This is a genomic window from Citrobacter sp. ANG330 (genome assembly GCF_047467925.1).
In the GTDB taxonomy this organism is placed as follows: Bacteria; Pseudomonadota; Gammaproteobacteria; order Enterobacterales; family Enterobacteriaceae; genus Citrobacter_A; species Citrobacter_A amalonaticus_G.
In genome coordinates, this window is record NZ_JASJUI010000003.1 from 344,512 (window position 1) to 459,854 (window position 115,343).

Below are 115,343 nucleotides of genomic sequence, written 5' to 3' on the forward strand. Positions count from 1 at the left end.
ATGTTGTTCACCATCCCCATCAACCCCGTAAACACGGAGGTTAATAACATCCCCATCGCAAAAGCATTACGCATGCCGAATTTCTTAATTAAATACCCGGCAGGGATCTGAAAAAACGCATAGCCGGCAAAGAACAGGCTGATTAACAATCCTGCCATGGTATTCGAGATTTGAAACTCTTCCTGAATAAACGGAATAGCAAAGCCGATATTTGCGCGGTCGGCGTTAGCTACAGTGTAGGTTACAAAAATAAAACTCATGACCCACCATCTGTAATGGGTCATCTTCGGTTTCCCGATATTATTATTCATCATGTTTGTTTCCGTATCAGAGGTCAGATTTTTTCGCTGCAAAAATCAAATTCACTGTAGGTTCTGGCACGCGAAAGACTGCTCAACAACGTCGGCTCGATCGTGCTGCGGATAAGGTTGGCGATATCCAGCAGATCAGGCAGAGAAATACCGGTATCGAGCCCCATTCGGTTAAACATATTCACCGCATCCTCGGTGGCAGCATTCCCGGCGGCCCCTGGCGCGAACGGGCACCCGCCCAGTCCGCCGACAGCGGTCTCAAATCGCGTGACGCCCGACTGGACGCCGGCAAACATGCAGGCCAGCGCCATGCCGTGCGTGTTATGCAGATGCAAACCGATGTCCATTTTGGGGAATGTCTGCTGGATCCCGCGCAGTACAGATAATGTCTGGGTCGGGTTAGCAACACCGATGGTATCGCACAGAGTTACCGCTGAAATCCCGAGATCATCGGCAAACTTAATCATATCCATCAGCGTTTCACGGCTGGTCTCGCCAATAAACGGGCAGCCAAATACCGTCGCCAGCGACAGCGTAATGGTCATATCCGGGAACGTGTGGCGAATGTTATAAAGATCCTCCAGCGATTCGGCATGCGTCCGGTTAATGTTCGCCTTGTTATGCGCCGGACTGACCGAAACCACATAGTTGATATTTTTAATGCCTGCCTCACTGGCGAGACTGGCCCCCTTCTGGTTCGGTACTAACACCGACGGAATAATATGCGGATGCGTGTTCAGAACATGCTGAATAACCTCACGGGCATCGCTCATTTGTGGAATCGCTTTCGGACTGACCATCGAGGTGATTTCCATCGCGCCAATCCCTGCCTCGACCAGACGATCGATAATTTTTATTTTTAAATCGGTGGGGATAAACGTTTTAATGTTCTGGAAACCGTCTCGTGGCCCCACTTCAGTCATCTGAATAAATGTCGACATGGTAGAATCCCTTACAGAATGCCGGAACGAATAAGTTGCTCAATTTTTTCATCTGAATAGCCCAGACGTTCTTTAAGCACTTCGTAATTGTGTTGACCAAGCGTGGGCGCTGGCATTCTGATGGTCGCCTTGTTATGCGTGAATTTAACCTGGTTGCCGGTCATGGTAATTTTCCCGGCGACGGGATGTTCAATATCGACAAACATTTCACGGGCGCCGGCAATATGCGGATCCTGCGTCACACGATCGATGGTATTGATCGGCGCAGAAGGTATACCGGCATCCAGTAGCATCGACACGATAGTGTCGATATCTAAATCGCGGGTCCAGCATTCGATAATTTCTTTCAGCTCGACGTGATGGGCGACCCGGTCAAGGTTGGATTTAAATTTCTCATCGTCCAGCGCGCTGATTTGCAGAACGTTTTTCAGCAGGCCGTATAATTTGTCGTTGCCGCAGGCAATAATCACGTAGCCGTCGCGTGCCTGGAAAGAGTCATACGGATAAATCGCTTCATAGCGGTTACCAATACGCGTCGGAATACGTCCGGTATTAAGGTAAATAATGTTGATAATTTCCAGCGACGACACCATCGAGTCGACCAGCGCAATATCCACTTTTTCGCCGACACCGGTTTTCAGGCGGTTGACGTAAGCGGCAAGTACGCCAATGGCGCAACTCATTCCCCCGACCACATCCGCAATGGCCGTCCCGGTACGCGTAGGCGGCGTATCAGGCCAACCGGTGGTGCTCATCAGTCCGCTCATGGCCTGGCCGATGATGTCGTAACCCGCGCGTTTCGAATACGGGCCGGTATGACCAAAGCCGGAAACTGCGCCGTAAATAATCGCCGGATTCACCTTACGCAAATCCTCATAGCCAAGTCCCAGTTTTTCCATCACCCCCGGACGGTAGTTTTCCAGAACCACATCGCTGTCGCGGACTAAATCGAGGAATATTTGCCGACCTTCTTCTGATTTAAGATTCAGCGTCATTCCGCGCTTATTGCGGTTTAAATTCATAAAATAGGCGCTTTCGCCATTAATTTGCGGCGCGTTGGCCCGTGAATCATCCCCTTTCCCCGGCAATTCGATTTTAATGACATCTGCGCCAAAATCCGCCAGCATCATTCCGCAATAAGGACCAGCCAGCACCCGGGTTAAATCCAGCACACGAACGCCACTTAATACACCAGACTGTTGTTTCATTCCTTCCCTCACTTTTTATTAGACAGAACACAAGGCCGCTTGCCTTATAGATTGTCTAATCCAATATGTGTGCCAGGAATGAATAAAACGGAAATAATCAACCTAACAAGATGATATAAATAGATTTATTTCATTTTGCTATTTATCTGAGAGAAAGAAAAATAGCTTTCAATTTTGAAATTCATAACAGTTGTGATATTGGTTTGTGATAGCCACAAATTTTTCATGGTGATTTATGTCACATAAAACGTTACCGAATCTGGCCTTAATAACCCCCTATCCGGCGCTGGCTGCCGTGGTAACTGAGCAGTGCGCCGGTATTTTTAACTGCCATGTTTTTCACGGAAGTCTGGAAAAAGCCGCGGGGATTGCCCGAAATCTCGACCCTGATTTTTATGACATCATTATCAGCCGTGGCGGTACGGCGGACTATATCGATCGGGTGACCAAAATTCCGGTAGTCCGTATTCTCACGTCCGCGCTGGATTTGCTTAAGTCGCTCACGCCACTGAAAAAACATCCGCATAAAATTGCCTTTTTTAATTATCAGAACTATTTATCTGACGTAAATCTGGTGGCAACCGCGCTGGAAGTGGAAATTGAAGAATTTATCTTTTTGTCGCATGCCGACATGGTGGATAAACTCAAAAAATGCCGTGCACGCAATTTCCAGACGGTGGCAGGAGGATTACCGGTTTCAGACACGGCGGAACACTATGAGATGCACGGGATTCTGATCGAAAATGGTCTGGAATCGGTGAACAGCGCACTGCGCGAAGCGATGGCTATCGTTGAGACGACCCACCGCAAACAACAGGATATGGCACGACTGGAAATCATCCTCTCCTCAATTACGGAAGGGATCATCGTCACCAATGAAAATAACGAGATCCAGATCTTCAATAAATCCGCCGAGAACATATTTGGCCTGATGGCCTCACAGGTGATTGGCAAACCGGTGGATACCGTTATTAAAAACACGCGGATTAATCAGGTTTTACTGACAAAATCCCCTGAGATCCGGGAGATTATGGATCTGGACAATACCTCCATCATTACCAGCCGGGTGCCGATATTTCGAGGTACGCAGTGTATTGGGGTGGTGTGCTCATTTACCGATACGCCGCAAATTCAAAAAGTGGAACGGATTATTCGCGGCAAGTTGATGAAAAAAGGCTTCACCGCCCGTTACCGGTTTGAGCATATCCTCACGCAAAATAAACACATGGAGTCAGTGATTCATCTGGCAAAAATTTATGCCAATACCCACTCCCCGGTGATGATTTATGGGGAATCCGGCACCGGTAAAGAGCTATTCGCGCAGAGTATTCACAACCAGAGTAAACGCCACCGCGGCCCTTTTGTCGCCATTAACTGCGCGGCGATCCCGGAAACGCTGCTGGAAAGCGAACTGTTCGGCTATGAAGGAGGCTCCTTCACCGGTGCACGGCGCGAAGGTAAAGAAGGCCTGATTGAACTGGCGCACCAGGGCACATTATTTCTTGATGAAATTGGCGAACTGCCGCTGCCCATTCAGAGCCGTTTATTACGCGTCTTACAGGAATACGAAATTATGCGTGTGGGGGGAAAGGATATTATCCCTGTCGATGTGCGGATTATCGGCGCCACTAACCGATCGCTGGAGAAAATGTCGGAGGAAGGATCGTTTCGCGGCGATCTCTACTACCGGTTGAACGTCTTACCGCTAATGGTGCCTCCGCTACGGGAAAGAGAGGGCGACGTCCGTTTTCTGGCTGAGCACTTCCTCGAAAAATCGGGTTGCGGGCATAAACTGGCGCAGTTCATCGCCCTGTTTTCCACCTACAACTGGCCGGGAAACGTGCGTGAACTGAATTTTATCATTGAACGGCTGGCGCTGTTATCCGCCGGATTTCCGGACGCTTCGCTGTTTGAGATATTAAATCTGACCGGCTTCAACGCGCTTAAATCCTTCAACTCGTCGCAGGCAAACGGAACGATCGTCGCAGATCTGAGTAAGGGGCAACTGAAAGCCGTCATTAGAGATCTTGAGCGGCAGATTATCGGGTTCTACATGGATCTTTTTGAACAGGATCAAGAGAAAGTCGCCGCTCATCTGGGGATCAGTAAAATGAGTTTATGGCGGAAATATAATCAGAACGTTATTGATGTGGGAGAGCAATGATATATTCCAGGATCATTTCAGAAACGCCAGGGAATTCTGCACTTATCCGGCCTGAAACCTGCATCATGCTAGCGTGTCCGGCATTGCTTTTCACCCACGAAAATAGTACGGTCACACAAGAAGAACTCTTCGTGAACGGTGGAAAATTATGCCAATAATTCAGTCGGTTGAACGTGCTTTGCAGATCCTCGACTTGTTTAATGAACAGGCTACGGAACTCAAAATCACCGAGATAAGCAAACTGATGGGATTGAGCAAAAGTACCCTCCACTCTCTCCTCAAAACGCTTCAGTTGCATGGCTATATCGATCAGAACCCGGAAAACGGGAAATACCGTCTGGGGATGAAACTGGTTGAGCGTGGTCATTTTGTCGTTGGCACAATGGATATTCGCCAGAAGGCAAAAAGCTGGTTGATCCGGCTCTCGCAGGAAACGGGACAGACCACCCATTTGGGCATTCTGGACGGTAAGGAAGGCGTCTACATTGAGAAAATTGAAGGTAAACAGGCTGCCATCGCTTATTCGCGAATTGGTCGCCGCTTGCCTGTTCACGCCACGGCTATCGGTAAGGTATTGCTCGCCTGGCTTGATGATGAAGAACTTGCTGCGGTGCTGGAGGGGTATCAGTTCAATGGCTTTACCCCCGCCACCCTTACCGATCGCGCCTCACTGCTTGCCGCGCTGAAAGAAACCCGCCATAACCGGTATGCGCTGGATAACGAAGAGAATGAGCCAGGCGTACGTTGCATCGCGGTACCGGTCTGGAATCATGAATCACGGGTTATCGCAGCCCTTAGCCTCTCCACTCTCACTTCTCGTGTTAACGACGCCGAGCTGGCCGCCTGGCGTCAGAAACTGATGGATGCCGGGTTGGGGCTGTCGATAACGCTGGGCTATCGTCAACCCTGACCCAGTGTCTCGCTAGACTTTCGGTTGATATGAGAATGTGGCGAAATCTGCAAAGCAGCCGTCGCCGCTGATATCTTCACAGTGCAAACCAACAAAGGCCCCGGTAAAGAAGCCTCTGCCGCCAATATAATCATCCGACAGTTTCCACGCCTCAAACGTAAGCGGAATGGTCTGCCAGCGATCACCATCGAATGAATAGCTATAGCGGTATTCCAGATTGTCCACATCCACCCGCAGCCAGACGTTTTCCACATTCTCCGGCACCAGAATTGGATTATCGTATAGATGCCAGTGCGCCACGTTGTGATCGAGCTGAATAATCTTCAGCGTCCGTCCGCGCCCCTCTTCCCAGTCCATAAAGCAGTACGTCCAGTTTTTGCTGTTGTAGTAACAGGTTAGCCCCGCGCTTTGTTGGAAGTAGCGCGGGGAAAAGGCCATCTGCGTTTCAGCGCGGAAACGGAAATGCTGCCAGCGGCGAGCGACCGTTGACTGGGTAAAGGTGGAGTTCAGCGAATCATTTCCGTACAGACGTAAAAATCCAGGACGGGCGGTCAGCGATCCAAGCTGCTCGTCAAACGGAATACGTAGGGTCTGCAGTTCCGGATCGAGCCTTTCACTGTCAAAATCCGTTCGCCATTCCCCCGTTCCGGTGGCACCCTGCTCCTTCATACGCGGTCCCGGCACCGTCAGCCCCGCGTGTTTTCCTCCTTCAACATAGGGCCAGCCGTCACGCCATTCGATACGCGCAATCCCTGTCTCACGCCCGAGCGGACAGTATCCCCGCCCGCCGGCCGCTAATCGCGGAATCCCCGGAAGATGTAACGGACGGCTGGTCAGGTATGCCAGATACCATTCGCCGGTATGGGTCTCCAGCAGTGAACCGTGCCCACTCTTCTGTAGGGGATTTTCCGGCAGATGCCAGCTGGTCATCATCGTCACATCAGGATGCAGTTCGTACGGCCCATCAATATTTTTTGCCCGCAAGACCACCACGGCATGTTCGTAGCTGGTTCCCCCTTCCGCCACCACCAGATAGTAGTAGCCTTCACGGCGATAAAGATGCGCCCCTTCGGTATAGCCCAATGGGGTACCCGTAAAGAGCGTTGAGCGTTGCGGCGAAAGGGTTTGTGTGTCAGCAAAAAACTCCTGCATCACGATGGTATTGTGAGGATTACTGTGATGACGCGGCCCCCACGGGCGATAGATGTAGTACTTTCGCCCATCCGTGTCGTGAAAGAGTGAAGGGTCAAACCCGCCGTTGCCCATTGGGACAGGAGCGCTCCACGGCCCTTCAATAGATGGCGCGGTAACCAGGAAGTTACGGCCATTTTTCCATGGCGAATCAACGATTTTTACGTCGGTATACAGCAACCAGAATTTGCCATCGGCATAGCTCAGGCAAGGCGCCCAGATACCGCCAGAGTCCGGATTGCCTTTCATATCCAGCAGCGCCACGCTATCGAGCGGAGTACTGACCAGAGACCAGTGTTTCAGGTCGCGAGAATGATAAATTCGCACACCGGGAAACCATTCAAAGGTTGAAGTGGCAATATAGTAATCCTCGCCCACACGACACAGAGACGGGTCCGGGTTGAAGCCGGTCAGGATCGGGTTTTCAATCTGATACATGGTTCTCTCCTCAGTTCACTGCCACAGCGGCATCGGCAGGTTTTTTCTCAGGCTGCGCGGTGCGCTGACGTTGCAGTTGCTGGCTGATCTCTTCAACACGCTTGCTGCTCAGTTTGTAGAACGAAAGCAGCGTGAACATACCGACGTAAAGCACGACCGGTACGATGCAGAAGAGGATTTTGATGGTCATCAGGACGTTATCTGGCTGCACGGCGTTGCTTGCCGAGTAGCTGGAGAAGGCGAGGATCCACCCCACCAGCGCACCGCCAATGGCCAGACCGATTTTCAGGCTGAAGAGATAGGTAGAAAACACCAGGCCATCAAGGCGACGCCCACTACGGCTCTCTTCGTAATCCACTACATCGGAGGCCATCAACCATTGCAACGGCGTGGTGGTATTAAAGACAAACAGGAACACAATGTTCAGCGCAAATATCAGCGCGATATTGTCCGATGGAATAAAGAAAATACTCAGGCTGATCAGTGAATAAATGCCGATAATCCACTTAAACGACGTCACGCGGTCAAAGCGACCGAGCAGACGAGACGAACAGAGAGAACCAAACATCGTCGCGAGGCTGCCATAAAGAAGGAACTGCGTTGCCAGCTCAGGGTGGTCCATCACGTATTTGACAAAATAGAGCGTCGCACCGCCGCGAACGACGTTCGAACCGGTTGCCATCATTTTAAAGGCGCACATAATTCGCCACTGGCTATTCCCCATCAGCAATTTAAGGTCTTTCTTGACCGATGATTCAGGTTGAATCTCGAACGTATAACGCTCTTTGGTTGTAAAGAAACACACAAACAGCAGTATTACACCGCAAATACCCAGCACACACATCGCGCCAAAATAGCCGACTTGTTCATCACCCTTGCCAATAATTTTTACTAACGGCAGGGCAATGCCGCTAATGGCTAGTGAACCGGCAGCGGCCAGGAAAAAACGCCACGATTGTAACGCATGGCGCTCTTTTGGGTCAGCGGTAATGGCGCCGGGCATGGCGCAATACGGAACATTCACAAAGGTATAAACCAGCGTCAGTAAAATATAGGTGACGCTGGCATAAATAATTTTACCCTGAGCGGAGAAATCAGGCGTATAAAACGTTAATACGCAGACAATGCCAAACGGGATCGCCCCCCACAGCAAATAAGGCCGAAACTGGCCGTAGCGGGTACGCGTTCGGTCAACCATTAACCCCATTAATGGATCAGTTATCGCATCCAGCACGCGTGAAATCAGGAATAATGTCCCCATGACGCCTGCTGACAGACCAAAAACATCGGTATAAAAGTAGGCCAGTAAAAACATCGTGGCCTGCCAGACGAAACCGCAGGCGGTGTCCCCCAGTCCATAACCAATTTTATCTTTCATTGTTAACTGCATTTCTACCTCCAGAGAATATGAAAGAAATACGTTCGAATGACCGGGACCTACAAAATTAAATATCTGAACGTGAACTTTGTGAGGAATACACCCTTTATCCGTGTGCTTATCAGATGATGCTTACAAGGAGGATTGTAGAGAGGGAGTCGATGAGGCAACAATTGTCATATTTGCTTTAGCGGTTATGTATTTTAACTTCTGTGATAACGATGCACTTTTCCAGAAAATAAAAAAAAGCCATCCTCCCGTGAAGGATGACATATTTCAGAGCGATATTATTCGTCGCCGAAAAATAGTGTTCCGGCGACGGATAAATTAATTTTAATTATTCAAAGCCCAAGCGCTTTTTTTCCGGCGTTAATCACCTCAATAATTTTATCCGTATCGTAGATGCACCCTTTCCAGGTTCCACCGCTTACCGCCTGCAGTGCAGCCCACAGTCGGGTGTCATCAGGCAGATAGTCATGGGGCTTCAGGTCGGGATGTAACTCGCGCTCCGCCAGAACTGTCGCGCCCTCTTCCGGCGTCAGTCGTGCTTGCGCACTGCCGATAAAATTCACACTGCCTTTCAATGACAAGCGATCAACCACAATTTCAATCACATCCCCCGAACGCAGTTTGCCGATCGGCCCTCCCGCCAGCGCTTCCGGTGCAACGTGCCCCAGGCAAGCGCCGGTGGATACGCCGGAGAAACGGGCATCGGTAATAAGCGATACCGTTTTCCCCCATGAGATATGCTTCAGCGCCGAGGTGAGCTGATAAGTCTCTTCCATGCCGGTGCCGGATGGCCCACCGCCGATAATCACCATGATATCGCCCTGCTGGATCTGACCCTGTTTGATGGCTTTGATCGCCGCCTCTTCCGAGACAAAGACGCGCGCCTCGCCCGTATGGCGATAAACACCGTCATCATCGACTACTGACGGGTCGATCGCCGTCGCTTTGATCACTGATCCTTCTGGCGCGATATTACCCACCGGGAACGCCACCGTGGAGGTCATCCCTTTGGCTTTTGCCCCTTCCGGCGACAGGATCACGTCATCCGGATCCACACCGTCCTGATCGCGCAGGCACTGACGGAATTTCGCCCGACGTTCGGCGTGCTCCCACCAGTCGAGGTTTTCACCGAGCGTCTGTCCGGTGACCGTCATCACATCTTCATGCAGTAGCCCCAGTCGACGCAGGTGCAGCATCACCTCCGGCACGCCGCCCGCCAGGAATGCGCGCACCGTCGGGTGATAATCCGGGCCGTTGGGCAACACGCTGACCAGACGCGGCACTTTGCGGTTGATCGCGCTCCACTGCGCCACATCCGGCAGGCGACATCTGGCGGCATGGGCGATCGCCGGTATATGCAGCAACAGATTTGTCGAGCCCCCGAAGGCCGCATGCACCACCATCGCATTCTCTATCGCTTTGTCGGTGAGGATGTCACGGGCGGTAATCCCTTTTTCATCCAGCGCCATCACTGCCCGCGCCGATTGACGTGCAATCTCCAGCCACACGTCCTGGCCCGACGGCGCCAGCGCTGAGTGTGGCAGCGCCAGTCCTAACGCTTCCGCCACGACTTGTGATGTCCCGGCGGTCCCCAGGAACTGACATCCGCCGCCGGGCGACGCGCAAGCGCGACACCCCAGTTCGGATGCCTCTTTCAAACTCAACTCATTATTCGCGTAACGTGCCCCGATGGTTTGTACCTTTCCGGCATCTTCACCGAAGGTGGGCGGTAACGTCGCCCCACCCGGTACAAGGATCACCGGCAGATCGTGCATTGACGCCAGCGCAATCATCGTTGCGGGCAACCCTTTATCGCAGGTCGCGACACCAATGACCGCCCGCCGTGTTGGCAGCGAACGAATCAAACGGCGAAAGACAATCGCCGCATCGTTACGATAAGGCAGCGAATCAAACATGCCGTGCGTCCCTTGCGAACGGCCGTCACACGGATCGCTGACAAACGCCGCAAAAGGAATGCCACTCAGGCGGGTAATTTCCTTCGCCGCCGCCGACATTTGCAGGCCAATCTCCCAGTGCCCGGTGTGATAACCGAGGGCAATGGGGCGCCCATCCGAATGGCGAATCCCCCCCTGTGTGCCAATCAATAACACTTCTCTGCCCGTGAGCTTGTTAGCATCCCAGCCCATTCCGGCGTTTTGCGTCATGCCGAAAAGGTTGCCGCTGGGAGATTCCAGTAACATCTGCGGCGTCAAGGGTAACGCCCCCTGGGGGCCGGCCGCGTGGGTTTTCACCGCATAGAACTGTTCATCCTGCGGCGTAAAAATGGTGTTGATAGACATCGTCTCACTCTCCCGAGCGTCGGGGTTCAGGTCGCTCCATTGTTGTTCTACATTATAGAACAACGTTCTTATTTATAGATTCACTGTAATGCAGGCCGTGCATAGAGGTAAATCAGAGAGAGGAGCAGGCTGTGTATTTTTTAGCCTTGATCACAAAACGGTGAGCAACGAAATGTAACGAGAAGGTTATTCCAGTGAAATGGTCGGACAGCCACTGACTATCCGACCGTTGATGATCCCGAAAGCTAATACCCGGCAGGTTCAACCGGATGACTGTCGCCCGGTATATGAGGCGATTTCACAAAAACGCCTTTCCACGGCACTTCCCCTTTGTTCACCAGGAAATGCGCTTCACCGGGATCGCAGTGCATCACATCCCCCGAACCTAGCGTGTAAGGCTCACCGTTCAGGTAAAGCGTTACTTCGCCTGCCAGGGTATAAAAAATTTCGCAGGCTTCGATGTGGCGATGGTTGGGAAAAGACTGACCAGGCTGGAGCATGACGACGCCCATGTCACACACCGGGCCGCGAATGAGGTATTTCGGGCCACTGTCGCCAAAACGGTATTCATGCTGCGCTTCATTCGATTTAATCATGACGATCTCCTGTTATAAACCCGGCGCTTTCCACAAAGAGGTCGTCAACCCGTGATCGACCAGACCTAACTGTTCCTGATATACCGCCTGCCATTTCTCGCGTGATTCCTGGTAAAGCGCATGTTTCTCTCTGTCCGGAACATGCTCCCGCTCCCAGCGCACCAGTCGTTCACCCGTTTCAGCCATGGATGACCAGATCCCAGCCCCCACGCCAGCGGCAATCGCGCAGCCCAGCGCCGTCGCCTCTTTGACAACCGGAACGTTGACCGTCAGCCCTGAGACATCCGCCAGAATCTGGCTCCAGAGTTTGCCCTTCGAGCCTCCCCCGGCAAATACCAGCGACGTGGGGTGGATCCCGGTGAAATCGGCGATCTGCTGCAAATTGCAGGTCGAAACAATGGCTGCATTCTCTTCCAGTGCGCGAAACAGCGTGGCCTTATTGCATTTTTCCGGGTCGATGGACAGATTGATGAATGAGGGGGCCGCGTGATACCAGCTCTTGAAACGCATCCGGTCGGAGAAAATCGGCATCACGCCCCATGCCCCTGCCGGTACCCTGGAAGCCATCTCCTCCAGCAGTGTGTAAGTGTCGACGCCCAGGCGCTCGGCGATCAGCTTTTCTTCGGCACAAAAGGCATCACGAAACCAGCGCATCGTCAGGCCGGTAAAAAAGCTGATCGATTCGGTTTGTACCATTCCCGGAATGACGTGCGGATTAACGCGCACGTTCATCTCAGGATCAACAATCGGCGCGGGTAAATTCACCACCTGCTGCCAGAATGTTCCCCCCAGTACGGCGGTTTGCGCCGGACGAACAACCCCAAGGCCGAGACAGCCCAACTGCACATCCCCACCGCCTACTACCACCGGCGTACCCGCTTTCAGCCCGCACTGTGCGGCGGCCTGAGCCGTCACGCTTCCCAGCAGCGTGCCGGTCTCTTTTACCGGTGAGAGAATATCCGAGCGCAGTCCGGCCATTTGCAGTAATGAGGGTTTCCAGTCGCGCGTTTTGAGATCCAGCAGGCCCGTGGTTCCGGCATTGGAAGGATCTACCGCCAGTTCGCCGCTGAGCATATACGCCATCCAGTCGCTGATCATCGTGACCGTTGAGGCGCGACGATAGATGTCCGGGCGATGGTGCGCCAGCCAGAGCAGACGCGGAATGGCGCTCAACGCCAGCGTCTGACCGGTGCTGCGATAGACTTCGCTTTCAAAGGTGTAGTCGTGGATCTCCTTAAGCTCGCTGACTTCTCGTGCCGCTCTGGCATCCACGTTGGCACAGGCCCAGACAGGCGTTCCCTCTGCGTCATAGACCACAATGCCTTCGCGCATCGAACAGGCGGAAACGGCAGCAATCGCTTCCGGCGCAATACCGGCGTTATGCAGTGCCTGGCGAATGCAATCACAGGCCAGTTGCCAGTTTTTTCCCAGATCAAATTCCATCGAGCCGGGCACATCCGGTACGGCAAGGTGCCGCCATTCCGCTTGTCCCACCGCGATTTGTTTGCCTTCCAGGTCGAAAATCACGGCGCGGACGCTGCCAGTTCCGGCGTCCAGCGCCATCAGGTAATGTTCTGAGTCAGAGAGGGTACAGAGTCGGGCCATCGTTTTAGTCCTCGGCTTATTATATCTGTCAGGTCGTCAATGCTTTCTCCACGGTACAAACGGAAATTCTGTTACTCCCCTGCTGTGCGCCTGCACGGCAGATACGCATTACTGCCCGCTGACAATGGCGGCGGCAGTTTCCTGGTCGGTGACCAGTGCGTTGATATAACCCCCTTTCATCGCGGCGGCGATCGCTTCCGCTTTATTCACCCCCCCGGCGACGCCAATAACGGTCGGGATCGTCTTCAGGGTATTGAGGGTTAACCCAATCAGTTCATCGTGGATCTTCATCTCCGGGATCACCTGCCCTTCACCATCGAAGAAGTAACCCAGAATGTCGCCCACCGCGCCTTTGCGGCCAATCATCAGTTGTTCACCCTTCGTGATATAGCCTGAGCGAATAATGGTGGCCTCATCTTTCTGGTTGATGGCGCCGATACCGACAATCGCCGCATCGGCAGCCTGGGCAGCCAGCAGGACATCCTGGACGCTATTTTCATTTTTTAACGTCCGGGCAATCTCCGCAGAAGAGGCGCGAAGCGGCGCCGGAATAATACTGACCGGACAGGCCGCGTTGAGTTGTCCAATCCCGGTCATGTATGGCCCCACGCCACCCGACAGCGTTACCAGGCGAATTTGCTGAGCAGAAATAAACCCGCTGAGCCGTTTTAAGGTATTCATAGTCGCTTCGCCGAAGCCCGCCGCCAGAATCTGCTGCGGCTGGAGTGACTCCATCAGCATATGCGCGGCGCCGATCCCCAGACGAACGCAGGCATCCGCGCCGGGAAGTCCCGGAATGACCCGCACATTATTCAGGTCAAAGCGACGACGTAATTCGGTTTCATATTCCAGACAGCCTTCAAAGCGAGAATTAATCTGTACGCGAATAATCCCGGACTGATGCCCCTTCTCCAGCAGGCGCGACACCTTAAGCCGCGTCAACCCCAGCCTGTTGCTGATGTCGCTTTGCGTCATACCGTCGTGGTAATAGAACCACGCAATGCGCGCCACCAGCTCTTCTTCACACATCCCTTGCTCGGAAATCATCGGGTCATTAATAGTCATCATTCTGTCTTCACTTTGAACATATCGAATTTCTGAACACAATTGTTCATTCATTGGTCGTTAATAACTGTGATTAAACCCACATTTCAGTGGCTTTCGTTTGAACAAATTTAATATTGACGATCATTTTAGCATGAAACGTGATCTATTCGTCGGTTTTATGAGCAGTTAGGTCATAAGGTTATGAACAATTCGAATCGCACAATACATTTGTTCAACCTGATTCTACCCAGGCCGAACGGAGGTGGCATGCAAATGAGTCAAGAAAAGATCGCCCCACTACTCAGCGCGCAGTCTGTCTGCAAGCAGTATTCCGGCGTCAACGTCCTGAAAGGGATTGATTTTGTCTTACGCAAAGGCGAAGTCCATGCGCTCCTGGGCGGGAATGGCGCCGGGAAATCCACGCTGATGAAAATCATTGCCGGCATTACCCCTGCGGACAGCGGAATCATTGAGATTGAAGGTTCCCGCTGTACAAAACTGACGCCCATCCTGGCGCATCAGTTAGGGATCTATCTTGTCCCGCAAGAGCCGCTGCTGTTCCCCAGCCTGACGGTAAAAGAGAACATTCTCTTTGGTCTGCCCAAACACCAGAGCTCGGCGCAAAAAATGGCGGCGATGCTGACCGCGCTGGGCTGCCAGTTTGATATCAACAGCCCGGCGGGTTCGTTGGATGTGGCCGACCGCCAAATGGTCGAAATCATGCGCGGGCTGATGCGCGATTCACGAATTTTGATCCTCGATGAACCCACCGCCTCACTGACGCCTGCGGAAACCGATCGTTTATTCAGCCGCCTGCGTGAATTGTTGAGCACCGGCGTGGGGATCGTCTTTATCTCCCACAAGCTGCCAGAGATACGCCAGATAGCGGATTACATTAGCGTGATGCGGGACGGCATTATTGCGCTTTCCGGAAAAACGGCGGATCTGACTACAGACGACATCATCCAGGCCATCACGCCTGCCTCACGCACCAACGCGCTGAGCGCGACGCAAAAACTGTGGCTGGAATTGCCCGGCAACCGTCCGCAGCACGAGGCGGGCACACCGGTGTTGAGCCTGGAGAATGTGACCGGTGAAGGATTCATGAACGTCAGTTTCGAGGTCCGCGCCGGGGAAATTTTAGGTCTGGCCGGTCTGGTCGGCGCCGGGCGTACCGAACTTGCCGAAACGCTTTACGGACTACGACCACTACGGGCCGGAAGCATCGTACTCGGCGGCAAGGATATCTCCACACTTTCCACCCGCGAACGTTTACAGCACGGTCTGGTGTATTTGCCGGAGGACCGCCAATCGTCAGGGCTGAATCTGGATGCCTCGCTGGCGTGGAATGTTTGTGCATTAACCCACAACCACAGCGGTTTCTGGGCTAATCCGGCCAAAGACAGCGCTACGCTCGAACGCTATCGCCGGGCGCTCAATATCAAGCTCAACGATCCCGAACAGCCTGCCCGTACGCTCTCTGGCGGTAATCAGCAAAAAATCCTGATCGCCAAATGCCTTGAAGCCTCGCCGCAGGTGCTGATTGTGGATGAGCCGACGCGCGGTGTGGACGTCTCGGCGCGTAACGACATCTATCAGTTGCTCCGCAGTATTGCGGCCCAGAACGTCGCGGTGCTGTTCATCTCTTCTGATCTGGAGGAGATAGAACAGATGGCCGATCGCGTTTACGTCATGCACCAGGGGGAAACGGGCAACGATGCTCTGCAAGGCGACGAGATTAATGTCGACACCATCATGCACGTGGCGTTCGGCGACCGCACGTCAGGGGCTACACCACATTCCGGGGAGGCGCCATGCTGAAATTTATCCAGAATAACCGCGAGGCCACCGCCCTGTTGGCCGTGCTGCTGCTGTTCGTGCTGCCGGGGATGCTGGACAGCCAGTACCTCAGCGTTCAGACGCTGACGATGATTTTCAGCAGCGCCCAAATCCTCATGCTGCTGGCGATGGGCGCAACGCTGGTGATGCTGACCCGCAATATCGACGTGTCGGTCGGATCGATCACCGGGATGTGCGCCGTACTGCTGGGGCTGTTGCTGAACGCGGGATATCCCTTGCCAGTGGCCTGCGTGGCGACGCTGCTGCTGGGACTGCTGGCAGGTTTTATCAACGGCGTACTGGTTGCCTGGCTGAAGATCCCGGCGATTGTCGCCACACTGGGCACGCTCGGTCTGTATCGCGGCATCATGCTGCTGTGGACGGGCGGTAAATGGATTGAAGGATTACCAGCGCAACTTAAGCAACTCTCCGCCCCGGTTTTCCTCGGTATCTCCGCCATTGGCTGGCTGACCCTGCTGTTAATGCTGCTGATGGCCTGGCTGCTGGCAAAAACCGCCTTTGGTCGCTGTTTTTATGCCACCGGCGATAATTTGCAGGGCGCGCGGCAACTGGGCGTACGTACCGAAGCCATCCGTATTCTGGCCTTTTCGCTCAATGGCTGCATGGCTGCGCTGGCCGGGATCGTCTTTGCCTCGCAGATTGGCTTTATCCCTAATCAGACGGGAACCGGGTTAGAAATGAAGGCCATTGCCGCCTGTGTGCTGGGGGGCATCAGCTTGCTGGGCGGTTCCGGGACGATCATTGGTGCCGTACTCGGTGCCTATTTCCTGACACAAATCGATAGCGTACTCGTCCTGCTGCGTATTCCGGCATGGTGGAATGACTTTATTGCCGGTCTGGTTCTGCTGGCGGTACTGGTATTTGACGGTCGGTTGCGCTGCGCGCTGGAACGCAATATCCGTCGGCAAAAATATGCCCGCTTCACTCCGCCGCCCCAGCCGCATCCGTCGGCAAAAAGCGCAGCGGATACTGTGCGCACCGCCAAAAAACGTGAGGTAGCCTGATGACTCGTTTACATCGTTACGGCTGGGAACTGGCGCTCGCCGCGCTACTGGTGATTGAAATTCTGGGATTCGGCGCCCTGAACCCGCGCCTGCTGGATCTGAACGTCCTGCTGTTCAGCACCAGCGACTTTATCTGCATTGGTATTGTCGCCCTGCCCTTAACCATGGTGATCGTCAGCGGCGGGATCGATATCTCCTTCGGCTCCACGATGGGGCTGTGCGCCATCGCGCTGGGCGTGATGTTCCAGGGCGGCGTACCGCTGCCGCTGGCCATTATTCTGACGCTCGCGCTGGGCGCGCTGTGCGGACTGATCAACGCCGGGTTGATTATCTACACCGGTGTGAACCCGTTGGTCATCACCCTGGGAACGTTGTACCTGTTCGGCGGCAGCGCGCTGCTGCTGTCAGGGATGGCGGGAGCAACCGGTTATGAAGGTATCGGCGGCTTCCCGCAGGGCTTCACTGATTTTGCCAATCTCGATGTGCTGGGCCTGCCAGTCCCCCTGATTTTCTTTCTCGTCAGCGTGATCTTTTTCTGGTTGTTGATGCACCGGACCCACGCCGGACGCAATGTCTTCCTGATTGGGCAAAGCCCTCGCGTCGCGCTGTACAGCGCGATTCCAGTGAACCGGACGCTGTACGCGCTGTACGCGATGACCGGCTTTGCTTCGGCGATCGCGGCGGTGCTGCTGGTCTCTTACTTTGGCTCTGCGCGTTCCGATCTGGGAGCCTCCTTCCTGATGCCAGCCATTACAGCGGTCGTCCTGGGTGGTGCCAATATCTACGGCGGGTCCGGGTCCATTCTCGGCACCGCCATCGCCGCGCTGTTGGTGGGCTATCTGCAGCAAGGGTTGCAGATGGCTGGCGTACCCAATCAGGTATCCAGCGCCCTCTCCGGCGCATTGCTAATTGTCGTTGTCGTAGGTCGTTCTGTCAGCCTGCATCGTCAGCAAATTAAAGACTGGCTGGCGCGTCGTCGCGCTATCCGGCAGGCCTGAAACCCATTGCCATAAAGGAAAAGTACATGACTATTCAGAGCATTAAAAAAATTGCCGTAATCAGTACCCTTAGCCTGGCGGCGTTCACTCTCAACGCTTATGCCGCAGAGCGAATCGCGTTTATCCCGAAACTGGTTGGCGTGGGATTCTTTACCAGTGGCGGTAACGGTGCCCTGGAAGCGGGTAAAGAGCTGGGCGTCGATGTCACTTATGACGGCCCGACGGAGCCCAGCGTGTCCGGCCAGGTTCAGCTCATCAATAACTTCGTCAACCAGGGGTATAACGCCATTGTGGTTTCCGCCGTGTCGCCTGATGGCTTATGCCCGGCGTTAAAGCGTGCCATGCAGCGCGGCGTGAAGGTGCTGACCTGGGATTCTGACACCAAGCCGGAATGCCGGTCGTACTACATCAACCAGGGGACGCCTGCCCAGTTAGGCGGCATGCTGGTCGATATGGCCGCAAATCAGGTCAAAAAAGAGAAAGCCAAAGTGGCCTTCTTCTACTCCAGCCCAACCGTGACCGATCAGAATCAGTGGGTGAAAGAGGCCAAAGACAAGATCGCCAAAGATCATCCGGGCTGGGAAGTTGTCACCACGCAGTTTGGCTATAACGACGCCACCAAGTCGCTGCAAACCGCAGAAGGCATCATTAAGGCTTATGCCGATCTCGACGCCATTATCGCGCCGGATGCCAACGCCCTCCCCGCCGCCGCTCAGGCCGCAGAGAACCTGAAAAACACCAGCGTGGCGATTGTCGGCTTCAGCACGCCGAACGTGATGCGCCCTTATGTTGAGCGCGGCACGGTGAAAGAGTTTGGCCTCTGGGACGTGGTCCAGCAGGGCAAGATCTCCGTGTACGTAGCTGACGCGCTGCTGAAAAAAGGCGACATGAATACCGGCGATAAGCTGGACATTCCGGGCGTGGGCCAGGTCGAAGTCTCGCCGAACAGCGTACAGGGCTACAGCTATGAGGCGAAGGGCAACGGCATTGTACTGCTGCCTGAGCGCGTGGTGTTCACTAAAGAGAATATCGATAAGTACGATTTCTGAGTTTCATTCCTTAACCGTGGAGTAAAAAATGGCTGATTTAGATGACATCAAAGATGGTAAGGATTTCCATACCGATACGCCGCAACGCAATACCCCATTCACATTAAAGGGGTGCGGCGCACTTGACTGGGGGATGCAGTCCCGACTGTCGCGCATTTTTAATCCTGAGACGGGAAGAACGGTCATGCTCGCGTTTGACCACGGCTACTTTCAGGGGCCGACGACGGGACTGGAACGTATCGATATCAATATCGCCCCCCTGTTCCCGCTCGCCGATGTGCTGATGTGCACACGCGGGATCCTGCGCAGTGTGGTCCCCCCTGCCACCAATAAGCCGGTGGTCCTGCGCGCCTCGGGCGCTAACTCGATTCTCACCGAGTTAAGCAATGAGGCGGTTGCGCTCTCCATCGATGATGCGGTTCGTCTCAACAGCTGCGCCGTGGCGGCACAGGTGTATATCGGCAGTGAATATGAGCATCAGTCGATCAAAAATATCATTCAGTTGATTGATGCCGGTATCAAGGTCGGCATGCCAACGATGGCGGTAACTGGCGTGGGGAAAGACATGGTGCGCGATCAGCGCTACTTCTCGCTCGCCACCCGTATCGCCGCAGAGATGGGTGCGCAGATCATCAAAACCTATTATGTCGATAAAGGTTTTGAGCGCATCGCCGCAGGTTGCCCGGTTCCGATTGTTATCGCCGGTGGTAAAAAATTACCGGAACGCGAAGCGCTTGAGATGTGCTGGCAGGCCATCGACCAGGGCGCATCCGGTGTCGATATGGGGCGTAACATCTTCCAGTCCGATCACCCTGTCGCCATGATGAAGGCCGTTCACGCGGTGGTACATCGTAATGAAACCGCTGACCGCGCGTATGAACTCTATCTGAGCGAGAAAAACTAAAAGGTCATGGGCCTGCCCAGGCGGGCCCATGCGTTTCAAGGAGAACAGTATGCATGTCACTCTGGTGGAAATTAACGTCCACGACGATAAAGTCGATGAATTTATCGACGTCTTTCGCCTTAATCATCTGGGATCGGTGCGTGAAGAGGGGAATCTCCGCTTCGATGTATTGCAGGATCCGGAGGTTGCGAGCCGCTTTTATATTTATGAAGCCTATAAGGATGAGGCCGCCGTTGCGTTCCATAAAACAACGCCCCACTACCTTGCCTGCGTGGAAAAACTGGAATCGCTGATGAGCTGCCCACGAAAAAAACGCGTCTTCAATGGATTGATGCCATAAGGATCTCAAAAATGAACCGTCCCTTTTCCGGGTTAAATCGCGCAGAGTGCGTCTCGTTAATGAAGCGTTACCCGCTAAGCATCGGCATTCTTGCCGGCCAGTGGCTCAAACTTGGTGAGTACCTGCAAACGCTTGGCGCGCTTGAACACCCCGTTCTTCACCTGGATCTGATGGACGGGCATTTTTGCCCACAGTTCACCGTCGGTCCCTGGGCTATCGCGCAATTGCCAGCGCAGATGATTAAGGATGTTCACCTGATGGTGGATAACCCGTGGCCCGTCGTGCAGGCAAGCGTAAAGGTGGGAGCACACTGCGTCACGTTACAGGTGGAAAACTCGCCGCATCTGCACCATATGCTCCACTGGCTGGGGGAGCAAAATGCGGAAGTCTCCGGCGGCACAATGCCGGTGTTGCGAGGGATTAGCCTGTGCCCGGCGACACCGTTGGAACATATTCTGCCGGTGATTGAAGACGTTGAAATCGTGCAAATTCTGGCGGTCAATCCGGGCTACGGTAGCAAACTCAGCAAGCCCGCCTTACTGAGGCGTATCGCCCAGGTTGTCGCATTACTCAATGCATCCGGGAAACGGGATTCCATTCTACTGGCCGTTGACGGTTCGCTAACACTGGAAGAACTGCCGGAGATCATCGCCAGCGGCGTTGATCGTGTGGTATCCGGCAGCGCGCTCTTCAAAAACGATGCGTTGGCGGAAAACACCCGTCGCTGGTTAGCGATGATATCTTCTGTAAAGGGGGGCTGAGGGGGCCAGGTTCGATATGATGTTCAAAATAAAATTATCATGTCCAGAAGCCCTCCTCCAGGTGGAGCAGTGTTGCCAGATTGAGCAGGGAACTGGAATTTGCAGAAGAGAACGTGTGAGAGGGAGGAGTTATTACGGCTTTAATCGTTACCGTTAACCGGGTACTACCAGGAGACTAATGAAAAAGCAAGCAAACGGAAAACGGATAGAGAGGCTATTTATTCCCCGAAAACTTGCTCAGCAAGTAATCACTAAATTTATTAATCAAACGAACCGCTACTGCGGCTGTGAGTGCAGCAGTAAAGACTTTATTGAATGTTGGAGCGGGTGTCATAAATTTTTCAAACTCGCTATTTAAAAAATCAGTAACGCTCCCTGCACAACTACTTCCGAGAAACAGTGAAATGAGAAAGTAACATAGTCGATGGAAACTGCTGGTCTGCTGCATATCTAAAATAAAAATAGCGGCGCCACACGCTGCGCCCATCAGGACTAAAACATCACTCTGATTACCCATTATTTCCAGCCTGGCACTGACAGTAGAAATTACATATTCAATAAAAAGAAACATATTCAAATTATCTCTCCTTAAAAAACAATAACTCCTCGTGATTAATGTAGTTCAAATGGATAACGGGAGAAATATCCCGGCCGAAGCCGGGACAATAACATGACATTACGGTGCGACAGTATCGACCAGACAGGTACGGGTATCTGAAAGTTCCAGAATATTGTCTTCCGCAGTCGTTACGGTGTAATACACCTCTGCATGACCTTCATAGCCTTTGCCATTTGGATAAAAACTCTCCATCGGCACAGTGAAGGAAACCGTGGTATCACCATCCACTACGGTATAAGCCTCTGTTGCTTCAGTCCCGGTAATCTGGCGAGAAGCGCTATCAAAACCAGTCCAGAAATACGTCACTACATCTCCTGCAACCATTGACGGGTAGCTAATATTCACGATGACGCCGTCACTGGCATCTGAAATATTGATGTAAGGATCGGCTTCCGGAACATCCGCTGCAGATAAGGTTGGAACCGCGCTACCGCTATCGGAAACAGTCAGATTAATCGTTGACGATTTCGTTTCATTACCCGCATGGTCGACAGCAACATAATATACAGCATAGCTACCATCCTTCAGGCAATCCGGTGACATTTCACTCGATACATCAATGACGAAAGGAGGATGCTCAGCCTCAGTGACGATGAACGATGTTTTATCCGCTTCACCCCAATAGAAGGTGACCGTCTGGCCGACCATCATATCTGCATAAATTGGAATCAGAGCCTGTACACCAAAATTAAGGTCATAGTGATCCAGTGTATAGCCATCATCGACGGTCGCATTAATCACTACAGGCGCAGCCAAAGGTTGATAAGTGGAAATGGTGGCCAACTGAGAATCATCAGCTGTTGACGCCGTGACATCAACCGTTGCGGAATTATCCTTAACCGTTACGCTGATGCTGGCGACACCATTTTCGTCAGTCAACGAAGTGACGCCTGAAAGTTCGCCCCCTACCGCAGTCCAGTTAACGGTCACACCGGCGACTGCGGGCGCATCATCGGTTAACACGGTTGCGGAAACAATGGAAACTTCAGAACCATCATTTGCAATCAGGTTCGGAACCGCGCTCATTTTAGAAATTGTATCAGTCATGATTATTACCTTTAATTTAAATGTCGATACCCTTTGTATCGCCAGACCAATATATAGAGAAAGACATTTTATTATGGCGCCAATAATAGCCCCATCGGCGCAAATAATGACGCAACACGCACAAATGAACCCATAAGAAATATTCGCACAACGTTACACCACATGTGACAGAAGATACGAAATTAATACTCTGAGTAATACAGAGGAAATACAAAGCAAAAGGGGAATAGCGAAGAAAAGAAGAAGAGATAATTTCAGAGTAGATAATTCCGACCCCCATAAAAAAGGGAGCCGGGACGTAATAAAATTAATTCGAATAGACACTCCATCCGGTAGAGGGGAAATAACCGCCGTTGGTATAACTGTAAATCTCCAGGACGCTGTAATCTCCATTAAGATTGTCAGGTGTCACGGTTAACAGTGTTGATGGCGAGCGAGAGGTCGTTGATAACCCATAAATGATTTGGTCTGGCCCACATTTCAGTGCGGTATAGACACCAACCGTCGGATAGGATACCGACGTTCCGGTCATTCTGTGCTGAAAATTGATATAGTGCGTGCCGGCCACCGTGGTTGGCCAGAACAACGTTTGCCCGTCCCCTGAAAATGCACATTGCACACATCCCGATGTAAGACCGGTAATATGGTTATCCAGAGTGGCATTCATGATATTGCCATCCACAGAAAGCGTCCCGTAAACCAGTGTGGCATTGCTGCAGACCAGCGCAATTTGATTGCGGCTCACCTCAATACTTACCGGTGCTGCGGTAATGGAAAGCGGGATGACACTGTAAGCAGTAATGGACGTGGTATGGCACTCGACAATCACCAGCCGATAAACGTCATTTTGCTGGTTAATATAAAACAACCAGTTTTCGTCTCCCGTTGAACTCCCCAGAATGCACAACGGCGAGTTTGCCATCGGCAGAATAGACAGTGGTACAAGCCTGTGTGAATTAAGAGAAGACCGCAGAGCAGTTTCCCGGACGATATGCCCGTAATGAAGCCCGTCATTATCCATAAAGTAAAGATGAGCAGCCTCATCACCATCAGGAGCAAAGACAAAATTGGCCGTTTTTTCGGGCACTGAGTCAAACAATCCCTCCGAACCGGCTACCACGGTAAACTCTGCATCAACCAGGCTTTTTCCAATAATATAATAGCCAGCACCTCCAGGTAGTGTAATGACATTACTAAAGTTATTTGCTTCCTCAGGTGTTAATTGAAAACCGGGAATTTCAATTTTCATTACATCATGGGTGAAATCAAAAATAGAACGCGTCGCCGCGTATCCGGGAAACCAATATAGTTGCATACTGTCAGTATTTGAACGCATAGAACCCTCACGTAAAGGGATATTTACCCTTGATAATATCGGCTTAAATTGTGATTTAAAAATCGTTTATCTGATACTGGATATTCCCGAAGGTATTTGAGCTATTAATCGCATTACTCAGTATTTCACTTACCGCGATATCTCCAGTGCCAGCAACTTCTGTAATACTCAGGATTGGGTCAATATTAGTAAACAGATTAGTGCCGTAAATTGTACCGTTAGGTGCTAATTTGAGTGATTTATATTGATTGTTGTAGACATAGCTGGATTCAGCGGAATAAGATGAGCCGCTTTCCAGTTCATAAACCCAGACCTGATTTTTTCTGGCGCTGTCATAGCTTTTCAAAAAATAAAGACGGGATTGTTCCGCATTAAAATCGGGAGCGACCGTCGCTGTGGCTGTCGCAACCAACGATTGGCTCAGTCTGGGAATAGCGAAACCTGACGTAAAGTTAAAAGTCCCTACCATAATATTATTATTAACCGTAACGGCAATCTTATCACCGAAGGTGACGATAGAACTTTTCGTGCAGTCAACGGCGCCCGTTAAGGAACTAAAAGGCTGAAGCATGATATGGACAGGGGCTGTTGTATTTACCCCGGTAATATCGCACTTGTACGCAACCAGCGTATTCACATTTGCCAGCGTTAATACCCAGTACTCTTCTTCATTACGACATGCCAGACCAAAAGGGGTGGCAACACCATTGTCATTATCCAGCGACTGCGTCCCCACCCAGCTTGCTGCCCCAGTTAAGCCATACGGGAAATTCACTATCCCATAGTTAAGGTGTTTGGTCGTCCGATCGAGATAAAAAACGTAATAGGTCGGAAGCGTTTCAGACAAACCAGGTGCAATAATACTGGTGAGAGACGTATGGTCCAGAGTATCTAATTTCTTGTCTGGATTCACCAGGTTATGCATACCATCGTAGATATAGTTACCATCAAAAAAGAGCACCCATTTCCCGGTTTGTGGATCGCAGATCGTGGCCTCCTGTTGTGCAGTATTGGCCTCAATAATTCCCGATAAAAAGCCGGTCTCACAATCCAGCGTATTATTATCATTATTGAAATTATAAAGCAGGCGGGAAGTTGACGTAGAAGACGTTTGCGGCGTACCTGCCACCCACTGCATTTGCGCCTGTAACGAAGGAATTTTAGCATTTGCATTTAACATGAGATAACCCTCTTAATGATTAGAAATAAAATGTCGAGAAGACTTTTGAGTCTGGAGCACTTTCAGCAATAGAAACTGCGGTGTTGTTTAAATTATTTAAGGTCACTTCGAACATAACAGGACGACCGGCATAAACAGATATCGGGTCAACAATACTTCCTTTATTCACATTATTGATATAAATATCTGCATTATTGCTGGTCGTTAGCCGGAACGTACCGGCCCCTTGACTGACAGAAAGGAAAAATGTCCTCCGTCCACTTCCTGGAGTATAAGGCTCACTGGTAATATAAGGCACATTAATTTCACTCGTACGTTCTGTTTCCAGACTGATTGTCGATACAGGATACGTACTGCCCATAATTTCAGCCGTAATAGTATTGGTTTCAGTATCACTCCCGGAAATATTCGTCTGTACATATCCCTGGCGATCGGTGGTGAGTACAATAGTGTTTCGTTTATTATTCGTGAAATAGTTATTCCCATAAAGGGTAAGCGTGACTTCAACATCATGGAGAGGGATACCATTATCGATGGCCTGATATTTAACAAAACAGTCCTGGATGATGTTATTATCCCACGGCATATAGCCTGTGGATCCGCCCAGATAACTGGACCCTGTAATTTCGCCACCCGCCGTATTAATCACCGCGGTGGCATCGTCAGACCAGGCAATCCCCCCAACTATAAACTGCACGGTATAATTTGCGACCGCATACCCATTACCAATGGGCGTTATATATTTAGATGGCACATTAAATGTGATGGAAGCCGCCGTCGCTTCAGATGGAGAAACACTACGGGTAACAGAGTAAACAGTCCCTGCCACAGGAAGGACTTCCGCAGCCTGATAGCCGGACCAGTAAACAGTCACGCTGTCTCCCTCGGTCATATTCTCGTATGTGATAACGACAGGAGTTCCCCCTTCACTCATCGCATCATCATCGGAGATAACGCCATCGTCGAGCGCTTCCGGAAGCTCAGGCGCAGGAAGGATATCGCTATGAATAACATCAATTCCTACCTGCGCAGCAAGGGAAGTACCGGCTGTATTGTTCGCAAAAGTCACATCGTAATAACAGACACCATATCCAATTCCTACGGAGGTGATACAGGCAGTCGGGATAGTCACTTCAAATCCCGCGATAAGATCGGCCTCAATGACTTGCGTTAGCGCATCGTAGGTTGCGCCGGTGACAGGAGTACCGTTGCGACTATAGCCTTGCCAGTGCGTTGTAACGATATCTCCCACGCCAATTCCTTCGTAAGCCGGAACAATTGCCAGCGTTCCTCCTTCACTGTTCGCCTCTTCTGCATCAATCCAGCCATCAGCACCCTCAGAAAACGTTGGAGCAGGAAGTGTGACGCCAGCAGAAGCATCAATCGAAACATTACCGTTAGCTGATCGCTGGTTGATCGACTCTTCATGCTGCACGACATACCACGCCCTGCCGCTATCGGGGTCGCCTGAGATAACAAACGCAGAAGGGATAAGCACATTAAAACCGTCAAGATCGCTGTCCTGCACATCATGTGTTACCTGGGTAACGCTTTGCTGTATAACAGCGCCGCCTTTAAGAGCAGTCCAGTAAACGGTAACATTATCCCCCGCAGCGATACCCGGATAGCCCGGTACCGTCACCTCTGTTCCGCCGTCACTCATTGCATCATCATAATCAAGGGTATTATCCGCGCCCGCTTCCGGAAACAGCGGCGGCGGCAATGTTCCCACAGAGTCTCGATCAATGATCGCATTGCCAATGTCTGACCATGAGCTATTTTGCGCAGCGTCAATGACGTTGTACTGGACTTTATAGAAACCATCAGGAATTTGACTGGCTACATCAGGAGCGATATTGCATTGCCATGGAAAATACTGGCTCACCGGTTCTTCTGCCAGCCCAAGAGAACCAATGGTGTAACTTTCAAACCACAGCTCCACTAAATCACCCTGCTTTGCGGTGGTATATTCTCCCACATTGATTACAATTCCTGACGAATTCAGCTCGGCCTGATTAATAGCATTATCATTTTCCATTTGCGGAAATTGCGGTGAAAACATTGTTGTTGAAAGCATAAATCTTCCTTGTCGGAACACATTAGACGAAAAGTAAAATGACAGCGCTACAATAGCGCGGCAAAACGGAAACCGAGCGGCAAAAGAAATATGAGAAAGCGGCATTTTTTGCCCAACATTTATTGAACATGGTAAATAATTAAATTTCGAAATAAAATAACACCTATACATTCCAAAAATGCACTTATCGTTTGTGAAGCCTTTTAATTTGTTATCGTTCTAATGTAAGATCCACTCAAGAAAGTGACTTCAGGATAAACCCAATATGGAAAAGCCCCATCAACAGATCAACACCGTGATGACGACTTTAATCACTTCCACAGCTTTCCCTTCTGATATTTATTCTTTTTCAGCACATGCAGTGCGCGAAGGGCAACATATCGGTGATAATGTTTTTATTATCATTGAGGGAAAAATGAGCCTCCGGAATCAGCATAACCAACTGCTTTTAGTGGATGTTTATGGCCCCTATATTCTTAACCTCATTCCAGACATTCTCAGTCGCACATACATAATTGGTGAAGAGAGCCAGTTCTCATATATATCATACCCACGCAATGTCTTTTATTCGCACATTGATCATCACAACCTTTGGCCCGAAATATTTGATATCCTTAGTTACTCAAGCATACATTTAGGCGAGCAACTTGAGATAATGAAATTGCGTAGCCTTTATGAGGTCGTCAAATACTATCTTATAAAAATTAACGACTCGGATGTTTTGCGTGACCGGGAAAATATTTGCAACTATATAACCTCAAGAACAGGATATTCAAAAAGTGGCGTCATGACCATTCTGAAAGAACTTAAGAAAGGTGGCTATCTGGGAATTGCCAATGGCAAATTAAGATGGTTAAAAACATTACCCTTAAAATTTTAATCAAGAAATGAGCGCTCAGAGATTATTGATTAAAACAGGGTGTTAATGTAATTAATAATTTTTGTTATTTCTTTTTTATTTTTCGATGACTTACGGTAAAAATAATTTACCTTTAACTTTAAGTCCTCAAGCAAAAACGTATGTTCGCGGCTAATATTCAATAGCTCGCAGGTCTTTAAGGGGAGTAAAATGCCTCCTTTGCCATTTCCCGCCATCAACAGACAGTCAAAGACATTGTCATTTACATACCTTATCTTTGGTATGAAGCCGAGAACGCGCTGCAAAATAGCGGTTAACCGGCCAGTCGCACTGTCAGACATATTGCTCCGCATAAGCAGTGGGATCTTCTCCAGGCCTCCGGGGTCCTGTTTCAGCTTTTTATTGGTAACCAGAAGGAGCGTGCTACTGTAGTAGCTGCTGCAATCCAGTTTAGTATCGGCGACAAGATCATGATGGCTAATTATCAAGACATCCGGTCCATGCGTAAAATTATCGAGTTCTTCCTGATATATTTTCTGTCTGGTGACATGCAACAAAAAATCGCTTTTGTTTAAACTACTCAACAGCACATCGGCGATATTATCAGGAAAAGAACTATCCAGAATCACATTCACATGACTGCTTGTTTCGGACTTAATAAAATACTCTTCAAGATGAACAATTTTTTTATACACTGGCTGAGCCTGCTCATATAATTCCAGCGCAAACTGTGTGGGTTTATACATGCCATGTTCACGATAAAAAAGCTTTTCCCCCAACATTTTCTCCAGTTCATTGATTGTTTTCCCTAGCGGCGAGCGAGTAATAAATAAATCTTCACTGGCTTTGGTTAAACACCTCGTTTCCATTAGAGCCATAAAATATTTAAGTTTTTTTGTTAAAAGAAAATGCATATCCGACTCCTTGTTTTGACCAATATCAAAAAAATCCCATAATAACCCATTATCTATGAATTTCACCAGGCCTTATTTTTCCGTTTCACACATTAAAATCTATCATATTCTTTTCCCGCGCCTGCGCATATTTTGCGCCTGTAACCGCGATCTCTGCACTATACCAATAATAGTTAGCCGTTCAAAAATAGATAATTCATAGAATAACACCCCTTGAAATATTCAAAGGCCAAAAGTGCACTAATTATAACAGCACCTTGTTTTAGAAAATTCTGTATGCTATCAAAAACGGCGAGGAAAATTCCCGAAACCACTTATGGATTAAATATCATAAAGTGACTCTTTAACTTGCTCAAAGCACAACGTATATAATCGATAAAAAAATGAAAGCTTCTTATCCTGGTCACTCTACAGTGCGAAAAAGTTACCGAAGATATAGCATGTGGAAAACAGTCTCCTGGCTATTACTCTTCATTACACTCCTGCCAGCGTTAACATCTAAAGTAATAATATCTGCATCCGCTGATGATCTCCCCCCCTCTGCTTTACCCAATACGAGAGTATTAACAACAGCCGCAACAGCGCTCTCAGGCAACGATTCTCAACAGCTATCCCGGCAAATACAAAGCGGCTTGATAAATGGCGCGACGTCACAAGCATCTGCTTCAGTAGAACAATGGTTACGTCATTTTGGTACCGCAAGAGTTCAGTTAAATGTCGATCAGAACGGTAACTGGGACCAGAGTGCGATAGACGTCCTCACACCTCTTTATGACAATACCAAATCGTTGCTTTTTACGCAGTTTGGCCTGCGAGCTCCCAACGACCGGTTTACGGGGAATATGGGATTCGGCGTTCGAACGTTTAATACTGAAAACTGGATGTTCGGCTCTAACTTTTTCCTTGACGATGATTTTAGTGAAAATAATATGCGCATCGGTTTTGGTGCCGAAGCCTGGAGCAACTTCCTGAAGCTCTCCGCAAATATCTATGCCGCAAGCAGCGGCTGGCATAGTTCGAAGGATTTTGCCGACTATGAGGAAAAACCTGCTGATGGGTTTGATATTCGTGTCGAGAGTTATCTACCTGCATGGCCACAGCTCGGTGTTAAAACGCTCTACGAGCAATATTATGGGGATAAAGTCGCTTTATTTGATACAGACCATCTACAGAGTAACCCTTCAGCGGTGACGCTGGGCATCAACTATACCCCTGTACCACTCCTTTCTCTGGCCACAAATTACCGCCGTGGTCAGGATGCGCTGGATGATCTTCAGCTCCAGCTCGATGTGCATTATGATCTGGCACAGGGATGGGAATATCAGATTTCGCCAGAAAATGTTGCGCTGCAAAGAACCCTGGCAGGAAGCCGTCACGATCTTGTAGAAAGAAATAACCAGATCATTATGCAGTATCGACAAAAACAGAGCGCTGGCGTTGGCAAACTGGTATTACTGACGCTTAAGGACAATAGCGCGGCCGATGGTATTTCCCGCAATACACTGCAGGCTCAGGTATTCAATACTGAAAATCAGGTTATGCCTTCCACCTCGGTGTACTGGGCATCGACAGGACACGCTGTTTTTGATGCCACAACCTCGATGACGGACGCAAATGGCTTTACACATGTAAGCTTCAGCGACCAGACCAGTGAGATTCTGAATGTTACTGCAACCAGTGGCGGCGTTTCGAGCCAGGTACAATCTCGTTTTGCCGCTGTCATTCCGGCGATACTTCAGTTAACGATCGATAAAACCGGCAGCCCCGCGGATGGAACCACCCCGGATGACGCTTCAGTCAAAGTACTGGATGCGAATCACAATCCGGTTCCTCATACTGCCGTCAACTGGGCCGTCAGTTCTTCGGCGTCGTTACAGAGCAGTGACGCGCAAACGGATATGAACGGTATCGCCCATGCGCACATCACTTCGAAGACCGCAGGTCCTGCTGTACTGACGGCCTCTTCCGGCGGCCTGACGGCGCAAAAAGACGTGAACTTTATCGCCGATAGCCAGGCTGCCGCCATTACGCGATTTGATGTGATCGTCAATCAACGCCCCGCAGATGGAAAAACCGCCGATGTCGCCATTATTGAAGTTCACGATTCGGCAGGCAATCCGGTGGCAAACGAACCTGTGATGATTCGTTCGGACAGTAGCACGGTGATCTGGCCCTATAGCAAGGGCCGAGCTTCATTCACGCAGAAAACCGACGTAAAAGGTCAGCTAACCCTCCGTTTTGCCGATACACGAGCGGAAACCGTAAGCATCAGCGCCACACTGAATAATGGCGACAGCAAAAGTATAAGCGCGGAATTTAAAGCCGATGACACCTCCGCCACGTTACAGCATCTTAAGGTGATGAAGGACGGTAGCCCGGCGAACGGTAAGTCAGAGAATACCGCCGAAGTGTATGTGCTGGACAGTAATGGGAATGCACTGCCCAATCAAAGCGTCAACTGGCAGGCAGATAAAACCGGTATTACCTTCACCTCTTCAGGGAACACCGATCAAACCGGCAAGGCAATGGTGAGTTATACCAGCACGACGGCGCAGCGCTTTACATTAACCGCCAGCCTGAAAACGGGGGGGCAGCTCAGCACCAGCTCATTTTTCGTGGCGGATGATGCCAGTCTACAAATAACCAACTATGCCCTGACCAGCGGCGCGGTGGCCAATGGCCTCGCAGCAAATACGGCGACCATCACGGTCATGGATGCCCTGCATAATCCCGCCGCCAACGCAGAGGTCCTGTGGAGCGTCTCTGGAGAGGCTCTGTTATCCAGCCCGAATGGCCATACCGACGCGCAGGGCCAGTTATCCGTTACGCTGAGCGATACAAAAGCGGAAACCGTACAGGTGACTGCCACGCTTTCTGCAAACCATGTCAATGAGACAAAATCCACGTCTTTTATCGCCGATAAAACAACGGAGGTCATTCAGTCACTTGACGTCACAAATACGGCGATTGCCAACAATATCGATACCAATACAGGCATCGTGAAGGTGGTAGATGCAAACAACAATCCTCTGGAAAACGCCTCCGTCACCTGGCAGCTCACCGGCAGTGCTAAACCAGACAGTGAAAGCAATAAAACTGACAGCAACGGCCAGGCCAGCATTCACTATACAGACGCTCTGGCGGAAGTTACGACAGTGACGGCCTCACTGGATAATGGTCAGCATAAAAGCGCCAGAAGTCTTTTTCGGCCCGACAAAGATTCAGAAAAAATTTCGCTAAGCGTCAAGACAAATGACAGCCTCGCCGATGGTTTAGCGGCGGATAAAGTGACCGCGCTGGTCACGGATAGTAATGGAACGCCTCTCGCCTTGCAGACTATTAACTGGAGTACCAACAGTACGACGGCAAAGGTCACCGCCAACAGTAAAACTGACAGGCAAGGGCAGTCGACCGTGAACATCACGGATACCAAAGGTGAAAAAGTCACCGTAACCGCCTCTCTGCCCAACCATACGAGTGCACCCATTGAACTTCGCTTTACGTCGTACCAGGTACAACAGCTGCTTTCAAATACGCTTGATCAAAAAGCCGATGGGCAATCGGCGATTACCTTTGTGGCAACATTGACGGACAACACAGGGCAACCCGCGCCAGAACAAGTGGTGAGCTTTGCCGCTACCGGACACGCCGTGTTAAGCCAGGCTGAAGCCACCACAAATGCAAGCGGTAAAGCGTTCATTACCGTGACCGACAGTTATGATGAAAAAGTGACCGTCAGCGCTAAATCGAAAGCCTATCCATCAGACCCTGGCATCAGCCATACAGTTTCCTTTACGAAAGAGCAGTTTACTGGCATCTCGGTAAACGGCCATACTTTTACGATTGCCGATCATTTCCCGACGATCGGGATGCTATATGCTGAGTTCACCATGGAAATTAACGGGACGACGGCAAACAACGGTGATTACACATGGAGCTCAGATGCGAGTTGGATCCGCATTAATACACCAGGCGTAATCAGTTTTACGGGCTCTGCAACCACAAAAACCGCCACCATTACGGCCACCCCCATTTCCGGGGCGGGAGCGCCTCTCATTTACCGTTTTACCCTGAAGCACTGGCTGCTCAATATTGCCCGTTCAACCGACAATCCTGCGGACGCTGACGCCGATTGCGCGGGTTATAACGGGACTGTTCCAGGCTACACGATTTTGTCTACGGGTAAACCGGGAGAGTATGGTAAACGCGGAACAGGGACATTCTACGGGGAATGGGGAGATCCGACGGGCGTCACGTCCAAATGGTCAACCGCCAGTCCGGCAGAGTCGATGTGGGCTGCTGAAACCGGGAGCAACAATACGCGCATATTTGTTCACTGGCGCGACGGGTATGTCAATGAGCGAATCCCGACGCAAATTATGGATGAGGTTTGCTTACTTTATTGATCGCTAACCAGAACAGGGCCGGATTCTCCGGCCCTGTCGGTAAATAACACCTCCGAATACTTATTTTTTTTCACCGAATATGTGTCGACATGTAAAAATAATTTTTTGATGAACCTAAAAAACCACTTTCATCATTCACTTCACAACGCCAGTTGCATTGATGGCACGGGCTGACATTCCGTCGGCGTCATAGCCAACCTTTTACTTTCACGCTCCATTTGTGATAACAACTCACAGTTTTATGTGAGAGACATCGCAATCATTTTGCCTGAGATCAAAAATGCCATTTTCCCATCCACTCCATAATCAACAGAAATGTGACTGAACGCAAAATATAGCGAAAAATGAATGGCGTCAGCCAGTAAATTATTGACATCGCCGGGCAAAAAGCAGGTCTCCCATCCGCCACTAACAGAAATATAAGAAAGAAAAATAAACATATCTTTATAAAAATCTAATTTTATTTTCACGCCTTCATGATTAATATACTCCACAATAACAATCACCGGGAGGCACCTCGAAAAGATAAAAATGATTATTTACAAAGAGATATAATGCAATTCAGATAACCCCTGTTTTAATTAACTCTCAAAAAATTATCGTAATCTGGCCTTTTCATTGTTATCGGGAACGGGTACAGATTCATGGCCTCACTAAACCCCATAGACAAACCAGGGTTAACAAGAAACACATTCCAGACCGTGTGTGTTGGCAATTACTCATGCCCATACAACATTCAGGCATTGTTCCAGGTCCGGTCTAATAATGGGCTTCACGCCTCATAACAACTGATGTATAAAGGTCCAGACTATAGTTATCGCTAATAAAGGCCTTTAGCATAAAAATGGAGATTTGAACGTGTCTAAAAATCAAAGTGATATTGGTCGTAAGAGAATTGCGGCTTATAATTCAGAAATTATTAATTTGCAGTATAAAATTGATGAAATATCCAGACTTATTAAAGAGCTTAATCGTTCGACCCGTGATGATCTGGATGAAACAGATAATATCCAGGCCGAGAAGAAATCTTCAACAAATCGAATCTCTACAAAAGTCGGTTCAGGGATTGCCAATCTTCTTAACCTTAGCTATGAGGATTGTGTTAAAACCCCAATAAATGTGTTACTGAAAAAGCTGGATGAAGAACAACAGATCAGCAAGTCTGACGCAGAAGAAAAACTGGTTTTTATCGCCAGGTTAAGCAACTCTTTACTTCAGTTAGCCGCTATCAGAAGCAAAAAGTAACCAGTATTGAAATTATATACATACAAAATAAATTGAAAGCTAATTATTTTACAGTCATGTAATCTGCAATTTTTTATGCACTTGATTTACTATGCTATACTACCGCTCACCGGCCCGTTAGCTTTACATGCACTTTGTGTAATAATGGACTCAGGGTAAAGATTCCAATGGATTGCTTCTGATAATATCATCTTACTCAGGATAACCTTCTTATCTCACAGCAGACGTTATTACACAGGTAGACGAATGAACCTCCATGACATAGAAAAACCACTCGATTCGGTAAACAAAATCCTTTCTTTTTTTCCCGTTTCTAAACCCTTTTTACTTGAATCTAATGCGGTTCTGAAGCTTAGAAGTAGCGACGGTGCAACTCAGAAGAAGATCTATTTCTTACTGGATGGTGCACTGATTGGCTATGTCGGTGAAGGAGACAAAAAGCAAAATCTCGGAATCCTCACCAGCCCAGCCATCATCGGAATTGGACATCTAGGTAAGCTTGGCGCGATATGTGATTTTGAGTCAATTTCTCCCTGCCTGATCGACGCCATTGATGTTGAACAGTTTGAATCCGTTATTAATGAAAATGGCTTATGGAAAGATCTTTTTCAGATGACGCTGCCCTCATTAACTGCGGTTGCGCTACGTGCATCATCTTCTGGGCTGCAATCAGCTTATGACATCGTACGCGACTCATTACTCTATATGGAACAAGAAAAAGCCTATTCGTTAAAAGAAAGATACACGGTTGTAAAATATCTTCAGACATTTTCAAGACTCTCCCGTAGCATGATTTTAAAGATATTATCTGAACTGAAAATAGGCGGTTTTATTGACATGGAAAATGGAAAACTTATTAAGATCAACAAAAAACTACCTGAAAAGTTTTAGAGCTACTTGACATTGTGCGTCCCCCGTTGCTGCAATGGGTATAATTAAGCTGAGATTTAATCCGGTTAAGTTCTTTCGTTAAAGACAAGTCAACCCTTAATCGACGCACAGAACGCTCCAAAATGAGACCCTGACGTTATTTATTAAGCCTGCCACTACGCATTATTGCTCTTGCGACACCCCCCTTAAAACCACTATAGTCGTCGCAGATTCTACAGTTTCTGTACCACGACCATACGTTAATCTATTTTAAATTCAGCTTCATGAAAAACTGAAAAGAGGGCTATTACATGTCACAACGGGCGAATATTATTGTAAGAGAATTTGGTATCTCTCAAGGCGTGCCAGATATGGAGCTGAATGAGGATGGAATTTGTTCATTTTTAATTGATGAGCAGTACGACATTTCTCTTATTGCCGATAGTAACGAGCAAATCGTCATGTATGGCGTGTTATCTAATGCGACCATTGAAGAAGCCAACAATCAAGCGCTGATTCTTATTTCGGCAAATACTTACCTTTTTAGTACTGAAAAGATCTCCTGCTGCTATGAGTCTCAGGCTCAGGCGTTCATTCTTATGAAAGCCATTAGTATCGATAACCTTACCACCAGTACAATTGAGGATAGTATCGATAAGATTATTGAAGCGATAAAAAGCATTCGGTCAACGCTTGAAGATATGGACTTATAATACCCTATTTCATCGAAAGACTCATTGAACATATTTAAGATGTTCGTGAAGAATTCATTCTTTGCTCCTTATAAAACAACTTCATATATAAACAATCATCATGCTCGCAAAAAAAAAATTAATACTATTTTTGTCTTTTCTGTCGCCAATATTATATGCGCAGGCTGCGGAACCCGGTAGCGTAACGACCAGTCATATGCTTCCCACACTGGGGTCTGCGGCGGACTTAAAAGTCCAGCCAGAAAATACCAATAAAGACATTGAAAAAAACATTGCCTCCGTCGCAAAGTCAGTCCAACCACTCGACAATTTTGCATATGGAAAAGTATCTCAGTTAGCATCCAGCGCTGTTGAGAACTGGTTAAAACAATATGGTAATGCCCGAATTACGCTGAACAGCCAGCACGATAACAGCAATGCTCTGGCAGGCAGCAGCGCCGATCTGTTATTTGGTCTTCATAACCAGGAAGACCGTCTGGACTACGTTCAGTTTGATACTCATTATCAAGATTCAAACGATATGATCTTTAATGCGGGTATTGGTCAGCGTTACTTCCTGAACAATAAAAGCATGCTCGGTTACAACGTTTTCTACGATCGTAATATGAATACCGATGTCACACGGGCAGGCGTAGGGATTGAGCTGTGGCGTGATTATTTCAAATTTTCCAGTAACGGTTATTTTGCCCTCAGCGACTGGCAGGATTCCGACGAATTGCAGGATTACGATGAAAAAGCCGCTAACGGGTACGACCTGCAGGTTGAAGGCTTCCTGCCCTCGTACGCCCAGTTGGGTGGCCATGTAAAATTTGAGCAATATTTTGGCGATGACGTGGCGCTGTTTGGTACCGATCATCTGCAAACCGATCCCTCAGCCGTTACTCTTGGTGTGAGCTATACCCCGATTCCTTTAATCACTTTTGGGCTGGATTATAAAAAGGGTAATGATTCGCTCGACGATACCGCCATCTCCGCGGCCTTTAACTATGCCTTTGGCGTTCCGTGGTCACAGCAAATTTCACCGGATTATGTACAGACACGCCGTTCACTGATGGGCTCACGTTTCGATTTTGTGGAACGTAACAATGACATCGTAATGCAGTACCGCAAACAGGATGTAATTAAGCTTTCATTGCCAGCACAGTTGTCCGGTCAGGCCACGCAGCAGGTCTCACTGGCCGCTTCCGTGAATGCCAAAAACGGGCTTGACCATATTCAGTGGGATTCATCATCGACCCTGTTACGCGCTGGGGGCTCGGTTTCTGCCGGAAGCGATGCGACCCATTTTACCGTCACGTTGCCTGCCGTGGCCGGACAGTATGTCCTCCAGGGTAAGGCGTATGACACGCACAATAACGCATCGAATATGGCCCAGACCCGCTTTACGGTCTCTTCACAAAGTGCGGGCAGTTCTCGCGTCACCTTCGCTACGCCTGACACCGCGTGGACCGATAAAACCGAGAAGATTTCGGTTAGCGTGACGGACGAACAGGGCGTTGCCGCGCCGGGTACGTCAATTACCTTTTCAGCGAAAGATTGTAGCGGCACCAGCTGCACATTCAGCAAAACGACCGTCACCGCAGAAAACCAGTCTGGTCAGGCGATCGCGTCCACGACGCTTTCCAATACCCATGAGGGTCGGGTTACCGTACAGGCCTGCATTACCGGCACCAACAGCTGTTCAGATGAACCGATCACCTTCTACGCGCCGCCGTCTCTGAGCGGGCAACTTGAGTTGGGTGGTCAATCCGGCATGGTGACGTCACTGCCCGCAACCTGGATCAGTAAGACACAGTTCAAACTCGGGACCACAGCGAAAGGCGGTGATGGTAACTACACCTGGCATTCTTCTAATGAAAGTGCTGCTACCGTTGATGCCAATGGTGTTGTCACCTTACAAAACCAACTTGCCAGTTTTGTGATCAGTGTGACCAGCGTAGGGAGGGAATCAGACAGCAGCCATTCGTTAAGTATTCGTAAAGGGAATGGAATGTTGCATATTACCTCTGACTTAAAAAATTATACTGATACCGTCGCAAGCTGTTCCACTGCCGGGCAAGCAATGCCTACTGTGGATGACTTTCAACAGATCACTGCGCCATGGGGGGATATGAATGCCTATCCAACCTATTCAGCCATGACCAAATATGTCTGGGCAAAAAGCGATCAAGCCGAAGATGTGGGGACCGTCTATCGCATGGCGGATGGTTCATCGCACGACAATATCGCAAAAACGGATTTGCAATACCCCGGCTGTATTGAGTAATACCTAAATATTCAGGAGCAACGTTATGTCACTGGTCACTGGTAGCGTTGCTCATTTTAATCTTCGGTTTATTTCATAGCTCAAAAATACCACTACCACCTTATTCAAAATATGCTTTCACAGGAGCTGAGCATGCCATTAAAGTTCAATACCAGGGCTTCTTTTTTTTCACGGCGTACCGCAGACAGTAACACACAAAACGATAAACGCATGAGTAAACATGCTGAGACGATAAATAAGAATGTTAAATTACACAAAAAAGAACTTAGTGAACTGATGAAAAGGGATAAGCATCTTTTTCTCCAGGAAGAGTGTTTTGCGATTAACCTTTATGGCAATCGCCCTCATCCTAAAGGGGAAGTCGCGCTCAGTTCCATTCGCGAAATGGCGAAAGAAAAAATTAAGTTCTTTAACGTCACACCGAATAATAAATACAAATTCAACCACCACAAGGAAATTAAATTCCTTGAGCATGAGCAAAGCAAAAACATTACGTCACTTTCCTTCAGCAAAATAGATGCGCTGAACAACATTAAAAAGAGAATCGATGATGCAGCGTCGCAAGTCGAAGAAGCACGCGAGAAAGATGACAAAATAGTGGCTGCCATTAACACGCTGGCAAAAGAAGTATCCGATCAGGAAAATATTGCCACCAAACCTTACACCTTATTAGTTGAGGAATTTGTGAACAATCTCGCCGGCGCCACTTGTTCTGAGGCCTGAAGCTCGTATTCAGGCATTCATAACAAAATGAGCAAAATAAATAAGGATTTTTATGAGTACATTTGAAATTAAAAGACGCGTATCGGATAAGATTTTTGTCGGGAATGTTGCCGTTGGCGGTGATGCCCCCATTACCGTACAGTCGATGACCAACACGAATACCTGTGACGTCCTCGCTACACTGGCGCAGATACAGGCGCTTGAATCTGCAGGAGCCGATATTATTCGCGTCTCCGTACCGACCATGGATGCTGCTAAAGCCTTCAAAGAACTAAAACAACACACCACGGTCCCGCTGATCGCCGATATCCATTTTGACTATCGTATTGCGCTGAAAGTCGCCGAATATGGTGCTGACTGTCTGCGCATTAACCCCGGAAATATCGGCAACGAGAAACGTATTCGCTCGGTCGTAGACTGCGCCCGCGACCGCAACATTCCTATTCGCATTGGTGTCAATGCGGGCTCTCTGGAACGCGATCTTCAGGAAAAATATGGTGAACCGACGCCGGAAGCGCTGCTCGAGTCCGCACTACGGCATATCGGCATTCTTGAAAAATATGACTTTGCGAATTTTAAGATCAGCGTTAAAGCCTCAGATGTCGCCCTTGCGGTGAGTGCCTATCGGCTGCTGGCCGAACGTATCAGCCAGCCTCTACACCTGGGTATTACGGAAGCAGGCGGGTTTCGGGCAGGCGCGGTGAAATCCGCCATCGGGATTGGATTACTGTTGTCTGAAGGCATAGGCGACACGTTGCGCGTGTCGCTCGCGGCTGACCCGGTGCAGGAAATCAAGGTCGGGTTTGATATTTTGAAATCTCTGCGCTTACGTTCCCGGGGCATTAATTTTATCGCCTGCCCGACTTGCTCAAGACAAGAGTTCGACGTCATCAGTACGGTTAATCAGCTGGAACAGCGGCTGGAAGATATTGTCACCCCACTGGATGTGTCGATCATTGGTTGTGTCGTTAACGGTCCGGGGGAAGCCCTGGTATCAACAATTGGCGTAGCGGGCAGTAAAACCAAAAGCGCCTTTTATTTACATGGCATTCGCCAACAGAAACGGTTCAACAATGAATCAATCATTGATGAACTTGAAGCGGAAATCCGCAATGTAGTCAGTACCACCCTTAAACAATAGTCTATACGGAGTAATACATGTTTAATTCTCTTATATCCCGATTTGCCACTCACACCTATTACTGTGAACCAAAGGTAAAAACGGAGAGCAAGCCAAAAACGCATCAAGAAAATGTTATTCATAAAATGATGCAGCATTTAAAAACAGCGGTAAGTGGTGGCAAGGAGAAACTCAGCCATCTTTTAAAAGATATCAAAGCCAAAAAAGAGGAATTTTTCAACAAAGACCTCAAGACAAACAACAACGTTAACGCAAAGAAAGAAATTAAAATCACAGGTCCGGTTACCACTGGCGTAGCACCGGGACAAGAGGAAGTCAGCGCTGAATCGATGCGTTTACTTTATGCTAACTTCTCCCTGACAGATATAAAAGATAATCACTTTATTTTGTTTTCCGAACAAATGAAAACCGGAGAATTTACTAATGGTGTATGTCGTGGTCTGACAACAAGCCTCGAATCAGTGGCAACAAAAGGCATGAAACATGACAAAACGCTGACTGAGGCATTAGATAAACTCAATCATCTCAGATTTGAAAAGAATATCATCATCAACGATAAGTTAACCAATTTTAACGATTTAGGAGACAGGATCACGGCTGGCACAGCTAATGGTAAGGCTGCTGGTACAGAGGTCACTGACCCGCAATCCCGACAAAATATCCAAAATACCATGACTCAAATCATGGATATTATTGGCTCGATAAAAGAATTCGCATAAGATTAATTTCGGAGTTTATTTTATGGATTTAGGATTACTTGTGCAGCAGGCATTAACCACGTTTGGTGCTGATGCGGCGGCAACCAGCGGCCTGGCAGAGAGCCCGGTTACCACGCTCACTTTTGATAACTGCCCGGAAATTAATATCGGAATCGACGATGACCAAGCCCTTATATGGGCCGCCATTACCGATGAAAATAATCCCCGCGCAGCCGAAGAGATGCCGGAGCCGCTGCAACAGCATATTGCAGAAATGGTCAGCGAAATTAGCACTCCGGATGGAGTACACCTTATGTCCCGGGAAGGCGAACTACAGCTGATTTGCACGTTGAATAACGCGTGTCTGGAAAGCCAAGAGGAACTGGCTCTCGCCCTTGGTCTGTTTTATAACTGCATGGAAGAATTACATCAATACTACAATATGTAAGGATGAAATCCAGGCAGGCTGAGTGCTAACCACGCATACAGCCTGCCTTTTTTTATGCTTTGCGGAGCACAACCTTTTCGGATGATGAGAAATCAAACAGTAACGTCACCGGCTCCCCCACTTTAAAAGAGGCGTCAAAAAGGGCACGTTCCGCAGAGGTCTCAACAGGCCGCAATGTATCGAGCAGCGGAGAATGCTCTTCTAAGGTTTCAACGAACGTCGCCATCGTTTCCTCTGCGACATTTCCTTCTCTGAAGGCCTGAATAGTGCTGTCAGACACGACGTCTTTGTCATTCACAATGCTTTGCAACTTTCGTAGCGCCAGTTTCCCCGTGGCTTCCACCATCAGATCGGCGATGTTTGCTTGTTGACCAGCGTGGGCCTTAACCTGTTTCAATATTTCCTCTCGCGACTTTTCCGTATGGCTTGTAACAGGTGCAAAAGCCGCTGTCGCTCTGATCACCGGTTTAAAATCAGCAAGTCCGCCGATCGGGGGCGGCGGCGGCACAACTCCTTTAGGGAAGACCGGGACCGGGGCTACCTCTTTACTTTCTGTATCTTGTTGGGGCATCACCGACGGTTGTTCAGCGACCAATGCTGGCCGCTTCACGGGTGGATGTTTGTCAACTTTAACCTTACCGCTTAAGTCGCTAAGGTATTCCTCGACGCTGGAGAATCCTTCAATTCCCCGGTCCTTTTGTTTTTGTTCCATAAAAGCCTGAAGCAATTTGCTCATTCCTCTTTTTGGCGCTTCAGTTTTGGGAGAGGGATTATTATTGACGGCGCAGTCTTCATTGGCCATGTGGCCAGAATGACTTACGGGACTAATGCTATTCATAGTAAATGTTTATCCTGGTAAAAATAACGTGGTGATACGTAACAGATAACGACCACAAAAATGAACTGCCAGCGGAGAAATCGCTGGCAGATGTACCCGGATAAACGATAGCGTAGATAAAATTACGAGGGAAGAGTAATACGCAACGGTAACTCTTCCAGGATTACACAGTTAAACTATTAATCATCAGGAGAATTTCAGATATCGCAGGAAAGAAAGGAGGAGTAATAAAATTCCCGGCTGCTATCTCTTTATTCAAACTGCGTGCCAGCGGTATATTTTCAATGACCGGGACCCCCTCTTTTTCTGCCATTGCAATCATACGCAAAGCCAGATGATCGGCACCTTTCGCGATGACTTGCGGTAAAGGCGTAACGCCTTCCTGGTAATAAATACAAATGGCCAGATGCGTTGGGTTTTTAATGACCGCAGTCGACTTCTTAACCGTATTCGCCAGGCTGCCACTCTGAATTTCCTGGTGTAACGAGCGGCGGTGCTGTTTAATTTCGGCGTTACCTTCCATGTCTTTATTTTCTTGCTTCACTTCCTCATGCGACATTTTGAGATTTTTCATTAACTCATGGCGCTGGTAAGCATAGTCGGCAAGAAAAAAAATAATATAACAAAGTACTAATGTTCCCCACAGCCAAAAGATGATTTTGAGTGTAACCTGGAGCGAGTCTATCGGAGCGAGATAGACCATATTACGTAACGAGGGCATATAGTGGCAAAACAGATAATAAAAAGCGCTGCCGATAACGCCCATCTTGATAAGATTTTTTATAAGCTCGACCAGCGATTTTACTGAAAAAATATTTTTCAGGTTCTTGACCACATCCAGTTTATCCAGCTTCGGTTGCATAGCTTTGCCGGAAAATAAAAAACCAACCTGTCCAACGTAAGAAATAATAGAGGCAAAGAAAAGCAAAACAAATAAGAAAGCAATATCTTTTATTATAAAAGTCTCAAATCCGGAGAGAAACGAAGAAAACGCTAAAGGAAGCGATTTATCGGTTAAATCGATGGTCAACAGAATCAGCTGGCTGAGATCTCGCCAGATGTTTTCTCCCCAGACATAAAGATAGAGCAGAATGACGCCCAACTGTACACCTGCGGCCAGTTCAGTACTTTTGGCGACCTGTCCTTCTTCCCGCGCATCGCGGATTTTTTTACTGGTTGGGGGGAGTGTCTTTTCACTGCTCACGATACTCTTCCCCACAGTTGATTAATGGTCGGTAAATTGTGCAACAGCACCCCATGAAAATGCCCCAGTAAAACAAAAAGGGTAAGCATCAGAATAATCAACGCCAGTATGCTTTTAACCGACATCGCCAGGAAAAAAACGTTAAGCTGTTGTGCAGAACGGTTGAGTAACCCCATACCCACATCTGTTAGTAACATGACCGCCGCGGCTGGTAATGAAAAACGTAAAAAGAGCGTAAACAACAAATTCCACTGCTGAATAATAAAGTCGAGCAGATGACGATTAATAACAATATGTTTACCGGGCGGGAAAAGCACAAACGACTGATACAGTGTAGTGATAAGAACATTCATCCCACCACCGGCAAAAAACAGGACGGTAAGCAGCTGAGAGAAGAAAACTCCCAGCAAGGTGGAAGACTCCGCGAGTGTTGGGTTATAGATACTCCCCATAGAAGACCCTCGCATGGTGTCGATGAGAAAACCTGCGGCATCAATGGCCCAGAAGGGGATTGCCGCGACAAAACCGATCAAAACGCCGATGACTACTTCCGTGATAAGTGACAGAAGAAAATCGAAATTAAAAACATGAGCCTGAGAAAACAGCCCATATTCACGAATCGCAGGAAATACAGGAATGATGATTAAAATAGCGATCGTATTTCTAATCATCGACCCGCCAATATTTTTACTGGTCAATAATGGCATGATGAAAAACACGCCTAAAGGACGCAGGCATGCAATCATTAACAGCGGACCTGTTTTTTCTATATTCCACAGGAGTTCGTTCACGTCATTACCGACCAATTTGTTGAAAGATAAGATTGGTATAACTGATTAATGCGTTGCCCATCCAGCTATATGTCATAACCAGAACAACAGAAACCACAACCAGTTTAATCAAAAATTGTACCGTTTGATCCTGAATCTGCGTCACCGCCTGGATCAAACTAATTAATACCCCAACCACCGATGCAGCAACAACCGTTGGCAGCGAAAGCAGAACGACAATCCATAAAAGCTCTTCACCTAAATGGACAATAATTGCATTGCTCATAAGAGTGTCCTGTCAGAATGAAAGCACAAGCTTTTCAATCAAAAATTGCCATCCGCCCGCAATAATAAACAACATGATTTTGAAGGGTAATGATATCGTCGTTGGCGAGACCATCATCATCCCCATCGCCAATAAGATATTCGAAACAATCAGGTCAATCGCGACGAACGGGAGATAAAGCAGTAAACCAATCTTGAAAGATTCATCCAGCTGCGTGACACCAAACGCCGGGAGCATGACAAATAGCGAATTTTTATTTAAACGCTGCTGGTATTTCTTCGGCCATGTTTTATGACCGATTTGGCTGAAATAGCGCACCTGTTTTTCATTGGTATTTTTACGTAAAAAGACCATGTACGGTTCGAGCACAGACTGATTCATATTTTCAAAGAAATTAGGATCAGAGAACGATATAGGCGTTTTCTGTAAGTTATCGTTTATCTGCATGCCCACAGGCGCCATGATGAACAGGCTCAGAATCAGCGCCAGCCCGTAAATTGCCATGTTGGGCGGGATCTGTTGGATCCCTAACGCATTACGAAGCAAAGAAAACACGACGGCGATTTTCAAAAATGAAGTACAGCTGATCACTAAAAATGGCAGGATCGACAAAGCAACCAGCAGTGTAATCAACGCATACGGTTGATTGATAAAGTCACTCACGTCAATCACCCCTGAAACAATTTATCGATGCGCACTCCCGGCGTATTACCCAGCATGACAAAATTCCCTGTCGCAAACACACAGCCATTTGCCCTCAACTTGACTGATTTTTCCGCTGACGCCACCGCAGTAAGGGTACTACCGGGTTTTAACGCCGCGATTTCTGCAAATGAGAGCGATAAGCCACCAATATCAAAACTGATATCAATAGTAATATCATCAAGAGATGACAATGACGAAAAAGGTTCAATTGTCTCGTTGTTACGATTAATAATTTCAGTCACGGTATATCCGTCCTCTAAAATTGATAATTTAGCAATAATGTCAGCGATCATGAGCCAACAGCTTTTGCCGCTTAAATCGATATCGTCCGGCAGAATCACCACAGTGTCTGGCGTACATTCATTCAGTTGCCGGCGCGTCATTTTTATTGAGCCAAGAATCAAAGGGCAATTGAGCTTCGGCTGTATGCTGGCGCTTTTAATGGCTGTCCAGCCCTGGGTAAATTGTCGTAGCGCGTCTGCTGGCCAGTCCACCAGAGACATTTCCAGCTTTTTTCCTTCCTGGTTTAGCGTCAAAGAAGGATACCAGGAGGGCGTTATTTCTCCTTGTACCGGCGAGTCAGCAAAGATAACCTCCGCCTGCGCCATCTCGTCACTCACCGCAAGCAAGGTCCAGAGCCCGGCTAACCGGAGGAGATGTTCATCACCGTCTTGTACAGAATCATGCGGATACTTTTCTTCGACCCAGCGTAACCATGATGATTCTTCACACCAGGCGCTGAGTATTTGTTGATGCCAGTTAAATTGCCAAAGAATGCCGCTCCCGCCGCCCTGACGAAAAGTGAGCATCGATTTATTTGCTGGTTTATAAAAACCACCACCAATAAACGTGGATTGTTCAACAAATAATTCACTGTAGCCGTTTATTTTCAAATATCACCTCAATCTTGCAACGCTGCATTTCTAACGACATTTTTCCTTCCAGTTTTGGCGCCTGATGGCGAAGCACAGAAGCCTGTTCAGGCCTGGCCACTGAAAACGAAATAGTCATGACGTCCTGGCGCAATGAAATATGAATACGCATATCACAAAAAAAACCATTCTTGACCTGATAACAAGCGTATTGGCAGTTTTCATTTTTTTCTGATATAGATAATCCCAATGACAGATAATGATTTAGCTGCTGTACTTTCGCATTAATTAAAAATATCCCACCAGGCTCCAGGCCGGTTCGAAAAGCCAGAGCCGGTTGCTGTCCAATATAATTGTTTATGCAAAGACTGGTATTTTTTGTCGGTATAATCTTACTGATAATTACCTCTGCATCTTATTTTCTGCAATAATATAATTCAGTTTCTCTTGTGAGATCATTGCCACCCGTAGCTGCTGGCGCAAATCAATCTCTTCCTCTTGCAAGTGGGAATAGTGCGTCCTGTGCTTTTCCAGTTGCAGACCGAGATCATTATCTTCTGTCTGATAATTTCGTAGGGTCTCCTGCCATTCCGTCAAATGCCGGCGATCAACCGTACCGGTGAACTCATGACAAGCCTGATACCATTCAATCCACAGCGCCGATCTTTTTTGCTCGGCCGCCTCTATTTCTCTTTGCGTAAGCTGCATTAGTTGAGCATTTTTTGCCAGGGCATTACGAATGGCCTGCTCCCTGCGCTCTTTGATACCGAGTAACTGGAATAACATACCGTTTAGGCCAACGCAGATTTCATCAGGGCCAGGGTTTCAGGCAATGACTGAGGAGCCCCGGAAGTCTGCTGCAGGAATGCCTGAATGGCTGGCCAACAGCGTAATGCTTTGTCAGAATTTGCATCCTGGCCCGGCTTATATTCTCCCACACGAACCAGCAGCTCAATTTCCCGGTACAGCGCCAGCAGCGTTCGAAGTTGTCCAGCCAGCTGTACATGCTCATTCGTGGCAATCTGGCGCATTACCCGGCTCACGCTGGCGCTGACATCAATGGCCGGATAATGGTTGGCTTCGGCAAGCTTTCTGGATAACACAATATGCCCGTCCAGAATGGATCTGACCTCATCGGCCACGGGTTCGTTCATGTTGTCGCCTTCGACCAGAACCGTATAGAACCCCGTTATGCTGCCAACTCTGCCATTCCCGGCACGTTCAAGTAGACGAGGTAAGGTGGCAAAAACGGAAGGCGGGAAACCGGATGCAACCGGTGGTTCGCCGCAGGACAATCCGACTTCGCGCGCCGCACGAGCATAGCGTGTGAGCGAATCAATCATCAGCACCACGTTCTTCCCCTGATCGCGAAAATATTCGGCGATCGTCGTTGCAACAAAGGACGCTTTCAATCGCTCCAGGGCCGGACGTTCAGAAGTCGCCACCACCGTCACACAGCGCGCTCTTGCGCTTGCGCTCAGCGTATATTCCAAAAATTCCCGGACTTCACGTCCACGTTCTCCCACCAGCGCCAGCACAATCACATCCGCCTGCACGCCATCGCAAAGCATACTGAGAAGCGTACTTTTCCCACCGCCGGCGGCAGCGAAAATACCCAGTCGCTGACCTTGTCCACAGGTAAGCGTGCCGTCAATCGCCCTGACGCCAACCGGCAGTATCGTCTCAATCAGAGCCCTTTCCATCGGCTCAGGCGGCAGCGCGTTTAATGAGCGATACTCCGCGTCATGAGGGATTTCGCTGCTATTCGATAAACGACCCAGGCCATCTAATGATTTACCTAACAAAAAGTCACCAACCGCAATTTTATACTCACTGCCTGACGCCACGACAGGCGATCCGCAACGCAATCCTTTTGCGATATCAAATAAGGATAAATACGCATAGCCATCCTGTAACGACACCACTTCCGCCAGCTGTCGCTCCTCGCCGATATAGCAAAGCTCACCTAAATGCGCCCACGGTAAATACGCCTTGAGCATAGTGGTATTCACTTCCGTCAGTTGACCTGCCGGCACCGCTGTCGGCATAGTCACTCGCACAGGGAGGACTGCTGCGTCCAGGCGAGGCATCAGTTTTGTGATATCAGGCTGACGCATCATCGCGCGTCACCGATCAAATCGATGCCTCCCATCACTTCAAATTCGCTGACATCGCTGACTTCCATAAAGGACAGAACGTTGAACAAATAATGCTCGGATTCAACCATTTTGCGTAAATAACGGCGTACATCAATTGCGGTAAGCAAAATACCCTGCGAATGCAACCCGACGGCCTGACGAATTTGCTCAAGAATACGCATGCTGACGTCTGGCTCCATCGCCGAATACGCGCCTGCTACCGACTGACGGATGGATTCACGAATAAGCCCTTCAATACCGGAACCGATAATCCAGGTTTTGCGCAATCCGTTCTGATGCTGACGGTTCACAATTTGTCGTTTCAGGGCCACTCGCACATATTCAGTTAAGGTGACGATATCTTTCTCTTTCGGCGCCCAGACAATTAACGTTTCGAAAATAGTTCGTAAATCGCGAATAGAAACCCCTTCTTCAACCAGGCGTTGTAAGACATCAGCCACACGATTCAGTTGAACCTGACGCTGAAGCTCTTTAACCAGCTCACCATAATTAGATTCCATGGAATCCATTAAAAAGCGGGTTTCCTGGACGCCAATAAACTCTTTTGCGTGACGATCCAGCAAATTCTCAAGACACCAGGTGACGCCACGACCCCATTCATAAACGCTCTCCCCTTCCGCCAGGACTCGATCTTTGCCCTCTTCATTCAGCCAGTACAGATCGATATTTGACGTGAGTTTCTGGTGACAGACATCTTCGCTGTCCTGCTCCGGGACATATCCTGGTTTTGCCAGATAGGGATGCGCCAGTGAAATATTTATTTCAGCGACCGGTTCATGATAAATACAGAAAACAATGGTCGGCTGTTCTTTCGCATCCGCTTTCGCAATCCGCTCTGTCTTAATATTCCCTAACGCGATCCCCAGTTTTTCAAAGAAACGCCAGCGTAAAGCCTCCAGCGCGGTCGTTAATGCAGCGCCATCGAGATCAGGATGATAGCGGACCAGCAGGGGCTCAACGCCTGGCGTTAATTTAAGGTTATCGCTCGTCTCATTATCGCCGCCGTGTCCGTCGAGCGCATGCTCTCCACGGCGATGAACCCAATAACTCAGCCCACCAATGGCTATCGCCATCGGTAAGAAGACCGCGGCAGGAAATCCCGGAATAAGGGAAAAAATAACCAGCACGCTACTGGCAATCATCAAAGGCATGCTCCGGTTACCGAGCTGCTTAAACAATTCTGATGCCAGATTGGTCTTGCCCGTAACACCCGGCACACGGGTTACCAGAACCCCAGCCGTAATCGAGATTAACAGCGCCGGTATTTGTGCAACCAGTCCATCCCCCACAGAGAGAATGGAATAGGTACTGAGCGCTTGCGATGCACTCATGCCTTCATGCATGACGCCTATCGCCATTCCGCCAAAGATATTGACCAGAATAACGATGATGCTGGCAATCGCATCACCCTTAACGAATTTCATCGCGCCATCCATCGAACCGTACAGTTTACTTTCATGCTGTACCATTTCACGGCGAAGCGCAGCCTGTTCTGTGGTGATTGACCCGGCCCGGAGATCGCCATCAATACTCATTTGTTTACCAGGCATACCGTCAAGGGAAAAACGGGCGCTCACTTCGGCGACACGTTCAGACCCTTTCGTAATAACAATAAACTGAACGATCGTGATAATAGAAAATATGATCAGACCAACCGTTAAATTACCGCCCACCACAAAATTACCGAAAGCGGAAACGATATTGCCAGCATCATGCTGCAATAATATTAAGCGAGACGTACTGACTGTGAGTGACAGTCGATATAATGTCGTAATAAGTAATAATGAAGGAAATACCGAGAACTCAACTGCACTGTTCAGGTAAACAACAACCATCAATAATACTAGCGAAAACATTAAATTAAATGCGATGAGTATATCCACTACCTCGGTAGGTAAAGGAAGTATCATCATAAATACGGCGAGTACAAGGATTGTAGCCAGAATCGCACCCTGGTACTTACCTATTTTCGCCAGTCCAGATAAGGCGGTATCTTTCATTATTTACTCAAGGAATGACAATATGAATTTTTTTTGGTATTCGAATATTCGATACCAATCCTCGGTCTCCAGTTCAACCGGTAATAAGCAACTCAACGTGAGACAATTATTGACCAAAAAAACACTGCTCACAACTCCAAAATTAGACTCTGGAAACAATGACTGAAGGAGCCGAAGAAAAATATCGTCTCTGAAACAGGGGATTTTTAATGTTAAAAGGATTTGTGTTTCTGCTCTATTTTCGCTGACTGTTAACTGACAGCGGAAAGGACCTGTTAAGAAAATGTTATTTTCCTCAACTCGTCGGCCTCCTGTCCCACAGTACGAAAAAAAGAGTTCAAGCTTACTGATTATCTGTAAATCCATCGCTGACTCGCCAATTTCTTTTTAAAACGCCAAAATAATTCAAGAGCTTAACTGATAGATATACTCTTCCAGCGTTTCGGTTAACTGCTTACGTTGTTGTGCATCCAGGAAACATATGTCAGGCAAAAATTTGAGGACCTCATTAAGGCGGATCAAATACAAAACCTGTTTATGTTCATTAACATTTAACTGCTGTAAACGATTCGCTAACCACTCCGGGTACATCCAGCGCTGTTCGATAAGAAGCAATATTTCACTCAACGCCTCATCCTGGGTAATTCCAACCACATTAGCTAATCGTGCTGCGGTTTCCTCCATGCCCAAAAATATCAGCAGCTTTTTTAAATCCCTTAGCGTGGAAACCAGACGAGCGCCGACTGAAGCAGACTGTCCGGACGCCAGATCAAAAGCAAAAGTATGAATGAGTACGCGAATACGGCGACGTCGGTCGGACCATGCTTTAAGTGTATTAAACCATTGCCAGACCCCTTCCGGATTTTCTTCCTCATCGGGCCGATGCTGTTTGCGTACGATACGCTGCATGGTTTGCATGACAGAGGAATCAACGCTTCCCAGTTCGATGTCGGCAAACATCGACAATGCCCAGTCTTCGTTTTCAGCCAACAGTTCTTCTAACTGTGACAGCAGCTTTTTACGCCGTTTGCTCCCAACGGGCAAAGCATGTGCGCCTGCCGCCATCAATAATGCGGCGTCATTAAGATTGATATCCCCCTGACGATAGAGATTATGCAGATTATCCAGTAGGTCCGTATTGCCGCCGATCAGGCTGTCCAGCTTATCCCCAGCCACCTGTTCTGCCAGCAGCGCCAGCATTTCATCGCGATCAATTTTTTCATCTTCACTGCCGGGCGCTCGCTGAGATTTTCCTTTCAGGCGGTTGCCAAGCACCAGGCTCATGTCTTCCAGCGTGTCCTGCAGGGCGACATCCTGCATATCGCTAAGCGCCGCTTCAATTTCATCGGCAGCAGACAGTGAACGCATTTCCTGACGCGTTTCAATCTTTCTTTCTATTTCTTCACGTGTCTGGCCGTGCCAAAGCGCGGTTGGCTGAACTGAATTAATTCTGTTCATAATCATCAACAGCCTTCATCGGCAGAGTGGTCATGGGCTGATGGCGTAACTGCGATACCAGTTGTTCCAGCTCTGTCTGCATATCGATAGTGATCTGAACCAACGCGTTCCCGAGTCTGGCCTGTCCCTCTGTGAGGGTTGGATCGACCACGGTCTGCAGCGCAAGCAACGCTTTATTCGCTGACCGCTGTTGGCTTGCAAGAAACGCCTCTACCGACGCGGGCGTGGGAAGTGCCAGGGTCAAATTCGTTTCATTTTTCAGTTGGCTGAGTACCGGCTTTATGCGCTGGTGCAACATCGCTTGCCAGTCAGCCTCGCCGCCCCATGCCTGCAAGATCTCTGCGGCCCACGTCTGGGCTTTCATCATGGCAGTCTGGAAAAGTTGCTGCTCCATATCCTGTTCTTCAACTAACCAACTGACAGTTTCAGAGAGCAGCTTTTCGCGACACTGCCTGTTCGCCTGCTCGAACTGAATTTGCTGGCGCTCTCGTTCTTCAGCCGCTCGTTTCTGAGCGTCTAGCATTAATTGGCTGTTACGTTTTCTGGCATTCCTGATCGTCCGTGCCGCCAGGCTTCGGGCTTTACGTATTTCTTTATCTACGCCAACCCACTGCTTCAGTGTGTCGGGAGAAACCAGTTGCGCCTCAGGCTCTGGAGAATAAGCAATCGTCTCTACCGGCAGGCCAAAGAAATATTTTTCATTTTTCATGTTAAATAAACCTCGCTATGCGCCCGATCTTTGACTGTAGCTTGTCCAGGTCCGCCTGTTCAGGCGAGACATCGCCTGCGTGAGTATCAACACACGGTAAGACAGGCATGATCAACCGCCCTACCCAGTCATCTTTTGTGAGCAGCGAAAATAATTGTGTTCCGGTCTTATACGCGACGTCGGATAACCGATCGGGTTCAACAGCCGGTTCGTCATCTCCCCCCTGCCATAACGCAAAGATCTGATTAAAGGTGACTTCTCCGAGCAGGCCGATCAACGGACGACGATAGTGCCCCAGCATAAAATAATCAGAACAGTTAAGCTCCAGCAGGCCTAGCGCGATAACAATCATAGGCAGCTTGGGTAACCATCTGACCCACTGGCGCTGCAATGACGTTAACGACCCCTGACCCGGCCATGACCAGCCTAAGCGTGTCCGCAGCTGGCGATCGATTTCCGGGCGCAACGCAGGATGCGCCAGATAATCTTCGCGCCAGTTTGCCAGCCCGCTCAGGTGCCAGTGCTGTTCATGAATATATCCACCAGGGCGCATGAATAGCCGATAAAGGCTGACATACTCTTTATCGTCAGACATGTTTACCCCTCAGATCGTGCTTTTCGCCATTTCATCACTTTATTGACCAGCAAAAATACGAAGAAAACAATCCATGCCAGCGCGACTAACGCAACGATGATCCAATAGCTGTAGAGCTTAATAAGATCTTTGATGCTGGTCTTTGCCACCGCGGTTTTGTCACTGGTCAGATAATGGACCGGCTGCAAGACAATACTGATCTTGTCATAGTCCAGGTCGGGAATACTGTCATGTACCAGCCCTTTAATCTGCGTAATCGAATTCTGCAAATTGTTTTCCGGCGAATATTTAATAAAGACCGACACAGAAGACAATGTGGCATCAGACGCATCATCGGTTGAGAACGGCTGGGCAATCACCACACGACTGGAAATCACCCCGTCCATATCAGACAGCATTCTCTCAAGCCCCTGTTCTTTCAGATAGACGAGTTTACTTAACTCCTGACCAGGTGAAGTGACAAGCTGATCGCTGGGAAATACATCTTCAACATTACGATACTTTTTCTGCGGATAACCGTGCAACCGCAAGATTTCTACCGCGCTGACAAAGTCATCTTTATCAATTGAGATCGTAAACTGCCCATCTTTATTGACCTGTTTTTCAACATCAATATGTTGAGCCATCAGCAATACTGCCATCTGGTTTGCTTCGTCCTGCGACAAGTTGCTGTACAACTCAGATTTACAACCACACAATAAAACAGCGAACACCAGAGGACTGAAAAATTTAAAAAAACGTATCATTGCATTGTCGTCAGTTTATTCACTGCCTGAGAAAATTGTCCCGCCACTTTCGCTGTTAAATCCAGAGAAAAAGACAGATTAAAAAGTTGATACTGCGTATCCAGTAAGCCCGTCACCGCTTCTGTTTTTTTGCCGCTCATGTCATCCGTTCCCGCAACAGAACTCACCTTCTGCATGGCGTCTGTAAACATCGCATGTTGCTGCTGAACCGCATTCACCATATTTTCTTCCGGAACCCCTTTGGCACCGGCCATCATCGTTTTAAAGGCTTCTACCTCGTGAACATCGGGCATTGTTGCCTGCGCCTGAATGTCAGTGGCGGGCAACGATTGCAACGTTGCACCAGAAATGGCTGATACATCCATAAAAATACCTTCGCGTTTAAAGTAAAAAATGAACTAATTTGTCCTGCAACTCCGTTGGCAACATCATATTCGAGGCGGCAAAACCTGATGCATCCTGCATCAGGAGAAAATAAAGCGCTTCGCATAAATGCCGGTCCTGAATATCAGAAATCAACAGTGGCAGGACATGAAAAATGGTTTCTGCTTCACGGTGCATGTTGTTTTGTGCTGCCATGACCATGCAGTCAACCATGAGCGTTTTTAATGTACTGTCCATCATTAGATCTTCGATGTAATACCGGATAACAGATCTTTGAACATTTTAATCATGGAACTGTCGAGCTGAACTGCCGTTGAATACTGCTGGGTCCACTCCTGAATACGAAGCATATCAACAGGGTTATTAATTGCCGCCAAAGACATATTGCTCTGAACATTGTTCCAGCTACTCTGCGCATTTTGCGCAAGCTGGGTATTAACGCCTTCAAGACTCATAATTGATTTTCCGTTTATTTTTGCTGATAGCGGCCCCTGTGGGAGCGAGCCGCAAAGAGTTACGCAGCGCCTGGTGTTGACGCTTTATTCATATTGATGATGCCTTCACCCAGAGCCCTCACCAGACCTTTAAGATCGCCGGAGGTTTCTTTTCCCTGATCCTGGTAGCGCTTCGCATCGCTTAAGGAGTTGCTGCTACTGCTCTTATCCAGATCGGCAACTGAGTCGTCTTTTTTCGCACCCGAGCCAACAATGCTGCTGCCAATGCTAAACGGAGAGCTGAACAATCCGCCCACCGCTTCACCACTTTGGCCCAGAATGCCCAGGTTGCTGTGCGGGTTCAGCTTCTTCTCATTCGCCGCCATAAAGTGATTCAGATCGTCACCAGACAGGTTTTCGGCCGTTTCCAGCACGGATTTACGCGCGCTGCGCTCCGCCTTACCAATCCCCTTAGATGCCGCATGCCCGCCAAACGAGCAGCCCATAGAGACAATCCCGCCCAGCACATCGCCAGCACCAGACAACAGTGAAGATTTCATTGTCTTACTGGCAGACTCACGCTGATGCTCGAAAGAACCAACCTGGAGATTCCAGGAATTCACTTCTTGTGTATTGGACTGGCTCAGCTCGGTATTGCGAACTTCGCACATGGTGTCGAACAGTTTCGCAATGGTAGCCTTGATCGCTGCGTTCATTTCGACAGGGGTCATGCCGGCCTGGTCGTTACTGGTACTTTGTGCCACAGCACTGGTACTGGACGCACTGTTACTGTTAATTGCTGTCGTCATTTTTTTGTCCCCACAATGAGTAATTAAACTGCACTCATAATATGCGCTTGCATATTGCCAATCGTATTAATGGTGCTTTGTACGTTTTTACGCATATCGACATTTTTATCCACTTGAGCTTTGATATTATCTTGCTCGTCTTTCTTCATGTTTTCAGTCATAGTGAAGTTAGCGGAAATTAGGTCGATATTATTTTCGAGATTATCGATGGCATTTTTAATCTTGCCGGTCTGGATTTTGAAAACACCGTCGCCAATGCCGTTCAGACCGCCGCTCACGCCGTTAATGACCGCAGTACGTTTGGCGAATTTCTTCGCCTCACTGGCCACCACCTTCATCGCCGGGCGCTTAGCGGCGCTGCTTCCCTTGATAGCTTTTTTCGCCCCACCCGCAACACGCTTCATTGGCTTAGCGGCACCCATATGGCGCAGCAAGCCACCGGTCGCTTTGTGCAGGCCTTTGTTGATGGCTTTGCTAATGCCTTTTCTCGCCGCTTTAGCAAGGTGTTTCACCGGGCGGATAATGGTCATCACCAGGTTAATCACATGGGCGAAAATACTGACGATGGCGTGAAGAATACGATGGCGCTGCTCTTTCTTGTATTCCTCTTCATTTTTCTGCTGATTATCGAGCGCATCCTGCTGCTGCTGTTTAATCCCAGAAATTTCACCCTGGTTCTGAATCGTCTGACTCTGTACGGAGAGCAGCATATTCAGGCGATTGGCGCCCTTGATTTTTAATAAATCAAGGGCTGTGTTGTGCCCACTGGTGGTGGGAGTAAATTTAATTTGCATATTCATAAACTCCTGAAGTAGTTACTTGAAGTTCGAAATAATTTGTGAAATTACCTGGTTTTCTTTGGACATCGTCTGACTGATTGCAGTAATCAACTGAGTTAAATCTTGCAAAATAATCTGCACACCCAATTGATATTTACTACTGGAATCTGAACATGAGGTAGCCATGATATCAAATTGTCCTTTGATAGCCTGTAATTGCCCTTCGTTAAACCCTTGACCATATTGAATTTTACTAAATGTGCCGTTTTCACCTCCATCTGTAACGCCTGCGATAACAATCTCGTTATTATTAATAAAATCAACCACATCATCAGGTAATGCTGCGGTAGTATTCGGGTCGTTACTGGAATTCACGCTATTCTGCAAATTGACCAATACTTCATTGGTCTCATTTGACATTTTTTGGTATTCAAGCTCCTGCTGCGTTACCGTGTTGTAATCACCACCAATAATCTGAAACAGCCCCTTGACTGCCTGCGAACGCTGAACTTCTTCCATTTCGATTTGCGTAAATACGCTCACATCAGAAGTCGCTCCAACATTTGCTCCCGTAGATGTACTATATAATTGTCCTGTAGCGGATGAGATTGTCTCAGCCATAGCATTAAACCCTCTTAATTTTTGAAAATTTAGATATACATCTTTGTCGATGCCTTTTTCCTCAGCGTTGTAATCTGAGATTTTGGCTCATTTTTATTAGCAGCATTCATATCGACATTTCCGCCTTCAATCATGCGTGATAATAAATTGTGCTGGGCTTTCATTTGCTCAAGCTGAGCAGCAACTTCAGACATGTTGCGTATTAACATGTCGCCATGCTGGCTCTCAAATTCAAACAATTGACGAGCGACATCGGGTTCACGTTTAGCGCGCTCATTCAGCTCATCATATCTTTTCTTCAGATTTTCAAAACGTTCCATTTCGCTAAGCAACGCATAGCGCTCACGCTCAAAGTTGACGACTAAAGAGTCCATATCATTCATAGCCATATTCTCTAAGTATTTAAATTCTGTTGACCGTTCTGTTTAACGGCTTGGGAAATTCTTTTGTGACATATTGTCTATCACTCGGGCAGTCGATAATAATGCCCGAGCGAGTGCGTCACGATGTTCAGCCGGAAACGTGTGTTGCTTTTCCAGTGCTTTATTAATTCGCGAAATGAATTCCAGACGGTACTCGCCGTTTTTGTCTCGTGCTAATAATTCGGCATTGACGGACAGATTTCCGCCAATACGCTTCGGTGTAAAATTATCCATCTCAGAGCCCTAAGGGTAAGTGTAAAAGCTCGCCGCGTTTTGACAGTTCAATACCGTTTTCACCATCAATATTGACTATCTGGTATCCACCGGGCAGCACAGCCCCTTTTTGCAATCGGGAACCATCTTCAAGAATGACATAAGGAAAATCACTATTTCCCCCGACGCTTGCCACTGGCGCAGGCAAAATGCCCATGGCGCTCGCATTGGTGCTGATATTCTGATAAACAATCTCTTGCGTCCCCGGAAACTTACGCATATGGGTACGAAAAATTTCGTTTAACACATCCCGGTTCTGTGCGCTCAAATGGCCGCTGACCACAATGCGATCGTCAATGCGTTGAATACTCAGCATTGACAGTAATTCCGAACTACGTAGGGCATCAATTAACGCTTCCAGCTCTTTGTCATTGGTTGATTTCACCGACCAGGAACGAAGGCCATGCATGTCATTTAACAGATTAACGACCTGCTTCCAGCGCGCATCCTCTTCAATCTGACCGCTAATTACCACCTTACCGGGCGCGTTATCCATATAGACAAATACCCGATCAAAGCCATTAAGTTGCAACACATCGAGAACGTTTTGCACCAGACGATCGTTACAGACGACGTCCAGAACATAATTCACTTTATTGGCCTTTAAAAAATCGAGCACCGGTTGGAGCTGAATTTCTTTTTTACACTCGCCGCTGACTTCAACCACGCCATCGTTCTGCCAGTTAAATTTAACCCCGGGCATCACCCGCTGGCGGTCAAATTCAATAATTTTCTTTTGTACATCAGCGAAAGAAAGCGTCGTGGCATTATCAGCTTGTGCGTTTTCAATCAAATATCCCACGCCGCTCAAGAGGACAACACTCGCGGCCATCAGCACAGAAAACGCGATGGTCGTCAATTTGCTCTTCACAGGCTGTGCCTGAGCCGGATTTTGCCGGGGAGTGAGGGCAACTGCGCTTAACTCACTTTCCGGCTCGCCCAATACAAACTGTACGCCGTCAATGTCCAGATCGTCCTGAAGCGGCAGCGTTTCTCCCACCTCAATGCTACGCGCTACCCCCTTACACCAGAGCGATGTTTTCTGTTTTAAACAAACGCCATCAGCGCCGATATCGAAAACGATCGCGTGGTCTTCGCTGCTTCCGGGGATCCAGACATCGCAATCACCGCTGCCAATACTGAATTCGCCTTCACGAAGTAAAAGCTCCCGCCCCACCAGAGGTTTACTAAGAAAGCGGAGTTTAAATAGGTAATCCATGCCGCGACTCTCAGATTTTCAAAGGTACTGCTTTAATTAAAAATAAACGGACCGTTTGTACTTTGGTTGTTTCTTTGCTTTTAAATAAATTCCCCACCAGATAAATATCACCGAGGACAGGGATCTTACGTTCGGTCACAATATCCTGATCCTGAACGAAACCACCCAATAATAAGCTTTGGCCACTTTTCAGCGTTGCCTGGGTATCAATCTCCGAATTCTGCACCTGCGGCATGCCATTCGACCCTGTCGCAGAAGAGGACTGCTGCTGGCTGCCATCCTGAATACTTAACTGCAGCAGCACTTCAGAGGCCGTACTGCCGTCATTTTTCAGCACACGCGGCGTCACCTGCATCAACGTACCGCTAGTGACAGACGCCAGCTGCGCCACTTTTTCGCCCACCAGTTTGGTATAGAAAGTCGTATTCTTATCCAGCACCGCCTGGACGTTATTCAGCGTGACAACGGAAGGCTGCGACAGGATCTTCGCTTCGGATTTTTGCTCAAGCGCGCTCACTCTAACCATAAAGTCACTGGCATTAGAGATGACCGATGTGGCATAACCGCCGCTGCTTCCCAGATTTGAATTAACCTGTAAGTTCATCCCGCCAATACTCGCATTGGCTGACCAGTCCACACCCAGCGCTCCCAGATCCTGGGCGTTTACGTCAATAATGGAGACCGTGATTTCAATCGCATCCTGCCTATGATCCAACTGCTCAATTAAGCGTTGATACATCGGCATGTTGGCGTCTTTATCTCTTACCACCACGGCATTCTGTCGCGGGTCAGCAGAAAATGTCGGTCCGTTATTTGTTGTCGTTTGCTGTGCCGCGTTGAACTGGGTCGGGGTCGCGCCGCTATTCACCGTTTGCGAATCATTCATTTCACGCAATACGGTAACCACGCCGGGAATCACCACGCTCTGGTCGCGGTACTGATACGTCACGTCCGTCGCAGAGGCAAATTTCAGCGGGAAAACCTGTACGTTTTCTTTTTGCTGATCGACCTGAGCGGTATTTCGCGACGCAATGCTGAGCTGACTGGCAATATCCGTAATGTGCTTAATGCACTCCGGAACACCATAAATTTCAAATGACTGCGAGATGCCAATTTGACGCAACTGGCAGACGCCAGGCGCCAGAACGCCGGCCTGAGCCACATATTGTTTCAACTGCTCGCGCGCGTCGAATTCTGGGGTAATAACGGAAGAGACCACTTCGTTATTTTTATAGACATAAAGGGCTTTACCGTCGAAATACCAGACCAGATTATATGTCCGCGCCAGCATTTCCAGCTGCTGCGCTGGCGGGCGCTGTTCAAAACGACCAATAAAAACATCATTAATCAGTGGGCTGGTAATCACCGGCGTACCGTAGTTTGCGCCAAAATTTTTCAGCAGCTCACTGACCGGCATGCCATGCGTCATGACAAAAAAGGGAGGTCCTTTCCAGTTAAGCGTTGCGGCAACGACGTACTGAAGAGGCATAAAAAGTAAGGCAATAACGAAAACGAAAAATTTCATACAAGACCAAGGGTTGCTATATATGGACGATAACACTCGCTTCCACTTTTCGCTGTTTTCAGTAATCTTTTCTGAAATTGACGCCCCAGCAGGGTAGTGATGGCAATGTGTTCCTGTGTTCGGTGATACAGCTCTTCAATGAGTAATTGTTTCGAAAATCGCTGCGCTAACCACCAGACGTCACATCGCTGTACTACGCCATACTGGTGGGCACTATTGCCCGCTAATAATAATCCGCAATACTTTGCCCAATTAACCTCAATCTCCTTATCAGGGGTCTGGAGTTGAATCATCAACAACCAGAAGTCGCGCTCTTCGATAATGCGTCCGGGTAAAAAACCCACTTCAACACGGTAAACATTACGATTTTCACTGGCATATTCTTGCGCCGTAAAAAAGACATTCGGAATGTCATGCCATGTCGTCGTCATTGGGATCTATTTTTCTGTATGCACTGAATAGTGTAGGAATATCGCAAAATCATCAGAGAGAAACAAGCCAGCTTTTTACACCGACAACAGTCCAATAAAAGACTTGCGTCGTTAAATATTGATGGTCAACTGCTGTTGCTTTGGATTGCAATAATAACCTATTATCCACTGCATTCAACAATACACATATAACATATATGCTGAAATTTATTTCTATATTCGCCAGGAGAAAATTATGACAACATTAAACAATAATATGCAGGTAGCACAGAATATATCACAGGACGTTAAGATCATACTTCCACCGAAAAGAGAACCGCTCTCGGCAAGTCGTTTGGGAACGGTGCGTTGTCGCGAGGAACATCAATCTGCGGATGTTATAGGCAAAAGCCCCGGTACCGTACTTACTGAACTTTTTGCCGAATCGGGTAAAAAAGGCATTGAAAATGCACTGAAAGAGATTGCATCCGATATTTTTAAAAATGATCCAGAGAAAGGTATTGAAAGAACCGCACAAAATCTGGCGATGCTTCAGAACAATGATTTCAATCCAAAGGAACATAAAGTACTGTCTATGGCCGCAATGATGGGCGGCCTGAACGCCGGGTCAGCCAAAAGTGCCATAACGCGCCAAAAGACACAGAGCGCCACTGCCGAAGGAACAGCGGTAACGCAGGATAAGCCACAACAACCAGTCTCCGCTGGGACAACCCAACCTGCCGTTCCGCCAGTTCAGGAGATGGTGCCACAAGCAATCCCTGAGGCCCAGGTAGAGATACAGGAACCGACTTCGTTTACCGAAAGGGTCATTACACACGACGTTCAGAATCGTGCAGAAAGCATTGATAACACAGACAGCAATGACGGTGACATTCTCCCTCCGCCTCTTTCATCCCGGCCAGAAGTAAAAAATGGCGGCATTTATTTGACGCCAAAGCCGTCTGAACATGAGTATGATGAAGTCGCTGGGGATCCGTTGCATGTTGAAACGCAAACGGATGGTGTTTCTACAGATGTAGAAACGCAACCTGATGATATTTCTACGAAAGGTAAAGAACATGAGCATCGTAGCTCCGATCAGAAAGCGCTGCTGGTAGGTTCCTTAATCTCTTTGCTAACCGGGATTATCAGCCTGTCTGTAGGCCTGGTGGAAAAAGGCGAGTCCAGTTCTAATACCGACATCCCTGAAGATCAGATCGAGCAAGCCGATGCCGATCTTTCCGCCCAGATTGACACTTTGCAAACGAATGCGTCTCTCGAGGAACAACTGAGCGAAACCCTGGACAAAGTGGCTACAGCGTGTAACAACGATGCCGCAGAAATGCAGCAGCTTGCGCAGGGGCTGGCAGACAACCTGGATCAGATGGTGAATGAAGGCAGCACCCTTATCTACAACGCCGCGCTGGAGCAAGCCGAAAGCCAGGCCTTCAACGATCCTGAAAACCAGGCGATGACGACAGATGAGTACGGCAATCTGGTACCGACCGGCGAACTGACCGATGCGGCAAAGGCGTCCTGTGAAGCACAAGCTGAAGCGGTAAAAGAGCAGGCCGTGGAGGAAATGACCACCGCAATCAACACTGTTATTGATAACATTAACGAAAAAGCCGATGCGCTCAGTCAGCTTAGTGTCAAAACGGCAAGTGCCAGCGACGAGCTCAGCACTCTGAGTCAGTCCAGCCTCAGTACGGCCGATACGCTGAAAAGCGTACAGAAGACATTTGAGGAGATGAAAAATGCGCAAATCGATCAGCTGAATACTGGTCTGTCGCAGGCGGGTTTCGATGGCACGATGGTCGCGGGTTCCGTTGCCCTGACGCTGGCGGCAGGATTGATCGCGAAATACGGTCTCAATCGCCACCACAACGGTCTCAATAAGCAGACCACTACAGTATTACCTACAGCAGAAGAACTCCGGGTGCATTCAGGAATGAATGACGCTGCTTCTGTCGCAACAGGGGCTGATGCTATTGATCCTCAAAGGGTGGCAGAGATTCAGGCTCGCCCTCTTCCAGAGATCCCTTTTTCAGAATCCGTAGATAACAGCGAGCTCTATAATGTAGATAACAGCGAGCTCTATAATTTAAGCAATACCGAATCCCGGGATGGCGGCTACGACGCTGACTATAACCCATATGAAAATATTTAAGTTTCTTTCAAAGGAATAAAACCATTTTTCGTTTAAAACTTCGCAGGGATGCGAAGTTTTTTATGCCCGCAATATCGACCATGCATTGATCCTAAAAATAATATGAAAATCATTGGCCACCTGCACCGAAATACGGAAGTTCCCCCCACCACCCCGACAATAAATTTGCCTCAGCGCGTGACATTACCTGTCAATTCCGATCCCCAGCGGCGACAAACCGCCAAAAATATTGCGCACGCCAGGCAGTATTCGTTTCTGGAAATCATCAAACTTGTCACGCTATTCGTCTCTGTGATCGGCAGTTTAAGTCTCATTGCCGCCAGGGCATCATCAGACCAGGACCTGGATGCAGAAGAAGAAGCAGAAGACGATATTCAGAACATTGATAACATCGCTGATCTGCCGCCAGCATTACTCTCTTCAGCATCCCAGCCTGAAACGCAAATGCCTGTCGATGACACCAGCCAGGCTGATGTCCAGATGACAACATTCATAACGCCCGCGCATCCTGCTCTCACCGCGCTCACATCTGTAGAGATACCGGCCTGCAGCGACGCCCGGCAAAATGATTCGCGGTCTGGTTACGATACAGATAAACCGTTTTCGTTCGGGCAGCAGAAAGAGGTCGCATGGCCAACGAAAGACGTTAAAACAACGATCTCATGCCGCAACACATTACGATTCAACCCTGCTATCTCTCTGAACATTTCTGAGGGGATTCGTCCGGATAAAACCGGCTCGTGGGGACAATCGGTTTCACTATGCCAGAAGCGCGTGCAGCCAGTGAAAACGTCACAAAACACCACAATCACTCGCAATGCGCTAACAGCGGACGACCTGAAACGACCGCAGCAGTCAGAAAGGACAATGTGTGCTGATTTGCATACAGAAAACAAAATCCCGCAACATGAAACATTAAACTGGCAAATTGCAGTTCAGGCAAAAACCAGAGGCGCTTATGCCGCCTCGTTAAATGCCAGAATACCCCGGAACCCTGGCGCCACATCAGTGCCCGGTAATGTACAGAAATATCGCGCGTTAGCGGCGGCAAGCACTGCGTACAGCAGCGATCCCGACACTGTACCTGCCGCGCCGGGTGCTATTACAGTTTCTGATATACAAGATGCAAAGGCGGTCGTTAAACCGTCAGATAAGCAAAATTGCCCATCCCTGGAGACGGAGGGGGAAAAAACCAGCAGGTTAATTACAGCACCAGAAGACCCCCAGCGTTCCGTTTTTAACTTACCCCGAATTAACATTCCTCTCTCACCTGCGCTACGGACAGATTTGCAGGTATCGATACCCGTTATTAGCGACCCGGAAACACAACTCGTCACACAACGAAAAATGGTCCTCCCCGGATATTTTCGCTCATTTTCGCCCACAGCCTTGGGCTTAGGGCAAATCTCAGGACCTGTTTGCATAAAATTATGCGTCATCTTTATTATATTGACGGTCCTTTTTTATCGCTAATCTCTTGCATATTTTATGCATCAGTAAATTGTCATTTTTGTCAATCGCCCATGATAAAAATGGACTTCATAAGCCAGTTAAAAATGGGCACACTAGGTTTATCAAATAGCCATCATTAAAATTACAGGAATCATTATGCCCGGTTTATCCAGTGTTTCTTATCCTTCAAATCTGACAAATATGGTTAAGAGTGTGCATGACGACATCAAAAGCACCAAAAAACCGCATGTCAGTTTTTCCGATACAAAAACCATCAATCGCGCTGTTTCAGACCATCTTAAGCAGAAAAAAAACTTACAATCTGATGACCTGGAAAAAATTAAAAATTACGTATTTGATTTAATTAAAACCGTCAAAACACAAGGCAGTGATGTCGAGGAAAAGAAAACCGAACAGCTGCATAAGGCGCTGGATAAACTATATGGTCAACCAGGGTTCTCTCATCGTAATTACAAGCGGTATGAAGTAACTCTGAAAAATCAAAAAACACAGGCGGTTATCGATAAAAAACAAGAAGAACTTGATGGCTTGCAGAAAAAATACCACGAAGGCTTGAGTGAATTAACCAATTCGTTAAAGGCTATTAGCGAAAAAGGGAAAACGTCGAACAGTCGAACTGCGCAAGATGACGGCCGAATCGCCGAACGCTGTCTGAGCGGAAATACAGATGTTTCAATGTTAGGACAATTAAAAAATATCTCCAGTAACTTCACAAAGCTCACAACGACGACGTCAGATGAAGGAGGAATATTAGGTGGAGAGCGCGTCTTCGTACAGGCAAAGAAAACCCCGGTTCTGACCGAACGAGGGGAACGCTGGAGAAAACTTGAGGACAAGGCCACCGACCTGAAACAATTGAAGGATCAGATAAGCAAAAACAAAAAGATTATCGCGAAGAATAAAAATGACCTTGCTGAGATCGCTCCCCTTTACCAGGGGTCAAACAATATCAATTCTCGCGAATACCTGAAATTCAAAATTGCATAACTGGTACTGACAGTGTCGGCCGTAGAGAGAATTCTCCCTTACGGCCGCGAATCACACCACGCTGGAGGTTTTGGCTCCGCAGGAAATACCGGGGCATATGACTTCTGGCATAACAAATATTGCCAAATCAGGAGTCACTATGCCCTTCGTTAACAGGCCCATTCCGTTTCACTTCCACACCGCAGGAAACGCGGCAACACTCAATGATGATCCCGCCGCAGCCTCGCGGATTTCAACATCGCCTGAGCATGCCGTTTCACCCGATCTCATGCGAAGCACGCTGCTGCAATATCTTCAGCAACTGAGCAAAGATATGAATATTGAGCATCCGGCCAATGCCCGGCTGCGGGGAAAAATTGAAACCTTTTGCAATAAACTGGCGGAAAGTGAGGATGATGACTCGCCTCTTGCACAGCCTGAACTGCTTGAAGGCGCAAAACTCATGCGGAGTATAAGCAAAAATGTCGCACTTGACGATAAGCGCTATAAAGTCTCCAGCAAACTCCTTTCCCAACATTTACACACCGCCTGGATTGAAAAAGATATCGCCGCGCAGCGGGAAAAACTCGTCAAGGCTAACGCGTATCTCGCTCATCCGGGGAGTTCCACCACGACAACATACACCGTGGGCGGAAATATTGGGACAACGCTGAGACATCATCCGGTAGATCTCTCTCTACAGGCGCAATATACGCGCAGTAATGGGGTCGATTGTGATGACGACGGGATGATTGAAACATCCAGAGATAACGCGTTTCTTGGCGGACTTTCCAGCACCCTGAGAGCCGCAAAAGCCATCACCGCCCGATTAAAAGGTTCGGTTACCCACACGCGCGGCACCAAGGCCGTGAGCTTCAACTGTATGGACGAGTACATAGACGCAATAGGTAGCAAGACAAGATATACTTCTTTACATAGCCGTCTGGGAAAAAAACATTCCGTTCGCTACTTTCAAAATAAATCTTATAACCATCTTGATGAACTGAATAAGTTGCTCACGCAGCATATTCGCCAGCCGGTGGCGTTATCCGGCAACCGGCCACACCAGGATAACACGACCACCAAACGGTCGTCTGGAACTGCATTCAATGGTTCAGCAGGCATGGATGTTGCACTTTCGCCAACCCTCACCGTCGGTGCCGCCGCAAGTTACACCCATGAAAATAAAGACATTTATGTTAATTTGCGTGCCAGTATGGTTGAAGACATTCTGACCAGACCGGGTATGGCGTTCTCTGAACGACTCGAGAAAGTCGAAGCGCTGTACCATAAACCGATGCAACATCTCGGATTTCCGCACGATCCTGAATTCCATCTTGTGGAGGGTAAATACGGTTACGTACCGGCGCAGGAGATCGATCCTGAAACCGCCCACCAGGTGATGAATCAGCTCAGCGGCGTTATTGATATATACTGCCAGGCGGTACGCGGACATGATGCGGGTCATCCACAAAGCACGCAGCTCAAGCATGAACTAGAGGCGCGCTGGGGAGTGGTCGGGCGCTATGGCTTTCTTCAGGGAGCAGAAATCATGCTCGCTTCATTAGCCGACAAAATCAACGTTTCGGCGCTCGCGCAAGAGCAACAGCAGGAGATGAAGAATCGTATCCGTGAAGTTGAAAATAAAATTATCTCGCCTGCATTAAGCTATGACCACAAAAAACTGGATAAACACGTCAAGTTCAATAACCTGCTTAAAGTTGAACTGAATAATAAAACACTGAACATGAAATTCACCGTGGCGAAAACCCTTGGACCTAACAACGGTATCGCCGCTACGGGTGAAATATCCGTTACAATCAAAAAGAACATCACCCGACAACCTAACCGCCTGCGTGCCGGGGAATATAAGGACATTACCTTTGGTCTGGATGTCGGCGTCAGCCTGAATAATCTTCCGGACAATAGCCTGCAGTTGATTGCCAACCAGGCCGGTATCCCGATGCCGCTACTGAAAAGCGCCATCGCCCAAAATATTACTAGCCATGTCAATTTAACCGCAGGCGCCCGGATCATGATTCGCTTCTTCAAGCCCTCTTCTGAGCGGGCGCTTGTAGCGGATAATAGCCATTATGCCCATCAGTTTACCCGTGTATCAGCCGTGGTGACCGGTAGTGCGGGTGTGGATCTTTCTGCATTACCGGTGGGGATGACGAGTACAGTTTCTCAGTCAACAAACCGGGTGGTATTTGAGTCATTAGGCGAGAAGACGCTCAGCTATTTATTAGTCCGCTTTGGTTATGACAAAGGGATCTGGCATAAGGGCGGCATGCAGCATTGGGAAAACTTTGCCTTCACGCATAAAAATTCGATGACTAACATCATGAAAGAGATCGCCACGCCTTCCAGTCACCTGCATGCCGAAGCTAATACCCTGATAGAGGATTATCAGCGTTCGGCCAGCCCCGAAGAATTCGCATCATTGCAGCAAAAATTACCGGATCTATACAAGGCCCTGGAACATGCCGGAGATGATGAAGAAGCATTTTCCCGCGGTATTGACGCCCTGCATACATTATTTGACCTGCAACAACAGGAAACGGGACGGATCTTCAGAGAGGGATTGACACAAAAACCGTTCAAAGAAAGACATATGCTTATGCGTAAAGAGCCAACTGTTAATATTTTCAAGTAACGCGAGTTTTAAAAAACGTAAACATCAAGGTAAACGCTATCACAATCGCGTTTACCTTATTCAATCTCACGCGTCTATTTTTGGCGTTTAATGCGCTATAAGTAGACGCATAGAGTAATAGTACAGCGCATTGTAACTTTGCTATCATATCGAAAAGTTAAATTCAGTTTCAATAAATATTATTTACATCCAGGATATCAAAATGCCGTTTAATAAATTAACGTCCAATCAGCACTTATCGCACCCGCAAAGCAATCAGGTTTTAACACAAAATGAAAGCTATTTGCACTCTCGCCGCAACAGTTCTCAGGTGAGTCCAAAAGGCTGGACTATGGAGATGACCACCCGGACGAAAAAAAGCTTTTTCTCCCGTCCGACCCAGATAAAAGAACTGGTAGTCAAACGAAATGGGCAGGAACATGTCATTAACGTGAGTAAGGTTGTTCGTCAGGTTAAAGAGCGTATCGAGAGTCAAAAAGATTATAAACAATGGCGTAAGGTGGATCAAACCGGCATTAATAACAGCGAGCACTGGAAGGTTACTGAGAAAAAAGCCTACCTTTCCGCCATGGTCAATAAGCAGATAGAGCAGGTGTGTGAAACGCTCCAGGGTAATCTGTCAAAAAGTGACCGACAGGAAATTTTCAACAAAACGCAAAACTTCATTAAAAATACAAAAATGGAAGCTCAACTCTTTCCTGAGGCTGCGAATAGCCTGACGCCTAACACCACCCGGGGGAATAAATACTTAATGAATAAAATTAAGAATGCTACGCAAGATTGCATTCAAGCAGAGAGAAGAGAAATCGAGTCAAAGATCATTGAAACCTGCACACTAGAAGCATTTAAAGAAATGCATCATATTTCTCAAAATGACCTCAACATGTTGCAACGACAGGTCAGCACTAACTCAATCGACAAAATTCACCTTGTGCGTAAGTAGATCCATACAGTTAGTAAAATAAATGACCTGAATCCCACATGTCTGTTCATGCACTTCAGGTCATTATCCACTAAGCATTACTTTTAAATTAAGGATGAAAAATCATGCCAGTAAAAATTTCTGCCAAACCAAATATCTTATTACCTCTGCCGCAAGGGAACCGTGACGCTGAACGCGGAGGGGAGGCCATCAAATCGCGTATTACCCGAACTAAAAGCTTTTTTTCTAAACCGAAAGAAATCAGTGAACTTATCGTCCGGAAAAACGATATGGAGTTTGAAGTCAATGTCACCAAAGCAACAAAAGAGATTATCGCCGCAATTGAGGGTTCTGCGCTTGGCGATCCGAAGGCACTGGAGCGTACCAGAATGCAGGAGAAAGCAGCATTCGTCTCATCTCTGATCAACAAGGAGATTGATCTGGAATGTAGAGCCAATAAATACCCTTTGAAAAGCGCCGATCGAAAGGCTATTTTTAAAAACCTTCAGCAGCAAATTAAAGGCACTCCCTTAGACACCCATCTTAATACAGAAGGCTCCGTCAGCGGTATCGCGGTGGCGGCCAAAAGCACGCCTCACTTGAGTAAAATTATCCATAATGTTTGTTTTGCCATACCGGGAAAATTAGAGCCTCATGAAATTGAGCTTAACAATAGAATTACAGATAACGTGGTGAGTTCGTGCTCCCTGGAAGCTTTCAAAAAGATGTATGATGTTCCACAAAAGCAAATTACCAATCTGCAAAAAGCCACCAGCACGCTAGTTCGAAATCGAATGTTTCCTCTTGAATAAATTCTCTCTCTCATCGTGTTGATCAATCCCGTTTGTCAACGGGATTGATTTTTCGGAAATAAATTTTATTTTTTATCTCGTTTGAGATGATATCTGTCTTGTGCTGAGTCAAACCACCAGGCATCACTTTTGCTGGGTTCCAGAAGCATATAATTCTGATCATCCATCATCACGAACCCCATTTTTTCATACACTTTCTGACAGGTTTCATCGAGCGGGAAAAGCTTAAGCACGCCTTGCTGCTGGTGCTGATAGGATTCATTCACTGCTTTTTCCATTAGCATGCAGCCCACGCCTGAGGAACCCGGATGCGTCACAAGATCCTGGATATAAGGCGTGCTGGAAAAAAAGTTCATATACAGTATGCCGACCGGATTCTCTCCGACTTTTGCAACGAGTGCTTGCCTTTGCTCAAAATGTCCAGAAGTGGCCAGTTTCAGATCTAATAATAAAGAAGTACTATTGAAATGTCGCTCATTCCAGTTGGTTACTTCCTGATCCTGCTCTTTTTTATTGCCATATTCTGGCTTCCAGTTTTCCCGAATATCTTTAGCCATCGTCTCCGCCGCAACAGTTAGCTCAGAATGTGTCGCTGAAATAATATCGACACAATAATCATTGTTTGACGTAGCTGCATCCGGCGTGTGGTTTGTTACTGCTGAATGGGGCGTAGTGGGAGGCGTAATTGCTGAGAATCCCATGTTTATCTCCAGATTTAATAAAGAAGACGCATGCTATCAACAGGAAGGTGATAATGAGAGAGCATTTTTTTACCGTTTACGGTCTGGAATGAGGCTCGCAAAATACAATAGTCTTTCTGGAATCCAATTCAGTAGCAATGCCATTGCAATTAAAGACAACGCCCACTCCATTATTGGACTTAATAATTACATTTATGCGTTTATAATATTTCAAAATGAAAAATTCAGTAAAAAGGCCATCACTGTACCAGACATCAGGTGCAAAACCAGGCCTGGTGCTGGCCTTTTCAGAAATTCGGCATTCCTGTTATTCGTCATAATTCAATCGATGAGATCTTTTATGAACTTTACGTCTTCTTTTTCCCATAAACGGAAACCTCTTTTTCGTCTTGCCGTCTGGTCACAACTTTTTTTACAGGCCCTGTTTCCACTGGTATCAATGATGCCGCATTCTGCGCTGGCGCAGGATGCGGCATTACCGGGGAGTGACACACTTAATAAGGTCGCCACCTCACTTTCCACGGCTGGCACCAGCGGACTCACCGCTCAGGCCGCCTCTGCGGCAACAAGTTATGCCTCATCATCCGCTCAGGACTGGTTGAGTCAGTTTGGCACCGCCCGCGTACAGCTGAATGTTGACGATAGCGGTAACTGGGACAACAGCGCGTTCGATTTTCTGGCGCCGGTGTATGACAACCAGAAAGCGATGCTTTTCACCCAGCTAGGTTTACGCGCACCGGATGGTCGCGTGACGGGAAACGTGGGCATGGGGGTCCGTACGTTTTATACGAAAGACTGGATGTTTGGTGGTAACGTTTTTTTTGATGATGATTTTACAGGGAAAAACCGTCGTGTCGGTGCCGGGCTGGAGGCCTGGACTAACAATGTAAAGTTCTCTGCTAATACCTATCTTGGTACCACCGACTGGCATCAGTCGCGTGATTTTGATGACTATGATGAAAAACCGGCCGATGGCTACGATCTTCGCGCAGAGGGTTACCTCCCCACCTGGCCGCAGCTGGGCGCCAAACTGATGTATGAACAATACTACGGTGAAAATGTCGCGCTGTTTGATAAAGATACTCAGCAAAAAAATCCCTCAGCGGTGACGGTGGGCCTTAACTATACGCCGGTTCCGTTGATCACTGCGGGGGTGGACTATAAGCGCGGTCAGGATTCGATGGATGAAGTCACCGTCGGCGTTAATTTCCGCTACGTGCTGGGAGAATCCTGGCAACAGCAAATCTCCCCGGCGCAAGTGGCTCTCGAACGCAGTCTTGCCGGCAGCCGCACCGATCTGGTCGAACGTAACAATGAAATCGTCCTGCAGTATCAAAAACAGGATAAGCAAAGCGTCAGTAAGCTGAATCTGCAGGTCACGGTCGACAGTAGTCCTGCAGACGGTATCAGTGCTAACCAGGCCCGGGTTATCGCCACGACGCAAAGCGGTGAGCCGGTTCGTAACACAACGATCTCCTGGTCCGTCAGTGGCTCGGCGAAACTCACCAGCTCCTCGACGGTAACCGACAGTAGCGGTGTGGCAAGCGTCAGCTTTACCGATACGCAGAAAGAAAGTGTACAAATTTCTGCCCGCAGCGGCGCAGTCTCCGTCAGCAGCAGCAGTCAGTTTGCGACGCAGGAAACCAGCGGGAAAGTGGCTTTAAAGGTCACCAAAGATAACAGCGCCAGCGATGGTCTGGATGCCGATCATGCTATCGCCACCGTCACCGACAGCAACAACACGCCACTGGCGAACCGAACCATTAGCTGGAGTCTTAGTGGCGGCGGTAAGCTTAAAAATGCACAAACGACTACCGATAAAAATGGCCAGGCCGGGGCTGACTTCACTTCTTCCAAGGCCGGGACTGTGCTTGTAACCGCGGTCGTCGATGGAAACAAAGGTGCCGTACAGGGCCATTTCATTACAGCGGGTAGTACTGAAGTCATCAGCCACTTCAATGTGACCTCTGGCGCGCTGGCCAACGGAACCGCACATAACGTCGCGACCGTGACGGTGGTTGATACCCGTGGTAACCCCGTTGCCAACGCCGATGTTAGCTGGACGACAGATAAGTCAACGGCCGTGTTAACGCCGGGCGGTAAAACTGATGCTAACGGCCAGGCCACGCTGACCATTAGCGATACCAGCGCAGAAGCGGTGAAAATTACCGCTACGGTGGATAACAATTCACAAACGAAGCTCACGGTGTTTAAAGCCGACGCCACCACCGCGACCATCAAAAATCTGGTCGTTAATTCAGGTACCGTGGCGGACAATGTCACTACCACCGTGGCAGCCGTCGTTGTGGTTGATGCGAATGGCAAACCGATGCGCAATGCCGACGTCACCTGGAGCGTAGACGGAAGCGCTAAACTCTCAACGTCCAGCAGTAAAACCGACATCAGCGGTAAAGCCGCCATCACCCTGACCAGTACCAAAGCGGAAACGGTAAATGTCACCGCCAAAGTCAATGACAGCGTACAGACAAAACCCACTACGTTTATTGCGGATGCGACGACGGCAAAGCCGATGAGTTACGCCATGGAAAGGGATGATGCTAATGCGGATGAACTCCCGGGAGACACCGCCAATGTGTTAGTACAGGATGATAACGGCAATCCTGTTCCTGGGGTCACCGTATACTGGCTCCAGGATCACACATCAGTTGATGATTGGGCGGTTAACCCCGTCCCGACGAATAGCACCTCCGTGACCGATTCAAGTGGCCACGCCTATATGAGGATCCTTGGTAAGGCAGAGACTGACGCAACGCCAGGACAGCACCCTGCCAAACTTGATGCACGCGTCACCACAAGCAAGTATGACACCGTACTCGAAATAGACATGACTTTTGTAGTTGCTGCTTAACGTCTGTATTAGCCGGTAAAAATCAGCAGACGATACAAAGGGTATATCCGCTATACCCTTTGTTTTCGCATTATTGAGTATTAGCCAGTGTAGGCTTAAAACTAAAATCAACGCTGCTTTGAATCCCCGTTACGCTCTGTTCTGAAAATAGCCAGTCTGGTTTATTCAGATCCAGTTGCGTCAACACGGGTTTCGCCACCAGCGGAACGTCGAGTTGCCCCACACCGTCCGTCACCGGGATGGTAAGACTCACCTTTTTACCCGGTGACACGCCGGATTGATTGTAAAGCAGTATTAAACCCAAATCTTCTTTATTGGTCTTAAAGGCCCCCGCATTGCCTGATAATGCTGTGCCCGCTAACGACAAATCCCCCGATACAGAGGTTAATGATGAAAGTACCTGAGCGGAGGAGCCTGTACAGTTGAGGGCAACTTTGGGGGGGCTTACAGGCTGAGTAGCGCTACCGGCAAACACTTGATCGGTACTGAACCCACTTAGCGTAAAACTGTCATTACTGAGTGTCGACGTACAATCTACTGAACCGATATTTCCCCAACCAGAAATCAGAAAGTTGTAATTCGAATTGGCCTGATTATTTAACCCCCCTTCACCATCCAGTTGAAACAATGACAGTTTGTCTGAAACTCCGGTGGTATCAATATCGCCATCTTTTACCAGATATGCCTGAATGGTCAGTGGCTTTGTCTCTTTACCTTTACTGATATTCCAGTGTGTATCAACACGATCGCTGTTTACATCCCCTGAACTGTCGAAAACGCCTAAATCCGTACCGTTAAGAATGACCCCCATTTTTACACCCGTCGGTAGATTTTGTTCTTTTCTTTTCGGAAAGGGGTAAACATAAACGTCTTCCGTTATAGACGTCGTACACGTGATATTTCGACTGTAGGTTGGCGAACGCCATATCACCTCGCCATCGGCCGTTCCTGATAAATAGACGATATTATCAAGCGTGACTTCATCGGTAATATTGCTGGTCTTTCCATCATAATAGCAGGACAGCGCATAAGCCGAATGACAAAAAAACAGTGCTGATAGTGCATTTCCTGTGATCAATAACCGACGCATTTTTTCTCCTTCAATATATGCGCAGGAGACACTGCAATTGAGTGCCCCTACGTAGATTTTTTTCACGACTTTTTATTTAGGGTCATCAACGAACATATTATTGAACATTCGCTAACGTGGGTGAGAAACTAAACGTGATATTGCTGCTAATTCCTGAACTGTCCTGTTCGGAAAAGAGCCATGCCGGATCATTCAGCGCCAGAGTAGACAACCCCGGTTTCGCGACCAGAGGTACGTCAAACGAACCCACGCCATCCACTACAGGAACATCAATGGTGATTTTTCCCCCAGGGGCAATTTCTGAACCGCTATAAAGCAACGTCAGACCCAGGTCATCTTTGCTGGTCTTAAAGGCAGCAGAATTCCCCGCCATACCATTGCCGGTAAAAGAAAGATCGCCTGATATGGAGCGCACCGCAGCCAATGCCTGAGATGACGAACCTGTGCAGGTTAGCGAAACCCGGGGCGCCGAGACAGGTTTACTGTACCCACCAGAAAATATTTGATCGGTACTGGCCCCAGTCAGCGTAAAACTTTCATGGTCGATAGTGGGAGAACAATCTATTGAACCGATATTTTCCCAACCGGAAATGAGAAAATTATAGTTTTGACCCGTTCTGTTTAAGCCACCCTGCCCATCCAGCTGGAAAAGGGAGAGTTTGTCAGAGGCGCCTGCCGCATCGATGTCACCGTCTTTCACCATATAGGCCTGAATCGTGAATGTACGTGGGGCACTTGCGGTATTAATTGCCCATGAAAGATTGATCCTGTCACTTACGGGATCGCCCGTATTGTCGAAGGTTCCCAAATCGTTACCATTAATGATGACGCCTAATTTCACGCCTTGTGGTAATTGCTGTTCAGTTCGATAAGGAAAGGGGTAGAGATAAACGTAATCCGTGCCAGATTGCCCCGGATTCAAACGGCAGGTGACATCGCGGGTATAGGTATCTGAGCGCCACACTACGGAGCCATTCGATGTGCCTTTCAAAAAAACGATATTATTCAGAGTAACGACATCGGCAACATTCGACGCGCTATTACCATAATAACACGTCATCGCCAGCGCATTTCCGGAAAAAGAAAACACCAGAAAAAGCATGATTAACTTCGATAATTCGCCCATTTTTCACTTATGAAACGTAAATAATATAATGAATAAAATGACGTTGCCATCTTATATTTTAATAGCAACGTCATTGACCTGAATGATTAATTCACAGCGATATTCAGCGTTGACTTATAAACGCCAACAGCAATCGCTTTCATTCCCTCCACGGAATTTCCGGCATTGGTCACCGTCACGGAACCCGAGCTTGCTTTTGTGGCGGTCATCGTTGCCGTATAAACGCCGTCGGTTTCCTGAACAGCGCTAATCACAGCACCGGTCAGATCCGTTGGACTAAACGTGATATCCGCTCCCGTCACAGGATTACCGTTTTTATCAATTGCCGAGAACGTTAACGTTAGCGTGGTTTTCCCGTCCGACGGAATAATGGTTTTATCCACTGTAAAGGTAGATTTCGACGCATCCACATCTCCGGATTTGAAGCTAACCGCAACGTTCTTACCGGTAGAATCCGCCGCTGTCGTCGCCGTGGCGGTCCACGATCCTGCATGAGTACTCGTCATCGTCACGGTCGCCTTCCCGTTGTCATCCGTCACCGCCGAATTGCCGCTCAAAACGGCATTCGAGTCAGCTTTGAAATTGACGGTCGCACCGCTCACCAGGTTGCCACTGGCGTCACTGACAACAGCGGTCAATGTGGATAACGCCGTGCCATCCGCCACGATACCGCTGGCGGGATCCGCACTGAGCGTCGTCACTTTGGCGGTTTTACTGTCAGCAACAAATGCAACCTTCGCCGTTTTCCCCGTTTTATCGGACCCGGTAGTCGCATTTACGCTATGCTCACCGGCTTTCGTACTGGTTAACGTCACCAATATCTGACCACTGGCATCGGTTTTGCCTGTCGTCGCGCTCAGTTTTGCATCGCCGTCAGTGGCAAACGTGACCACGGCATCTTTCACCAGGTTGCCCTGCGCATCTTTCACGGTAGCCGTCAGCGTACTTTGCGTCGCTCCATCGGCGGCCACGCCCGTCGCCGGAACGGCGTTAAGCGAATCCACTTTCGCGCTGGCGCTGTCAGCCGTAAACGTCACTGTGACCTTTTTGCCTGTACTGTCATTTGCGGTAGTGGCCTGAATCGCAAACGCCCCGGAGAGTAAACTGGTGACCGTCACTTTCGCCTGCCCGCTGTCATCAGTTGTGGCTTTCCCTGCGCTGAGTTTTACCCCAGTATCACCGATGAACGCCACGCTCACGCCTGGCAGAATATTGCCATTGGCATCTTTAATCGTTGCCGTCACCGTTGATGTAGCCTTGCCATCGGCAGTGACATCAGATGCAGGATCGGCAGCAATGCTATCGACCCGTGATGACGCAGTATCGCCTGTGTAGGTAATCTGGGCTGATTTCCCGGTAGGGTCCTGGTCGATTGTCGCAGACACGGTATACGTTCCCGCCGTTTTACTGGTTGCGGTAATTTTTGCCTGTCCCTGACTGTCAGTAACGGCGCTTTCAGCATTCAGCTTCAATGCCTGATCGCCTTTAAACGTCACGGTTTCACCCACCACAACGTTACCGTTGCTGTCTTTCACTGTTGCTGTCACGGTGGAAGCGACCACACCATCGGCAACCACATCAGATGCCGGTGAAGCAACCACGGTTTCAACCTTCGCGGTTTTTTCATCCGCAATGAACGTCACTGTACTCTTTGCAGAGCTGCCATTGACCGCGGCAGTAACCGTATAGATTCCCGAGAGGAGGCTTGTCGCACTCACCGTTGCCTGGCCGTTTTCATCGGTAACGGCGGTAGAGGCGGATAACTTCAGGGCTTCATTATCTGAACTGAAGGTGACCTTCGTGCTACCTAACACGTTCCCGTTGCTATCTTTGACGAGAGCGGTCAGGACAGAGGTGGTCGTCCCATCTGCGCTGACATTTTCAGCCGGCGCCGCAGTCAGGCTGGCGACTTTCGCGGTGCTGCCATCAGCGACGAATTCAATATCTTTCGACTGCGATTGTTGGTTAACGGTCGCGGTAACAGTAAACGTTCCCATCTGTTTGCTGGTCGCCTTAAACGTTGCCGTACCGTCTGCCCCCGTGGTGACCTTCGTTTCAGAAAGCGTCACGCCCGTGTCTGCGGATAAGGTGACATTGACTGCAGGAACCACATTTCCGTTGCCGTCTTTGACCAGGACCCGGAGTTCATCCGCCGTCACGCCATCAGCGACTGCGTCATTGGAAATGACTGTCAGCTCCCCTACCCCTGCCGTCGAGCTATCCGCTACCCAACCGATACTTGCCGTTTTCCCGTCAGCGTCATAGTCGGTTACCGCCGTAACGTGATAACTGCCTGACGTCGTACTTGTCGCGGTGGTCGTCGCCACGCCTTTATCGTCCGATACCGCCGTTGCCGATGCCAGCGTGATGGAAGCATCCGGTTTAAATGTGACCGTAGCGCCAGGGAGGATATTACCGTTAACATCAACAACCGTGGCCGCCAGCGTCGATGCGGTTTTCCCATCCGCAGTCACCCCGTCAGCAGGAGTGGCTGTCAGGCTCTGGATCATCGCCGTCTGGCTGTCAGCAACAAACGTTACGCTGGTGGTTTTACCCGTTTTATCGAATGCCGTAGAGGCACTGATATCATGCGCCCCCGCGGTTTTACTGGTGACGCTTATCTGAGCCTGACCACGACTGTCCGAGACGGCCTGAGTGCCACTTAATATAATCCCGGGATCGCCGGTGAATATCACATTGACACCCTTCAGCACGTTACCTGAAGCATCTTTAATCGTGGCAACCAATGTTGACGCCATTACCCCATCTGCCGTTACCCCTTGCGATGGCGTCGCACTTAACGCGTCAACAGAGGCTGTAGAACTGTCTCCTGTGAAGCTAATGGCAACGGATTTACCCTGTGAATCCTGGGGTGTTTTCGCATTTACGTTATAACTTCCCGCCTGTTGACTACTCACCGTGATACTGGCCTGACCGTCTTTGTTGGCGGTGGCCGTCGAATCACTCAGGCTAATAGCGCCATCCGAGCTAAACGACACGTTCGCGCCCGAAACCGGGTTGCCATTTGCGTCGTGAACAGTGGCCGTGACGGTCGAGTAGGCTTTTCCATCCGCAGTAATATTCTCAGACGGTGAAGCCGTGATGTCGGAGACAGTTGCCGTTGCGCTGTCAGGGGCAAAAGTGAGCGTGAGAGAGTCTGACGTTCCCGATGCGGCATGATGTACCGTTACCGCCATATCGCCAGCGTGCGTGCTGCTCGCCTTGAGCGTTATCTGTCCGTTGGCATCCGTGACACCGGAACTCTCGCTTAACGTGACGGATTTGTCCGCGCTAAAAGTCAACGGTGTTCCACTGACCGCATTGCCATGCGTGTCTTTGACGATAGCGGTCAATACCGCGACATCTTTGCCGTTCGCCGTCACCGTTTGTTTATCCGCAGACAGGGTAACGTTCCCTGAGCTTGCATCCGCGACAAACGACAGTGTGGTTGTCATCCCCTGCGTATCGGTCGTCGCAGTCGCATGGACATTGACGTCCCCGGCCTGCTCACTGGTAATCTTCACCACGGCATTGCCGTTGGCATCACTTTTTGCTGACCCCGCACTTAGCCGCGCAGAGTTATCCGCAGAGAAGGAGACATCCCCCCCTTTTACCGGGTTTCCGTTGTGATCGTTAAGGGTTGCGGTCACCACGGAAACGGTTTTACCGTCTGCAGTGATATTTTTAGCTGGATTAGCGACCAATGCCGCCAGCGATGCCGTAGAGGCATCGGCGATAAACGAGACGCTTTTTGTATCGGTATTGCCGTTATCCAGCGCGGCGAGCAGAGTATATTCACCCGCCTTCAAACTGCTTAATGAGACATCGGCTTTGCCGCTGGCGTCGGTCGTCACCTGGGTTTCACACTGGCTTTTTCCATTCATCAGACATTTCTTGTCCTTTCCGGACAGGGTGAAATCAACCTTCATGTTGGCTAAGCCTGTGCCATCCTTCCCTTTCACCCACGCTGTCGCGACAGCCTGATCCTGTCCGTTCGCCACAATATTATCGGCAGGTGTAACATTCAGTGAAATACCATTACTTGAGCGAATGAGTCCAATGGTGGTGAACGCTTGCGGAGAGTCATTGCCGTGGACATCCGTTGCAACAGCAGAAATGGTGTAACTATTCGCGGTGTCAGCATGGAAGCCGGGTAACGTTACCGCAAGAGATGTGGCCGAACTCTGCAAAATAGAACCACCCGCGGCGATAAGTTCAGGTGCCATCCAGTGGATATTTTTCAGGCCATATTTAGTATGGACATTCGCCGTAACGGTTACCCGAGACGCCGCTTCCGCGGTATCCGGCGCCGACAAAGACAGCCCTATCAAATCCTGTTTGCGATATTGCATCACAATCGCATTATTGCGATCGACAAAGTCATAACGGCTTCCCGCCAGGCTGCGCATCGCCGATACAGTTTCGGTATCGATCTGTTCATCCCATGAAACACCGAGACGATAATTGAATGAGACATCAACGAAGTTTTCTGAAATGCTTCCGCCCCGGTGACCTGCATTCAATGACATCAGGGGAAAAGGCGTATAATTTACACTGGCGGTCACAACGGAAGGCGAATCCTCAAGATCGTCTGGTGTGGTCGATGACGGGCTAATCGCGACATCTTTTCCATAATATTTTTCCCAGACAAGATCGGCACCCACCTGCGGATAAAATGGCAGCCAGGTCGAAGTACGAATATCAAAACCGTTCGCCGGACGTTCGTCATAATCTTCCATATCTGACAGTGGCGACTGGTGCCAGTCAGTTAAGCGGAAATAGCCGTTCGTCGCGAGTTTCAGGTAATTTGTCCACGCTTCCATGCCAACGCCGACACGAGAGTTATCCCCAGTGCTGTCATAATCCCAGAAACTATTGATGCCCAGCATCCAGTCACTATTGATCCAGTTACGCGCACCTAAACCTACATTATACGTCGTGCGATCGTCGTTTCTTCTCAGTCCCAACTGAGTGAAAAGAAACGTGTCTTTCTTATCCATCAAAGGTAGCAGCGTATTCACCTCGCCCTGCCCATCGCTGCTGTACTTCAGCTGAAAATTTGCTTTCTGCCCCAGCCAGTTCTGGATGGCATTATTAATCATGCCCTGTGAAATACCGCTGATACTATTAATACCCGCATTCACCGGGCTATCGGCGCTGGCGATAGACCAGAATTGCCGGAAACCTGAAAGCAAACTTTCACGATCCTGTGCATCTTTATTTTTATAAATATTTTTGTCTTTTACTACGTCGTCGGAGGTGTCATTTCCCATGTTGAGAGACGGTAATAACGTGTCTGAAGGTTTATCTGAAGCAGATTGAGAAGTTGTGGCAGTCAGAGAATGCGCATCAGAGGCAGCGAGAGTGTTACCTTGGTTAAAAAAAAATATTCTCTCATTATTATGGTCTGTGGAGGTAGCTGTAACTTTTGAGTCTATCTCTTTTTTTTCTGTTGCCGTTTGCTTTTCGCTCTCTGGAGAGAATACAGATGATTCTTCATTACTGTTTTGCCGCATCGCCTGCATATTATCATCCAGCGAATTTATTTGTACGGCATAAGCTGCGGGTGCTAACAAGAACACGCAGGCATAATTTAGTATCAACCATGATACTAATATTTTTCGGAAATATCTTTTCACTGCACTATCCTTATCGAAAAGAAAAAGCCTACAACTCACCAATTAAGTTATAATTAGCTAAACTTGCAGGCTGCTTTTTCAATCTAATTTAATCACCGTCAGATCGTGCTGACGGTTTTCATCTTTTTTCTGATTTCATTAAATGTCTCACTTTTCACACGATCACAAATCATATTAAGTTTATCATTCAGCGTCAGTGTCATTTGTTCACGCGGATCGTTTTCCATTAAAACTTCATTTGATTTATAGTAATCATAAGAATGATTGACCACATCAAATTCATTTCTGAACTTTAAAAATGAGTCATAATTCAATTTTTTCAATAACTCGAAGTTATCGACACACTGTTTTCCATCCGTTTTCTTTGCAATAACCTGACCGGTTGCGGTTTTTTGCACAGGCCGAGGCGTTGGCTTCACGCTACACGCCGACAAAGACACCACAGCCATTAAAGAAAATACAGAAGCCAATAAACGTTTGTTTTTCATACACCATCCCTTATAGATACAAAAACGCTTATGCTCGCAAACGCGCGAAAATAAACATTTATATAAACGATGGAGAAACTAACAAAAGCCACCACCCCGTGTAAATATAGAGTTGACGTCTCACGTGAGACTGGAAAATATAAGTCCTGAACCTTTATAATACCGAAACCTCAACGAAGAATCGGAAGATTGATGAAGCAAAAATGGACACATTATCAATACTCCTTTTTAAATAGCGCATTGTTATTGTGGTCTGCAGCACTCATTTTTAGTTGTTTAAGGATGTCAATCCATTCCTTTATTTGTGGCGCAGGCGCGGCAACATCTCTCTTATTTTATTCCATTAAGAAGAATATCATTATGTTCATGAAGAAAGACCGGCATGGGAACACCAGTATGAACGCAAATGTCAGCACCTCCTTTACCACACCCATTGACAAAGAAAACGCGACTTCAACAACCATTGAGAAAAAAAATACTATCATCGCAACCGGCACCCGTTTTGAGGGTAATATTATCTCCACAGGTCACATTTATATCAGTGGCGCCGTCTATGGAAACGTCCAGAACGAAGGTGGGATGATAAAAATTCATCAAAACGGTTTACTCGAAGGTGAAGTTGCTTGTGCTGAATTGATTGTTGACGGTGTGGTTAAAGGCGATTGTCGCGCAGGCGATATTGATATCCTCGAAAACGGAAAGATTGAAGGCATTGTTTTTTACAATAACCTCTCGGTCAAAAAAGGCGGGCGTCTATATGGTCAAACAGAGGCTGCACCAGAACCTGAGGAACGGGAGATGAAAAAGCCCCTCGACGAGATTGATTCCCCGGACGTTAAAGAACCCTCTGATACTGAACTGATGCCCTGTGACACGGAAGGTCAGCCGAACTAGAAGCAAGCCTCCCTCCATTAAAACATGGAGGGCAGCGTTAAAATGATTGTTAAAACGATTTAGGAAGCCGACACATCTCCTGAAGTCGCCCATTACTCATCCGAATATATTTCCCGGCTTTAAGTTCTGCCAGGATTTTCATAATCTGACTCCGAGAGATAGATGTTCGGGATTGTATAAAAGCAAGAACATTGGTTTCCTTCCTTATCTGTTCTGGATAGATCCAGAGTTCCAGTAACAGGCTACGTATTTTTTTATAAGCATCATAACCATTCAACTCAACCTGCTTTGCCAGCAGAACAAGAAGTCTGTGAGCTAAGATTTTCGAGATATCTCTCCAGATATCATGTTCATCGACTTTCTGAGCTAACATTTGTGGCGTCAGGATACGGATAGCACAGTCTGTTTCAGCCGTTAAACGATTTGAGAGTCTGAAATTAAGATTAAACATATCTGCATAGCCATCAACAAAACCAACAATATTTGGTGATCGCATTAGCCCAAAATGAATATCGCTTTTTCTCTCATCCAGCCTACAACTATGAACCCGAAAAATGCCTTGATAGACGAGAATAATTCTTGATTTTTGTTCATCCTCGCTGAGATTCATCGTTTCACCCGCAGCAAGACAGACTTCTTCACCGCATGATTTTAATTTATTTAGCACGTTCTCAATTGCATCAAATGGCCTTAATTTTTTAGATAATAAATATGGACTGTTAGCTTCACCTTCCAGATTTTGGTAAAGGGAAGCATCCTGTATGCTAACCTCGCTTATATCACTCATTTTCAGCCATCCTTATCGAATAATATCTTCTGCCATCAATGACACAATGGATAACAGCCATCATAAAAAGCAAATACCTCAGGTTAAGAAAAAATAAGGTATAATAACACCCAAATCAAGTCTCAAATGAGATTTGATATAATCGAAAAATTAATTAAAACTAACTCTACCGCAAACAGTGTGTCTGTTGCTTTATCTTCCGTTTATGCCTTGCGCATTTGCCGTCTATGGGCGGCATTTTTTTATTTTTTTCATATCCAACTTCTATTCCTCGTCAAAAATGAAGTCCTTAATTAGCCAGGTGGCATCCAAAAATAGACTTACAATCACCTTTCCCGGACATTACCCTGTCGATAGTGAAATACAAAAAGCAGAAAAGGAAGAAGAACTCCTTACAGGGGAGTAATAAAGAATCAGGAGGTATAAGTCATGCTTCACTTATACAGGCAGCCAAAGTACAGATTATCGTGTGGGTTGAAACCTTTCAGCCAACAAACTATTAGTGAATATCCAGAAGGTTAGCAAAAAATCGAGACTCGCGTCTCTTTTGAAAAAAATGCAAAGCGACATTCCCTTAAGAAACGGGACATTGTATCTAATTCCTAATCAGGGTCAACCTATAATTCATAAAATTCAAGAAAGATATAATCATTTGATTTTAAGAGAAATTTAATTAACGAGATTGCTATGTAATATTTTGTAATGCGTCTACCTTTTAAAGGTCATCTTTAAATGATTTAAGGTCAGACATAATGAATAAAAACAAAACTTCGGTTATTATCGGTTACCCTCTTTCGACGCTTACAATGTCTATCAGAAAAGCACTTCCGGTTCTGCTTATGACAACAATGCCCGTCTATGCGGCGACAACTATTCCTTCTCAAACATCGACCTATACGCTAACCGCAGGAACAGGCCCCTTTGTAATGCCTGCGACTAACACCATTAATTCCCCCAGCGGCGCCGGAATTACAGGTGATAATACATATGACTGGGATCTCTCTATCGAAACAGGTGCCGTCGTGCGCGGGGCTGAATTTGGCATTGTTTTGGGTTCTGCGAGTGGTAATTCGGTACTGAATCTGGGTGGGGAAATAATCACAACGGGCTACGGCGCTGATGGTGATTATGCAGGCATTAAACTCGATAATGGCGGGACGATTAACATACAGTCCACCGGCCGAGTCGACACGAACAGTGATGGGATTTATTTAACAAATGGCGGAACGATTAATAACAGTGGTTTCGTCAGGAGCGCTGTGGGCGTTTCGTCCGTGTATCTTAATGCAGGGACAATGACCTATACCGGGGACAGTACTTCCCGGATTGGTGGGTGGTATGGCATTCTGGCTTATGATGGAACCGCCACTATCAACAACTCTGGTCGTATTGATGTAGTCAATAATGGGATTTTTTATCAAAATAACGCCACGGGTTCAATAAACAACCAGGCTGGCGGGCTCATAAATTCAAGTAGCGAGTTGAATGCTGGAATAGAAATCAGTACGAACGGCGTTGTTGACATTAGCAATGCCGGGGAAATAAGCGGGAATACCGGGATTCTGTTCGGTTCGGCTGGTCATTCACTGCTTAATAGCGGCTTAATCACGGGCACCGGCGGAACGGCAATTTCATTAACCGGTGGAAATAACACCCTGACATTTGACACGGGCAGCCAAATCAACGGAGACATCGCCTCCGTCGCGAGCGGGAATACGTTAACGTTGAAAGGCAGTGGAACTCTCGACAGCAACCTCAGTGGTCTGGACAGCATTACTGGCGCTGGTAACAGCGGTGAAACCTGGCAACTGGACGGCGTAATCAGCACCGGTACCTCCGTGAATCAAACCGGCAATGGTGAAACGAGATTGAACGGCCTTAACACTTATTCTGGCGGTAGCGTAGTCGATGCCGGGACGTTAAATGCGGCAAATGTCAGCGGCCTGGGAACTGGCTCGGTCACGATCAATAATGGCGGCACGCTTGAGCTCTCCTATAACCTCGGCACCCTTACCAATACACTGATCAACAATGGCGTAGTCAACATAAGCGGTGCCTCGAACACCCTCAACACCTCGATTACCGGTACAGGCATTAACCGTATCAGTGGGAGCGGCACACAAATTACTGGCGATTACAGCGGATTTAGCGGCAGCTGGGATATTACGCGCAGCGGCCAGGTAGACATTACCGAAATACAAAATCTTGGGGGTTCGCCGGTTTTGCTGGATGGCCTTCTGACCGTGGGCCCGATAAGCGGCGATATGACATTCGCCAATGCGTTAACCGCAAATGGTTCATTGAGAGTAATAATGAACCTTACGGACAATACCTTTGATTTTACGTCTTCGGTAGGTAACGCTTTTACCGGTACGCTGGAACTGAACCGCGGCACGATGGCGCTGGAGGGAGACAATATCAGCGCCCTGAGCAATGCCACATTGTCACTGGGTAATGTCGGTATCGCCACGCTCGACAGTGACCAGACGATCGGCAATCTCACCTTTAACGGCGGTACGCTGGATGTGGCCATGTCCTCGCTTTCCACGCCCCATACTCTGACAGTCAACAATCTCAACGTAGACTCCTCTGCGACTTCGAATGCTGGCGTAGTCAATTTGCAAATAAGCTCGCTTCCTTCCGGTTCAGTGCCTGGAGGCAACTTCCTGGACCAGGATAATGTGCTCGATAATTCTATTCAGGTAGTTAAAGCGACAACGGTGAGCTCTCCAGGAAAACAGTTAACCCTGTTGCTGAATAATGTCGCGCCAGTGGATAAAACAGAGCTGGTTTCTGACGGTTTTGGTCACAATGACGTGCTGGCGACCTATGGGAATAGCGCTGTCATGAGCGACGATGCCAACGCGCCTGGCGGACCGGGACTCTATGCCGGCTATATGCTTAAAGCGCTTAACAGCCAGTCTACGGTGGTTCTGGATACCACGGGGGCGAGCAACACAGCGATGAGCGCACAACTGACTGGCGTGGGTGACTTCGAATTCCGTGCCAACAATGGAACGCTAACCGTACTGAATTCCGGGAACAATTATCAGGGTAAAACACAGGTTACCAGCGGCACGTTACAACTGGGTGGCAATAATGCGCTGGGGCAAACCAGCGCGCTGAATGTTGCCTCTGGCGCTACGACCGACATCAACGGCTACAGCCAGACGATCGGTGAGTTGAACGGTGCAGCGGGAAGTACGCTGGCGCTGAATCAAGGGACGTTAACCATTACCAATGGCGGCCAGAGTGACGGTGCGCTGACCGGAGGCGGCAACCTGACGCTGAATGGCGGTGAGCTGGTGATAAGCAATATGAACAGCGACCTGAACGCAGCGATCGCTGTCGATACGGGCGCCACTGTCCGTCTGGTCAAAGCTGGTACGCCTGGAAGTGGAGCAATGAAGCTCGACGGCACGTTAATTTTTGATGGCGCAACAAGCTCGTTGCTCAACCCGTTCAGCGGGGCTGGCGCAATAAATCTGATGAATAAGAGTGATGTGGTGCTGAACGCTGGCAGTGCGAATTATAGCGGCGCTGTGGACATTGCATCCGCCAGCCGTCTGACAGCGCAGCAAGCGTCAGCCCTCGGAAGCGCATCCATCGTCAACAACGGCGAACTGGTGCTGAATGCCAGTGATTCGTGGGCCTTTAATAATGCGATGAGCGGCAGCGGCGTATTAACTAAAGAGGGAAATGGGATGGTGACCCTCGCCAGCGGCTACGGCCACACGGGGGGGACGCACGTGGCGGCGGGAACCCTGGCGCTGGACACTCCGGCAGCATCGTTGTCCGGCGGTGGGCCAGTTACCGTTGATGACGGTGCGACGCTTGGCGGGTACGGTACTGTCATCGGTGACGTCACCAGCCAGGGAACGATCGCGGCAGGTGATGCGATAACCGCTCTGACGGGTGGGGCGGGTAACCTGACCATCCAGGGTAACCTGGATAACTTCAACACAGTTAATCTCGCGGGAAATACTGTCGGTAATACATTAACCGTCACCGGTAATTACACCGCACACAGTACGCTGGTACTGAATACCGTACTCGGTGGCGATAATGCCAGAACCGATAAACTCATCGTACAGGGGAATACCAGCGGTAATACTGATGTCTATGTGAATAACAAAGGCGGAAGCGGTATGCAAACCGACAAAGGTATACAGATAATACAGGTTGATGGCGAGTCTGATGGCAATTTTACCCTCGCGAATCGTGTGGTTACCGGCGCTTACGACTATAAGCTGTTGCAGGGCACGCCGACGGTCAATGACGGCAACTGGTATCTTCGCGTGCCGCTGGGCGATTCTGAGCCCGTACCGGTTCGTCCTGAAGCGGGCGCTTATCTGGCAGGCCAGGCAGCAGCGATTGAAATGTTTAGCCAAAGTTTGTATGACCGTGTTGGAGAAAGCCTGTTTGTCTCAGGTAATGGGCAGCAGGATCAAGCTCCATCTGCCTGGATACGCGTGTTTGGCAGCCGTACAGACAGCCGCAGCGCAGGGCAAATTGATCAGAACACCTGGAGTAACGGTATGCAGTTGGGCTTTGACCTGGCAAACAATCTTCAGGTACAAAACCGCTGGCAGATTGGGGTAATGGCCGGTTATGGCAAAGCAAGAACCGCCAACGAGACAAATGGGGAAAGCTATGACGCGCGTAGCAATGTGAAAGGTTACAGCGTGGGGCTTTACGGTACCTGGTTTGCTGATAGTCGTCCAGGCGGCACCGGTCCCTATATTGATACCTGGCTGCAACATGGCTGGTACAGTAACAATGTACAGGGTGAAGGCCTGCCGGAAGAGAAGTTCGATAGCCGGACGCAGTCGATTTCATTAGAGGGCGGCTGGGCGTTTAATCTCTTGAGTACGTCCCAGATGGACTTTTTCATTCAGCCTCAGGAGCAAATCATTTACACGCGCTATGATGCCGACGACGTGACGGAAGCCAACGGTACCAAAGTGAAAAGCCAGAATGACGGCGGCTTTAATAACCGTCTGGGAATGCGTGTCTACGGCTATTCGTCGGATGCAAAAGGTCACCAGTGGAAACCGTTTATTGAAGCTAACTGGTTATATAGCAGCTACGGTGACGCCATCACGATGGATGATACACGTCTTGACTCCGATACGCCGAAACATCGCTATGAGGTGAAAACCGGGCTCGAGGCTAAATTAGCCAACCAATGGAGTATGTGGGGAAATATTGGTACCCAACAGGGTGGAAACGGTTATCACAATATTGAAGGGGGCCTGGGTGTGAAATACACCTGGTAAGCGAGCTAACTCATTAGTATTAATGCCAGGATTGCGGAATAGACGTTCGCAATCCCGGCATTAGGGTTATCAGGATGGGCTAAATAATATTAACTTGCACATGTTAACTGTACATTAAGCAATGACTCTTCGGGCCATCAGGAAATGCGCTTGCCAGTAAGTATCGGATAACGTAGAAACCATAACTCCTTGAGAACTTGAAGCGTGGATGAATCTGTCTTTACCTACGTACACGCCGACATGTCTGACATTCGGTTTGATCATGAAAAAAACAAGGTCGCCTATGTCAAGCTGACTCTCCCCGACGACCAAACCGATTTGACTCTGCCCAAGGGTCGTTCGAGGTAGACGACGGTGCAATGTTTCATAAATTATTCTTCGCGAGAAAGCTGAACAATCTATACCGAACTGACTATCCCCTCCCCATAAATAAGGCGTTCCTTTCCAGAAGGAATATTCTTCCATTATCTTTTGGAGGAGTAAATCACTACCAGAACGGGGCTGTAAACCACGTTGCCAGGGATAAGCAGACCAGCTCTGGGTAAAGCCCTTATCAAACGCACCAGAAGAAAAAGATAAAACAAGAGCTACTAACAACAGAAATATTCTAAACATATTTAAAAGATACTTAAGTAATTTTTCCCTACTCTTTGCGCACAATGACTACCGATGTCTTGCTGTTGGAAATAAAACACGAAAAATTATCTTTCGGGCTGAGGTGAATTATCCTTTATTAGTATAAAAAAGCAACAACAGCATCTGTCTAAAATAAGACGTCTCTTGTTGAAAATCGCACACGGCACTCAGTTCTCTATTTGATAAATAACAAGAAGGCTTTATTACCCAACGATCGTGGGCAAAAAGGAAGCCTCGACGGTTAAAACACGTTTACCTCAGCGTAAGCCATTGTGTATAGTGGCTAATGATCTGTATGCCATTCTCCCGTCACATAATAAAGGCCACCGGAGTGGCCTTTGCCCTACTATTTATCTTAAGACCGGTTGCCCGCTCTGCAAAAGAGAAACCCGTTATCGACTCGTGTAATCCATGTGCTTGCGACAGGTCTCGCGCCCGAATCACCGTCAACACCGAAAACTCCCCAGTGCTTGCTGGCAGGTAAGATCAAAATCGTGGCGTGCCCCGCCAGTTTTCACTCGCGAGTGCTCATTTTGCTCTTCTTCCACCCGCCACGCACAGAGTACTCACTGGGCTGGCACCGGAGATAATGGCTCACAATCCCTCCCAGCTGAATTGATGCAGCCTTTTGGTGTTGTTATGCTGGTTCCTGGTGCAATGCCAATATGCTTCACGCTTGTCCCATCCGGGCCGATTGCCTCCGTGTAAGTCGAACATCCCATTAACAGGCATATCAATGCCCCCGATAGCATTGCTAATAGCGCTTTTTTCATTTTAGTTAACCTCAATTGCATTAGATTTATTTTCCTGGAATTCCCGCCAGGATTTCGTGGTATTTCTACCATTGACAAAGATATCTATTACTTTTCTGATTCGTGTGCAATTAAGGCAACGTTTCAGCGCTAAATATGCGTCTGGCATTATCCTGCTTCAATAATCATGTTGTCGGGCAAATCGTAAATACCGGTATGCGTTTATCTCTATACACAAACACGTCGTACGCGAACAGTTCATTATCACGTTCAACACATATTGCTCTCATTCCTGTACGGCAGCACCAGCAGACATAGCCGAGTCAGAAAATCTGACTCGGCTATGTCCCGGTACTCTGTCGTGATACTTAATCTTTTTGGCGTATCCATTGCACTCATACAACGATAATTTTTGTACTTCTCGCCAGAGTTGCAGGTAGGTTTATCAACGGGATAGTTTATCTTCCTTATTACCGCAGCTTCCGATAAAAAGATGTCAGTTAACCCGGACAAGACGAATTTTTCTTTTTAAGGAAGTGAACACTCTGTTATATTGATACCCACAAGAACGAAGATAACAGTAACAATGACTAACTTGGAAATTCTTTTATGAGAAAGAAGCGTAATTGCTTCAATGAAGACAACTTTTTTTTGGCTAAAATCTTACTGACCAGATTGTATATGGCTTGATCTGATAAATCTAATATGTTGGCGATGGTATGTACCTGATATCTTTTGCTCAACATTGCCACATTGAATTGCAGTATGGTCAAGTCGCTTAAGGAAAGGTATTCGGAAATATCTTTCGCTAGCGTCTGAACAGAAACTCCTTTTGCTTTATAGATTTGCTCAGAGAACTGCTTAACGGAAATATTGTCATCCACCCAACAATATTTTTTCAGATGCAACGAGTAAATCCCAGGATTTCCTGTAAAAATCAGTTTTTGGCTGGTTTTCACAGCCCCTTCGCAGAGAAAGCTTAACAATTCACGAAGCGATGTCTGACCATCGAAATGAATTATACAAATCCCCCTTGACTCTAACTCATTCTGGAAAAGATGAGTTACCGCCGTTTCCAAATAAATATTTCGTGTAACTATAACAGGCATCATAACAAACTATCGTCCCGCAGAATTAAACTGACTACGTGCGTTTCCTTTTGTCAATATCCGCTAAACGCACTGACTCCGACAAGACAAAGCGTATTAACTATTACGCATATATCTCTGCTATGTGCCCGGAGTCTTCCTCATCACAATAAGCAATATACAACTCATCAGCCTTCCGTTACAGGAGTATTGCCATCCAATATTAGATGGAAAATGTGCACTAAAATACTGTCGATAAGACCAGATATTACAGTTATTGTTTACATCGAGTATATTGTCAGTAAGTCATATTTACAGATCTGCGCTGGTGATTTTGTCCATAGGATTTATGAGACTGGATACTTTAACGGCGCTCTTCGCCATCCAGTCACGGGTCATTTCTTTTCCGGAATCCGCGTAGGTATCATTGGGATCATATAATGCCGCAGGCATCAAATCTTTATCCCAGGACTCTCCGCTATAGGATAATGCCTGAAAGCCTGTAGGATCGGATGGCTTGCTGATGACCAAATGTGAAATCTCGAAATGTTTTTTTTCAACGGGCCCCTTAAGTAAAATTTCCCCGGCGTTAAGAAAATGAACTGGCAGTGATTTATTTTCTCCTGCATGGAAAGTGAGTACCATTCCCAATAAAACATTCTCCTGGGGATGCGCAGCGTTAATACACTCATACATTGTAGAATTATGATTGCCAAGGGCAATAGACGTTGATGTCTGTAGCGCATGCTCATCCGAAGCAATGGATGTTGGAACCCAGCATGATGCGCTCCCGCCCATGGTAGCACCCGGAAATTCATTTGTGCCTTCAGAAACCACTTTTTCATCGAGTACAATGCCATTCCAGGAAAAATGGTTCGATGAAATCCCGCGCATCAACTGAAGATTGTCATTTTTCCACTCCTGATACATACGGGACAACGATTCCAGGTAATGATGCCCTATCAGCATTTCTCCGTCAGAGGAACGGTGCGCAATGACTTCAGCAGAGAGGGTAAATTTACCACAATTACCCAACTGATAGATATTATCCCACTGCGTCGTTTTTATCTCTATTTTCTCACCATTAATTTTCGCATATCCAATTTTAACGCCATGATTTGCATGGGGCTTATTACTGAGTACGTCGACGCTATGTGACTGAGAGGTCAATCTATTTAAAATACCGTTGAGAAAAGACATATTATAATCACCTTATAAAATAACCATTATCCATCTAATAACAAACAAAAATTCTTGTATCAGCAAGTGGACACTCTGTTTCTGGATTTAATATATTCAGATTAAAAAGTTTCAAACCAGAGACAGCGTTGTATAAAAAGGATACAGACAGAGTTTAAGCCAGGGAAATAGTTTGTTTATCTCATTTTAAATACACAAGCGTGTAATTTAGCTATGTAATAGCGATAATTTTAGACCAGGCGCTATCAATTTTGGAGCCAAAAAAAAACAGAATACATAACCTGCAATCAGGTCTGGAGGGCATATTGACACGGATGTGATGACTTTTAAGAGAGAAGCTCTCATACTTCCGCAAGGGTGACTCAACGTATTTGCCTGCTCCTTTCGAACCTGCTTCTCAGCAAACCGTGTCCGGTTTCAAAACCAGGATCGGTAAACATCTGCTTGCGTCGTCGGTTCTCGTCATTAAGATTATTTATCTTATTAATATAAGAAGATTCTATGCCATGTATGTAGGCTTTCAGTTGTAGTAAGTCACCTCGGATTTACCGGCCCCCTGCAGACATCCTGAACAGTTCGCCCGGCTTTATACGACGATAAACTGATGCTCCGTAACACGGGCTTTACACATAGTGATCTCCTTCGTTGGCAGATTGATTATGCCGCAGAATCTCTAAATGTGAATGGCACGGGATACTTACAACATAACCATAACCTCGCCTAGGGTTGTGTCCACATTACGTGGGCAGGATCAGGTCAACCGCGTGCTCGCGACCAATATTACTTGACCACTACCCCAATATTCCATGATATCAATCTACATTTAGACTTCCACTCTAATATACATGTGCTAAATTTTATAACATAAATATTTAAAAAACGTCTCAAATTCTTTGATACATTATAAAAAGGGAGAAATTACTTGTGATTGCAGACCACCCAACTAATTACCTACCTAGATTAGGGTTTGCTGAAATAAAATCTAAAGAAATTGAGCCCAAATGCGTGGCCAAAGAATTAGGTTTTGAGGAAGTTTTATCAAGTAGATCTATTGATGGCATTATAGATGCTGATCGAAAACTTGTAGATAATGGCTACACATTTATTGGATACCATGGGACCAACACTGAAAATCTTCGTAGTATGTTCAGTGAGGGATTAAACCCAATCTATTGTGGTTCAGGTGATGGTGAGGCCAGGGGAAGCGGATTCTATATTGCAAGATCACCTGGACTTGCGAACGATTATGCCGATTCATCTACGCTATCAGGTGAACCGCAACCGCCTAGATATGAAGCTTCTCGTTATGAAGGAGAAAGAGGGCAACAGGAGTTGACGAGAGTTTACGCTAAAAATTTTGCTTTATTTAAACTTGGCCAAGATCTAGCCTGGGGCGTTGAATCATCAGACGGAGATCCGAATGGTGATAGAAAAGTACAAAGTAATGACACCAGTCATTGCGGATTAGAGATAAATACACACGATTTGGAAATGGTTGTTTCACCGTCGAAATATCATGAGCTTGCTATACTGCCATCACTATACAGCGTGAGGTGTGAAGAACTGCTGAGTGGCATGCAAAAATGGCCAAATTATAAAGATGTTTAGTAAAGAAATTCTAAGGACCTATCGATGATGTGGTGATCGCCGACCTTGGCGGCTGCATTGGTCACTCCAACCGTCAATTCGGTGCAGGAGTTCCGGTAATCGTTTCAGCTCAAGCGCTGGCCGATGAACACGATTACTGGAAGCAACTGCACCTACCATTTCCAGGGCTGGATTGAAGGCCGGACTCGAACCGGCACGTATTTCTACGGTTGATTTTGAATCAAAGCGATCGGGTAACTTAACCTACTAACAAATCAGCGTTTTTACAGTGAAGTCCTTTTCAGAAAACGAAAAAGGCACTGGTTATGAAAAACGCAGATGCACTTGATTTACCTACACTAATTGCCGCCATCCTCTCCACCAAAGGTGGCGTGGCGAAAACCACCGACACGGCGAACCTCGGCGGCTACCTGGCCGATCAGGGGCTGAAAGTCCTGATGATTGACGCCGATATTCGCCAGCCAACGCTCAGCAGCTATTACCCTCTTGATAACGAAGCCCCCGGCGGGATCTACGAGCTTATCGCGCAAAACGAGCTGGATCCAGCCATCATCATCTCGCATACCTCCATTCCTGGACTGGATATCATCATCTCCAACGATCCGCGCGGCGAACTGATGAGCCTGCTTCAGGCCGCGCCGGATGGTGTGATCCGCCTGCGCCATCTGGTACGCCAGATAACCGGCTATGACGTCATCCTGATCGATACCATTGGCGCACGTACCATCGCGCTGGAAATGGTGCTGTTAGCCAGCGATCTTATTATCTCCCCGGTACTGCCGGAAATGCTCTCTGCACGCGAGTTCCTGCGCGGCACGCTGCAAATGTACCGGGATCTCCAGCCCTTCACCCGCTACGGCATCCCACTACCGCCACTGAAGGCGGTGATCAACAAGCTCGACCATACCAATGATGCCCGCGAAATTCATCACAACCTGCTTCAGGTTCTCCAGCATAAGCAGAAAGAACAGGAGCTACTGGTGCCTACCGAGATCCTGATGACGCCGGTTTATGCCAGCGTGGCCTATCGCCGGGCGGCATCGCTGGGACTACCGGTACATCGTCTCGATACTTCCCGCGCCAGAGGGCGGGCAACACCCTGCGCGGCTGAAACCATGCAGATGCTGGCTAAAGAACTGTTCCCGCAATTTCTCGCCCTGCCCCTTCAGCAGATGGAGGGTATCGCATGAAACGGAAAATCTGGCGAGCATTTTGCTCTTATTACGCTCAGTATCCCTTCGAGCAAGACGATGAAGTGATCGTGTTCTTTGAAGCTGCCGATCATGAAGAAGCGCGGGAAACGCTGCCGGTATTAATGTCGCTGCTCTGGCATATCCCACCAGAAAAAGTGGACTGCTACAACCTGGAGGATGAGAACGAACTGCGGGATACGTCCGGTTCGCTGACCGCCCCCAGAGACTGGCCGCTGTTTGAAATCGGCTGGTCCAACAATAAGCCGCTCTACTCCAGCGATTTACCGCTATTACTTCTGCCTCCACATCAACAAACCCGGCTGTGGGAAGCTTTTCTGGCCTGTCAGGAGGGTAATCGAGATGAGTAAGCGCAAGCGGCCACAATCGCCACACTCCGTCGAAGCGGAACAATCGGTGCTCGGCGGGCTGATGCTGGATAACGATCGCTGGGATGACGTTGCCACACAGATTTCCGCGCAGGATTTCTTTATCTCCGCGCACCGGACAATTTATTCCCATATGCAAACCCTGGTCGAACAGGGAAATCCCATCGACCTGATCACCCTGAGCGAATCGCTGGAACAGCAGGAACAGCTCGAACAAGTGGGCGGCTTCGCCTACCTGGCAGAGCTGTCAAAAAATACACCCAGCGCCGCCAACATCATTCCCTATGCGCAGTACATCGCGAGCTACGGTGAACTGCGCCAGCTTCTGCTATTAGGCAATGAACTGAGCGATATGGCAGGCCAGCCGCGCAGCAATGTGGCCGATGTACTGAACTTTGCCGAACAAAAGCTGTTTGCCATTGCGCAGTCGCATCAGGAGGGCGGCCTGACCGATATCAGCGCCTGCTTTGATAACGTGCTGGCAGGCATCGCTCAGCGCTATGAGGCCGAACGCGGTAGCCTCAGCGGCACGCCATCCGGACTGGAACAGCTCGACGCCCTGACCTGCGGCTTCCAGCCTGCCGACCTGATTATCGCCGCTGCTCGTCCCTCAGTCGGCAAAACCGCTTTCGCCCTGACGCTATGCGTGAACGCGCTAATGCTGCGCTCTGCTCAGCCAGTGCAAATCTACAGCATGGAAATGTCGGCGGAACAGCTACTGCTGCGGCTGGTTTCTCTGATTGGCCGCGTCTCGCAAACCCGGCTACGCAGCGGCGATCTCAGTGATGACGACTGGCAGCAGATTGGCATCAGTGCCAGCATCCTGATGAACGAATGGAAAGATCGCCTGCTGCTCGACGATTCCGGGATCCTCACCCCATCCCTGTTACGCAGCCGGGCCAGACGCTCGCTGCGCCAGTACGGGTCTCCTTCGCTGATCGTGGTGGATTATCTACAACTGATGCGCAGCGGCGGCGCGGAGAACCGTAATCAGGAGATCTCAACGATCTCCCGCTCGCTGAAAGCGCTGGCGAAGGAACTAAATTGCCCGGTGCTGGCGCTGTCGCAACTTAATCGGGCGCTGGAATCACGCCTTAACAAGCGCCCCTGTAATGCCGATCTGCGCGATTCCGGCTCTATCGAGCAGGATGCCGACGTCATCTTATTCCTCTACCGCGACGAACTGTACGATCCCAACACGCTGGATCGAGGCATCGCCGAAGTCATTGTCAGCAAACAGCGCAACGGCCCGATTGGCACCGTGCGAACCCGCTTTATCAGCGATCAAACCCGCTTCGAATCGCTCAGCCAGCAGGGAGTGGGGTCATGAACAACAAGCTGACTTCGACGGAACTCCAGTCCCGTCTGCTACAGGGCAATTTTGATCGGGAAAGATCGCCTGATGAACGGTTTGCCGACCCGCTTACGGAAACCTCGATGATCGTCACGCTGGAGCAACTTCGTCCTTTCGATCTCAACCCACGGTTGATGCGCAACCCCAACTATGACGACATCAAGGAATCGATCCGTCGTCGCGGGCTGGACACGCCGCCGCCAATCACCCGTCGTCCCGATCAGGAATGGTTCATCATCGCCAACGGCGGCAATACCCGCCTGTCTATCCTCAACGAACTGTGGCGCGAAACACACGACGAGCGATTCTGGCGCATTCAGTGTCTGTACAAGCCGTGGGCCGGTACATCCGATCAACCCATGCTGGGTGAACTACGCTGTCTGATCGGCCATCTGGCGGAAAACGATATGCACGGCAAACTCAGCTTCATCGAGCGGGCGCTGGGGATCAACAAGGCGCGGGAACTGTACCAGCAGGTGGAAAAGTGCCAGCTTTCACAGCGGGAACTGGCAGAGCATCTGAAGAACGACGGCTACCCCATTAATCAGTCGCATATCAGCCGGATGGAACAGGCGCTGGAATACCTGCTGCCCTGTATCCCCGAAGTACTGTACGCCGGGATGGGCCGCTCGCAGGTGGAAAAGCTGCTGTCATTACGGGCGGCATCATTACATCTCTGGCAGCGTCACGCCGCCGAAGACATCGGTTCCTTTGACAATCTCTTTTCCTCTGCGCTGTCGCTGTTCAACGACCAGCCTGAAGACTTTGCTATTGAGCGCGTGCAGGATGAGCTACTGGGGCTGATGAGTCAGGAGCTGAACGTTGATTACAACCTGCTGTTGCTGGACGTCGATCCTTCCGAGCAGAAGCGCCAAGCCGTGCTCGGCCCCACGCCGGAACCACCGCCTTATATACCGCCGGAAGAGCCTGAACCGCGTCCAGTAACGCGCAGGCGTAAACCTGAAACAGAGGAAGAAGAAGTTGGCGCGCCCGCTCCTCTGCCTGAACAAGAAGAAGCACCATCGCTATTGTGTGAAGGGACCGAACCCGTCACGGATATCTGGCGCATTCCACAACTGTGGGATACCACGGAGTCCTTACGATCGGTCAGCGATCGCCTGGCGTGGGATCTGGCTGAACATTACGCCATCGAAGACCGGATAATTTCAGATGCCAATGTAAATGGCATTGGCTTCCAAGTGATGCCATTCGCATCAGATCACTGCATGTTCACCCGGCCACAGTCCCGCGCCTGCTGGGCGCTGCTGGCGGCACTCAACGAGATCCCGCTGACGGAAGATCTGGCCTCTGCACTGACACCTGAACTCTTTTTTCAACGCGATGCGGACGGCTTCTTCTTCAGCGATGAATTCCTTATTAAAGCATTCCGGCTGATCCGTGTTGTCCGCCGGATCAAAGAATTACAGCAGGAGGCACAACATGTTGCCGACGATTAATCAGGCCGTTTTGTCACAGGTGATACAAGCCCTGAAGGACGGCAATGTGCGCTATTGCGAAGCGCTGGGCTTTGACCGCGAGGAGCTGAACGAACTGAATGACCTGACCTTTGAGGAGTTAATGCACCTGGGCAACACCTCGGCGCAGTTCCTGAAAATCACCATCAACCACGATGTACTGCGCAAGATGCTGGTTCAGGTGCGTCAGGAGCAGAAATTCCAGCAACTGGTCGGCCAGGCGGTGCAGCTTGGTGGCTCAATAGCGTTAATCAGCCACTACTTCGGTATCTCGACCGCTGAAATCAGCGCCCGTCGTCGGCTGATGGGGATCCACGTTCGTCAGGGGCGCAACCAGGTACCCGGCGAAGAGGAAGAGGCCGCCATCTGGAACCGCTGGCAGGAGATAAAAGTCGATAACATCGACTCCATCCCTGCACTGGAAGCCATGATGCTGCTGGCGCAGGAACGTTCGCTCTCGCTGACCGTGGTCTGGAATCTGATCCGCCAGTGGGAAAAAAGCTGAGTGACCGAGGGGAAGATCATGACACCGTATATTCAGGCGTTGATCAATATGACCGGCGACAAACTCCAGCAACGGATGCAAAAGGATCCGACAGCCGCTTCTGATAGCCTGCTGTTTATGGGCAACGCGCATGACACGGTTCCGCGTCGCTTATTGCAGGATCCACTGTTATCGCCCAGAGATAAATTTGCCTGGCAGGTGATCCGGATGCAGGCGCAGGACAACGGCGGCGCGGTGTTCCCCTCTTACAGCGAATTGCAGATACAGCTCTCTAACCGCCCGCAGGATGAAAAAGCCTCACGTAGTACCGTCAGCCGGGCATTGCTGATGCTACGCCTGACGCGCTGGCTCAGCTTGTGCCATAAGGCGCGGGATCGGGTATCCGGACGCATCCTCGGGAATATCTATGCCCTGCACGATGAACCGCTGAGCGTACTGGATGCCGTGCGTTTTGATGCCAGCTATCTTCATCTGCTGGAGCAGTGTTCGCGACATGAAAACAAAGCCATTCGCGCCACTGCGCAAGGCATTCTGTACGACATTCGCCAGGACACCAGCCTGCGTTATTTATCCTCGCGCATCGAACTGCTGGAAGAACGCGCTCGCTGGCAACAGCGCCAGTCCTCTGAGGAGACTAAGCCAGAAACGTCCGGTCTCAATACGGTACCAGGCAAAATTTCACCTGGTACCGAATCGAAACCAAGCCGGAAACCGGGACCTGACGGCTTAGTCTCAAATCAGGACCAGGCTCCTGTACGTACTGTACCTACAGATCTTTGTAATAGTACTACCGCGCGCGCGAACAACTCACCGCCGAACTGGCCGCCGGAAATTCCGTTAACTCATCCTGAAAAACAGCTTGTCTTACAGGCCATGCAGAACCTGCCGCCCCCGCTGCGCCAGGACGTGCTCAATGACGCAGCCCGACGCGTTGCCCGTGGCGGCATACAAAACCCACTCGCCTATCTGCTGGCGACGCTGCGCAAGGCGCAGGACGGTGAGTTTAATCAGTATCGGCGCGGCAAAGCAGCGGTGCCGGAATTTGTGCTGCCTGTGGTTTCAGAGCCGGAAATACCGGCAAGGCCGCGTCAAAAGCGGGATATCAGTAAGTTAGTTGCGGAGATCAGGGCGCAGTGTCTGGGGAGCAGCTAATCAACTAATTTTTCATGTGGGGGGATGCAGTGTAAATATTGCGGTTCTCCCACAGTGAAATAATCTTAGGTTAATGGTGGCGTAGGCGGCTTGTGAAAGAAGGCATTCACGACTCTTTTCCAGCGCTCCACGTATACCCAAAAATTTGCTGGCTCACTGCTGAGCCCGAGTTGACGATAGTCAGAAGCCATAGCACTAGTTAAACGCTTTCTTAGTATTGGCAGTGCGTTCCGTTTCTCGTCTAACTCCTGACGGTACAATGTTAACTCCTTGTAACTCCATTTTCTGTTATCAGCTTCGGCGATAGGATTCATATTTTTATAAGGTGTTATTTTCGTCAGAGTCCCAAGCAACGGTATGAGCGCTACAATCCATGCTTGGTACTCTTTAGGCCGATGAAATTCAAGCTTATGCTGGCAAGCAGTAATGGCATCAAAATCAATAACAACGCCTTTCTCCCTATATCCTCTTAGAACTTCCTGAATTGCCTGGTCAGGAACACTCCTTTCCGATTCCGCAGTAGGTATAAAATCATCAAGGGTATGTAACACCGTCAACGACACACGATTAATATCATTCAAAACGTTGGAACATTCTGTGAAGAGCTGTTCTAGTTTTTCAGACTGAATTTCCAGCATTTTTTTTCGCAATTCGTTACGCTGTGTGAATCTCGCCCCCAGCCAAACGGCTGTCAGCGTCACAACAGGTGTGATAATTTCTTTCCATTCAAAAGCCATTCCTTTTTTCTCCTTTAGGCTCCAGAAAAGAAACAATCAAATACCATATCAAGCGATATCCCTGTAAGCACAATGAGCTATCCGTAGTGCACTTCAATTTAAATGCTCCTGAAATTCCTCTTATGCGTTATTCCCTTCCAGCCAAACGCCTACACTGCTGCCGCATACCTTCAAAAATACACTCAGCAAGCTCAGGTGGAAACGACTCTGGAAGCAACGTAGATACACGCTCAATGACTTCTGGCGTGCTGGATATAATGTCATCCATCATGGACTCAACTTGTCGCCTTCCCAATCCGGTTAATTCACCATGATTGATCCAATGCCGCCGTTGAATTCGATAAATGTGGTAATAATTACTGCTACCGCGAACAGCCATTGCCAGTTTGCATCTCTGCCAGGAAATCTGATTATTACCATGACCAATTACCGGCCATGCTGATAAAACATCGTAAAGAGGCGTAAGGTGATAATGACTTTGTGGCTCAATAGCGATACTGAAATTTTTGGCATGGCCGTCAGTAGCAGCCAACAACCAGAAAATAATTTGCGCCTTGAAGAACTGCTCTTTGTCCTGCTCAGCCTGATCTGAATGACTCAAGATGTCCATAATATCGGAAATACCCGGCCCACCATCAGACTGGTATTTTCGTAATGGAGAAACACCTAAAGCCTGACACATATCCTCTTGTGGCAAACGAATGATCCATTGCCGATCGCCTGACCATCTTCTGTCGAAACGCTCAACCACTAATGCCTTCTGATCTTCAAACTGCGCAATCTGTGTTTTTGCTACCGGGATCCCGTAGTACTCAAGAAGCAAAGAACACAGCCATTCATTTTCAACCGATGTACTCATATCCGCTTGCATGTTCCCAACCAACCCAAGCGGTAGCTTGAAGATATGCGTTGTTGGGGTATTACCTCCTGGTAAACACCATTGTTTTTCATGCCACAATAAAGCCGTTTTTTCCTGCGCACCGGCAATTGATAAACGCAAATCGTCAGTTTCGTCCTGCCGACCAGGCAACGATGCCGCCGTAGTATTACGCAAGGTAGTGGCGATATCAGCTTCAGAAAGTGGGCGATAATTTACGGAAAATAAATCCGTGGGCTCTTCATCAACATTTAGTAACTGTATTGCACCAACGCAGTCTCTTCCCAGCTCAGCCAATAGGTCAAAAGGCTCAAGGCTTTCAGCCTGATAACGCACGGCTAAACGCCTGCGTATACCTTCGCTGTCAGGTAATAAATTATCAAAATAGTCACGAACAACGTTACCGCGCCAAAGCTGATTACCGGGAGTGAAAGGCAAAGAAAGCGATAAAGGTCTTCCCTGTTCATCAACTATCCATTCTGGAAGGTATTGTAATGAATCCTCGCCTCTGGCCTTCTCCCAGAATCCGACCCGGATTCCATTCATCCATATTGCTAAACGCTGCTGTGTTCGACGCATATCGTCACCATTTTTCCCGTCTGGCAGGTGAATTTGCCTGATTATCTGGTACTTCCGTCGGCTTTATGATTATTGAAGCTGGTCCAGAAGAGAGCACCATCTCAACGCCCAGCACGGTAAATACCTTGAACAACCGTTCAATACTGGCGCTGGCAGGATTCGCTTCCAGTCGGGCATAGGTTTGCTGTGTAACCCCCAACCTTTCAGAAACCTCTTTTTGTGTTAGTCCATTAGCTTTGCGAAAGCCAACCAACAATGGACGTAACTGATTCAAGGTTTTCAACGGATAAACAGTATTCATAAGGCATTTACCATTTTTAAGGATGCTGATACAGACTATAGGCTGTTTTTAAACAATACACCTTATAAGCTGTAAATGCAAAAAACAGCCTGTATGCTGTTAGAGCCTAAAAACAGCATACAGATTGTAAAAAGAGAAGTTCCAACTAATGACTTCAGTGAGGTAGTTAATTCGAATGTCGGGGCTGTCTGACAGCGGATGATGATTTCATGGATAGTGTCCACTAAGTGATGGTGGACACTATCCTGCCAGATATTTCAAAAGGGGGAAGACAGCTCCGTCTGGCCACTTGTATTTAAAAATCAATACATTAATTGAATGTGTCAGGCTACACCTTCAACATGGGTATTCTGCTAAGTCCGTTTGTTTGCACTGACCTTATTAGATCAAAGACCTGACTTTTCAGCCAAGACTTCGTCAGCAGTCTAAACAGGCCTTGGTCTGCTTCCCGTTTTTAGTCAAGTGAAGTGCGTAGTCTTCTATCGCCAAAATTTATATGGTGTTCAGCCACAACATGCCATATTTTTGCTCACGTGCTTCGAACGCATGACGACCACCTTCAAGCACGTCGCATATGGCTTTGCGCATGCTGTTTGCTGCACCATGATCTCCATATTCCAATGCCCCACTCCGGTAACTGATAACTTCATCATTGTTCGTGGCAATGATGACCTGCTCAGCATCACAGTTAACCACTAGGTTAGCGTTATGAGTCACTATAATGACCTGTCGATACTGCTTAATTTTTCTGAACAGAGGTACCAGATTGTGCATGATGAAATCATTGTCCAGGTCATCTTCTGGCTGATCAAAAACAAACGGCGACCCGAAGGCGTCCGTCGCCAGTTTAAGGCAAACATAGAAGGTCCCCCTCTGACCAGCCGACAGTTTTTCGACGGTTTTACCTTTATATTCAAACTCAGCCCTGACGTTTAGATAGTGCTGGATATACTCCGGGCTGTATAGATAACTGAGGAGTGCATATGGCCCCTGACTGTTAAAGTATTCGTCACGCCAGAAAAACTCCTCCAAAGTGAGTTTTCTGTCCGGACATTCCGGAAGAATCAGCATAGCTTCATTTGCTTGTAACGCCCTGAGCTCATCGATGCTGCTAACTCTGAACACCTCACGCAACCTGTCAACTGAAGTCTGCTCACCGGACGCCCTGAATCTTCCCCGATTCAGGCAATTGAGCATTCCGTTGTAAAAGGCGGTTATATCAAAGTGAGGCTGACCATAAATCCGGATATCTGTCAGAATATCCTGTATCAGTGCCTGCTGTTCCGATGTCAGATGAGGTTTTGTGGTAAGGGAAGCAAAAGCCGTATCGATAATGCCCTGTCGGGACAGTAATCCATCAATAAATTCAGCAACCAGCCTAGTTCGTTGCTCCAGCCCGTCGCGGTACTGTGACTCCTGACGATCTATTTCCTGAAGTTGATTTTCCGCCAGTTCTGTTTGTCTCTGATATTCATGCACTTTTTCCAGCAACCCCGATATATCCTGTCCCAGCCCCTGCTCTCGGAAAGAGACGATAATCTGCTCGTTATCATGCTCAAGTTGTGCCATCTGCTCCTGTACTGCCTGAATTCTGCGCACAATGACATCAATCTGGGCTGACAGATCCACGTGCGGGATTAGTTCATGTGTGGAATTATCCGAATTGATAGCATCAATTTTGGTATTCAAATCCTGCACTGCGGTGTCAATGTTCGCACGCACGCCAGTTAGATTATTTTTGGCCTGAACCAGTAACGTCTGACGCCCTCTATTTTCGCGAAATGTCTCAATTAATGTTTTATTACGGTCGCTTGTGAGAACCTCAATCTTCTCCTGAGCGGCCCTAACAACATGCTCCTGAAACTCACGCGTATTAACCAGTTCCGCATGTTCATTTCGGTACTGGTTAAATTGGCGATATGCGCGCCAAGCACTGAGATTTTCTGCCAGCTGAATACCCGTATTGCCTGCCTCATGATCAGGTGTCAGTCTCAGCATTTTCTTTATCTCATCACTGATAAGCCCTGGCTCCTGACAGAGTTTTTTTATCTCACCCTGAGACACATGCAGATATTCATACCCTTCTGAGCGAGCATCAAACCGCACTTTCTCGCCATTGGCCTTATCTAGCTCAACTGACAGATGCTGAACATTCACTTCCCGCTGCTCACTTCCCCGTGCTGCCGCACCGGCAAAGCGGGAGCGGAGAGCATCAAGCAGCAGGCTTTTACCGGTTCCCCGACCACCGATGATGGCCACCATATCCTGACTGAGGGGAATAGACAGTTTCCTGAAGCTGATCTCTTGACCGTCAAAAATAGTTCCTTCAACATCGATCTGACTGAAATGCGCTTTTGGCGTGAGATCTGTCAGCCAGTCATCCCCTATTCTGAGGCGAGCTTCAGGTTCCAGTAACGCTTGACGAAGTCCCTCGAAGGTCGGTAGTGCCTTTACCCAAGTATAACGACTGCCGATATGGTCGGCCTGGTGAGCATCGGAGCAGAGAAAAACTGGTTTGACGCTTGCGCCCTCATAACGATCCGTTCTCAGAAAGAATTCGCGATCGCCATTACCGCCGAAGATAATCTGTCCCTGGCGGTCGATTTCAGTTGCGATAGCCGCAGAACGACCGTTAGCATCGGGTCTATAGCCACCATAACCATTAGGACATACTGCCACCAAGTAATCCCTGAATGGTCGGAGTTCTGAATTGAGATGTTCAAGCAGTGCACTGAATGCCACCACAATAGTATCCACACCATGACCGCTTTCCGCGACACTCCTTTCGCAACAGTAAATAGCCTTTCTGTCTCCATCAGTTAACCTGAGAGGAAGGCGGGACAGGGCTTCATTAATACGCTCGGTGCTGATTTTATCTGAAAAGAGGATATGAATATTAATAAAATCACCGGCCCTGTTCTGCTGATCAAGACGGAACTCAACGTTTCCCAGAACAGTTATATTCAGATCCTGACGGGCAATTTCTTCCCGTATGATTTCCAGCTCATTTTGCCGGAAATAAAAATAGTTTGTCACAGCTATGAGAGATAGTTGCTGTTCTCCGAGAAGGCGTACATACCGTTCGATATCACACTGTCCGGAGTAACCATTGGCCTGCCACGTCATCGGACTATGAATGTGCAAATCCCATTTATTCCATTCTGAACCTTTCACCGGGGGACCCTTTATCATGAGAATGTTTCCCCTATAATAATAAGGATATCGTTGCACTGCTATGTGATTTCAGTGTGATACATCAACACGACTTGGCCTGATTGTATTTGTTTCAGTACGGACAATAATAGCCGAATTATTTTGCATGAGATGCAATAATACCAAAATATGAAAAATCACCTCCATTTGATGCTAAATCAGCATCAATCATCTTCTTTTTTCATGAGATCCGAAAAACCTGCACTCGGGCTTTTCACGAACGCCCGCTACGCCGCTCATGGGCCTATTAACACAGTATATTAAGTCAATACAAGCCCATACGATGTGCTTCGAACCTTCTCCTTGACCCGGCGCACAGCGGCAGAGAACATTGTTTCGCTTATTCCTGCCCGTAGTACACTTCCGGAAATCCTGAAAACGAGAGAAAACCGGATCCCTAAAAACGATGTACGGTAAATTATCAACATGGTATCAGGCTACTAATAGTCTGTTTACGGGAAGGCCGCCAAGCTGAAAATTTACTAACTGATTATTAATTTATTTATAAAACCTATCAATTTCCCATACACCAATTGGCAAGATGGTGATGCCAGTGGCATCAAAATTTCCACCAAACAATCTTCCTGCCTGCGTTTTCGTTTTCCCATTGCCCACAACCCCTCATGCCATCACTCTGCGCAGACCCCCACCCGCAACAGGAAACAGATATGTCGGACTACACCTTCAACATGGGTCCCCTGCGTAGTGCGATCCATATTCAGCTTCACACCCATAACGCCACCCGACTGTGGACCGGGCGGCGGGCGACAGAGAACGGCCCTGCGCCAATCATTGGGATGCCGCGCTTTATCGAAATCCTCAACCAGATGCGCATCGCCGCAGAACATAACGATCCTTACGCCGATCTGTGGATGCTGCGCATGGAAGAGAAACTGGTGCAGTCGCGTAAGTTGATGCAAGTGATGCTGGATCAGGCGAAAGCCATGTTCAGCGAATTGCCGGAAGGCATCGATATTGAAAACTGCTTCAATGTTCAGCCTGCCCGCTTTCCGCTGTTTATCAACGCCCCGCTGGCCTATCAGGGTGTTTATCTGCTGACCGACTTCGACCAGCTCGCACGCCAGCTTCTGCTGGCCTCTCATATCGCCGTCATCTCCCGCAGGGAAATGCACAACCGGTTGAATAACGGCGCAACGGTTATTCGCAGCGCCTTCGGTCTGGCGCAGAAATATCACGGCTCCGGGCTGACCCGTCAGGACTTTATCGACGATACACCGCAGGCCAGAGCCGCCATTGAACGTTTAGGCCCGCTACCGGAAGCGATACTGAGCGGCAAGCTGCGCTCATCGTTTTCATCACCATTGCCAGGCAAGGCCGAAAATCCCGGAGTGGCAGAGGATGAATAACCCCATAACCGGCTATCAGTCGCTGGCTGATGAAGACTATAAAATGCTGGCTTACGTCTCCTCGCTAAAAGGCCTTTTAAAGCCTTTTAAGAGTAAGGGGGAGCTGGAGCTGCTCGAGAGCAATGCCCGAAGCGTGCGCGAGATGATGGAGCCGTTAATGCAACGTCTGATCCAGAGCGCCAGACGCTACCCTGTGCGCCAGCTTCCGCTGATATTCACCATCGGACCGGCCCCGTCCGGTGCAAACTTCCTGCGCTGGCGGAACCAGCAGAACAACAAATCCGGCACCCCGGCATTCTGCAACCTGATTGGCGATCCCAAAATCCCGCAACGTGCCAGAGATGCCTTGCTGGAAATCGAGCGGGATCGCATCGTGTTCAATATGCAGATGTCGGTGCTGACCTTCATCATCCGCCAGGCGCGTGAGTGTCAGGAAAAGATGAACCAGGCAGAAATGCTGTATCAGGGGCGGCAAAATAGCTGACGCAGGACATGAATTGCAGCACGACACTAAGCGGCTGCGCGATTACTCTCGATGCACTCCCAACAGCGCGGCATGTTTTGCTGGTTCGCGCTCGTGACGCTCCCGTCGCGCAAAACACCCTTTACGCTCCTGTTCAGTATCATTCTGGGCGGATAGCCAGGCGACAGCCGTCTCGCTATCCGCCCGGACCTCCTGCATTGTTCCGGCGCCCACCGGATAACAACGGGATCCGTTTGTGCGCAAGCGCCAGTTATTGCGATTTACACTGCTGACAGAAATCGCGCGTAACCCTACGCGAACAGTGGCCCCTTCAGCCCGCTGCACCTTAACAGCCTCCGTGCGGAACACGATATTTAAGGTGCAGCAAACAGAATATCGCCTCGCAATCTCCCTTCCCCCTCGTTTAAATCCCCTTGCTTATCTGGTAGCCGGAACCTGCACGCTACCCGCCGTAAGGCGTGGTTCCTGACACACAATCCTTTTAAATGCGCAGCATCACACAGGCGCATCCCTTTCACCCGATGCACTCTGCATATCACCAGGTAACGCGTTTAACCACGCGGGAGGATCCTATGAGCGAGAAAACTTACTTCAATCTGTACACCAGCGGTCTGGGTTACGTAAACCGTGTCCGCACCGTCACCCCAAAACGCGGCGAACCCTTTTTATGCTGTGACATTGCCGCATTAAGCGGAGCCGCCGATGACGTGGATTATGTCCGCTTTGACTGCAAAGTGACCGGCAGCGAAGCACGTAAGCTGATTGCCCGTTGCGAGCAGGCGGTCAATGAAAAGCGCAAGGTGCTAATCCACTTTCGGTTGGGCGACTTATACGTCGATATGTTCACCTACAGCAAAGGCGAGCGTAAAGGCGAAACAGGCGTCAGCCTGAAAGCCCGGCTGCTCTATATTGGCCTTGTCAAAATCGACGGTGAAGTCGTCTGGCAGGCTGGGAATCAGGAAGCAGAGGCGGAAGCTGATGCAGCCTGAATCTTTATCGTGACGCCCACTCCGGGCGTCTTTTTTTCATCACCGAAAAACAATTTCCCGTTGTTTGTCCTCCCTCCTTTGCACACCCTCTGGCTATTCCTCACCAGAATCAAAGAGACAATGGCGCGAATAACAGGATGGATTATCACACTGCTGATGCTGGGCGGCTGCACCGCACCGCAACAGCCCCCTGTGCCTGCGCCAAAACCCGCAATACCGCCAGCGCCTGAAGTGGTGCGCTATGACCGTTACCTGTTGATCAACACCCGCCCCGACGAAGCTCAGCGCAACCCGCTGCACCAAATCGTCAACATCAACCTGCCGCTGAACCTGAAGCTCACCGTTGGCGACGCCTTCACCTGGCTGCTGAAACAAAGCGGCTACAGCCTGTGCACCAATGACCATTCCACACAGTTTCTGGCTGGCAAACCGCTGCCGCTTTCGCAATACCGACTCGGCCCGATGCGACTGGAAGAGGCACTGAAAACGCTGGCCGGACCGGGCTGGCTGATGCAGAGCGATGTACTGAACCGCGAAGTCTGCTTTCACCTGAACACGCCGGGAACCGGAGACCATCATGCTTAAACGTCTGGCTTACCTGATAGCGGGCAGCACTCTCCTTCTTCTGGCGGCGGCGATGTTCTGGTGCGTCAACCACCTGAATACCCTGATGCTGGCACAGCAACAGACACAACGGCAGATAATACAGTGGCGCGAACAGTCACAGCCAGACAGCGATTATCGCGAGCTGGAGGTTGCCGTAAAAAACATTACCGGGCGCACCGAAGCCCTTACCCGGCAGCTTGACGATGCCGCCAGCGCTCAGGCCGAACGACTTAACCCCATCAACGAACAGCTCAATGAACTGAAGGGACAAATCCAGGCCCTGAGCGCCAGTTATCAACACCTGCAACAACAAACCGCCACGCGCAGCCGCGCAAAGGCAAAACGTCCCGTCTCATCTCCGCTTTGGGCCGCAAAGGCCCCTTTTTCTCTTATCAGCAGCGAGTTTCGCGCCGGGCGACAGTTCGCCGTGATTACTCCTTCCGGTTATCACTCGCTCTCACAGCTTCAGCTTGTGGCCCCCGGCGACAGCGTGCAGGGCTGGCAATTGCTGCAACTAGACGGCGACCGCGCAACCTTCCGTAAAGGCGGGCAGCGGCTGACGCTGAACGCCGGAGGATAAACCGCAATGCGCAGATATCTGCTGCCGTGCCTTCTGCTACTGCCGCTGTTTGCCAGCCCGCAGCAAACCCGTATTGAAGAACAGACAATCACCCACACGCAGGCGCAACAGTGGGGATTGACCGACAGCGAATGGCAGCGCTACCAGCAACTGCGTCAGGGCGAGCGCGGCATCTGGTCGCCGGGACTTGATCCCCTTACCACTCTTGGTGTGGAGGCCAACAGCGACACCGAACGCCAGCGCTATGCCGAACTGCTGGCCCGTAAAGAACATCAGCGGGTGGAGAAAGAGCTGGCATTCCAGCGTGCCTATAACCGGGCATGGAAGCGGCTTTACCCGACGCTGACGCCCATTCACAGCGTCGTCCAGCCACGTCTGGCGCTGTTCGTCAGTGAAAAATGCCCGGCCTGCGAGACGCTGGCGCAGAAGCTTATCAACGACGACCGCCCGCTGGACATCTGGCTGGTCAACAGCCGTAACGACGATGCCAGCCTGCAACGCTGGGCACAGCGCCAGCATATTGATATGCGCAAGGTCGAACGCGGACAGATAACGCTTAATCACGATAACGGGAGCTGGCAACGCCTCGGCGGCGGAAAGCTGCCGCTATTGCTGGAACAACAGGGGGAGCAATGGCGTCCCGTCTCTGCTCCCTGATAGTCGGCCTGCTTATCAGCGCCCACGCCTGCGCCGTGCCGCCGCTGTATGCGCAAATCGCCCGCCAGCAGCAGGTTCCAGCGGAACTGCTCTACGCGGTAGCCCGCGCGGAAAGCGGCACCCGACTGGCGCAGGGGCTACATCCGTGGCCGTGGACGCTGAATATTGCCGGAACCGGCTACCGTTACCCCAGCCGTTCTTCAGCCTGTCGGGCATTACTGGACTTCGCCCGTACCCGCAGCCTGAAACGCATCGATGCCGGGCTGGGACAGATTAACCTCGGCTGGAACGGCCAGCGGTTTCCCTCACTGTGCGCCAGCTTCGATCCGGCGGACAATCTCACTGTCACCGCCCTATTGTTGCGTCAGCACTACAACGCCTCCCCCGGAAGCTGGCTGGACGCCGCCGCCCGCTACCACCATCCCGCCGGAGGCAAACCCGCCGCCGTCTACCGCCAGAAAATCAGCCAGCAAATCCGGCGGCTCTCCGCATCAGGGACGTCGCCATGAAACACCTGATTCCAGCCATACTACTGTTTACTGCCGCCGCGATTGCCGGGCCTGCCGTTCCCATGCAGGCGCTGGATGAGGCCCGGTTACTGCCAGTCATCACCCACAATCTGCATCCCGGTCAGCAACCTCATCTGGCGCTCAACCTGCCGGGGATGACACCACTGTTTTTAATCGGTGACGATCCGCTGTCCTCAGAATGGCTGCGCCAGCACCAGAACATATTAAAAACCCTGCACGCCACCGGGCTGGTCGTGAACGTCACCACGCTGGCGCGGTTGAATGCCCTGCGGGCCATCGCCCCCAAACTGACGCTGCTGCCCGTCAGCGCCGACGATATGGCAAAACACCTGCCCATCACCGCGTATCCGGTACTGATCACCGACAAGGGGCTGGCACAGTGAGGCTCGATTTTATCCTGCGCCCGGCGGTGGAGCTTTACAGCGCCAGCGCGGCCCTGCTGGCGGCAGTATGGTGCGTGACGGCTCCGCAGACGCTGCTGCTGACGCCTTATTCCGGATTGCTGCTGGCACTGGCCTTGCTTGCACTGTCTGCCCTGCGTCTAAAACAGGGAGTGCGCATCCTGTGCTTTCGCCGTCGCGTGCGTCATCTGCCGCTCTGGACACTCTCCGCCAGCCACATCCCATTACTACCCGACGCCCTGTTTCTCGGGCGCGGCTTTCGCTGGCTACCCACGCATACCCAGCGGCTGTATCTGTGTCGCCTGCCACAATGTGAGCACTGGCTGCGGACAGACCGCCCTTCCGCCAGCGGCGGCGATCCGTTGCTGCATGGCGTGGAGCTACGCGAAGGCCAAGTCACGTTGCCGCTACGAGACCGACCCGGACATACGTTAGTGCTCGGCACCACCCGCGTCGGTAAAACCCGGCTGGCGGAACTGCTGATTGCCCAGGATATTCGCCGTGGTGACACGGTGATTGTTTTCGACCCCAAGGGTGATGCCGACCTGCTGCGCCGCGTGTGGGCGGAGGCGCACCGCGCCGGGCGGGAAAGCGTCTTCTGGCTATTTCATCTGGGATGGCCGGAAATCTCTGCCCGCTACAACGCCGTCGGACGCTTTGGCCGCATCTCAGAAGTTGCCAGCCGCATCGCCGGACAACTTTCCACCGAGGGTAACTCCGCCGCCTTCCGCGAGTTCGCGTGGCGCTTCGTCAACATCATCACCCGCGCCCTGGTGGCACTGGGCCAGCGCCCGGATTACGCCCGCATCGCCCGTCACGTTATCAATATCGACGAACTGTTTATCGACTACGCCCGCGTCTTCCTGCCCGGTCATGACCGCCAGGCATGGGACAACGTGGTGCGGATTGCCGGTGGCATTACCGATAAAAACACGCCACGTAATCTTCAGGGACGGGACAGCTACGTCGTCGCACTGGAGCAGTACCTTTCCACCACCCGGCTGCATGACCCGATCCTCGACGGCCTGCGTTCCGCCGTTCGCTACGACAAAACCTATTTCGACAAGATCGTCGCCTCGCTGCTACCGCTGCTGGAAAAACTGACTACCGGGAAAATCGCGCAACTGCTGGCCCCGGACTACGGCAACCTTAACGACCCGCGCCTGGTGTTCGACTGGCAGCAGGCGATTCGCCAGCGGGCGATTGTCTATGTCGGGCTGGATGCATTGTCCGATGCCGAGATTGCCGCCGCTGTCGGCAACTCGATGTTCGCCGATCTGGTCAGCGTCGCCGGACATATCTACAAGCACGGCGTGATGGATGGCCTGCCGCAAACGGAAGAGAAAGCAGCAATCAACCTGCATTGCGATGAGTTCAGCGAACTGATGGGCGATGAATTTATTCCACTAATAAATAAAGGCGGCGGCGCAGGCGTGCAGGTCACGGCCTACACCCAGACACTCTCCGATATCGAAGCCCGCATCGGCGACCGCGCCAAAGCGGGCCAGGTGGTCGGCAACTTCAACAGCCTGATCATGATGCGGGTACGGGAAACCGCCACCGCCGAACTGCTGACCAGACAACTGCCGCGGGTGGATGTGCTCAGCAACAGCGTCAGTTCCGGCGTCATCGACAGCGCCGACGCTCAGGGCAACATCGGGTTTTCTAGTAACATCCAGGATCGGGTAAGCAGCGTGCAGGTGCCACTACTGGAACCCGCCTCACTGGTCCAGCTCCCCAAAGGTCAGGCGTTCGCTCTGCTGGAAGGCGGTCAGCTCTGGAAGCTACGCATCCCGTTACCGGACGCAGCACACGATCCGCTGATGCCGGAAAGCATCACGCACATCGCCCGCTATATGGAAAAACAGTACGACAGCGCTCCCGTATGGTGGAACCGCCCGGAGACAGTTGTAACGGCGAAAAATGACCCTATTTTATGGCTGAACGACAGCGAAACCACGGAGAAACTGACCGATGACACCCCGGACACATCGCCATCTCGTAAGCGTTGAAGTTATATGGCCCGCGCAAACCTTGCCACTTCCCCTGCAACAGGCGGTAGATGCGTTGACACAGGGAGAAACGCCCGACCAGATTATCGCTCGTATGAATTTGCAGGGCTTTCAGGCATGGCGCGAAGCGACATCACTGCAGGATGAACACGATATTTTTCAGGTACGACTGGATGAGGCTCACGAGGCGCGATTCCTCTGCCGCTACGTCACGCTGCCGCTGCACTGATGCCCGAACATACGCCACAACCTGTGCGCCGTCCCGGACTGCTCGGCTGGATAGCATTACTTCCCGGCGTGCTGGTCGGTTTTTTCCTCGGCGCGTGGATGCTGGCGATAGCACTGGAGTGGCTGGACGATGCATTGTTCTGGCGGAATGCCTGCGCCAGCCATAGCGAACAGGTATTGCAGGCAACATGGCAGTGGTGGCGGGGTTCCGCTAGCGCACCAGTGTGGTTAGTAGAAGATCTGGCGCTTGTCAGCGGTACGTTACAGCAAGGGATTGCGGCGCTGGTTCATTCGCTCAACGGGCAAAGTGGGTTGTTCTGGACAGAGACGGTCACTACGGTGATCCGCTGCGCGTTACTGTCTGCGAGTAACGTCACCCTCACCTTTTTGCTGCGGCTGGCGATTTTGTTGCAGGCGCTACCTCTGTTTGCTCTGACTATCACCATCGGGCTGATTGACGGGTTGGTAAGACGCGACTTACGGCGATTCGGCGCAGGCCATGAGTCCGGGTTTGTTTATCACCACGCCAGGCGTATTATCGCCTCCAGCCTAGCGGCAACGGGGCTGGTGTGGCTGGCAGTGCCATATGTTCTTGAGCCAGAGTATGTAATGATGACCGGAGCGATGAGTATTGGACTTGCCGTATCGGTAGCGGTCAGTGTCTTTAAAAAATATTTATGATGCAGCTCTGATAGCTACTCTATCTATATTAGCCATGATTTGAGCGGACATGGTTACAGCACTGGGCTAAACCTAATCTGATAGGCTGCTCTGTGTTGTGAGTTCAATAAATCGATGCAACGCCATTGTTAATAGAATAGAAAATACCACTCGAGAAAAATTAACAATCCAAGAAACATCATACACAAGAACTTTTAGGGGATTATCTAATCTATAGACAAAAAATTTTGTCACTTATTTTTGTACAACTCACAGGAGATCCTCCAGAGTGGAAAAATCTATTAGTTTGAACTTGGTTGTTATTTGAAAAGCATTACTGTTCGTTACCATTTTGGTTCTTTTAGTTGCTTCATTCTTCTGGAAAATAAGTATATTCTAGACAAATCATGACTCACACAACATAAGGTACACATGAACGAGCTATCAGATATTCTTAATACAGCAACTGCTTCAGTTGACCAGAATTATTTTTTGCTTCCTCGATATGAAGGTTCAGATGTTTTACGTGAACGCCACTACTGCTATGAACTTTACCATCAAATGAGATGTTCATGGCCAAAGCAACAGCCCTTTATTCTTTCTGGAGAAATTGATAAAAATTCTCATTATTACATTCGAGATCTTATTGACTCGTACCCTATTCCTGACTTTCTCATTCATATACCTGGAACGATGGACAACTACGCTATCATTGAGGTTAAAACGACCAATTTGCCATCAGAAGGGATTAAAAAAGACCTAGAAACCTTATCTATTTTCGTTGAGCGAGCTAAATATCAAAGAGCAATATTTCTTATTTTTGGTCATTCTTTTTCAAAAAATAAACTAGAAAGAATTAAGAATGCTTATACCAATCTAAGTGCTAATGGTGTGAATGTCCAGCCTATAGAGATATGGCTGCACGACACTTGTGGGCAGTCAGCAAAACACCTCATCACTTTGGAAAATAAATAGCTGCGCCTAATACCGTGACACTTTGTAGGCTCAATGGAGGAATTTAAATGTTCAAACGCCATGATTTTATGTCAGTAGATGATATATTTGAATTCCTATCTCCTTATATAGAGAATAGTTAAGATCTTGAAAGTTTCTTTTTAGAGTACATA

100 protein-coding genes and 1 pseudogene (1 of these 101 running past the window's edge) are annotated in these 115,343 nt (G+C 48.9%); 47 read left to right on the forward strand and 54 right to left on the reverse strand.

Translation table 11 applies throughout. The features are described from left to right. The 3 genes in view from QNN88_RS09965 to QNN88_RS09975 are tightly spaced (at most 20 nt apart) and all read right to left on the reverse strand, a layout consistent with a single transcriptional unit that may run on beyond the window. Positions 1–314: the 5' portion of an MFS transporter gene (locus QNN88_RS09965; RefSeq protein ID WP_414240074.1), read on the reverse strand. It extends 1,036 nt beyond the left edge of the window; 314 of the gene's 1,350 nt are visible here — the first part of the coding sequence; the start codon lies at positions 312–314; its stop codon lies off the left edge, out of view. A 20-nt stretch (positions 315–334) separates the two neighbouring features. Further along, the gene (locus QNN88_RS09970; RefSeq protein ID WP_414240075.1) at positions 335–1,252 is read right to left on the reverse strand and encodes a hydroxymethylglutaryl-CoA lyase; all 918 of its coding nucleotides are present in this window, start codon (positions 1,250–1,252) and stop codon (positions 335–337) included. A gap of 11 nt (positions 1,253–1,263) precedes the next feature. After that, positions 1,264–2,460, reverse strand: a complete 1,197-nt coding sequence (locus tag QNN88_RS09975; RefSeq protein WP_414240076.1) for a CaiB/BaiF CoA transferase family protein — start codon at positions 2,458–2,460, stop codon at positions 1,264–1,266. 235 nt (positions 2,461–2,695) lie between these two features. On the opposite strand from QNN88_RS09975, the gene QNN88_RS09980 reads away from it, so the two are divergent. Together QNN88_RS09980 and QNN88_RS09985 are read left to right on the forward strand one after the other, a co-directional pair. Continuing rightward, entirely contained in the window at positions 2,696–4,624 is a 1,929-nt protein-coding gene (locus QNN88_RS09980; RefSeq protein ID WP_414240077.1) for a sigma 54-interacting transcriptional regulator, read from the forward strand. Positions 4,625–4,772: 148 nt separating this feature from the next. After that, a complete protein-coding gene (locus QNN88_RS09985) occupies positions 4,773–5,534 on the forward strand; it encodes an IclR family transcriptional regulator (protein WP_414240078.1) in 762 nt (253 codons plus the stop codon). Positions 5,535–5,546: 12 nt separating this feature from the next. Here QNN88_RS09985 and QNN88_RS09990 read toward each other — a convergent pair whose 3' ends face one another. The 6 genes from QNN88_RS09990 to lsrR form a co-directional block, all read right to left on the reverse strand. Then, entirely contained in the window at positions 5,547–7,163 is a 1,617-nt protein-coding gene (locus QNN88_RS09990) for a glycoside hydrolase family 43 protein (RefSeq protein WP_414240079.1), read from the reverse strand. Between the two features lie 10 nt (positions 7,164–7,173). Further along, positions 7,174–8,553, reverse strand: coding sequence for a glycoside-pentoside-hexuronide (GPH):cation symporter (locus QNN88_RS09995; protein WP_414240080.1), 1,380 nt, complete (start codon positions 8,551–8,553; stop codon positions 7,174–7,176). A gap of 329 nt (positions 8,554–8,882) precedes the next feature. Further along, positions 8,883–10,850, reverse strand: a complete 1,968-nt coding sequence (locus QNN88_RS10000) for a YjhG/YagF family D-xylonate dehydratase (protein ID WP_414240081.1) — start codon at positions 10,848–10,850, stop codon at positions 8,883–8,885. 245 nt (positions 10,851–11,095) lie between these two features. Beyond that, positions 11,096–11,446 carry a cupin domain-containing protein gene (locus tag QNN88_RS10005; RefSeq protein ID WP_042999277.1) on the reverse strand — a complete coding sequence of 117 codons (351 nt, stop codon included), beginning with the start codon at positions 11,444–11,446 and terminating at the stop codon, positions 11,096–11,098. Between the two features lie 12 nt (positions 11,447–11,458). After that, positions 11,459–13,051, reverse strand: a complete 1,593-nt coding sequence (gene lsrK / locus QNN88_RS10010) for an autoinducer-2 kinase (protein ID WP_414240082.1) — start codon at positions 13,049–13,051, stop codon at positions 11,459–11,461. Positions 13,052–13,159: 108 nt separating this feature from the next. Beyond that, positions 13,160–14,116, reverse strand: coding sequence for a transcriptional regulator LsrR (gene lsrR / locus QNN88_RS10015; RefSeq protein WP_043001820.1), 957 nt, complete (start codon positions 14,114–14,116; stop codon positions 13,160–13,162). 249 nt (positions 14,117–14,365) lie between these two features. On the opposite strand from lsrR, the gene lsrA reads away from it, so the two are divergent. From lsrA to QNN88_RS10050, 7 genes are read left to right on the forward strand one after another with little or no spacing between them, the layout of a single operon-like run. After that, positions 14,366–15,919 carry an autoinducer 2 ABC transporter ATP-binding protein LsrA gene (gene lsrA / locus QNN88_RS10020; protein ID WP_414240083.1) on the forward strand — a complete coding sequence of 518 codons (1,554 nt, stop codon included), beginning with the start codon at positions 14,366–14,368 and terminating at the stop codon, positions 15,917–15,919. After that, positions 15,913–16,962 carry an autoinducer 2 ABC transporter permease LsrC gene (gene lsrC / locus QNN88_RS10025; RefSeq protein ID WP_414240084.1) on the forward strand — a complete coding sequence of 350 codons (1,050 nt, stop codon included), beginning with the start codon at positions 15,913–15,915 and terminating at the stop codon, positions 16,960–16,962. The genes lsrA and lsrC overlap by 7 nt, the downstream gene beginning before the upstream one ends. After that, positions 16,962–17,960, forward strand: coding sequence for an autoinducer 2 ABC transporter permease LsrD (gene lsrD / locus QNN88_RS10030; RefSeq protein WP_414240085.1), 999 nt, complete (start codon positions 16,962–16,964; stop codon positions 17,958–17,960). Before lsrC ends, lsrD begins: the two co-directional genes overlap by 1 nt. A 26-nt stretch (positions 17,961–17,986) precedes the next feature. Then, entirely contained in the window at positions 17,987–19,009 is a 1,023-nt protein-coding gene (lsrB, locus tag QNN88_RS10035) for an autoinducer 2 ABC transporter substrate-binding protein LsrB (protein ID WP_000155278.1), read from the forward strand. A gap of 28 nt (positions 19,010–19,037) precedes the next feature. Continuing rightward, the gene (lsrF, locus tag QNN88_RS10040) at positions 19,038–19,913 is read left to right on the forward strand and encodes a 3-hydroxy-5-phosphonooxypentane-2,4-dione thiolase (RefSeq protein WP_046487278.1); all 876 of its coding nucleotides are present in this window, start codon (positions 19,038–19,040) and stop codon (positions 19,911–19,913) included. Between the two features lie 49 nt (positions 19,914–19,962). After that, complete coding sequence (gene lsrG, locus QNN88_RS10045) at positions 19,963–20,253, forward strand: (4S)-4-hydroxy-5-phosphonooxypentane-2,3-dione isomerase (RefSeq protein WP_414240086.1); 291 nt, start codon at positions 19,963–19,965, stop codon at positions 20,251–20,253. Positions 20,254–20,264: 11 nt separating this feature from the next. After that, on the forward strand, positions 20,265–21,014 hold the full coding sequence (locus tag QNN88_RS10050) for an epimerase (protein WP_414240087.1): 750 nt from the start codon (positions 20,265–20,267) through the stop codon (positions 21,012–21,014). A gap of 214 nt (positions 21,015–21,228) precedes the next feature. Here QNN88_RS10050 and QNN88_RS10055 read toward each other — a convergent pair whose 3' ends face one another. From QNN88_RS10055 to QNN88_RS10075, 5 genes are all read right to left on the reverse strand, one after another. After that, a complete protein-coding gene (locus tag QNN88_RS10055) occupies positions 21,229–21,585 on the reverse strand; it encodes a putative holin (RefSeq protein WP_414240234.1) in 357 nt (118 codons plus the stop codon). A gap of 105 nt (positions 21,586–21,690) precedes the next feature. Further along, positions 21,691–22,680 carry an Ig-like domain-containing protein gene (locus QNN88_RS10060; protein ID WP_414240088.1) on the reverse strand — a complete coding sequence of 330 codons (990 nt, stop codon included), beginning with the start codon at positions 22,678–22,680 and terminating at the stop codon, positions 21,691–21,693. Positions 22,681–22,987: 307 nt separating this feature from the next. Continuing rightward, positions 22,988–24,016 carry a hypothetical protein gene (locus tag QNN88_RS10065; RefSeq protein ID WP_414240089.1) on the reverse strand — a complete coding sequence of 343 codons (1,029 nt, stop codon included), beginning with the start codon at positions 24,014–24,016 and terminating at the stop codon, positions 22,988–22,990. 55 nt (positions 24,017–24,071) lie between these two features. Continuing rightward, entirely contained in the window at positions 24,072–25,196 is a 1,125-nt protein-coding gene (locus QNN88_RS10070; protein ID WP_414240090.1) for a hypothetical protein, read from the reverse strand. Between the two features lie 19 nt (positions 25,197–25,215). Continuing rightward, positions 25,216–27,273 carry a hypothetical protein gene (locus QNN88_RS10075; RefSeq protein WP_414240091.1) on the reverse strand — a complete coding sequence of 686 codons (2,058 nt, stop codon included), beginning with the start codon at positions 27,271–27,273 and terminating at the stop codon, positions 25,216–25,218. A gap of 265 nt (positions 27,274–27,538) precedes the next feature. Here QNN88_RS10075 and QNN88_RS10080 point away from each other — a divergent pair, with 265 nt between their 5' ends. Then, positions 27,539–28,153, forward strand: a complete 615-nt coding sequence (locus tag QNN88_RS10080; RefSeq protein ID WP_414240092.1) for a helix-turn-helix domain-containing protein — start codon at positions 27,539–27,541, stop codon at positions 28,151–28,153. A gap of 29 nt (positions 28,154–28,182) precedes the next feature. Here QNN88_RS10080 and QNN88_RS10085 read toward each other — a convergent pair whose 3' ends face one another. Continuing rightward, positions 28,183–29,112: a LysR family transcriptional regulator gene (locus QNN88_RS10085; RefSeq protein ID WP_414240093.1), complete on the reverse strand. Its 930-nt coding sequence runs from the start codon at positions 29,110–29,112 to the stop codon at positions 28,183–28,185. A gap of 317 nt (positions 29,113–29,429) precedes the next feature. Between QNN88_RS10085 and QNN88_RS10090 the strand changes: the two genes are divergently transcribed. Next, entirely contained in the window at positions 29,430–33,452 is a 4,023-nt protein-coding gene (locus tag QNN88_RS10090; RefSeq protein ID WP_414240094.1) for an Ig-like domain-containing protein, read from the forward strand. 239 nt (positions 33,453–33,691) lie between these two features. Here QNN88_RS10090 and QNN88_RS10095 read toward each other — a convergent pair whose 3' ends face one another. Further along, positions 33,692–33,958, reverse strand: coding sequence for a hypothetical protein (locus tag QNN88_RS10095; RefSeq protein ID WP_414240095.1), 267 nt, complete (start codon positions 33,956–33,958; stop codon positions 33,692–33,694). Between the two features lie 352 nt (positions 33,959–34,310). Between QNN88_RS10095 and QNN88_RS10100 the strand changes: the two genes are divergently transcribed. From QNN88_RS10100 to QNN88_RS10135, 8 genes are all read left to right on the forward strand, one after another. Continuing rightward, the gene (locus QNN88_RS10100; RefSeq protein ID WP_414240096.1) at positions 34,311–34,697 is read left to right on the forward strand and encodes a hypothetical protein; all 387 of its coding nucleotides are present in this window, start codon (positions 34,311–34,313) and stop codon (positions 34,695–34,697) included. A gap of 246 nt (positions 34,698–34,943) precedes the next feature. Next, the gene (locus tag QNN88_RS10105; protein ID WP_414240097.1) at positions 34,944–35,588 is read left to right on the forward strand and encodes a helix-turn-helix domain-containing protein; all 645 of its coding nucleotides are present in this window, start codon (positions 34,944–34,946) and stop codon (positions 35,586–35,588) included. Between the two features lie 290 nt (positions 35,589–35,878). Continuing rightward, complete coding sequence (locus QNN88_RS10110; RefSeq protein WP_414240098.1) at positions 35,879–36,280, forward strand: CesT family type III secretion system chaperone; 402 nt, start codon at positions 35,879–35,881, stop codon at positions 36,278–36,280. Between the two features lie 196 nt (positions 36,281–36,476). Continuing rightward, positions 36,477–38,546, forward strand: coding sequence for an inverse autotransporter beta domain-containing protein (locus tag QNN88_RS10115; protein WP_414240099.1), 2,070 nt, complete (start codon positions 36,477–36,479; stop codon positions 38,544–38,546). A 132-nt stretch (positions 38,547–38,678) separates the two neighbouring features. After that, positions 38,679–39,269 (forward strand): hypothetical protein, encoded by a 591-nt coding sequence (locus QNN88_RS10120; protein ID WP_414240100.1) that lies wholly within the window; start codon positions 38,679–38,681, stop codon positions 39,267–39,269. Between the two features lie 52 nt (positions 39,270–39,321). Beyond that, complete coding sequence (gene ispG / locus QNN88_RS10125; RefSeq protein WP_414240101.1) at positions 39,322–40,410, forward strand: flavodoxin-dependent (E)-4-hydroxy-3-methylbut-2-enyl-diphosphate synthase; 1,089 nt, start codon at positions 39,322–39,324, stop codon at positions 40,408–40,410. 17 nt (positions 40,411–40,427) lie between these two features. Further along, a complete protein-coding gene (locus QNN88_RS10130) occupies positions 40,428–41,129 on the forward strand; it encodes a hypothetical protein (protein WP_414240102.1) in 702 nt (233 codons plus the stop codon). A 22-nt stretch (positions 41,130–41,151) separates the two neighbouring features. Next, positions 41,152–41,556 carry a hypothetical protein gene (locus QNN88_RS10135; RefSeq protein ID WP_414240103.1) on the forward strand — a complete coding sequence of 135 codons (405 nt, stop codon included), beginning with the start codon at positions 41,152–41,154 and terminating at the stop codon, positions 41,554–41,556. 52 nt (positions 41,557–41,608) lie between these two features. On the opposite strand, the gene QNN88_RS10140 is transcribed toward QNN88_RS10135, so the two are convergent. The 24 genes from QNN88_RS10140 to QNN88_RS10255 all read right to left on the reverse strand — a co-directional run bounded on the left by QNN88_RS10140 (position 41,609) and on the right by QNN88_RS10255 (position 60,795). Further along, positions 41,609–42,394: a hypothetical protein gene (locus QNN88_RS10140; protein ID WP_414240104.1), complete on the reverse strand. Its 786-nt coding sequence runs from the start codon at positions 42,392–42,394 to the stop codon at positions 41,609–41,611. Positions 42,395–42,557: 163 nt separating this feature from the next. Next, a complete protein-coding gene (locus QNN88_RS10145; RefSeq protein WP_414240105.1) occupies positions 42,558–43,598 on the reverse strand; it encodes an EscU/YscU/HrcU family type III secretion system export apparatus switch protein in 1,041 nt (346 codons plus the stop codon). Continuing rightward, entirely contained in the window at positions 43,595–44,389 is a 795-nt protein-coding gene (sctT, locus tag QNN88_RS10150) for a type III secretion system export apparatus subunit SctT (protein WP_414240106.1), read from the reverse strand. Before sctT ends, QNN88_RS10145 begins: the two co-directional genes overlap by 4 nt. 4 nt (positions 44,390–44,393) lie before the next feature. Beyond that, on the reverse strand, positions 44,394–44,654 hold the full coding sequence (gene sctS / locus QNN88_RS10155) for a type III secretion system export apparatus subunit SctS (RefSeq protein WP_414240107.1): 261 nt from the start codon (positions 44,652–44,654) through the stop codon (positions 44,394–44,396). Between the two features lie 12 nt (positions 44,655–44,666). After that, positions 44,667–45,323 carry a type III secretion system export apparatus subunit SctR gene (gene sctR, locus QNN88_RS10160; protein ID WP_414240235.1) on the reverse strand — a complete coding sequence of 219 codons (657 nt, stop codon included), beginning with the start codon at positions 45,321–45,323 and terminating at the stop codon, positions 44,667–44,669. Beyond that, entirely contained in the window at positions 45,323–46,252 is a 930-nt protein-coding gene (locus QNN88_RS10165) for a FliM/FliN family flagellar motor switch protein (protein WP_414240108.1), read from the reverse strand. Before QNN88_RS10165 ends, sctR begins: the two co-directional genes overlap by 1 nt. A gap of 381 nt (positions 46,253–46,633) precedes the next feature. Next, entirely contained in the window at positions 46,634–47,017 is a 384-nt protein-coding gene (locus QNN88_RS10170) for a hypothetical protein (RefSeq protein WP_414240109.1), read from the reverse strand. Between the two features lie 5 nt (positions 47,018–47,022). Beyond that, positions 47,023–48,348 (reverse strand): FliI/YscN family ATPase, encoded by a 1,326-nt coding sequence (locus tag QNN88_RS10175; RefSeq protein WP_414240236.1) that lies wholly within the window; start codon positions 48,346–48,348, stop codon positions 47,023–47,025. After that, the gene (gene sctV, locus QNN88_RS10180) at positions 48,348–50,390 is read right to left on the reverse strand and encodes a type III secretion system export apparatus subunit SctV (protein ID WP_414240110.1); all 2,043 of its coding nucleotides are present in this window, start codon (positions 50,388–50,390) and stop codon (positions 48,348–48,350) included. Before sctV ends, QNN88_RS10175 begins: the two co-directional genes overlap by 1 nt. Positions 50,391–50,795: 405 nt before the next feature. After that, the gene (locus tag QNN88_RS10185; protein WP_414240111.1) at positions 50,796–51,848 is read right to left on the reverse strand and encodes a TyeA family type III secretion system gatekeeper subunit; all 1,053 of its coding nucleotides are present in this window, start codon (positions 51,846–51,848) and stop codon (positions 50,796–50,798) included. Next, positions 51,835–52,557 carry a hypothetical protein gene (locus tag QNN88_RS10190; protein ID WP_414240112.1) on the reverse strand — a complete coding sequence of 241 codons (723 nt, stop codon included), beginning with the start codon at positions 52,555–52,557 and terminating at the stop codon, positions 51,835–51,837. The genes QNN88_RS10185 and QNN88_RS10190 overlap by 14 nt, the downstream gene beginning before the upstream one ends. Before the next feature lies 1 nt (position 52,558). Beyond that, positions 52,559–53,152, reverse strand: a complete 594-nt coding sequence (locus QNN88_RS10195; RefSeq protein ID WP_414240113.1) for a type III secretion system domain-containing protein — start codon at positions 53,150–53,152, stop codon at positions 52,559–52,561. Between the two features lie 2 nt (positions 53,153–53,154). Further along, positions 53,155–53,898, reverse strand: coding sequence for a type III secretion system inner membrane ring lipoprotein SctJ (sctJ, locus tag QNN88_RS10200; protein ID WP_414240114.1), 744 nt, complete (start codon positions 53,896–53,898; stop codon positions 53,155–53,157). Then, a complete protein-coding gene (gene sctI, locus QNN88_RS10205; RefSeq protein ID WP_414240115.1) occupies positions 53,895–54,263 on the reverse strand; it encodes a type III secretion system inner rod subunit SctI in 369 nt (122 codons plus the stop codon). The genes sctJ and sctI overlap by 4 nt, the downstream gene beginning before the upstream one ends. A gap of 16 nt (positions 54,264–54,279) precedes the next feature. Then, positions 54,280–54,522 carry a hypothetical protein gene (locus tag QNN88_RS10210; protein WP_414240116.1) on the reverse strand — a complete coding sequence of 81 codons (243 nt, stop codon included), beginning with the start codon at positions 54,520–54,522 and terminating at the stop codon, positions 54,280–54,282. Beyond that, the gene (gene sctF / locus QNN88_RS10215; RefSeq protein ID WP_414240117.1) at positions 54,522–54,737 is read right to left on the reverse strand and encodes a type III secretion system needle filament subunit SctF; all 216 of its coding nucleotides are present in this window, start codon (positions 54,735–54,737) and stop codon (positions 54,522–54,524) included. Before sctF ends, QNN88_RS10210 begins: the two co-directional genes overlap by 1 nt. A gap of 59 nt (positions 54,738–54,796) precedes the next feature. Continuing rightward, the gene (locus QNN88_RS10220; RefSeq protein WP_414240118.1) at positions 54,797–55,525 is read right to left on the reverse strand and encodes a hypothetical protein; all 729 of its coding nucleotides are present in this window, start codon (positions 55,523–55,525) and stop codon (positions 54,797–54,799) included. Between the two features lie 23 nt (positions 55,526–55,548). After that, positions 55,549–56,319 carry a hypothetical protein gene (locus tag QNN88_RS10225; RefSeq protein ID WP_414240119.1) on the reverse strand — a complete coding sequence of 257 codons (771 nt, stop codon included), beginning with the start codon at positions 56,317–56,319 and terminating at the stop codon, positions 55,549–55,551. 21 nt (positions 56,320–56,340) lie between these two features. Continuing rightward, complete coding sequence (locus QNN88_RS10230) at positions 56,341–56,925, reverse strand: hypothetical protein (protein ID WP_414240120.1); 585 nt, start codon at positions 56,923–56,925, stop codon at positions 56,341–56,343. A 29-nt stretch (positions 56,926–56,954) separates the two neighbouring features. Next, on the reverse strand, positions 56,955–57,308 hold the full coding sequence (locus QNN88_RS10235; RefSeq protein WP_414240121.1) for a hypothetical protein: 354 nt from the start codon (positions 57,306–57,308) through the stop codon (positions 56,955–56,957). Between the two features lie 42 nt (positions 57,309–57,350). Further along, on the reverse strand, positions 57,351–57,581 hold the full coding sequence (locus tag QNN88_RS10240) for a hypothetical protein (protein ID WP_414240122.1): 231 nt from the start codon (positions 57,579–57,581) through the stop codon (positions 57,351–57,353). Position 57,582: 1 nt separating this feature from the next. Then, positions 57,583–58,839 carry a type III secretion system inner membrane ring subunit SctD gene (gene sctD, locus QNN88_RS10245; RefSeq protein WP_414240123.1) on the reverse strand — a complete coding sequence of 419 codons (1,257 nt, stop codon included), beginning with the start codon at positions 58,837–58,839 and terminating at the stop codon, positions 57,583–57,585. A 10-nt stretch (positions 58,840–58,849) separates the two neighbouring features. Beyond that, positions 58,850–60,364: an EscC/YscC/HrcC family type III secretion system outer membrane ring protein gene (locus QNN88_RS10250; RefSeq protein ID WP_414240124.1), complete on the reverse strand. Its 1,515-nt coding sequence runs from the start codon at positions 60,362–60,364 to the stop codon at positions 58,850–58,852. Beyond that, positions 60,361–60,795, reverse strand: a complete 435-nt coding sequence (locus QNN88_RS10255; RefSeq protein WP_414240125.1) for a hypothetical protein — start codon at positions 60,793–60,795, stop codon at positions 60,361–60,363. Before QNN88_RS10255 ends, QNN88_RS10250 begins: the two co-directional genes overlap by 4 nt. A gap of 235 nt (positions 60,796–61,030) precedes the next feature. On the opposite strand from QNN88_RS10255, the gene QNN88_RS10260 reads away from it, so the two are divergent. The 6 genes from QNN88_RS10260 (at position 61,031) to QNN88_RS10285 (ending at position 69,773) form a co-directional block, all read left to right on the forward strand. Further along, entirely contained in the window at positions 61,031–62,944 is a 1,914-nt protein-coding gene (locus QNN88_RS10260) for a Tir intimin-binding domain-containing protein (protein ID WP_414240126.1), read from the forward strand. A 102-nt stretch (positions 62,945–63,046) separates the two neighbouring features. Further along, a complete protein-coding gene (locus tag QNN88_RS10265; RefSeq protein ID WP_414240127.1) occupies positions 63,047–64,417 on the forward strand; it encodes a hypothetical protein in 1,371 nt (456 codons plus the stop codon). 135 nt (positions 64,418–64,552) lie between these two features. Then, positions 64,553–65,404: a hypothetical protein gene (locus QNN88_RS10270; protein WP_414240128.1), complete on the forward strand. Its 852-nt coding sequence runs from the start codon at positions 64,553–64,555 to the stop codon at positions 65,402–65,404. Between the two features lie 139 nt (positions 65,405–65,543). Further along, a complete protein-coding gene (locus QNN88_RS10275) occupies positions 65,544–68,039 on the forward strand; it encodes a hypothetical protein (protein ID WP_414240129.1) in 2,496 nt (831 codons plus the stop codon). A gap of 202 nt (positions 68,040–68,241) precedes the next feature. Further along, positions 68,242–68,982 carry a hypothetical protein gene (locus tag QNN88_RS10280; RefSeq protein WP_414240130.1) on the forward strand — a complete coding sequence of 247 codons (741 nt, stop codon included), beginning with the start codon at positions 68,242–68,244 and terminating at the stop codon, positions 68,980–68,982. Between the two features lie 104 nt (positions 68,983–69,086). Next, positions 69,087–69,773, forward strand: coding sequence for a hypothetical protein (locus tag QNN88_RS10285; RefSeq protein WP_414240131.1), 687 nt, complete (start codon positions 69,087–69,089; stop codon positions 69,771–69,773). A 65-nt stretch (positions 69,774–69,838) separates the two neighbouring features. Here QNN88_RS10285 and QNN88_RS10290 read toward each other — a convergent pair whose 3' ends face one another. Beyond that, on the reverse strand, positions 69,839–70,474 hold the full coding sequence (locus QNN88_RS10290; protein WP_414240132.1) for a hypothetical protein: 636 nt from the start codon (positions 70,472–70,474) through the stop codon (positions 69,839–69,841). A 439-nt stretch (positions 70,475–70,913) separates the two neighbouring features. On the opposite strand from QNN88_RS10290, the gene QNN88_RS10295 reads away from it, so the two are divergent. Next, on the forward strand, positions 70,914–73,343 hold the full coding sequence (locus QNN88_RS10295; RefSeq protein ID WP_414240133.1) for an inverse autotransporter beta domain-containing protein: 2,430 nt from the start codon (positions 70,914–70,916) through the stop codon (positions 73,341–73,343). 70 nt (positions 73,344–73,413) lie between these two features. Here QNN88_RS10295 and QNN88_RS10300 read toward each other — a convergent pair whose 3' ends face one another. The 4 genes from QNN88_RS10300 to QNN88_RS10315 all read right to left on the reverse strand — a co-directional run bounded on the left by QNN88_RS10300 (position 73,414) and on the right by QNN88_RS10315 (position 81,686). Next, positions 73,414–74,433 carry a hypothetical protein gene (locus QNN88_RS10300; RefSeq protein ID WP_414240134.1) on the reverse strand — a complete coding sequence of 340 codons (1,020 nt, stop codon included), beginning with the start codon at positions 74,431–74,433 and terminating at the stop codon, positions 73,414–73,416. 97 nt (positions 74,434–74,530) lie between these two features. Next, complete coding sequence (locus QNN88_RS10305; protein ID WP_414240135.1) at positions 74,531–75,559, reverse strand: hypothetical protein; 1,029 nt, start codon at positions 75,557–75,559, stop codon at positions 74,531–74,533. A gap of 86 nt (positions 75,560–75,645) precedes the next feature. Then, entirely contained in the window at positions 75,646–80,832 is a 5,187-nt protein-coding gene (locus QNN88_RS10310; protein WP_414240136.1) for an Ig-like domain-containing protein, read from the reverse strand. 464 nt (positions 80,833–81,296) lie between these two features. Next, entirely contained in the window at positions 81,297–81,686 is a 390-nt protein-coding gene (locus QNN88_RS10315) for a hypothetical protein (protein WP_414240137.1), read from the reverse strand. A 192-nt stretch (positions 81,687–81,878) separates the two neighbouring features. Between QNN88_RS10315 and QNN88_RS10320 the strand changes: the two genes are divergently transcribed. Next, positions 81,879–82,580: a bactofilin family protein gene (locus QNN88_RS10320; RefSeq protein ID WP_414240138.1), complete on the forward strand. Its 702-nt coding sequence runs from the start codon at positions 81,879–81,881 to the stop codon at positions 82,578–82,580. A gap of 49 nt (positions 82,581–82,629) precedes the next feature. Here the strand turns inward: QNN88_RS10320 and QNN88_RS10325 are convergent, their stop codons facing one another. Next, positions 82,630–83,367 (reverse strand): helix-turn-helix domain-containing protein, encoded by a 738-nt coding sequence (locus tag QNN88_RS10325; protein ID WP_414240139.1) that lies wholly within the window; start codon positions 83,365–83,367, stop codon positions 82,630–82,632. A gap of 1,259 nt (positions 83,368–84,626) precedes the next feature. Here QNN88_RS10325 and QNN88_RS10330 point away from each other — a divergent pair. Continuing rightward, a complete protein-coding gene (locus QNN88_RS10330) occupies positions 84,627–88,646 on the forward strand; it encodes an autotransporter outer membrane beta-barrel domain-containing protein (RefSeq protein ID WP_414240140.1) in 4,020 nt (1,339 codons plus the stop codon). A 114-nt stretch (positions 88,647–88,760) separates the two neighbouring features. Here the strand turns inward: QNN88_RS10330 and QNN88_RS10335 are convergent, their stop codons facing one another. The 3 genes from QNN88_RS10335 to QNN88_RS10345 all read right to left on the reverse strand — a co-directional run bounded on the left by QNN88_RS10335 (position 88,761) and on the right by QNN88_RS10345 (position 92,322). Continuing rightward, positions 88,761–89,261 (reverse strand): NlpC/P60 family protein, encoded by a 501-nt coding sequence (locus QNN88_RS10335; protein ID WP_414240141.1) that lies wholly within the window; start codon positions 89,259–89,261, stop codon positions 88,761–88,763. Positions 89,262–90,624: 1,363 nt separating this feature from the next. Then, positions 90,625–91,146: a hypothetical protein gene (locus tag QNN88_RS10340; RefSeq protein ID WP_414240142.1), complete on the reverse strand. Its 522-nt coding sequence runs from the start codon at positions 91,144–91,146 to the stop codon at positions 90,625–90,627. A 288-nt stretch (positions 91,147–91,434) separates the two neighbouring features. Continuing rightward, entirely contained in the window at positions 91,435–92,322 is an 888-nt protein-coding gene (locus QNN88_RS10345; protein ID WP_414240143.1) for a hypothetical protein, read from the reverse strand. Between the two features lie 924 nt (positions 92,323–93,246). Between QNN88_RS10345 and QNN88_RS10350 the strand changes: the two genes are divergently transcribed. Next, the gene (locus QNN88_RS10350; protein WP_414240144.1) at positions 93,247–93,930 is read left to right on the forward strand and encodes a hypothetical protein; all 684 of its coding nucleotides are present in this window, start codon (positions 93,247–93,249) and stop codon (positions 93,928–93,930) included. A gap of 63 nt (positions 93,931–93,993) precedes the next feature. Here the strand turns inward: QNN88_RS10350 and QNN88_RS10355 are convergent. Beyond that, a pseudogene (locus tag QNN88_RS10355) lies at positions 93,994–94,107 on the reverse strand (integrase); the annotation flags it as partial. A gap of 128 nt (positions 94,108–94,235) precedes the next feature. Here QNN88_RS10355 and QNN88_RS10360 point away from each other — a divergent pair. From QNN88_RS10360 to QNN88_RS10385, 6 genes are read left to right on the forward strand one after another with little or no spacing between them, the layout of a single operon-like run. Continuing rightward, entirely contained in the window at positions 94,236–95,120 is an 885-nt protein-coding gene (locus tag QNN88_RS10360; protein ID WP_414240145.1) for a ParA family protein, read from the forward strand. Continuing rightward, positions 95,117–95,491, forward strand: a complete 375-nt coding sequence (locus QNN88_RS10365; RefSeq protein WP_414240146.1) for a hypothetical protein — start codon at positions 95,117–95,119, stop codon at positions 95,489–95,491. The genes QNN88_RS10360 and QNN88_RS10365 overlap by 4 nt, the downstream gene beginning before the upstream one ends. After that, a complete protein-coding gene (gene dnaB, locus QNN88_RS10370) occupies positions 95,484–96,839 on the forward strand; it encodes a replicative DNA helicase (RefSeq protein ID WP_414240147.1) in 1,356 nt (451 codons plus the stop codon). Before QNN88_RS10365 ends, dnaB begins: the two co-directional genes overlap by 8 nt. After that, complete coding sequence (locus QNN88_RS10375) at positions 96,836–98,320, forward strand: ParB family protein (RefSeq protein ID WP_414240148.1); 1,485 nt, start codon at positions 96,836–96,838, stop codon at positions 98,318–98,320. The genes dnaB and QNN88_RS10375 overlap by 4 nt, the downstream gene beginning before the upstream one ends. Continuing rightward, positions 98,304–98,843: a DUF2857 domain-containing protein gene (locus QNN88_RS10380; protein WP_000938045.1), complete on the forward strand. Its 540-nt coding sequence runs from the start codon at positions 98,304–98,306 to the stop codon at positions 98,841–98,843. Before QNN88_RS10375 ends, QNN88_RS10380 begins: the two co-directional genes overlap by 17 nt. Before the next feature lie 18 nt (positions 98,844–98,861). Continuing rightward, positions 98,862–99,995, forward strand: a complete 1,134-nt coding sequence (locus tag QNN88_RS10385) for an STY4528 family pathogenicity island replication protein (protein WP_414240149.1) — start codon at positions 98,862–98,864, stop codon at positions 99,993–99,995. Positions 99,996–100,060: 65 nt separating this feature from the next. Here the strand turns inward: QNN88_RS10385 and QNN88_RS10390 are convergent, their stop codons facing one another. The 4 genes from QNN88_RS10390 to QNN88_RS10405 all read right to left on the reverse strand — a co-directional run bounded on the left by QNN88_RS10390 (position 100,061) and on the right by QNN88_RS10405 (position 105,663). Further along, positions 100,061–100,732, reverse strand: a complete 672-nt coding sequence (locus tag QNN88_RS10390; protein ID WP_414240150.1) for a hypothetical protein — start codon at positions 100,730–100,732, stop codon at positions 100,061–100,063. A gap of 127 nt (positions 100,733–100,859) precedes the next feature. Beyond that, positions 100,860–102,188 carry a type II toxin-antitoxin system HipA family toxin gene (locus QNN88_RS10395; RefSeq protein ID WP_414240151.1) on the reverse strand — a complete coding sequence of 443 codons (1,329 nt, stop codon included), beginning with the start codon at positions 102,186–102,188 and terminating at the stop codon, positions 100,860–100,862. Positions 102,189–102,192: 4 nt separating this feature from the next. Further along, positions 102,193–102,489, reverse strand: a complete 297-nt coding sequence (locus QNN88_RS10400) for a helix-turn-helix domain-containing protein (protein WP_414240152.1) — start codon at positions 102,487–102,489, stop codon at positions 102,193–102,195. A gap of 492 nt (positions 102,490–102,981) precedes the next feature. Continuing rightward, positions 102,982–105,663, reverse strand: a complete 2,682-nt coding sequence (locus QNN88_RS10405) for a TrlF family AAA-like ATPase (protein ID WP_414240153.1) — start codon at positions 105,661–105,663, stop codon at positions 102,982–102,984. Positions 105,664–106,370: 707 nt separating this feature from the next. Between QNN88_RS10405 and QNN88_RS10410 the strand changes: the two genes are divergently transcribed. The 12 genes from QNN88_RS10410 to QNN88_RS10465 all read left to right on the forward strand — a co-directional run bounded on the left by QNN88_RS10410 (position 106,371) and on the right by QNN88_RS10465 (position 115,191). Then, entirely contained in the window at positions 106,371–107,069 is a 699-nt protein-coding gene (locus QNN88_RS10410) for a PFL_4669 family integrating conjugative element protein (protein WP_414240154.1), read from the forward strand. Beyond that, entirely contained in the window at positions 107,062–107,553 is a 492-nt protein-coding gene (locus QNN88_RS10415) for a DUF3158 family protein (RefSeq protein WP_414240155.1), read from the forward strand. The genes QNN88_RS10410 and QNN88_RS10415 overlap by 8 nt, the downstream gene beginning before the upstream one ends. A 572-nt stretch (positions 107,554–108,125) precedes the next feature. Further along, complete coding sequence (locus QNN88_RS10420; RefSeq protein WP_001291902.1) at positions 108,126–108,542, forward strand: STY4534 family ICE replication protein; 417 nt, start codon at positions 108,126–108,128, stop codon at positions 108,540–108,542. A gap of 120 nt (positions 108,543–108,662) precedes the next feature. Then, positions 108,663–109,127 carry a PilL N-terminal domain-containing protein gene (locus QNN88_RS10425; protein ID WP_115609672.1) on the forward strand — a complete coding sequence of 155 codons (465 nt, stop codon included), beginning with the start codon at positions 108,663–108,665 and terminating at the stop codon, positions 109,125–109,127. Beyond that, positions 109,120–109,728, forward strand: coding sequence for a hypothetical protein (locus QNN88_RS10430; RefSeq protein WP_414240156.1), 609 nt, complete (start codon positions 109,120–109,122; stop codon positions 109,726–109,728). Before QNN88_RS10425 ends, QNN88_RS10430 begins: the two co-directional genes overlap by 8 nt. A gap of 6 nt (positions 109,729–109,734) precedes the next feature. Next, positions 109,735–110,385, forward strand: a complete 651-nt coding sequence (locus QNN88_RS10435; protein ID WP_414240157.1) for a TIGR03759 family integrating conjugative element protein — start codon at positions 109,735–109,737, stop codon at positions 110,383–110,385. Further along, the gene (locus QNN88_RS10440; protein WP_414240158.1) at positions 110,361–110,894 is read left to right on the forward strand and encodes a transglycosylase; all 534 of its coding nucleotides are present in this window, start codon (positions 110,361–110,363) and stop codon (positions 110,892–110,894) included. Before QNN88_RS10435 ends, QNN88_RS10440 begins: the two co-directional genes overlap by 25 nt. Further along, a complete protein-coding gene (locus QNN88_RS10445; RefSeq protein ID WP_414240159.1) occupies positions 110,891–111,298 on the forward strand; it encodes an integrating conjugative element protein in 408 nt (135 codons plus the stop codon). The genes QNN88_RS10440 and QNN88_RS10445 overlap by 4 nt, the downstream gene beginning before the upstream one ends. After that, positions 111,295–113,328: a type IV conjugative transfer system coupling protein TraD gene (gene traD, locus QNN88_RS10450; protein ID WP_414240160.1), complete on the forward strand. Its 2,034-nt coding sequence runs from the start codon at positions 111,295–111,297 to the stop codon at positions 113,326–113,328. The genes QNN88_RS10445 and traD overlap by 4 nt, the downstream gene beginning before the upstream one ends. Further along, entirely contained in the window at positions 113,291–113,557 is a 267-nt protein-coding gene (locus tag QNN88_RS10455; protein WP_414240161.1) for a hypothetical protein, read from the forward strand. Before traD ends, QNN88_RS10455 begins: the two co-directional genes overlap by 38 nt. Continuing rightward, a complete protein-coding gene (locus QNN88_RS10460) occupies positions 113,557–114,237 on the forward strand; it encodes a TIGR03747 family integrating conjugative element membrane protein (RefSeq protein ID WP_414240162.1) in 681 nt (226 codons plus the stop codon). Before QNN88_RS10455 ends, QNN88_RS10460 begins: the two co-directional genes overlap by 1 nt. A gap of 411 nt (positions 114,238–114,648) precedes the next feature. After that, the gene (locus QNN88_RS10465; RefSeq protein ID WP_414240163.1) at positions 114,649–115,191 is read left to right on the forward strand and encodes a hypothetical protein; all 543 of its coding nucleotides are present in this window, start codon (positions 114,649–114,651) and stop codon (positions 115,189–115,191) included. Positions 115,192–115,343 lie beyond the last annotated feature (152 nt).

What these genes read in the sequence shown, in the direction of transcription:
- ispG (WP_414240101.1), top strand. Translation starts at nt 39,322, where the DNA reads ATGAGTACATTTGAAATTAAAAGACGCGTATCGGATAAGATTTTTGTC.
- QNN88_RS10300 (WP_414240134.1), bottom strand. Translation starts at nt 74,433, where the DNA reads ATGCGTCGGTTATTGATCACAGGAAATGCACTATCAGCACTGTTTTTT.
- QNN88_RS10060 (WP_414240088.1), bottom strand. Translation starts at nt 22,680, where the DNA reads ATGACTGATACAATTTCTAAAATGAGCGCGGTTCCGAACCTGATTGCA.
- QNN88_RS10000 (WP_414240081.1), bottom strand. Translation starts at nt 10,850, where the DNA reads ATGTCTATCAACACCATTTTTACGCCGCAGGATGAACAGTTCTATGCG.
- QNN88_RS10230 (WP_414240120.1), bottom strand. Translation starts at nt 56,925, where the DNA reads ATGGCTGAGACAATCTCATCCGCTACAGGACAATTATATAGTACATCT.
- QNN88_RS09990 (WP_414240079.1), bottom strand. Translation starts at nt 7,163, where the DNA reads ATGTATCAGATTGAAAACCCGATCCTGACCGGCTTCAACCCGGACCCG.
- QNN88_RS10250 (WP_414240124.1), bottom strand. Translation starts at nt 60,364, where the DNA reads ATGAAATTTTTCGTTTTCGTTATTGCCTTACTTTTTATGCCTCTTCAG.
- QNN88_RS10275 (WP_414240129.1), top strand. Translation starts at nt 65,544, where the DNA reads ATGCCCTTCGTTAACAGGCCCATTCCGTTTCACTTCCACACCGCAGGA.
- QNN88_RS10440 (WP_414240158.1), top strand. Translation starts at nt 110,361, where the DNA reads ATGGCGTCCCGTCTCTGCTCCCTGATAGTCGGCCTGCTTATCAGCGCC.
- QNN88_RS10090 (WP_414240094.1), top strand. Translation starts at nt 29,430, where the DNA reads ATGAAAGCTTCTTATCCTGGTCACTCTACAGTGCGAAAAAGTTACCGA.
- sctF (WP_414240117.1), bottom strand. Translation starts at nt 54,737, where the DNA reads ATGAGTCTTGAAGGCGTTAATACCCAGCTTGCGCAAAATGCGCAGAGT.
- QNN88_RS10430 (WP_414240156.1), top strand. Translation starts at nt 109,120, where the DNA reads ATGCTTAAACGTCTGGCTTACCTGATAGCGGGCAGCACTCTCCTTCTT.
- QNN88_RS10065 (WP_414240089.1), bottom strand. Translation starts at nt 24,016, where the DNA reads ATGCGTTCAAATACTGACAGTATGCAACTATATTGGTTTCCCGGATAC.
- QNN88_RS10435 (WP_414240157.1), top strand. Translation starts at nt 109,735, where the DNA reads ATGCGCAGATATCTGCTGCCGTGCCTTCTGCTACTGCCGCTGTTTGCC.
- QNN88_RS10345 (WP_414240143.1), bottom strand. Translation starts at nt 92,322, where the DNA reads ATGTCTTTTCTCAACGGTATTTTAAATAGATTGACCTCTCAGTCACAT.
- QNN88_RS10375 (WP_414240148.1), top strand. Translation starts at nt 96,836, where the DNA reads ATGAACAACAAGCTGACTTCGACGGAACTCCAGTCCCGTCTGCTACAG.
- QNN88_RS10005 (WP_042999277.1), bottom strand. Translation starts at nt 11,446, where the DNA reads ATGATTAAATCGAATGAAGCGCAGCATGAATACCGTTTTGGCGACAGT.
- QNN88_RS10080 (WP_414240092.1), top strand. Translation starts at nt 27,539, where the DNA reads ATGGAAAAGCCCCATCAACAGATCAACACCGTGATGACGACTTTAATC.
- QNN88_RS10140 (WP_414240104.1), bottom strand. Translation starts at nt 42,394, where the DNA reads ATGAATAGCATTAGTCCCGTAAGTCATTCTGGCCACATGGCCAATGAA.
- QNN88_RS10315 (WP_414240137.1), bottom strand. Translation starts at nt 81,686, where the DNA reads ATGAAAAACAAACGTTTATTGGCTTCTGTATTTTCTTTAATGGCTGTG.
- QNN88_RS10385 (WP_414240149.1), top strand. Translation starts at nt 98,862, where the DNA reads ATGACACCGTATATTCAGGCGTTGATCAATATGACCGGCGACAAACTC.
- QNN88_RS10420 (WP_001291902.1), top strand. Translation starts at nt 108,126, where the DNA reads ATGAGCGAGAAAACTTACTTCAATCTGTACACCAGCGGTCTGGGTTAC.
- QNN88_RS10320 (WP_414240138.1), top strand. Translation starts at nt 81,879, where the DNA reads ATGAAGCAAAAATGGACACATTATCAATACTCCTTTTTAAATAGCGCA.
- QNN88_RS10240 (WP_414240122.1), bottom strand. Translation starts at nt 57,581, where the DNA reads ATGGATAATTTTACACCGAAGCGTATTGGCGGAAATCTGTCCGTCAAT.
- QNN88_RS10410 (WP_414240154.1), top strand. Translation starts at nt 106,371, where the DNA reads ATGTCGGACTACACCTTCAACATGGGTCCCCTGCGTAGTGCGATCCAT.
- QNN88_RS10130 (WP_414240102.1), top strand. Translation starts at nt 40,428, where the DNA reads ATGTTTAATTCTCTTATATCCCGATTTGCCACTCACACCTATTACTGT.
- QNN88_RS10415 (WP_414240155.1), top strand. Translation starts at nt 107,062, where the DNA reads ATGAATAACCCCATAACCGGCTATCAGTCGCTGGCTGATGAAGACTAT.
- QNN88_RS10115 (WP_414240099.1), top strand. Translation starts at nt 36,477, where the DNA reads ATGCTTCCCACACTGGGGTCTGCGGCGGACTTAAAAGTCCAGCCAGAA.
- QNN88_RS10185 (WP_414240111.1), bottom strand. Translation starts at nt 51,848, where the DNA reads ATGAACAGAATTAATTCAGTTCAGCCAACCGCGCTTTGGCACGGCCAG.
- lsrB (WP_000155278.1), top strand. Translation starts at nt 17,987, where the DNA reads ATGACTATTCAGAGCATTAAAAAAATTGCCGTAATCAGTACCCTTAGC.
- QNN88_RS10310 (WP_414240136.1), bottom strand. Translation starts at nt 80,832, where the DNA reads ATGGGAAATGACACCTCCGACGACGTAGTAAAAGACAAAAATATTTAT.
- QNN88_RS10260 (WP_414240126.1), top strand. Translation starts at nt 61,031, where the DNA reads ATGACAACATTAAACAATAATATGCAGGTAGCACAGAATATATCACAG.
- QNN88_RS10265 (WP_414240127.1), top strand. Translation starts at nt 63,047, where the DNA reads ATGAAAATCATTGGCCACCTGCACCGAAATACGGAAGTTCCCCCCACC.
- QNN88_RS10055 (WP_414240234.1), bottom strand. Translation starts at nt 21,585, where the DNA reads ATGTTTCTTTTTATTGAATATGTAATTTCTACTGTCAGTGCCAGGCTG.
- QNN88_RS10460 (WP_414240162.1), top strand. Translation starts at nt 113,557, where the DNA reads ATGCCCGAACATACGCCACAACCTGTGCGCCGTCCCGGACTGCTCGGC.
- QNN88_RS10395 (WP_414240151.1), bottom strand. Translation starts at nt 102,188, where the DNA reads ATGCGTCGAACACAGCAGCGTTTAGCAATATGGATGAATGGAATCCGG.
- QNN88_RS10170 (WP_414240109.1), bottom strand. Translation starts at nt 47,017, where the DNA reads ATGTTATTCCAGTTACTCGGTATCAAAGAGCGCAGGGAGCAGGCCATT.
- sctS (WP_414240107.1), bottom strand. Translation starts at nt 44,654, where the DNA reads ATGAGCAATGCAATTATTGTCCATTTAGGTGAAGAGCTTTTATGGATT.
- QNN88_RS10135 (WP_414240103.1), top strand. Translation starts at nt 41,152, where the DNA reads ATGGATTTAGGATTACTTGTGCAGCAGGCATTAACCACGTTTGGTGCT.
- QNN88_RS10380 (WP_000938045.1), top strand. Translation starts at nt 98,304, where the DNA reads ATGTTGCCGACGATTAATCAGGCCGTTTTGTCACAGGTGATACAAGCC.
- QNN88_RS10295 (WP_414240133.1), top strand. Translation starts at nt 70,914, where the DNA reads ATGATGCCGCATTCTGCGCTGGCGCAGGATGCGGCATTACCGGGGAGT.
- QNN88_RS10225 (WP_414240119.1), bottom strand. Translation starts at nt 56,319, where the DNA reads ATGCAAATTAAATTTACTCCCACCACCAGTGGGCACAACACAGCCCTT.
- QNN88_RS10220 (WP_414240118.1), bottom strand. Translation starts at nt 55,525, where the DNA reads ATGACGACAGCAATTAACAGTAACAGTGCGTCCAGTACCAGTGCTGTG.
- QNN88_RS10235 (WP_414240121.1), bottom strand. Translation starts at nt 57,308, where the DNA reads ATGAATGATATGGACTCTTTAGTCGTCAACTTTGAGCGTGAGCGCTAT.
- sctV (WP_414240110.1), bottom strand. Translation starts at nt 50,390, where the DNA reads ATGAAAGATACCGCCTTATCTGGACTGGCGAAAATAGGTAAGTACCAG.
- QNN88_RS10325 (WP_414240139.1), bottom strand. Translation starts at nt 83,367, where the DNA reads ATGAGTGATATAAGCGAGGTTAGCATACAGGATGCTTCCCTTTACCAA.
- QNN88_RS10120 (WP_414240100.1), top strand. Translation starts at nt 38,679, where the DNA reads ATGCCATTAAAGTTCAATACCAGGGCTTCTTTTTTTTCACGGCGTACC.
- sctI (WP_414240115.1), bottom strand. Translation starts at nt 54,263, where the DNA reads ATGGATGTATCAGCCATTTCTGGTGCAACGTTGCAATCGTTGCCCGCC.
- QNN88_RS09985 (WP_414240078.1), top strand. Translation starts at nt 4,773, where the DNA reads ATGCCAATAATTCAGTCGGTTGAACGTGCTTTGCAGATCCTCGACTTG.
- QNN88_RS10465 (WP_414240163.1), top strand. Translation starts at nt 114,649, where the DNA reads ATGAACGAGCTATCAGATATTCTTAATACAGCAACTGCTTCAGTTGAC.
- QNN88_RS09970 (WP_414240075.1), bottom strand. Translation starts at nt 1,252, where the DNA reads ATGTCGACATTTATTCAGATGACTGAAGTGGGGCCACGAGACGGTTTC.
- QNN88_RS10340 (WP_414240142.1), bottom strand. Translation starts at nt 91,146, where the DNA reads ATGATGCCTGTTATAGTTACACGAAATATTTATTTGGAAACGGCGGTA.
- QNN88_RS10285 (WP_414240131.1), top strand. Translation starts at nt 69,087, where the DNA reads ATGCCAGTAAAAATTTCTGCCAAACCAAATATCTTATTACCTCTGCCG.
- QNN88_RS09995 (WP_414240080.1), bottom strand. Translation starts at nt 8,553, where the DNA reads ATGCAGTTAACAATGAAAGATAAAATTGGTTATGGACTGGGGGACACC.
- QNN88_RS10290 (WP_414240132.1), bottom strand. Translation starts at nt 70,474, where the DNA reads ATGGGATTCTCAGCAATTACGCCTCCCACTACGCCCCATTCAGCAGTA.
- QNN88_RS10070 (WP_414240090.1), bottom strand. Translation starts at nt 25,196, where the DNA reads ATGTTAAATGCAAATGCTAAAATTCCTTCGTTACAGGCGCAAATGCAG.
- QNN88_RS10270 (WP_414240128.1), top strand. Translation starts at nt 64,553, where the DNA reads ATGCCCGGTTTATCCAGTGTTTCTTATCCTTCAAATCTGACAAATATG.
- QNN88_RS10400 (WP_414240152.1), bottom strand. Translation starts at nt 102,489, where the DNA reads ATGAATACTGTTTATCCGTTGAAAACCTTGAATCAGTTACGTCCATTG.
- lsrK (WP_414240082.1), bottom strand. Translation starts at nt 13,051, where the DNA reads ATGGCCCGACTCTGTACCCTCTCTGACTCAGAACATTACCTGATGGCG.
- lsrC (WP_414240084.1), top strand. Translation starts at nt 15,913, where the DNA reads ATGCTGAAATTTATCCAGAATAACCGCGAGGCCACCGCCCTGTTGGCC.
- QNN88_RS10105 (WP_414240097.1), top strand. Translation starts at nt 34,944, where the DNA reads ATGAACCTCCATGACATAGAAAAACCACTCGATTCGGTAAACAAAATC.
- lsrR (WP_043001820.1), bottom strand. Translation starts at nt 14,116, where the DNA reads ATGACTATTAATGACCCGATGATTTCCGAGCAAGGGATGTGTGAAGAA.
- QNN88_RS10455 (WP_414240161.1), top strand. Translation starts at nt 113,291, where the DNA reads ATGACACCCCGGACACATCGCCATCTCGTAAGCGTTGAAGTTATATGG.
- sctD (WP_414240123.1), bottom strand. Translation starts at nt 58,839, where the DNA reads ATGGATTACCTATTTAAACTCCGCTTTCTTAGTAAACCTCTGGTGGGG.
- QNN88_RS10110 (WP_414240098.1), top strand. Translation starts at nt 35,879, where the DNA reads ATGTCACAACGGGCGAATATTATTGTAAGAGAATTTGGTATCTCTCAA.
- QNN88_RS10050 (WP_414240087.1), top strand. Translation starts at nt 20,265, where the DNA reads ATGAACCGTCCCTTTTCCGGGTTAAATCGCGCAGAGTGCGTCTCGTTA.
- QNN88_RS10190 (WP_414240112.1), bottom strand. Translation starts at nt 52,557, where the DNA reads ATGAAAAATGAAAAATATTTCTTTGGCCTGCCGGTAGAGACGATTGCT.
- QNN88_RS10445 (WP_414240159.1), top strand. Translation starts at nt 110,891, where the DNA reads ATGAAACACCTGATTCCAGCCATACTACTGTTTACTGCCGCCGCGATT.
- QNN88_RS10280 (WP_414240130.1), top strand. Translation starts at nt 68,242, where the DNA reads ATGCCGTTTAATAAATTAACGTCCAATCAGCACTTATCGCACCCGCAA.
- dnaB (WP_414240147.1), top strand. Translation starts at nt 95,484, where the DNA reads ATGAGTAAGCGCAAGCGGCCACAATCGCCACACTCCGTCGAAGCGGAA.
- QNN88_RS10195 (WP_414240113.1), bottom strand. Translation starts at nt 53,152, where the DNA reads ATGTCTGACGATAAAGAGTATGTCAGCCTTTATCGGCTATTCATGCGC.
- QNN88_RS09980 (WP_414240077.1), top strand. Translation starts at nt 2,696, where the DNA reads ATGTCACATAAAACGTTACCGAATCTGGCCTTAATAACCCCCTATCCG.
- sctJ (WP_414240114.1), bottom strand. Translation starts at nt 53,898, where the DNA reads ATGATACGTTTTTTTAAATTTTTCAGTCCTCTGGTGTTCGCTGTTTTA.
- lsrA (WP_414240083.1), top strand. Translation starts at nt 14,366, where the DNA reads ATGCAAATGAGTCAAGAAAAGATCGCCCCACTACTCAGCGCGCAGTCT.
- QNN88_RS10175 (WP_414240236.1), bottom strand. Translation starts at nt 48,348, where the DNA reads ATGCGTCAGCCTGATATCACAAAACTGATGCCTCGCCTGGACGCAGCA.
- QNN88_RS10210 (WP_414240116.1), bottom strand. Translation starts at nt 54,522, where the DNA reads ATGATGGACAGTACATTAAAAACGCTCATGGTTGACTGCATGGTCATG.
- QNN88_RS10360 (WP_414240145.1), top strand. Translation starts at nt 94,236, where the DNA reads ATGAAAAACGCAGATGCACTTGATTTACCTACACTAATTGCCGCCATC.
- QNN88_RS10305 (WP_414240135.1), bottom strand. Translation starts at nt 75,559, where the DNA reads ATGGGCGAATTATCGAAGTTAATCATGCTTTTTCTGGTGTTTTCTTTT.
- lsrF (WP_046487278.1), top strand. Translation starts at nt 19,038, where the DNA reads ATGGCTGATTTAGATGACATCAAAGATGGTAAGGATTTCCATACCGAT.
- QNN88_RS10255 (WP_414240125.1), bottom strand. Translation starts at nt 60,795, where the DNA reads ATGACGACGACATGGCATGACATTCCGAATGTCTTTTTTACGGCGCAA.
- QNN88_RS10335 (WP_414240141.1), bottom strand. Translation starts at nt 89,261, where the DNA reads ATGTTTAGAATATTTCTGTTGTTAGTAGCTCTTGTTTTATCTTTTTCT.
- QNN88_RS10425 (WP_115609672.1), top strand. Translation starts at nt 108,663, where the DNA reads ATGGCGCGAATAACAGGATGGATTATCACACTGCTGATGCTGGGCGGC.
- lsrG (WP_414240086.1), top strand. Translation starts at nt 19,963, where the DNA reads ATGCATGTCACTCTGGTGGAAATTAACGTCCACGACGATAAAGTCGAT.
- QNN88_RS10365 (WP_414240146.1), top strand. Translation starts at nt 95,117, where the DNA reads ATGAAACGGAAAATCTGGCGAGCATTTTGCTCTTATTACGCTCAGTAT.
- lsrD (WP_414240085.1), top strand. Translation starts at nt 16,962, where the DNA reads ATGACTCGTTTACATCGTTACGGCTGGGAACTGGCGCTCGCCGCGCTA.
- QNN88_RS10390 (WP_414240150.1), bottom strand. Translation starts at nt 100,732, where the DNA reads ATGGCTTTTGAATGGAAAGAAATTATCACACCTGTTGTGACGCTGACA.
- QNN88_RS10075 (WP_414240091.1), bottom strand. Translation starts at nt 27,273, where the DNA reads ATGCTTTCAACAACAATGTTTTCACCGCAATTTCCGCAAATGGAAAAT.
- QNN88_RS09975 (WP_414240076.1), bottom strand. Translation starts at nt 2,460, where the DNA reads ATGAAACAACAGTCTGGTGTATTAAGTGGCGTTCGTGTGCTGGATTTA.